Annotated in this window: 84 protein-coding genes, 1 tRNA gene and 1 pseudogene; 41 read left to right on the top strand and 45 right to left on the bottom strand. The window is 31.7% G+C overall.

Going from position 1 to position 93,428, the window contains the following annotated elements:
* A pseudogene (locus ACVC3Y_RS03055) lies at window positions 1–1,338 on the bottom strand (hypothetical protein); the annotation flags it as partial.
* A gap of 198 nt (window positions 1,339–1,536) precedes the next feature.
* Here ACVC3Y_RS03055 and folE point away from each other — a divergent pair.
* The 7 genes from folE (at window position 1,537) to ACVC3Y_RS03090 (ending at window position 8,126) form a co-directional block, all read left to right on the top strand.
* On the top strand, window positions 1,537–2,214 hold the full coding sequence (gene folE / locus ACVC3Y_RS03060) for a GTP cyclohydrolase I FolE (protein ID WP_303426017.1): 678 nt from the start codon (window positions 1,537–1,539) through the stop codon (window positions 2,212–2,214).
* Window positions 2,215–2,238: 24 nt separating this feature from the next.
* Window positions 2,239–3,732 (top strand): cysteine--tRNA ligase, encoded by a 1,494-nt coding sequence (cysS, locus tag ACVC3Y_RS03065; RefSeq protein ID WP_452226076.1) that lies wholly within the window; start codon window positions 2,239–2,241, stop codon window positions 3,730–3,732.
* Window positions 3,733–3,776: 44 nt separating this feature from the next.
* Window positions 3,777–4,016 carry a membrane protein insertion efficiency factor YidD gene (yidD, locus tag ACVC3Y_RS03070; protein WP_303426020.1) on the top strand — a complete coding sequence of 80 codons (240 nt, stop codon included), beginning with the start codon at window positions 3,777–3,779 and terminating at the stop codon, window positions 4,014–4,016.
* A 71-nt stretch (window positions 4,017–4,087) separates the two neighbouring features.
* The gene (gene lgt, locus ACVC3Y_RS03075; RefSeq protein ID WP_303426021.1) at window positions 4,088–5,014 is read left to right on the top strand and encodes a prolipoprotein diacylglyceryl transferase; all 927 of its coding nucleotides are present in this window, start codon (window positions 4,088–4,090) and stop codon (window positions 5,012–5,014) included.
* A 137-nt stretch (window positions 5,015–5,151) separates the two neighbouring features.
* On the top strand, window positions 5,152–5,646 hold the full coding sequence (locus ACVC3Y_RS03080; protein ID WP_452226077.1) for a DUF192 domain-containing protein: 495 nt from the start codon (window positions 5,152–5,154) through the stop codon (window positions 5,644–5,646).
* Window positions 5,636–6,484, top strand: coding sequence for an alpha/beta hydrolase family protein (locus ACVC3Y_RS03085; protein WP_452226078.1), 849 nt, complete (start codon window positions 5,636–5,638; stop codon window positions 6,482–6,484). The genes ACVC3Y_RS03080 and ACVC3Y_RS03085 overlap by 11 nt, the downstream gene beginning before the upstream one ends.
* Before the next feature lie 94 nt (window positions 6,485–6,578).
* Window positions 6,579–8,126, top strand: coding sequence for a hypothetical protein (locus ACVC3Y_RS03090; protein ID WP_452226079.1), 1,548 nt, complete (start codon window positions 6,579–6,581; stop codon window positions 8,124–8,126).
* A gap of 283 nt (window positions 8,127–8,409) precedes the next feature.
* Here ACVC3Y_RS03090 and secDF read toward each other — a convergent pair whose 3' ends face one another.
* The 6 genes from secDF to asnB form a co-directional block, all read right to left on the bottom strand.
* Window positions 8,410–11,385 (bottom strand): protein translocase subunit SecDF, encoded by a 2,976-nt coding sequence (secDF, locus tag ACVC3Y_RS03095; RefSeq protein WP_303426026.1) that lies wholly within the window; start codon window positions 11,383–11,385, stop codon window positions 8,410–8,412.
* Between the two features lie 143 nt (window positions 11,386–11,528).
* A complete protein-coding gene (locus ACVC3Y_RS03100; RefSeq protein ID WP_303426028.1) occupies window positions 11,529–12,146 on the bottom strand; it encodes a hypothetical protein in 618 nt (205 codons plus the stop codon).
* A 94-nt stretch (window positions 12,147–12,240) separates the two neighbouring features.
* Window positions 12,241–13,167, bottom strand: coding sequence for a malate dehydrogenase (locus tag ACVC3Y_RS03105; protein ID WP_303426030.1), 927 nt, complete (start codon window positions 13,165–13,167; stop codon window positions 12,241–12,243).
* 65 nt (window positions 13,168–13,232) lie between these two features.
* The gene (locus tag ACVC3Y_RS03110) at window positions 13,233–14,021 is read right to left on the bottom strand and encodes a tetratricopeptide repeat protein (RefSeq protein ID WP_452226080.1); all 789 of its coding nucleotides are present in this window, start codon (window positions 14,019–14,021) and stop codon (window positions 13,233–13,235) included.
* 121 nt (window positions 14,022–14,142) lie between these two features.
* The gene (gene gyrB, locus ACVC3Y_RS03115; RefSeq protein ID WP_303426034.1) at window positions 14,143–16,092 is read right to left on the bottom strand and encodes a DNA topoisomerase (ATP-hydrolyzing) subunit B; all 1,950 of its coding nucleotides are present in this window, start codon (window positions 16,090–16,092) and stop codon (window positions 14,143–14,145) included.
* Between the two features lie 308 nt (window positions 16,093–16,400).
* A complete protein-coding gene (asnB, locus tag ACVC3Y_RS03120; protein ID WP_303426036.1) occupies window positions 16,401–18,074 on the bottom strand; it encodes an asparagine synthase B in 1,674 nt (557 codons plus the stop codon).
* A 270-nt stretch (window positions 18,075–18,344) separates the two neighbouring features.
* On the opposite strand from asnB, the gene ACVC3Y_RS03125 reads away from it, so the two are divergent.
* The gene (locus tag ACVC3Y_RS03125; protein ID WP_303426038.1) at window positions 18,345–18,890 is read left to right on the top strand and encodes a DUF2911 domain-containing protein; all 546 of its coding nucleotides are present in this window, start codon (window positions 18,345–18,347) and stop codon (window positions 18,888–18,890) included.
* 49 nt (window positions 18,891–18,939) lie between these two features.
* Here ACVC3Y_RS03125 and ACVC3Y_RS03130 read toward each other — a convergent pair whose 3' ends face one another.
* Window positions 18,940–19,572 (bottom strand): 7-carboxy-7-deazaguanine synthase QueE, encoded by a 633-nt coding sequence (locus ACVC3Y_RS03130; RefSeq protein WP_303426040.1) that lies wholly within the window; start codon window positions 19,570–19,572, stop codon window positions 18,940–18,942.
* A 96-nt stretch (window positions 19,573–19,668) separates the two neighbouring features.
* Here ACVC3Y_RS03130 and ACVC3Y_RS03135 point away from each other — a divergent pair, with 96 nt between their 5' ends.
* The 7 genes from ACVC3Y_RS03135 to ACVC3Y_RS03165 all read left to right on the top strand — a co-directional run bounded on the left by ACVC3Y_RS03135 (window position 19,669) and on the right by ACVC3Y_RS03165 (window position 25,269).
* Window positions 19,669–21,195, top strand: a complete 1,527-nt coding sequence (locus tag ACVC3Y_RS03135; protein ID WP_452226081.1) for a helicase HerA-like domain-containing protein — start codon at window positions 19,669–19,671, stop codon at window positions 21,193–21,195.
* A 106-nt stretch (window positions 21,196–21,301) separates the two neighbouring features.
* On the top strand, window positions 21,302–21,856 hold the full coding sequence (locus ACVC3Y_RS03140) for a hypothetical protein (protein WP_303426044.1): 555 nt from the start codon (window positions 21,302–21,304) through the stop codon (window positions 21,854–21,856).
* Between the two features lie 11 nt (window positions 21,857–21,867).
* Entirely contained in the window at window positions 21,868–22,839 is a 972-nt protein-coding gene (locus tag ACVC3Y_RS03145) for a YitT family protein (RefSeq protein WP_303426045.1), read from the top strand.
* A gap of 56 nt (window positions 22,840–22,895) precedes the next feature.
* Window positions 22,896–23,261, top strand: coding sequence for a cupin domain-containing protein (locus ACVC3Y_RS03150; protein WP_303426046.1), 366 nt, complete (start codon window positions 22,896–22,898; stop codon window positions 23,259–23,261).
* Between the two features lies 1 nt (window position 23,262).
* The gene (locus ACVC3Y_RS03155; protein ID WP_303426048.1) at window positions 23,263–24,087 is read left to right on the top strand and encodes an alpha/beta hydrolase; all 825 of its coding nucleotides are present in this window, start codon (window positions 23,263–23,265) and stop codon (window positions 24,085–24,087) included.
* Window positions 24,088–24,107: 20 nt separating this feature from the next.
* On the top strand, window positions 24,108–24,854 hold the full coding sequence (locus ACVC3Y_RS03160) for a pseudouridine synthase (RefSeq protein WP_452226082.1): 747 nt from the start codon (window positions 24,108–24,110) through the stop codon (window positions 24,852–24,854).
* A complete protein-coding gene (locus tag ACVC3Y_RS03165; protein ID WP_452226083.1) occupies window positions 24,847–25,269 on the top strand; it encodes a VOC family protein in 423 nt (140 codons plus the stop codon). Before ACVC3Y_RS03160 ends, ACVC3Y_RS03165 begins: the two co-directional genes overlap by 8 nt.
* On the opposite strand, the gene ACVC3Y_RS03170 is transcribed toward ACVC3Y_RS03165, so the two are convergent.
* From ACVC3Y_RS03170 to ACVC3Y_RS03185, 4 genes are all read right to left on the bottom strand, one after another.
* Window positions 25,262–25,984, bottom strand: a complete 723-nt coding sequence (locus tag ACVC3Y_RS03170) for a YwaF family protein (RefSeq protein WP_452226084.1) — start codon at window positions 25,982–25,984, stop codon at window positions 25,262–25,264. The two genes, ACVC3Y_RS03165 and ACVC3Y_RS03170, sit on opposite strands and share 8 nt — an antisense overlap.
* 15 nt (window positions 25,985–25,999) lie before the next feature.
* Window positions 26,000–26,878, bottom strand: coding sequence for a bifunctional 5,10-methylenetetrahydrofolate dehydrogenase/5,10-methenyltetrahydrofolate cyclohydrolase (locus ACVC3Y_RS03175; RefSeq protein ID WP_452226085.1), 879 nt, complete (start codon window positions 26,876–26,878; stop codon window positions 26,000–26,002).
* Window positions 26,879–26,921: 43 nt separating this feature from the next.
* Window positions 26,922–28,250 carry a signal recognition particle protein gene (ffh, locus tag ACVC3Y_RS03180; RefSeq protein WP_452226086.1) on the bottom strand — a complete coding sequence of 443 codons (1,329 nt, stop codon included), beginning with the start codon at window positions 28,248–28,250 and terminating at the stop codon, window positions 26,922–26,924.
* 202 nt (window positions 28,251–28,452) lie between these two features.
* A complete protein-coding gene (locus ACVC3Y_RS03185; protein ID WP_452226087.1) occupies window positions 28,453–30,243 on the bottom strand; it encodes a LamG domain-containing protein in 1,791 nt (596 codons plus the stop codon).
* Between the two features lie 86 nt (window positions 30,244–30,329).
* On the opposite strand from ACVC3Y_RS03185, the gene ACVC3Y_RS03190 reads away from it, so the two are divergent.
* From ACVC3Y_RS03190 to ACVC3Y_RS03200, 3 genes are all read left to right on the top strand, one after another.
* Window positions 30,330–30,845, top strand: coding sequence for an RNA polymerase sigma factor (locus ACVC3Y_RS03190; RefSeq protein WP_452226088.1), 516 nt, complete (start codon window positions 30,330–30,332; stop codon window positions 30,843–30,845).
* A 117-nt stretch (window positions 30,846–30,962) separates the two neighbouring features.
* Window positions 30,963–31,859 carry a FecR family protein gene (locus ACVC3Y_RS03195; RefSeq protein WP_303426061.1) on the top strand — a complete coding sequence of 299 codons (897 nt, stop codon included), beginning with the start codon at window positions 30,963–30,965 and terminating at the stop codon, window positions 31,857–31,859.
* Window positions 31,860–31,950: 91 nt separating this feature from the next.
* On the top strand, window positions 31,951–34,146 hold the full coding sequence (locus ACVC3Y_RS03200; protein WP_452226089.1) for a TonB-dependent receptor plug domain-containing protein: 2,196 nt from the start codon (window positions 31,951–31,953) through the stop codon (window positions 34,144–34,146).
* Window position 34,147: 1 nt separating this feature from the next.
* On the opposite strand, the gene ACVC3Y_RS03205 is transcribed toward ACVC3Y_RS03200, so the two are convergent.
* Together ACVC3Y_RS03205 and ACVC3Y_RS03210 are read right to left on the bottom strand one after the other, a co-directional pair.
* Complete coding sequence (locus ACVC3Y_RS03205; protein ID WP_452226090.1) at window positions 34,148–34,801, bottom strand: uracil-DNA glycosylase family protein; 654 nt, start codon at window positions 34,799–34,801, stop codon at window positions 34,148–34,150.
* The gene (locus ACVC3Y_RS03210) at window positions 34,801–35,145 is read right to left on the bottom strand and encodes a hypothetical protein (protein ID WP_452226091.1); all 345 of its coding nucleotides are present in this window, start codon (window positions 35,143–35,145) and stop codon (window positions 34,801–34,803) included. Before ACVC3Y_RS03210 ends, ACVC3Y_RS03205 begins: the two co-directional genes overlap by 1 nt.
* Before the next feature lie 251 nt (window positions 35,146–35,396).
* Between ACVC3Y_RS03210 and ACVC3Y_RS03215 the strand changes: the two genes are divergently transcribed.
* Window positions 35,397–35,528, top strand: a complete 132-nt coding sequence (locus tag ACVC3Y_RS03215) for a 30S ribosomal protein THX (RefSeq protein ID WP_215968596.1) — start codon at window positions 35,397–35,399, stop codon at window positions 35,526–35,528.
* On the opposite strand, the gene yaaA is transcribed toward ACVC3Y_RS03215, so the two are convergent.
* The 3 genes from yaaA to ACVC3Y_RS03230 form a co-directional block, all read right to left on the bottom strand.
* Entirely contained in the window at window positions 35,529–36,287 is a 759-nt protein-coding gene (gene yaaA, locus ACVC3Y_RS03220) for a peroxide stress protein YaaA (protein ID WP_452226092.1), read from the bottom strand.
* Between the two features lie 276 nt (window positions 36,288–36,563).
* Window positions 36,564–37,604, bottom strand: a complete 1,041-nt coding sequence (locus ACVC3Y_RS03225; protein ID WP_303426142.1) for an RluA family pseudouridine synthase — start codon at window positions 37,602–37,604, stop codon at window positions 36,564–36,566.
* A 52-nt stretch (window positions 37,605–37,656) separates the two neighbouring features.
* A complete protein-coding gene (locus ACVC3Y_RS03230) occupies window positions 37,657–38,211 on the bottom strand; it encodes a PASTA domain-containing protein (RefSeq protein ID WP_303426068.1) in 555 nt (184 codons plus the stop codon).
* 149 nt (window positions 38,212–38,360) lie between these two features.
* Between ACVC3Y_RS03230 and ACVC3Y_RS03235 the strand changes: the two genes are divergently transcribed.
* The 3 genes from ACVC3Y_RS03235 (at window position 38,361) to coaD (ending at window position 40,492) form a co-directional block, all read left to right on the top strand.
* A complete protein-coding gene (locus tag ACVC3Y_RS03235) occupies window positions 38,361–39,335 on the top strand; it encodes a D-alanine--D-alanine ligase (RefSeq protein ID WP_452226093.1) in 975 nt (324 codons plus the stop codon).
* Between the two features lie 10 nt (window positions 39,336–39,345).
* Complete coding sequence (locus ACVC3Y_RS03240; protein WP_452226094.1) at window positions 39,346–39,954, top strand: zinc-ribbon domain-containing protein; 609 nt, start codon at window positions 39,346–39,348, stop codon at window positions 39,952–39,954.
* Window positions 39,955–40,036: 82 nt separating this feature from the next.
* Complete coding sequence (coaD, locus tag ACVC3Y_RS03245; RefSeq protein WP_303426072.1) at window positions 40,037–40,492, top strand: pantetheine-phosphate adenylyltransferase; 456 nt, start codon at window positions 40,037–40,039, stop codon at window positions 40,490–40,492.
* A 44-nt stretch (window positions 40,493–40,536) separates the two neighbouring features.
* On the opposite strand, the gene ACVC3Y_RS03250 is transcribed toward coaD, so the two are convergent.
* Window positions 40,537–42,198, bottom strand: a complete 1,662-nt coding sequence (locus ACVC3Y_RS03250) for a SulP family inorganic anion transporter (RefSeq protein ID WP_303426073.1) — start codon at window positions 42,196–42,198, stop codon at window positions 40,537–40,539.
* Between the two features lie 99 nt (window positions 42,199–42,297).
* Between ACVC3Y_RS03250 and ACVC3Y_RS03255 the strand changes: the two genes are divergently transcribed.
* The gene (locus ACVC3Y_RS03255; RefSeq protein WP_452226095.1) at window positions 42,298–44,031 is read left to right on the top strand and encodes a M14 family metallopeptidase; all 1,734 of its coding nucleotides are present in this window, start codon (window positions 42,298–42,300) and stop codon (window positions 44,029–44,031) included.
* 3 nt (window positions 44,032–44,034) lie between these two features.
* On the opposite strand, the gene ACVC3Y_RS03260 is transcribed toward ACVC3Y_RS03255, so the two are convergent.
* Window positions 44,035–44,616 carry an NUDIX hydrolase gene (locus tag ACVC3Y_RS03260; protein WP_452226119.1) on the bottom strand — a complete coding sequence of 194 codons (582 nt, stop codon included), beginning with the start codon at window positions 44,614–44,616 and terminating at the stop codon, window positions 44,035–44,037.
* Window positions 44,617–44,707: 91 nt separating this feature from the next.
* Between ACVC3Y_RS03260 and pyrE the strand changes: the two genes are divergently transcribed.
* A complete protein-coding gene (gene pyrE, locus ACVC3Y_RS03265; protein WP_303426076.1) occupies window positions 44,708–45,352 on the top strand; it encodes an orotate phosphoribosyltransferase in 645 nt (214 codons plus the stop codon).
* A gap of 67 nt (window positions 45,353–45,419) precedes the next feature.
* Complete coding sequence (locus ACVC3Y_RS03270; RefSeq protein WP_303426078.1) at window positions 45,420–45,815, top strand: SRPBCC family protein; 396 nt, start codon at window positions 45,420–45,422, stop codon at window positions 45,813–45,815.
* Here ACVC3Y_RS03270 and ACVC3Y_RS03275 read toward each other — a convergent pair.
* Window positions 45,812–46,543, bottom strand: a complete 732-nt coding sequence (locus ACVC3Y_RS03275; protein WP_303426079.1) for a biotin--[acetyl-CoA-carboxylase] ligase — start codon at window positions 46,541–46,543, stop codon at window positions 45,812–45,814. The two genes, ACVC3Y_RS03270 and ACVC3Y_RS03275, sit on opposite strands and share 4 nt — an antisense overlap.
* Before the next feature lie 86 nt (window positions 46,544–46,629).
* Between ACVC3Y_RS03275 and rsfS the strand changes: the two genes are divergently transcribed.
* The 7 genes from rsfS (at window position 46,630) to ACVC3Y_RS03310 (ending at window position 51,812) form a co-directional block, all read left to right on the top strand.
* Entirely contained in the window at window positions 46,630–47,001 is a 372-nt protein-coding gene (rsfS, locus tag ACVC3Y_RS03280) for a ribosome silencing factor (RefSeq protein ID WP_303426080.1), read from the top strand.
* 29 nt (window positions 47,002–47,030) lie between these two features.
* Complete coding sequence (ftsH, locus tag ACVC3Y_RS03285) at window positions 47,031–48,950, top strand: ATP-dependent zinc metalloprotease FtsH (protein WP_303426081.1); 1,920 nt, start codon at window positions 47,031–47,033, stop codon at window positions 48,948–48,950.
* Between the two features lie 116 nt (window positions 48,951–49,066).
* Window positions 49,067–49,675: an LUD domain-containing protein gene (locus ACVC3Y_RS03290; protein ID WP_303426082.1), complete on the top strand. Its 609-nt coding sequence runs from the start codon at window positions 49,067–49,069 to the stop codon at window positions 49,673–49,675.
* A 71-nt stretch (window positions 49,676–49,746) separates the two neighbouring features.
* Window positions 49,747–50,568 (top strand): phosphatidate cytidylyltransferase, encoded by an 822-nt coding sequence (locus ACVC3Y_RS03295; RefSeq protein WP_452226096.1) that lies wholly within the window; start codon window positions 49,747–49,749, stop codon window positions 50,566–50,568.
* The gene (locus ACVC3Y_RS03300) at window positions 50,558–51,208 is read left to right on the top strand and encodes a phosphatidylserine decarboxylase family protein (protein WP_303426084.1); all 651 of its coding nucleotides are present in this window, start codon (window positions 50,558–50,560) and stop codon (window positions 51,206–51,208) included. Before ACVC3Y_RS03295 ends, ACVC3Y_RS03300 begins: the two co-directional genes overlap by 11 nt.
* On the top strand, window positions 51,208–51,474 hold the full coding sequence (locus ACVC3Y_RS03305) for an acyl-CoA-binding protein (protein ID WP_303426085.1): 267 nt from the start codon (window positions 51,208–51,210) through the stop codon (window positions 51,472–51,474). Before ACVC3Y_RS03300 ends, ACVC3Y_RS03305 begins: the two co-directional genes overlap by 1 nt.
* A complete protein-coding gene (locus tag ACVC3Y_RS03310) occupies window positions 51,471–51,812 on the top strand; it encodes an SdpI family protein (protein WP_452226097.1) in 342 nt (113 codons plus the stop codon). The genes ACVC3Y_RS03305 and ACVC3Y_RS03310 overlap by 4 nt, the downstream gene beginning before the upstream one ends.
* A gap of 55 nt (window positions 51,813–51,867) precedes the next feature.
* Here ACVC3Y_RS03310 and pafA read toward each other — a convergent pair whose 3' ends face one another.
* A complete protein-coding gene (gene pafA, locus ACVC3Y_RS03315) occupies window positions 51,868–53,535 on the bottom strand; it encodes an alkaline phosphatase PafA (RefSeq protein WP_452226098.1) in 1,668 nt (555 codons plus the stop codon).
* Window positions 53,536–53,657: 122 nt separating this feature from the next.
* On the opposite strand from pafA, the gene ACVC3Y_RS03320 reads away from it, so the two are divergent.
* On the top strand, window positions 53,658–54,395 hold the full coding sequence (locus ACVC3Y_RS03320) for an MlaE family ABC transporter permease (protein WP_303426090.1): 738 nt from the start codon (window positions 53,658–53,660) through the stop codon (window positions 54,393–54,395).
* The gene (locus tag ACVC3Y_RS03325; protein WP_303426091.1) at window positions 54,395–55,162 is read left to right on the top strand and encodes an ABC transporter ATP-binding protein; all 768 of its coding nucleotides are present in this window, start codon (window positions 54,395–54,397) and stop codon (window positions 55,160–55,162) included. The genes ACVC3Y_RS03320 and ACVC3Y_RS03325 overlap by 1 nt, the downstream gene beginning before the upstream one ends.
* Window positions 55,163–55,214: 52 nt before the next feature.
* Here the strand turns inward: ACVC3Y_RS03325 and ACVC3Y_RS03330 are convergent, their stop codons facing one another.
* From ACVC3Y_RS03330 to ACVC3Y_RS03340, 3 genes are read right to left on the bottom strand one after another with little or no spacing between them, the layout of a single operon-like run.
* Complete coding sequence (locus ACVC3Y_RS03330) at window positions 55,215–56,696, bottom strand: DUF389 domain-containing protein (RefSeq protein WP_452226099.1); 1,482 nt, start codon at window positions 56,694–56,696, stop codon at window positions 55,215–55,217.
* A gap of 50 nt (window positions 56,697–56,746) precedes the next feature.
* On the bottom strand, window positions 56,747–57,826 hold the full coding sequence (locus ACVC3Y_RS03335; RefSeq protein ID WP_303426095.1) for a mannose-1-phosphate guanylyltransferase: 1,080 nt from the start codon (window positions 57,824–57,826) through the stop codon (window positions 56,747–56,749).
* Between the two features lies 1 nt (window position 57,827).
* A complete protein-coding gene (locus tag ACVC3Y_RS03340) occupies window positions 57,828–58,427 on the bottom strand; it encodes a SprT-like domain-containing protein (RefSeq protein WP_452226100.1) in 600 nt (199 codons plus the stop codon).
* A gap of 178 nt (window positions 58,428–58,605) precedes the next feature.
* Here ACVC3Y_RS03340 and ACVC3Y_RS03345 point away from each other — a divergent pair, with 178 nt between their 5' ends.
* Window positions 58,606–58,830 carry a hypothetical protein gene (locus ACVC3Y_RS03345; protein WP_303426098.1) on the top strand — a complete coding sequence of 75 codons (225 nt, stop codon included), beginning with the start codon at window positions 58,606–58,608 and terminating at the stop codon, window positions 58,828–58,830.
* Window positions 58,831–58,869: 39 nt separating this feature from the next.
* Here ACVC3Y_RS03345 and ACVC3Y_RS03350 read toward each other — a convergent pair whose 3' ends face one another.
* The 7 genes from ACVC3Y_RS03350 to porU all read right to left on the bottom strand — a co-directional run bounded on the left by ACVC3Y_RS03350 (window position 58,870) and on the right by porU (window position 69,259).
* Window positions 58,870–59,553 carry an SDR family NAD(P)-dependent oxidoreductase gene (locus tag ACVC3Y_RS03350; protein ID WP_452226101.1) on the bottom strand — a complete coding sequence of 228 codons (684 nt, stop codon included), beginning with the start codon at window positions 59,551–59,553 and terminating at the stop codon, window positions 58,870–58,872.
* Window positions 59,546–60,520: a M28 family metallopeptidase gene (locus ACVC3Y_RS03355; protein WP_452226102.1), complete on the bottom strand. Its 975-nt coding sequence runs from the start codon at window positions 60,518–60,520 to the stop codon at window positions 59,546–59,548. The genes ACVC3Y_RS03350 and ACVC3Y_RS03355 overlap by 8 nt, the downstream gene beginning before the upstream one ends.
* A gap of 120 nt (window positions 60,521–60,640) precedes the next feature.
* Window positions 60,641–62,257: a pyruvate dehydrogenase complex dihydrolipoamide acetyltransferase gene (locus ACVC3Y_RS03360; RefSeq protein WP_452226103.1), complete on the bottom strand. Its 1,617-nt coding sequence runs from the start codon at window positions 62,255–62,257 to the stop codon at window positions 60,641–60,643.
* 3 nt (window positions 62,258–62,260) lie between these two features.
* Window positions 62,261–63,259 carry a pyruvate dehydrogenase (acetyl-transferring) E1 component subunit alpha gene (gene pdhA, locus ACVC3Y_RS03365; protein ID WP_452226104.1) on the bottom strand — a complete coding sequence of 333 codons (999 nt, stop codon included), beginning with the start codon at window positions 63,257–63,259 and terminating at the stop codon, window positions 62,261–62,263.
* A 191-nt stretch (window positions 63,260–63,450) separates the two neighbouring features.
* Window positions 63,451–63,933, bottom strand: coding sequence for a cytidine deaminase (gene cdd, locus ACVC3Y_RS03370; protein ID WP_303426108.1), 483 nt, complete (start codon window positions 63,931–63,933; stop codon window positions 63,451–63,453).
* Between the two features lie 171 nt (window positions 63,934–64,104).
* Entirely contained in the window at window positions 64,105–65,346 is a 1,242-nt protein-coding gene (gene porV, locus ACVC3Y_RS03375; RefSeq protein ID WP_452226105.1) for a type IX secretion system outer membrane channel protein PorV, read from the bottom strand.
* A gap of 34 nt (window positions 65,347–65,380) precedes the next feature.
* Entirely contained in the window at window positions 65,381–69,259 is a 3,879-nt protein-coding gene (gene porU / locus ACVC3Y_RS03380; RefSeq protein WP_452226106.1) for a type IX secretion system sortase PorU, read from the bottom strand.
* A gap of 266 nt (window positions 69,260–69,525) precedes the next feature.
* On the opposite strand from porU, the gene gldJ reads away from it, so the two are divergent.
* Both gldJ and ACVC3Y_RS03390 read left to right on the top strand, forming a co-directional pair.
* The gene (gene gldJ, locus ACVC3Y_RS03385) at window positions 69,526–71,205 is read left to right on the top strand and encodes a gliding motility lipoprotein GldJ (protein ID WP_303426114.1); all 1,680 of its coding nucleotides are present in this window, start codon (window positions 69,526–69,528) and stop codon (window positions 71,203–71,205) included.
* A 144-nt stretch (window positions 71,206–71,349) separates the two neighbouring features.
* Window positions 71,350–72,627, top strand: coding sequence for a UDP-N-acetylmuramoyl-tripeptide--D-alanyl-D-alanine ligase (locus tag ACVC3Y_RS03390; protein WP_452226107.1), 1,278 nt, complete (start codon window positions 71,350–71,352; stop codon window positions 72,625–72,627).
* 57 nt (window positions 72,628–72,684) lie between these two features.
* Here ACVC3Y_RS03390 and ACVC3Y_RS03395 read toward each other — a convergent pair whose 3' ends face one another.
* From ACVC3Y_RS03395 to ACVC3Y_RS03440, 10 genes are all read right to left on the bottom strand, one after another.
* Complete coding sequence (locus tag ACVC3Y_RS03395; protein WP_452226108.1) at window positions 72,685–72,858, bottom strand: hypothetical protein; 174 nt, start codon at window positions 72,856–72,858, stop codon at window positions 72,685–72,687.
* Between the two features lie 86 nt (window positions 72,859–72,944).
* Window positions 72,945–73,019, bottom strand: a tRNA-Val gene (locus tag ACVC3Y_RS03400).
* Between the two features lie 119 nt (window positions 73,020–73,138).
* Window positions 73,139–74,356: a bifunctional folylpolyglutamate synthase/dihydrofolate synthase gene (locus ACVC3Y_RS03405; RefSeq protein WP_452226109.1), complete on the bottom strand. Its 1,218-nt coding sequence runs from the start codon at window positions 74,354–74,356 to the stop codon at window positions 73,139–73,141.
* Window positions 74,357–74,358: 2 nt separating this feature from the next.
* Entirely contained in the window at window positions 74,359–75,210 is an 852-nt protein-coding gene (locus ACVC3Y_RS03410) for an energy transducer TonB (RefSeq protein WP_303426120.1), read from the bottom strand.
* Between the two features lie 36 nt (window positions 75,211–75,246).
* A complete protein-coding gene (locus ACVC3Y_RS03415; protein WP_452226110.1) occupies window positions 75,247–76,455 on the bottom strand; it encodes a hypothetical protein in 1,209 nt (402 codons plus the stop codon).
* Between the two features lie 61 nt (window positions 76,456–76,516).
* Window positions 76,517–76,909: an ExbD/TolR family protein gene (locus ACVC3Y_RS03420; protein ID WP_303426123.1), complete on the bottom strand. Its 393-nt coding sequence runs from the start codon at window positions 76,907–76,909 to the stop codon at window positions 76,517–76,519.
* Window positions 76,910–76,933: 24 nt separating this feature from the next.
* On the bottom strand, window positions 76,934–77,635 hold the full coding sequence (locus tag ACVC3Y_RS03425; RefSeq protein ID WP_303426124.1) for a MotA/TolQ/ExbB proton channel family protein: 702 nt from the start codon (window positions 77,633–77,635) through the stop codon (window positions 76,934–76,936).
* Window positions 77,636–77,689: 54 nt separating this feature from the next.
* Window positions 77,690–79,084 carry a sodium:proton antiporter NhaD gene (gene nhaD, locus ACVC3Y_RS03430; protein ID WP_303426126.1) on the bottom strand — a complete coding sequence of 465 codons (1,395 nt, stop codon included), beginning with the start codon at window positions 79,082–79,084 and terminating at the stop codon, window positions 77,690–77,692.
* A gap of 8 nt (window positions 79,085–79,092) precedes the next feature.
* Window positions 79,093–80,319: a Glu/Leu/Phe/Val dehydrogenase dimerization domain-containing protein gene (locus tag ACVC3Y_RS03435; RefSeq protein ID WP_303426128.1), complete on the bottom strand. Its 1,227-nt coding sequence runs from the start codon at window positions 80,317–80,319 to the stop codon at window positions 79,093–79,095.
* Window positions 80,320–80,390: 71 nt separating this feature from the next.
* On the bottom strand, window positions 80,391–81,449 hold the full coding sequence (locus ACVC3Y_RS03440; protein ID WP_452226111.1) for an anhydro-N-acetylmuramic acid kinase: 1,059 nt from the start codon (window positions 81,447–81,449) through the stop codon (window positions 80,391–80,393).
* A 92-nt stretch (window positions 81,450–81,541) separates the two neighbouring features.
* On the opposite strand from ACVC3Y_RS03440, the gene ACVC3Y_RS03445 reads away from it, so the two are divergent.
* The 4 genes from ACVC3Y_RS03445 (at window position 81,542) to ACVC3Y_RS03460 (ending at window position 86,648) form a co-directional block, all read left to right on the top strand.
* On the top strand, window positions 81,542–82,684 hold the full coding sequence (locus ACVC3Y_RS03445; RefSeq protein ID WP_303426132.1) for an acyl-CoA dehydrogenase: 1,143 nt from the start codon (window positions 81,542–81,544) through the stop codon (window positions 82,682–82,684).
* A gap of 333 nt (window positions 82,685–83,017) precedes the next feature.
* The gene (locus ACVC3Y_RS03450; RefSeq protein WP_452226112.1) at window positions 83,018–84,484 is read left to right on the top strand and encodes an SUMF1/EgtB/PvdO family nonheme iron enzyme; all 1,467 of its coding nucleotides are present in this window, start codon (window positions 83,018–83,020) and stop codon (window positions 84,482–84,484) included.
* 12 nt (window positions 84,485–84,496) lie between these two features.
* Entirely contained in the window at window positions 84,497–85,819 is a 1,323-nt protein-coding gene (locus tag ACVC3Y_RS03455) for a hypothetical protein (protein WP_452226113.1), read from the top strand.
* Between the two features lie 19 nt (window positions 85,820–85,838).
* A complete protein-coding gene (locus ACVC3Y_RS03460; protein ID WP_452226114.1) occupies window positions 85,839–86,648 on the top strand; it encodes a T9SS type A sorting domain-containing protein in 810 nt (269 codons plus the stop codon).
* A 225-nt stretch (window positions 86,649–86,873) separates the two neighbouring features.
* On the opposite strand, the gene ACVC3Y_RS03465 is transcribed toward ACVC3Y_RS03460, so the two are convergent.
* The 4 genes from ACVC3Y_RS03465 to ACVC3Y_RS03480 form a co-directional block, all read right to left on the bottom strand.
* A complete protein-coding gene (locus ACVC3Y_RS03465; RefSeq protein WP_452226115.1) occupies window positions 86,874–88,400 on the bottom strand; it encodes a LamG-like jellyroll fold domain-containing protein in 1,527 nt (508 codons plus the stop codon).
* A gap of 121 nt (window positions 88,401–88,521) precedes the next feature.
* Window positions 88,522–89,184: a response regulator gene (locus ACVC3Y_RS03470; protein ID WP_452226116.1), complete on the bottom strand. Its 663-nt coding sequence runs from the start codon at window positions 89,182–89,184 to the stop codon at window positions 88,522–88,524.
* A gap of 2 nt (window positions 89,185–89,186) precedes the next feature.
* The gene (locus ACVC3Y_RS03475; RefSeq protein WP_452226117.1) at window positions 89,187–89,789 is read right to left on the bottom strand and encodes a sensor histidine kinase; all 603 of its coding nucleotides are present in this window, start codon (window positions 89,787–89,789) and stop codon (window positions 89,187–89,189) included.
* A 941-nt stretch (window positions 89,790–90,730) separates the two neighbouring features.
* Entirely contained in the window at window positions 90,731–93,166 is a 2,436-nt protein-coding gene (locus tag ACVC3Y_RS03480) for a helix-turn-helix domain-containing protein (protein ID WP_452226118.1), read from the bottom strand.
* Window positions 93,167–93,428: the final 262 nt, after the last annotated feature.

A 93,428-nucleotide genomic window follows, 5' to 3' on the forward strand; every position in this document is an offset into this window, starting at 1 on the left:
TAGCGTTACTGGAGAACCTAACACCCCGGTATAATCTACGATATCCCCTGGACTACCTTGTATTGTGAATGTTGCTGTGCCTCCAGAACAGGTTGTCGTATTACTGGTTAATGTTACCGTTGGTGTAGCACTTATTGTTACTGTTTCGCTGCTTGTTAGTACCCCCGAACAACTCGTTGTTGGATTAGTAACCTGCGTTAAACTAATCGTTTGGTCCGTAGTAACTCCTGGGATATTAATTACTGCCTCCCCTGTTGCATCTAGCGTTACTGGAGAACCTAACACCCCGGTATAATCTACGATATCCCCTGGACTACCTTGTATTGTGAATGTTGCTGTGCCTCCAGAACAGGTTGTCGTATTACTGGTTAATGTTACCGTTGGTGTAGCACTTATTATAACATCTATACTATCGTTATCTATAAAAGTGGATCCGTCACAATTAGTATATTCCACCTCCACAGTAAAAGTTTCATTTGTAGTTGGGCAAACATTAATAGTTGGTGTATTAGCGATTGGACTATTAGTTCCATCAAACCAAGTTACCGTATAGTTTGGTGTTCCGTTAGGAGTGAAACGCCAAGCTTCATTTGTTCCAACCCAATTACTTGTATTTCTACCTGGAGGAAAAAAAGCATCGGTTCCTGCATCATTTTGTATACCAACAACAGCATTTCCATTTAGCCAAAAACAGGTTGGTTTTTCTTCTATATATATATCAATAGTATTTGTTCCTTCGTATAAAACTATCATTTGAGTTGACAATTCTGTAGCACACCCAAATTGAGGGACATTATAATAGGACGCAACAAATCTCCTGCATGGGGCAGCTCCTTGTATTTCCCAAGCAATTTCATGAGAACCACCACTAGCAGAAGGGTCCATATCATGACCAGCTCCAAAAATATTAGCTTCCCCTAAAGCTGAATTAGAATTATTTGGTAATGTATCTGCAAAAATATATTCATTTCCTGAATTTGCTAACGTTGTTTCAAAACTCAAGACACCATTAACTCCGACTAATATATTATTATATTGATTCCCATAAAAACAAAACTCAAAACCTAATGGTATGATATCTGACCAAACATCATCAGAAAATAAGAACAATTGATTTGTTAACCCAGAAAAAGAAGACGGAGGAGCATAAGGTATGGAGGAAACTGCATAAGATGTGGTTTCTCCTGTCTCTAAAAAAGTAGCTGTTAAATCTGCACACCCAGTTGTACAATCCAAATTTATTTGAGTAGGACCTGCATCTACATTAGAACAACCTGGTCCTTGAGCTACTACAAAACGAGTAACAAACAAACAAATAATAAACAAAAATCTCTTCATGAAAAGCACTTAACTTTTTTTATCTAATCGTAAAAACCAAATTTATCTCGCAAAATACTTAACTTAAAGCAATTAGCAGGAAAAGTTATAAAAAAATAAGAAAAAAATCGAAATCAATTATAAATTAATTCTACTTCAATTCAAACTAAAACAAATGGGAATTACTTATCTTTGTAAATTATAATTATTATTTTTTTGATGAAACTGGACAGCAAGATAGACGAATTAAACGCTATAGGAGACAACCATATTGGCACATCTATAAATACACCGATGCGTGAAGATGCTTTTACTCTTACAAATGAAGAGAAAATAGATCTTATTAAAGAAGATGTTAGACATATTATGGAAACATTAGGTCTAGATTTAAAAGACGACAGCCTTAAAGGTACTCCGAATAGAGTAGCAAAAATGTTTGTAAAAGAAATTTTTAGTGGTTTAGACCCTAAAAATAAGCCTAGCGCTTCAACTTTTGATAACAAATATAAATATGGAGAAATGCTTGTGGAAAAAAACATCACTGTTTATTCTACTTGCGAACATCATTTATTACCAATTGTTGGAAGAGCACATGTTGCGTATATATCTAACGGAACTGTTGTAGGTTTATCAAAAATGAATCGTATTGTCGATTATTATTCCAATAGACCACAAGTACAAGAGCGTTTAACAATTCAAATTGTAAAAGAATTACAAGAAGTATTAAATACAGAGGATGTTGCCTGTGTTATAGACGCTAAACATTTATGTGTTAATTCTAGAGGAATAAAAGATGTAGATTCTAGCACTGTAACCAGTGAATTTGGTGGTAAATTCAAGGAAAAAGATACACGTAGAGAATTTTTAGATTATATTAAATTAGATACTACTTTTTAGTAGTTAAAGTAAACGGCCTACTTTATGCAAACTTCACAAAAGCAAAACATAGAAATATACAATTCCCTTTCTGGTAAAAAAGAAAAATTTACACCTATAATAGAAGGATATGTTGGCATGTACGTTTGTGGACCAACGGTTTACAGTAATGTACATTTAGGGAATGTTAGAACTTTTATGTCTTTTGATATGATTTTTCGCTACCTCCTACATATAGGCTATAAAGTACGCTATGTTAGAAATATTACAGATGCTGGGCATTTAGAAAATGATGCAGATGTTGGAGAAGATAAAATCACCAAAAAAGCAAGATTAGAAGCTATTGAACCAATGGAAATTGTACAGCGTTATACTGTAGATTTTCATAATGTACTTAATACATTTAATTTTCTTCCTCCAAGTATTGAACCTACTGCAACGGGTCATATTATAGAGCAAATAGAACTGATACAAACTATTATTGATAATGGTTTTGGTTATGAAGTGAATGGTTCTGTGTATTTTGATGTACATAAATACAATCAAACTAACGACTATGGCATTTTAAGCAAACGTAAACTAGAAGATTTAATTCACAATACACGTGAATTAGATGGGCAAAGCGATAAAAAAAATCCGCAAGATTTTGCCCTTTGGAAAAAAGCAGAACCAACACATATTATGCGTTGGCCTTCACCTTGGAGTGATGGTTTTCCTGGTTGGCATCTTGAATGTACAGCAATGAGCACCAAATATCTTGGCGAATATTTTGATATTCATGGAGGTGGAATGGATTTAAAATTTCCACATCACGAATGTGAAATTGCTCAAAATAAAGCAGCTAAAGGAAAAGACCCTGTAAAATATTGGATGCACGCCAATATGCTAGAACTTAATGGTGCACGAATGAGTAAATCGACAGGAAATTACATTAATCCTTCCGAATTACTTACAGGAAAAAACAATATTATGTCTAAAGCATACAGCCCAAGTGTGGTTCGATTTTTTATGATGCAAGCTTCTTACAGAAGTGTTTTAGACCTTACAGACAACGGTTTATTAGCAAGCGAAAAAGGCTTTAATCGTTTAATGGAAGCTGTCAATGGATTAGAAACACTAACACCTTCTAAAGAAAGTTCTAAAAATACCAAAGAAACTTTAGCTATTTTAAAAAGCAAGTTTTATGAAGCAATGAATGACGACTTCAATACACCAATATTAATTTCATGGTTATTTGAAGGTGTAACAATCATCAACAAAATAAAATCTGTTAACGAAACGATTTCCAAAGATGATTTAAAAGATTTCACAGCATTAATACATACTTTTGTTTTTGATATTTTAGGTTTAGAAAACAATTCAGCATCCAATACAGGAACAGACAAACTTTCTGGTGCTGTAGATCTTTTAATAAAACTAAGACAAGAAGCAAGAGCAAATAAAGACTTTGCCATGTCTGATAAAATTAGAGACGAATTAGCTGCAGTTGGTATTAATTTAAAAGATGGTAAAGAAGGCACCACTTTTTCGACTAATTAACGAATAAAGAGCATTTTATTAATTTTGCTCCTCACCTATTGGTTATGAAAAAGATACTTATCGCACCTTTCTTATTCCTTATCAAAGTATATCAAACATTAATTTCACCATTAACACCTTCAACGTGTAGGTTTCAACCAACTTGTTCGCATTACACAAAAGAAGCGTTAGAAAAACATGGTTTTTTTAAAGGTGGAAAACTAGCAGTAAAACGAATTTTTAGTTGTCACCCTTGGGGAGGCTCAGGTTATGATCCAGTTCCAGAAAAGCTTTCTGAAAAATAACATTTCATTAAGTCCGGTTTCTTTTTAATCCATTTGCAATTGTCTATATTTACGTTTTCAAAATAAAATCTATGCATTTTTTAATATTCGATTGGAATCCGTTAACAGGAATTGACATTATTGGTAATTTTAAATTACACTTTTATAGTGTAATGTGGATTATTGCATTCCTTTTAGGATTGCAAATCATGAAACGTATTTTTAAAAGAGATCAAATTAAACCAGAATATTTAGACCCTCTTTTTTTATATACCATAATAGCAACTATGCTTGGTGCTCGATTAGGTCATGTAATATTTTACCAATCGGAACTTATATCGCAAGACTTTTTTAGTATATTTTTACCTTTCCGTTTTGTGCCAAAATTTGAATTCACTGGTTTTCAAGGATTAGCGAGTCATGGAGCAGCAATAGGAATTATTATTGGAATGTATTTATATAGAAGAAAATATAAGTACAAATCATTAATGTGGATTTTAGACAGAGTTGTAATTCCTGTAGCAAGTGGCGCAGTATTTATTCGTTTAGGAAATTTTATTAATTCTGAAATTATAGGAAAAATCACAGATTCTCCTTTAGGTGTTCGCTTTATTCAACAGGAATATAACAAATATGAAGCGATGCAATTAACGGGTATGAAAACGCCCAAAGAAGCTTATGATGCCATTGCAAATAACCCACAATTTCAAAATTTATTAGATGCAATACCTTTAAGACATCCAGCACAATTGTATGAATCTTTTTGCTACATCTTTGTATTTTTAATTTTATGGTATTTCTATACTAAAACCAATAAAGACAAACAAACAGGTTTCTTATTTGGTTTATTTTTAGTATTACTTTGGACGATTCGTTTCTTCGTAGAGTTTGTAAAAGAAGCACAAGTAGATGATAGAGCTACTTGGGCTTTAAATACTGGGCAATGGTTAAGCATACCTTTTATTATAATTGGCTTATACTTTATGTTTGTTTATAAACCAAAAACTAAAGTAATTTAGATAAAACAATGTCACCTCGAGCATTACTAAAATAAAATATTTTTTTTATAGAAAGTAGTGAACGTAGTTTCTCGAGAGGTATTTAAAATTTACTATTTATAAAATAGGTCTCGACTACGCTCGACCAAACATTTATTATGAAATTCAGATTATTTACCAGTATTATTTTATGCTTCATCCTCTTTTTAAGCGCCTGCAAAGATGAAAAAAAAGACATAAAACCAATTGAAGTTTCCTTTACAAAAGAAGGAGATCTTACTATTTATAAAGCAGCAACAGACTCTATAGTTACAAGGCTAAATATAGAAATTGCAGATACAGATTATGATGTACAAACTGGTTTAATGTATAGAAATACTATGAAAGAAAACCAAGCGATGTTATTTGTTTTCCCTACCATGCGTGAACGTTTTTTTTATATGAAAAACACTAGGATTCCATTAGATTTAATTTACTTAGATAACAACAAACACATTGTTAGTTTTCAAGAAAACGCTGTACCTTTTGATGAAGCCTCTTTACCTTCACGAGTTCCTGCGCAATATGTTTTAGAAGTCAATGCAGGACTAGCTGAAAAATGGCTTTTAGAAGTTGGTGACCGAATAGAATATACAACGATCAATGAAAAATAATGTTCGTAGTATATTTTTAAAAACTACAACAGGACATGCTATTAATGTCACTATATTTTCACCTGAAAAGTCGAACAAAAAAAGTATAGTAATATCGTCGGCAACAGGAGTTTTACAGAAATTCTATTCTAAATTCGCCCTTCATTTTAGTACTTTAGGCTTTACTATTTATACTTTTGATTATTATGGTATTGGTGCTTCTAATACCGAGAGCTTAAAAAAAAACAAAGCCAATTTAAACACTTGGGCTTTAGATCAAGCTGCTGTTATAAAATTTGTTAAACAAAAACAACCACAAAACAAAGTAACACTAATAACGCATAGTATTGGCGGACAACTCATTGGTTTGAATCCAGAAATACACACAGTAGATTCTATAATAACTGTAGCATCACAAACTGGGTATTGGAAATATTTTAAAGGCTTTCCTAAGTTTCGATTATTTGCGTTTTGGTACTTTATAATACCAATAGCAACTCCGTTATTTGGTTATTTTCCAGCTAAAAAACTAGGTTTATTTGAAAACTTACCAAAACAGGTTGTTTACCAATGGCGAAAATGGGGAATTCATCCTAAATATATGTATAGCCAGTTTAATGATTTAGAATTTAGTAAAATAACTAGTAATGTACTCGCTTTAAGTTTTCCTAGAGATAGCTTTGCATCTAAGGAATCTGTAGATTGGTTAGCATCTAAATTTAAAAACACAAATGTAGACCGAAGACACATTATTCCTGAAGAGTTACAAATTGAAGATGTACAACATTTTGGTTTTTTTAGAGAACATTTTAAAGATTCGATATGGCAACTCACTGAAAATTGGATAGTTACAAATTAAAATTTATTTCGTTTTAGATAAAATACGTAGTACTACGTATTTTTTTTGTGCTCATTTATGGCTACTTTTAAGATGCTAATCAATCTTAAATATTATGAAAAAATTAATCTTACTTGCTATTTTTATAGCATTTAGCAATCTTTCTTATTCACAAATAAAACTTTCAGATCCTTCAAGTGGAGAAAAACTTTCGATGGAAAGAGAAGAGGCAAAAAAATATAGTATTGAAATAATAAAAATAGACTCCTTAAAAAAATATACTGTTATTGTTATAAATAAGCAATATGAATTAGGAAAAAAATATGACGTTATCAATGTTAAAGAGTACAAAATTCTGGATTCTTTAGAATTGACAAAAGACAAACCGATTGAAATTAATGTCAATGAAATAGATGAAAATGATGAAATACAGACTCAAAGTCAATGGACTATTAATTTAAAGAAAAAAGATTTATCTTATAAAGAGAGCGTAAAAGTTATTATGGACTCTATTGATTTTGAAGAAAAAAAATCAAGAATTGTAGGTCATTTAAAAGTTTTAAATAATAAAGATGGTTTAGATATTATCTTAAATGAAAAAGACCAACAAGGTGAAAGAAAATTATTAAATGATAAGTTTATTCCAGATACAATAGTTTTAAAAATTCGTCGAGGATCAATAAAAGACATACGCGTTTCTGGTGAAATAAATAATAAAAAAGTTGTTTTTGGAAAAGAAAATAGAAGTATTGATATTTTTAAGATTAATAATGAATCTCAAGGCTTTATAAAAAGTTTTAATGATAATCGATATTTAGAATTACAATATCCCATAACAGAAGAACCACAATATTTTAAATTATCAAAAATATTAGGCTATGAATACAAAATGGGCAAAAAGTTTTTTCCAAAAGACACAATTATACCTATTAAAATAAATTCAAAATCTACTGGCGAATTAATACCATTATATAAAGATGTACATCTTAATTCTTATTTAGAAGGAAGATTATACACAGATATTATAGGTTTAAATGGTGAAGAAGCAAATGGTGTTGCACAAGCAGAAATAAAAGCTCATTTTAACCTTAACACACAGTCTAATTTTGCTTATGTAGAGCCTTCCCTTCATTATTCAAAATTTACAAAAGATAATGATTTTGTAGTTTTAGAAGAGGACCAATCTACATCTAAAGCATTAACAAACTTTCATCGACAGTCTTTTTTAAATGTTGGATTAAAAATAAATATAATAAAATGGGAGTTTGGTGATCGATATGATTTAGATGCTTTTAATATTGGGTCTCAATATTCTTGGACTCGTTTAAAGGAAATTACAAGCACTACAGATATAACCAATACAGTACATTTATTTAATTCGTTTATTGAAGTAAAAGGAAAAATGAATGAATTTAATAATTTTGGCATTAGCTTAGGGAATAAGTTTTTATACGAGTTACCTGTACAAGATCAAGACTTAGATTTAGACCCTTTTAGTTGGTATATTATTCCGGAATTAGAGATTTTTTATTATCCTGTTGAGAATAAAAACAATACCATTTATCTAAGATTTACATACACAAGCAATACTAGAAATCATGACTTTGATTACCCTTCTTTACAATTTGGTTATAAATTTAGAATAAAACTAAATCAGAAATAAATAGGTTTAATTTTATAACAAAAGTCAGTAAGTAAGACCGCGTTAAGGATTGATGCGGCATCCTTTTGTTTTAGCAGCAAGAATATTTACTAGTATGGATTGCTATTTAAGGTATGAATATTTACAAGAAAACAATCCAGTAACAAAAGATATAGCGGAAAGCCTGACACTACGAAGTCTAAACGTAGTAGTGTAACGCCCAAATTAATAAAATAGAAGAAATAAAAAAACCTTTCTGCATAACACAGAAAGGTTTTTTAATATTTAAAAAAGGATTCGTTGCTTATGCTTCTAACGTTTCTTCTTCTTCTTTTTCTTTAATCTTTAAAGCATCTGTAGCTCCTGCTTTTTTAACAGAATCGTACATGATTGGTGTTGCAATAAACAATGAAGAATAGGTACCTACAATAACACCTACTATTAATGCAAACATAAATCCTCTAATAGAATCTCCACCAAAAATAAAGATTGCTAATAACACAACTAGTGTAGTTAAAGAGGTATTTAATGTTCTACTTAGTGTACTACTTAATGAGGCATTAATTACTTTATCAAAATCCCAAGCAGTATGCTCATTAAAGAACTCTCTAATTCTATCGAATACAACTACGGTATCATTTAAAGAGTAACCAATTACCGTTAATATTGCGGCAATAAATGCTTGGTCAATTTCCATTGTAAATGGCATGAACTTGTAAGTAAGTGAGAAAACACCTAATACAATTAATACATCATGAAATACTGCTGCTACTGCACCAAGTGAGAATTGCCATCTTTTAAAACGGAATAAGATATATAAGAATACTACGATTAAAGATCCTAAGATTGCCCAGAAAGATGCTTTCTTAATATCATCTGCAATAGAAGGACTTACTTTATAAGACTCCATAACACCAATTTGTTTATTTTCATCGTTAAGATCTATAAATTGATCGTAACTAATGTTCGATAAATGTGGTTGTAATGCGTTGTATAATTTATGTCTTATTTCTTCATCTACTTCTGAAGAAGCTTCATTAATTTTATACTTAGTAGTAATTTTTACATCGTTACTTGTACCAATTAACTTCGCATCTGCACTACCAAATACATCTTCTGCAGAAAGCACTCCTGAAATTTCGGATGCACTAACTGGTTGCTCGAAACGAACTTGGTAGGTTCTTCCTCCAACAAAATCTACACCTTGATCTAATTTATTTGTAAATAATGATCCTAAACTTAAAAGAATAAATATTCCAGAAATAACATAAGCAATCTTACGTTTTTTCAAGAAGTCTATATTTATGTTTCTAAATAAGTTTCTTGTTAAACCTGTAGAGAATTCTAATTTCCCTCCTTTATTAGAATACCAATCTACTAGTAATCTTGTAATAAAGATTGCTGTAAATAATGAAGTTGCAATACCAATAATTAATGTCGTTGCAAAACCTTTAATTGGTCCTGTACCAAAAACAAATAATATTAATGCTGTTAAACCAGTTGTTACATTGGCATCTAAAATAGAAGAAAGTGCGTTTGCAAAACCATCTTTTATTGATGTAGCTTGGTCTTTACCTTTAGCTAGCTCTTCTCGAATACGCTCGAAAATAAGAACGTTTGCATCTACCGACATACCAATGGTTAATACAATACCTGCAATTCCAGGAAGCGTTAATACTGCTCCTAAACCAGAAAGAATACCAAATATTAATAAGATGTTTAATGCCATTGCAATATCTGCAAATAGACCTGCTTTACCATAGTAGAAAACCATCCATAAAAGCACTAATGCTAATGCTATTAAAAAGGACATTTTACCACTATCGATAGCTTCTTGACCTAAAGATGGACCAACCACATCACTTTGAATAATATCTGCTCTAGCAGGCAATTTACCAGCACGTAAAACGTTTGCTAAATCGGTTGCTTCATTTAATGTAAAGTTTCCTGATATTTGAGAATTTCCACCAGCAATCGCTCCTGTTGTTACTCCAGGTGCAGAATATACTACGTTATCTAAAACAATAGCTATTTGGCTTCTTTGTGTAAAAGCTCTTCCAGTCATTTCCTCCCAGATTTTAGCACCTTTACTATTCATTTGCATACTTACAAGAGGTTTTCCTAAAGGATCATAATCTTGTCTTGCATCTACAACTACACCACCACCTAATTCTGGTACGTTTTCTCTGTTAGCTATAAGTGCATATAAGTCTACTAACTCACTATCTCCTTTTTGTTTCCCAAATGCAAACTTTACATAACGTTGTTCTGCAGGAAGTAAGTTTCTTACTTGTGGCATATTTAAATACTCACTAATAATTTCTCTATCTGCAATATTTACTAAAGCAATTGCTGCAGGATCTTGAGAACCGATTAATTTATCTAAAAGCGGATTTGCTACTACTGCTGTAGAATCTGGATCATCTCCTAAAAGATCTGCAATTTTATCTTCTTCTGAAGTGGTTTCTTTAACTTCTTCGGTGTTTACTTCTTTTGATTTTTCAATACTCTTAATGGTTTCATTAGCTTGTACTAGAAAGTTATTGAAAAGTGTTTTGTTGTACACATCCCAAAACTCTAATTGTGCTGTACTTTGTAATAATTTAGTAGCACGTTCTGCATCTTTAACTCCTGGTAACTCTACTAGAATACGTCCTGAGTTTCCTAAACGTTGGATATTAGGTGATGTAACACCAAACTCATCAATACGTTTACGTAATACTTCGAAAGCAGAAACAATAGACTCATCAATTTTTCTTGAAATTACCGGTTTTACTTCTTCATCCGTCATATTTCCATCAATTTCTCCATCTAAAGCTCTAGTATAGAAAATATCTGGCGAAGCTAATTTAGTATCTCCTTTTATAGCTTCAAAAGAAGTATAAAAATCTTCTAAATAGGTGCTTTGACTATCTTTTTGAAGTTCTGTTGCATCGTCTAATGCTTTATTAAAAATAGGATCTGTAGTATTGTTAGCTAATCCTTTTAATATGTCTTTTACAGAAACTTGTAATATTACGTTAACTCCACCTTTAAGGTCAAGTCCTAAGTTCATAGCATTTTCTTTTACCTCGTTATAGGTATATTTTGCTATTCCAATATTATAGACTTCTTGGTTCGATAATGAATCTAAATATCTGGTTTCTTTTACACTATCTCCATTTGCATAAGCAGCCGCATTGCTTTCAATACTACTGTTTTTAAATGTGAATGATAATTGGTAGATACTTACCAAACCAAACAATAGTGCAAATAATTTTACTAATCCTTTGTTTTGCATTTTAATGATTTTTTATGGTCCATTTTTTGAACGTGCAAATATATAGTTTACACGTAATTTTTTGACACTTTTTAATGTTTAAATAAAATTTTAGCTCGTTTACTCTTAAACACAAGTATGTCTTAAGAAGTTAATTAGCTAGTTTATGAAGTTTTGTTAGTATTTGGGCCTGCTCTAACTTCAGGTATTTTATACGAAGTATTATCTATTGCAATTGCAATATTTGTATTTACTTTATAGACAACTTGTAAGTATGTGTTTAGCTTATTTACCTCTATAGGGCAAGCTGAAAAATACACATTAGGATTAGAATAACGATCGCTTTCTAATCTAGGTTCGATAGCCACTTTACCATCAAAACCAGAATTAGCGTCCTTAGCATCCTGAATTTTATAAACATCTAGATTATAATTTTCATTGGTTGCTGGTTTTTCAGGATGTTTTTCTTGGTTTGAAGCATAGTCTATAGCTAGCTTTTTTTCTTTGGAAAGTTTACTTTTAATACTAACAACATCTGCATCACTATAATACGTGATTTTTAGTTGTCCGTTTTCAATTTTATGAATTTGAATATGGTTTACACCAAAATCTAACAATTGCTTTTTTACAATTGCAACGGTGTTTTCAATTTGATTAGAAGTGATAGTAGTGTCAGAAAACTGTAGTACTATTTTCTGATTTGGCAAAGCAGATTGTTCCTTACTAATATAACCTAGTAAGGTAAAAGCAATAACTAAAGTACAGATGTACCACTTTTTCATGCGCCAAATATAAAAAATAAAGACTGTATTTCTACAGTCTTTATATAAATATTAAATAAAACCTATCTGGTTTAAAACCAGACAGGTTGATAAATTACAATTCTAGCAACCCATTAGTTGCTTTAACACCTTCAGCTGATTCAGCTAATTTTGTTTTTTCCGCATCTGTTAAGCTTATTTCAACAATTTTTTCAATTCCATTAGCACCTAATACACAAGGAACACCAATAGATAAATCGCTTAACCCAAATTCTCCGTCTAATAAAGCAGAACAAGGAAAAATCTTTTTAGTATCGCAAGCAATTGCTTGTACCATTGCAGATACAGCTGCTCCTGGAGCGTACCAAGCAGAAGTACCTAATAAACCGGTAAGTGTTGCACCACCAACTTTAGTATCTTGTACTACTTGATCCATTCTTTCTTCCGATAAAAACTCAGAAACTTTTACACTATTTCTTGCAGCTTTACCTATTAATGGTACCATACCTTTATCGCTATGTCCACCAATCACCATTCCGTCCACATCAGAAATTGGAGCTCCTAATGCTTCTGCTAATCTGTATTTAAAACGAGCAGAATCTAAAGCGCCACCCATTCCTATAATTTTATTTTTTGCTAAACCTGTAGTTTTATGTACTAAGTAAGTCATTGTATCCATTGGGTTACTTACCACAATAATGATTGTATTTGGCGAATGTTCTATTAAGCTAGAAGATACCATTTTTACAATTCCTGCATTAATACCAATTAACTCTTCACGAGTCATACCTGGTTTTCTTGGAATACCTGAAGTAATTACACAAACATCAGATCCTGCTGTTTTAGAATAATCATTAGTACTTCCTGTTATTTTAGTGTCGAAATTATTTAATGATGCAGTTTGCATTAGATCCATTGCTTTACCTTCTGCAAAACCTTCTTTAATGTCTAAGATTACTACTTCGCTAGCAAAGTCTTTAATAGCAATATATTCTGCACAACTTGCACCTACTGCTCCTGCTCCTACTACTGTTACTTTCATTTTTTATATATTTTGTTTGTGTTGAATTTTATAATTGTAAAATTAATACTTTATATTGAATTTTACTATAAACCAAACCAGCTTTTACGTACTTGATATGGATAGCGTTCATAAATAGAGTTATCTTCGTACATAATATCATCATTTATAAAATCTTCTTTTGCTTCTTTAAACTTAAGCTCTGCTTTATCTCCCTCTCCTATCCTAGCTAAACATATTGCTTGATAAAATTTCACGTCGCTAAATTTTGGTTGCAGCAGTAATGCTTCATCGAATATTTTAATTGCTTCTTTGTAGTTATTTAATTCGTAATTCGCAATTCCTAAGTACATTAAATCGTTAAAATGAATCCACTCTTCGCCGTCTTCTTTAACGGATTGGGCGATACTTTTTTCAAAAAAAACTTTAGCCGTTTCAAATTCGTTTAATTGTAAATAACATAAGCCTAAATAAAAATAATAGGAATGATCCATGACATACGATTCTCCATTTAATTCTAAAGCCTTATTAAAATCTACAATGGCATCTTTATAATTTTTAGAAAATATACATTTCATAAAAGCCATATAATCTAACCATTTCACCGGATTTAATGCTGCTGCTTTTTCTAAGTATGGTAAGCCAAGTTCATCTTTATTTTCTTTATACAGAGGCATAGCTCTTTGTTGGTAGAGATACGCCATATTGGGATTTTTAATTATTGCAGAATCTAAAAATTTTCGTCTTGCTTCAGAGTTTAACCCAAATTGGTAGGATTCTTTTACTATCGCTGTTGCAATAGAATCGGATTTAAAATCGACTTTAACTTCTATTTCACTTTTTTGCTGTTCTTTATTATTACAATTAAAAAACAAAAGACATATAACTATAAAACCGCAATATTTTTTTTTTAAGTACAACATATATATTAGATTAAAAAAAAAACCTGTAAGGTTGTTAAACTTTACAGGTTTAAATTATTAAAATAGAAATGAATTACGCATCAATATTAGCATAAATTGCATTTTTTTCTATAAACTCTCTACGAGGCGGAACCTCATCTCCCATTAACATAGAGAACACGCGATCTGCTTCTACTCCGTTTTCAATATGAATTTGACGCAATGTTCTAAATTCAGGATTCATTGTAGTATCCCAAAGTTGTTCTGCATTCATCTCTCCAAGACCTTTATAACGTTGTATTTTTGAAGACTCTCCAAACTCTTCCATGATTGCTACACGTTCTTCATCAGACCAAGCATATTGCTTTTTAGCTCCTTTTTTTACTAAATATAAAGGTGGAGTTGCAATATAAATATGTCCGTTTTCTATTAATTCTTTCATGTAACGGAAAAAGAATGTTAGAATTAAAGTTTCAATGTGCGAACCATCAATATCGGCATCACACATAATTACAATTTTGTGGTATCGTAATTTAGAAAGATTTAATGCTTTACTATCTTCTTCTGTTCCAATAGTAACACCTAAAGCGGTAAAGATATTCTTAATTTCTTCGTTTTCAAACACTTTATGTGTCATCGCCTTTTCTACATTCAGGATCTTACCACGTAATGGTAAAATCGCTTGAAATGCTCTATCACGACCTTGTTTAGCAGTACCACCTGCCGAGTCTCCCTCGACAAGATATACTTCACATTTTGCAGGATCTTGCTCGGAACAATCGGATAATTTCCCAGGCAAACCACCAATACTCATTACAGTTTTACGCTGTACCATTTCACGCGCTTTTTGAGCTGCGTGACGTGCTTGTGCTGCAAGAATTACTTTTTGCACAATAATTTTAGCATCGTCTGGATGTTCTTCTAAGTAATTAGTTAACATTTCGGAAACCGATTGACTTACTGCTGCAGAAACTTCTCTGTTACCTAGCTTTGTTTTTGTTTGGCCTTCAAATTGTGGTTCTTGAACTTTTACAGAAATAATAGCAGTTAATCCTTCACGAAAATCATCACCTGCAATATCAAACTTAAGCTTGTCTAACATTCCAGACTCGTCTGCGTACTTTTTTAAGGTATGTGTTAAACCACGACGAAAACCAGAAAGGTGTGTACCACCTTCATGTGTATTGATATTATTTACGTAAGAGTGTAAATTTTCTGCATAAGATGTATTATAAATCATTGCAACCTCAACAGGCACACCATTTTTTTCACCTTCAAAAGAAATAACATCTTTCATTAAAGGCTCTCTTGTTGCATCTAAAAAGGTTATAAATTCTTTAAGACCTTCTTCAGAATGAAATGTTTCTCCTTCAAAAGAACCATCTTCTTTTTTACTTCTTTTATCTACTAAGTGAACTGTAATTCCTTTATTTAAATACGCTAATTCACGCATTCTACTTGCTAGCGTATCGTAATTATACTCTAAGGTTTGTTTAAATATGGTTGGATCTGGTTTAAAAGTAACCGTTGTACCTCTTTTATCACTATCTCCAATAGCTTTTACAGGATAAAGCGCCTTACCTCTTTCATATTCTTGCTCCCAAACTTTACCTTCTCTATAAACTGTTGCTGTTAAGTGTTCTGATAATGCATTAACACAACTTACACCAACACCGTGAAGTCCACCAGATACTTTATAAGAGTCTTTATCAAATTTACCACCTGCTCCAATTTTAGTCATTACAACTTCTAGTGCAGACACACCTTCTTTTTGGTGTAAACCAACAGGAATACCACGTCCATCATCTTCTGTGGTGATAGAATTATCTTCATTAATAGTTACTGTAATATTATCACAATGACCAGCTAACGCTTCATCAATGGAATTATCTACTACTTCATATACTAAATGGTGTAAACCACGTACTCCAACATCTCCAATATACATGGATGGACGCATACGTACATGCTCCATTCCCTCTAAAGCTTGAATACTATCTGCTGAGTATCCATCTTTATTAAACTCTTCTCTTTTTTCGCTCATATTTAAATATTATTTTTAGGCTCTTTTTCTATTGTTTGAAGCATAAAAAAAGACGCTTTACAGCATCCTTTTGAATACAACCAAAGATACGAAATAAAAAACGTTTTTCAAGGGTTTTTAAGCACAGTGACTAAAAATTATTAACATTTGTTAATTAACAGAAAAGCCCTTAAATCGCTTAAAAAGCGCTTTAAAAAAGATTTTAGTGTTTTTATTTATTAAAAAATATTCGCAAAAAATAAAAACCTCGCAGAAGCGAGGTTTTAAAGTCTATAAAGTATCCTTTTTATATGGAAATAGATGTAAAACTAAGAGGTTGCATACGATTTATCATGCACGTTAGCTATTGCACGACCAGAAGGTTCGTTCATGTTCTTAAATGCTTCGTCCCATTCTAAAGCAGTTGCTGTACTACAAGCTACACTTGCTTCTTGAGGCACACTTAGAGCTGCTGCATCACTAGGGAAGTGTCCTTCAAAAATAGAACGATAATAAAACTCTTCCTTATTTTGAGGTGTTTGAATTGGGAAACGGAATTTTGCATTTTCCATTTGCTCATCAGAAACTTCTTTTTCAACCACTTCTTTTAAAGTGTCAATCCAACTGTAACCAACCCCATCGCTAAACTGTTCTTTTTGTCTCCAAGCTACACTTTCTGGTAACATATCTTCAAATGCTTTACGAATCACCCATTTTTCCATACGTTCTCCATTAATCATTTTGTCTTGTGGGTTGATACGCATAGCAACGTCCATAAATTCTTTATCTAAAAATGGTACACGACCTTCAATTCCCCAAGCAGCTAAACTTTTGTTGGCTCTTAAGCAATCGTACATGTGTAATTTATCTAATTTACGTACTGTTTCTTCATGAAATTCTTGTGCATTTGGTGCTTTATGGAAATATAAATAGCCTCCAAAAATCTCATCAGCTCCTTCTCCAGAAAGTACCATTTTAATTCCCATCGACTTAATAACTCTTGCCATCAAATACATTGGTGTACTAGAACGAATAGTAGTAATATCGTAGGTTTCAATGTTATAAATAACATCTTTAATAGCATCTAGACCTTCTTGAATAGTAAATTTTATTTCGTGATGAACGGTTCCAATATGATCTGCAACTTTTTGTGCAGCAGCTAAATCTGGAGAACCTTCTAATCCTACAGAAAAACTATGTAATTGTGGGTACCAAGCATCTGACGTATCATCACTTTCAATTCGTTTTTGCGCATATTTTTTAGCTATTGCCGAAGTTACTGAAGAATCTAACCCACCCGATAATAACACCCCATAAGGCACATCGCTCATCAACTGTCTATGTACTGCAGCTTCTAAAGCTTCTTTAACTTCTGCAATACTAGTTTCGTTTTCTTTTACTGCTTCATATTCACTCCAATCTCTATTGTACCATTTTACAAACTTTCCATCTGTACTAGACATATAGTGCCCAGGAGGAAACAATTCAATTTTAGTACAAGTTCCTTCTAAAGCTTTTAACTCGGAAGCAACATAGAATGTTCCGTTTTGATCCCAACCAATATATAAAGGAATAATCCCCATATGATCACGAGCTATAAAATACTCATCCTTTTCAACATCATAAATTGCAAAACCGAAGATACCATTCATTTCATCTACAAAGTCAACTCCTTTTTCTTGGTATAATGCTAAAATAACTTCGCAATCACTTTGTGTTTGAAAATTATATTTCCCTTCAAATTGCTTACGTAATGCTCTGTGGTTATAGATTTCTCCATTTGCAGCTAACACCAATTTATTATCTGGGCTAAATAATGGTTGTTTACCAGAAGCTGGATCGACAATTGCCAAACGCTCATGTGCAAGAATTGCTTTATCGTCACTATAAATTCCAGACCAGTCAGGTCCTCGATGACGAATCGTTTTAGACATTTCTAAAACCTGAGGTCTTAAATCTTCACTTTTTTGTTTTAGGTCGAAAGCACATACAATTCCACACATAACTTATATCTTTTATTTTTTTTATTCCTTATTATTATAATTACTGAGACAAATATGCGAATGTTGTTTCATACTACAAACACAAAATGAAAAAATGATTACAATTTAAAACTTAATATACGCATATTCCATAAAAATGAAATAGAATAAAAGATTTACACTATTATTTTTTATTAATCTGTAAACTTTTACTTTCTAAAACGACTTTAATCTTGATTTACTACTTTATTAGTATGTCTTAAACAATTCACAAAAACAAAAAAACAAATTATGAAAACTCAAACAGGACTTTCAACAATCATTATGGCATTTTTAATGTTATTCACTTTTAATCTAAACGCACAAGATTTTACTGGATTAGACAAAAGCCCAATGGATGCAGCATACTTTCCTAGTAGCCATAAAGAAGCGAACAAATTAATAAAAGTAGTTTATAGTAGACCACAACTAAAAGAAAGAAGCTTAGAGAAGCTTGCTCCTAATGGTAAAGTTTGGCGTACTGGAGCAAATGAGGCTGCAGAAATCACACTATACAAAGACATGAAACTTGGAAACACTCTAATTAAAGCTGGCACCTACTCTTTAGCAACTATTCCTGGAGAAAAAGAATGGACAATTATTATAAATTCCGATTTAAATGCTTGGGGAAGTTATTCTTATAAAGAAGCCAATGATGTAGCAAGAATATCAGTTCCTGTTGGATCTAGCGAAAAAACTATAGAAGCTTTCTCTATTGCTTTTAATGAAGCTAAAACTGGAGTAGACATGTATTTAGGTTGGGACAAAGTTGTTGTAAAAGTTCCTTTTAGTCTTTAAAAACTAAATCCTTTATAAAAAAAGCGCCTTGATTTTCAAGGCGCTTTTTTTATGGTATATTTAAATATTTATGTGTCTGTAGGGAAACTTTCCATTTTGGGTTATTCATTACGTAATCTACAATTTGCGGAACCACTTTATCTCTTTTACTCCATTCTGGTTGCAAATACAAAATACAATCTTTATTTACTTTAGCTGCTTGCTCTTCGGCAAACTTAAAATCATCTTTATTATAAATAATACATTTTAATTCGTGTGCTTGTGCGTATACTTCTTCTGTAGGGAGTTTATTCTTTTTTGGCGAAAGGCAAATCCAATCCCAAATACCGGTAAGCTTATACGCTCCAGAAGTTTCAATATGTACTTGTAGCCCTTTTTCTTTTAACGCATTAGTTAACGGATTCATATTCCACATTAAAGGTTCACCTCCAGTAACCACAATTGTTTTACTATACTTTGCAGCATTTTCTGCTATCTTTAATGTTTCGGTAGCAGGATGTAATTCTGGCAACCAGCTTTCTTTTACATCACACCAATGGCAACCAACATCGCAACCACCAATTCTCACAAAATACGCAGCAGTTCCTTTATAGAAACCTTCTCCTTGAATCGTATAAAACTCCTCCATTAAAGGCAATAACAACCCTTTATCTAGCAACTCTTGTCTTTCACTTCTTGTCATAGCTTGCAAAGATAGTTTATTATCATGTAAGTTTTAATATTTCCATTTTATAGTTGATTAAATTTACACTATTTTTATGCAAATTTTAAGCATATTATGAGTAGACAGGAAGATTTTTTTAATCATATCACAGAAGGAAACAAAACCAAAGGAGAATTCATCACTTTAGGTGCTGCAATGTTAGACGGAGAGACTATTAAAGATGCCTTTGTAAAGATTCCGTTAAAAACCATGAATAGACATGGTTTAATTGCTGGAGCCACTGGAACAGGTAAAACAAAAACCCTACAAATTCTTGCTGAAAATCTAAGCGAACAAGGAGTTCCTGTACTTTTAATGGATATTAAAGGAGATTTAAGCGGATTAGCACAACCAAGTCCTGGTCATGAAAAAATTGATGAACGACATGCAAAAATTGGTTTGCCTTTTGATGCTAAAAGTTTTCCTGTAGAAATACTTTCCCTTTCTGAGCAAGAAGGCGTTAGACTTCGAGCAACAGTTAGTGAATTTGGACCCGTTTTATTATCTAGAATATTAGATCTTACAGATACCCAATCTGGTGTAGTTGCAGTTATTTTTAAATATTGTGACGACAATAAACTTCCTTTATTAGACTTAAAAGATTTCAAGAAAATATTACAATACTGCACCAACGAAGGAAAAGAAGAATTTAAAGAAGAATATGGTAGAATTTCTTCTGCATCTACAGGTGCTATCTTAAGAAAGGTCATTGAAATAGAACAACAAGGAGGTGATTTATTTTTTGGCGAAAAAAGTTTTGAAGTTGAAGATTTAATGAGAACAACTCGTGACAGTCGTGGTTATATTAATATTATTCGCTTAACAGATATACAAGATCGTCCAAAATTATTTTCTACTTTCATGTTAAGTCTTTTAGCAGAAATTTATGAAACACTACCTGAGCAAGGAGATTCTGGAAAACCAGAATTAGTACTATTTATTGACGAAGCACATTTAATTTTTAATGAAGCATCAAAAGCATTATTAAATCAGATAGAAAGCATTGTTAAATTAATTCGTAGTAAAGGAGTTGGTCTTTACTTTGTAACACAAAACCCAACCGATGTACCAGAAGGTGTATTGAGCCAGTTAGGTTTAAAAGTACAGCATGCGCTTCGTGCGTTTACTGCAAAAGATAGAAAAGCAATTAAACTTACAGCTCAAAATTATCCAGACACCGACTATTATGATACTGCAGAAGTATTAACTTCCTTAGGAACAGGTGAAGCTTTAGTTTCTGCTTTAGATGAAAAAGGAAGACCTACTCCGCTTGCGGCAACAATGTTACGTGCTCCAATGAGTAGAATGGATATTTTAAATGAAACCGAATTGAACAATCTTTTAGACGACTCTAAATTAGTAATGAAATACAACGAAACCATAGATAGAGAATCTGCCTATGAAATGTTGAACGAAAAAATAAAGAAAGCTGAAGCTTTAAAAATTAAAGAAGACGAAAGAGAAGCAAAAGAAAAAGAGCGTAAAAAAACAACACGATCTAGCTCTAGTAGAAGTAGTACAAGGATGAACCCTATTGTAAAAGTGCTTACAAGCGCAACTTTTATTCGTTCTGTTTTTGGTATACTAAAAAAAGTAATGTAGTTTTTATTTACACATTAAACTATAAAAAACATAAAACAACAAACACTATTTTTTCCGTTTATACGGAAATGAAAAACGAAGCCTTCCGCTTTCTCGGAAATCAAATATGAAAAACACCATTTTAACACTTTGTTTATTTAGCATCGCTTTTATTTCATGCAAAAAAGAAGTGAATCCTTTTCTAATTTCTAAAAACAATATTGGTCTTTTAACAGACTCTACACAAGTAAAAGATATAGAAACTATTTACGCTAATGATTCTGTTGTAAAGAGAATTAATGGAGATGAATTTACTGGAGCTATAAATGACATAGAAATTTATGATAAAACAGGAAACCAATTATTAATTCTTTCACCAAAACAAGCTTTAGATTCTACTGCTAGAATAAGTACTATTAAAGTAGTAGACCAAAGATATAAAACAGAAAAAGGTCTAAATCCTACGAGTACATTTGCAGATATTAAAAATAATTATACGATTTCAAGCATTCAAAATACATTAAGAAATGTAGTGGTTTTTGTAAATGAGATAAACGGTTTTTTCACCATTGATAAAACGGAATTACCTGCAGATTTACGAATGGATGTAAATAAAAAAATTGAAGTAATACATATACCAAATACCGCAAAAATTAAACATTTCATGATTGGCTGGAATTAACCTAGAGAGCAATGAACCCATTATTCGGTAAATTATTAACAGATTTAGCAAAGCAAAGGCTTAAATCGAAACATGCTCCTAGTCCATATTCTGAAAATCAAATAGCTCCAATCATTAATAATATTAAAGTAGAGCTTTCGCATGCAGCAAAAGAATTTCTCTTTATTATAATTGGTGTTTTCTCTGCTGGATTCGGTTTAAAAGGCTTTTTATTACCCAACCAATTTATAGACGGAGGAGCTACAGGGATTTCTTTACTTCTTCAAAACATTACATCCTTATCACTTGGTGTTTTACTCCTTATTGTAAATCTCCCTTTTCTTATTTTAGCAACAAGAACAATAGGCACAAAATTTGCAATTAAAAGTGTAATTGCAATTGCTTTTTTAGCAATAGTAGTACATTTTGTAGACTACCCAACAATAACAGAAGACAAATTATTAATTGCTGTATTTGGTGGCTTCTTTTTAGGTTTAGGTATTGGTTTAGCAATGCGTGGCGGAAGCGTTATAGACGGCACAGAAGTTTTAGCCATTTTTTTAAGTAGAAAACTATCGATCACTGTTGGCGATGTATTACTACTTATAAATATTGTGATCTTTTCATTTGGCGCTTATGTTTTATCTATTGAAACTGCTCTTTATGCTATTTTAACCTATTTAGCTGCTGCAAAAACAGTAGATTTTGTAGTCGATGGTGTAGAAGAATATGTTGGTATTACTATTATTTCTGAAAAACACGAAGAAATAAGAATAATGGTAACCACAAAATTACGAAGAGCTTGTACAATATATGCAGGAAAAGGTGGTTTTAGTTCTAACGGAAAAAGCTACGATAAAGACATTATTTACACCGTTATGACTAGATTAGAATTAGCAAAGCTTTACACCGAAATAGACAAAATAGATAAAAATGCTTTTATAACAATTGGTATTGTAAAAGACTTAAAAGGAGGAATGATTAAACGCAAACCTTTAAAATAAAACCAATATTTTAAAAATCTCGTATATAAAATATACTACTATACTTTTTATTAATTATGAAAAAGAAATACACTATCCAAAAAACACCATTTGTTGTTCCTACAACAGATGGAAAAGTGATAGAAGAACATTTTGGTTTGGCTAGTAATAACAATCCGCAATTAAGCATAGCACGTATGATTGCTCCTGCTGGTTGGAGTGAACCTTTTCAAACTCCAGAATTTGATGAGTATACCTATATAATTAAAGGCAAAAAACAATTTATTATTGAAGACGAAGTTGTAGTTTTGCATGCTGGGCAATCTATAAAGATTAGCAAAAATACTCGTGTACAGTATTCCAATCCTTTTACAATTGCATGCGAATATATAGCTATTTGCCTACCTGCATTTGCAATGGATTTAGTTAATAGAGAAGATTAAAATGAATTTTATATCCAAAACAATTGGTTTTTTTGTAAACCTTATAAGTTATATCACTCCAAAAACAGCTGGAAATCTAGCTTTAAACCTATTTTCGACCCCTTTAAGAGGAAAAATTAAAGAAAAAGATTTTGATTTTTTAGACACCGCTTTTAAAGAAGAATTACAATACGAAGATTTTAGTATCATGACCTATAGATGGCTTGGTAAAAACAAAACCATACTATTAGCACATGGCTGGGAAAGTAATGCCGCAAGATGGAGACCATTAATTGAAAACTTAAAAAAACAAAACTATAACATTATAGCGCTAGATGCTCCAGCTCATGGTCGTTCTGGAAGCAAACGTTTTAATGCCATTTTATACTCTGAGTTTATACATATCGTTTCCAAAAAGTTTAATCCAGATATTATTATTGGACATTCTGTTGGTGGAATGGCAACAGTTTTCTACCAACATAAATACCAAAACGCAGAATTAGAAAAGCTAGTTTTATTAGGAGCTCCTTCAAATTTCACAGGTGTTTTTAACCGTTATGTACAAATGATGGGGTACAATAAAAGAGTAGACAAAAAAATGGGTGATATCGTATTAGAAAAATATGGCCACTTACCTGATTATTTTTCAGCTGCAGATTTCACTAAAGAAATAAAAACCACAGCGCTTTTAATACATGATGAACGCGATAGAATCATACCATATCAAGACGCAAAACATTTTGAAAAGAACTATCTAAATGCGAAATTAATAACAACACAAGGTTTTGGTCATTCGCTAAACAACGAAACCATAACAGAATATATAAATAAATTTATTGCTGTTTAAACTTGTAGTATCTTTGCCAAATGGAAGAGAATCTTAAACGTATAAATAAATATTTAAGTGAAGTTGGTTATTGCTCACGAAGAGAAGCAGATAGACTTATTGATGCTGGAAGAGTAACTATAAATGGTGTCGTACCAGAAATGGGAACAAAAATAGCTCCCACCGATGAAATACATGTCGATGGAAAACTAGTTATTAAAACCAAAGAATCTTTTACCTATTTAGCTTTTAACAAACCTGTTGGTATTGTTTGTACAACAGACACCAGAGTAGAAAAAGATAATATAATAGATTTTATAAATTATCCTAAGCGCATATTTCCAATTGGTAGGTTAGACAAACCAAGTGAAGGCTTAATCTTTCTTACAGACGATGGAGATATCGTTAATAAAATACTTCGCGCTAGTAATAACCACGAAAAAGAGTACATTGTAACGGTAGACAAACCTATTTCGCAAACATTTTTAGAGCGAATGTCTAGTGGAATTCCTTTAGAAGAACTAGGAAAAACGACAAATCCTTGCATTGTAGAAAAACTAGGCAGTTACAAGTTTAAAATTATATTAACACAAGGATTAAACAGGCAAATTCGTAGAATGTGCGAATATTTAAATTACGAAGTTAACACCTTAAAACGTGTTCGTATCATGAATATTAAACTAGATGTTCCAGTTGGAGAATTAAGAGAATTTACTCCTGAAGAATTAAAAGAATTAAACGCACTTTTAGAAGCTTCAACCAAAACATATCTTGAAAAAAATGGCTAAACTTTCTCCATTTCACATTGCAATTCCTGTTGATAATTTAAATACTTCCAGAACATTTTATAGAGACATATTAAACTGTAAAGAAGGCAGAAGCAGCGCACATTGGGTAGATTTCAATTTTTTTGGCCACCAATTAGTTATACATTACAAAGCACAGGCTGCAGAAGAGACACATACCAATGCTGTAGATGGAAAATCTGTTCCTGTTCCGCATTATGGCGTTGTTTTAGACTGGGAAGATTTTCACGCTTTTGCAGAAGATTTAAAACTAAAAAACATAGCATTTATTATTGAGCCATATATTCGTTTTGAAGGCTTAGTTGGCGAACAAGCAACCATGTTTTTTAAGGATCCTTCTGGAAATGCATTAGAGTTTAAAGCTTTTAGAGATATAGACCAGCTGTTTGCTAAATAGTTTTTTTTCTGGTAAGATAAAAAGGCAAGTAAATAAGTAAAAACATTGGGATTAAAAAAGCATCTACAATAAACAGATAATACGGCCAATCTGGTAAAGAATCTAAAACTGAAGCAGATACTGGTTTTCTATTTAAATATGAATAATTAGATTTTAAGAGGTAATTAATTCCTATAGAAACTCCTAAATAGACTTGTATGACCACAAAAGATTTAAAAACACTTTTTAGTTTTGGTCGCATGTGCAACACAAAAGTTGCATAAAAAATAACAATGAGTAATCCTAAATGTATAATCCAATATCTAAAATAATCAAAACTAGGAAAACCCTCTGCTATATCTGGAGTAATAACACCTTGAGATGTTCCAGCAACAATCCAAAACAACAAGATTTCATACATCCAATACTTCCTATAGAATGTAAAAACAGGAATAATTAAAGCTAAAAAACTACATAGATATAATGGCAAATCTTCTGAAATAGAATAACCGCCTTGACTAATTTGATAGCTATGAAAAATAATAATCGTTAAAGAAACAAAAAAACCAAAAGTTTGAAATAACGTTTCTTTTTTTCTTTGATTTAACTTTCTGTTAGCATACCGAAAACAAAACACAGAAAACAAAACAGCGAATACTATTGGTAGTATGTGGTGTAAACTTCCAATTGTTACGCGTTCTATTATTTTTAAGTTAGACAGAAAATAGAAAGCCATGCTATACAATAGTAATTATTGCATATGTCTTTCTCTTGCTAGAAGTGTATTTTTAAGTAGCATAGCAATAGTCATAGGTCCTACTCCACCAGGAACTGGGGTAATATAACTTGCTTTTTTACTCACATTTTCAAAATCAACGTCACCAGTAATAACATAACCTTTAGCTGCAGTATCATCTGCAACACGAGTAATACCAACATCAATAATTACTGCATCATCTTTTACCATTTCAGCTTTTAAGAAATTAGGAACTCCAAGTGCAGAAATAATAATATCTGCTTGACTAGTAATTTGCGTAATATTTTTTGTGTGGCTATGTGTAAGTGTTACTGTAGAGTTTCCAGGAAAACCTTTTCTTCCCATTAAAATACTCATTGGTCTACCAACAATATGCGATCTACCAATCACTACAGTATGTTTCCCTTTAGTCTCTACCCCATAGCGATCCATTAGCTCTAAAATACCAAATGGTGTTGCAGGAATAAAAGTAGACATATCTAATGCCATTTTACCAAAATTCATTGGGTGAAATCCATCTACATCTTTATCTGGGTTAACAGCCATTAATACTTTTTGCGTATTAATTTGCGGAGGTAATGGCAATTGAATAATAAACCCATCAATATCGCTATCGGTGTTTAATTCTTCAATTTTATCAAGTAGCTCTACCTCGCTGGTGGTATTAGACATTCTAACCATTGTAGACTCAAAACCAACACGTTCACAAGCACGAACTTTACTAGCAACATACGTTAAACTTGCTCCGTCATTACCAACAATAATTGCAGCTAGATGTGGTACTTTTTCACCTTTAGCTACCATTTTTTTTACTTGTTCTGTAATCTCGTCTTTAATGTCGTTACTTACTTTTTTTCCGTCTAGAATTGTCATTATAGGTAGTTTTTAATCTAATTTATAAATAAAAAAACATGAGTTACCTCATGTTCTTCATTGCATTCATCATACGTTTTCCGCCACCACCTTGCATCATCTTCATCATTTTAGCCATTTGGTTAAATTGTTTTAGTAATTGATTTACTTCTTGAACCGAAGTACCAGAACCTTTTCCAATTCTCTTTTTACGGCTTGCATTTATTATTGCAGGATTTGTTCTTTCTTTTGGTGTCATAGAATGAATAATAGCTTCAATACCTTTAAAAGCATCATCATCGATGTCAATATCTTTCATCATTTTACCAGCTCCAGGAATCATTCCAATAAGGTCTTTCATGTTCCCCATTTTCTTAATTTGCTGAATCTGCTTTAAAAAATCGTCAAAACCAAATTGGTTTTTAGCAATTTTCTTTTGCAATTTTCTTGCTTCTTCTTCATCAAATTGCTCTTGAGCTCTTTCTACTAAAGAAACAACATCTCCCATTCCTAGAATACGATCTGCCATACGAGATGGATAGAAAACATCAATTGCTTCCATTTTCTCACCTGTACCAATAAATTTTATTGGCTTATTTACTACAGACTTAATTGTAATCGCTGCTCCACCACGCGTATCACCATCTAATTTGGTAAGGATTACACCATCAAAATTTAAAACATCGTTAAAGGATTTTGCTGTATTTACAGCATCTTGACCTGTCATAGAATCTACAACAAATAAAGTTTCTTGTGGTTGAATTGCCTTATGGATGTTAGATATTTCGGTCATCATCGCCTCATCTACAGCCAAACGACCAGCGGTATCAATAATTACTACATTATGTCCATTTGCTTTTGCATGTGCTATACCAGCTTGTGCTATAGCAACAGGATCATTATTTCCTCTATCGCTAAAAACCTCCACTTTTAATTGGTCTCCAACTACATGTAGTTGGTCAATTGCTGCTGGACGATATACATCACAAGCAACTAATAAAGGCTTCTTTGTTTTTTTATTTTTAAGGTAGTTTGCAAGTTTACCAGAAAAGGTTGTTTTACCAGATCCCTGTAAACCAGACATTAAAATAATACTTGGTGAACCAGATAAGTTAAGCCCTTCTGCATCTCCTCCCATTAATTCGGTAAGTTCGTCTTTAACAATCTTAACCATTAATTGACCTGGTTGCAGGCTTGTTAATACGTTTTGACCAAGCGCTTTTGTTTTTACTCTATTAGTAAATTCTTTTGCGATTTTAAAGTTAACATCGGCATCTAATAACGCTCTACGCACTTCCTTTAGGGTTTCGGCAACATTAACTTCTGTAATGCTTCCATGACCTTTTAGTACATGTAACGCTTTATCTAACTTTTCACTTAAATTATTAAACATATTTTTTTTATTTCAAGAGTTGCAAAAGTAAAGAAATATTTTGTTTTTCTTTAATGGAAAAACTTGTTTTAATTGGAATTATAAGGATATTTAATACTTCTTTAAAAAAAAGCTAATTATATTTTATTTTTATCAATTAAAAATAAAAGAGCCTTCTGAAAAGAAGGCTCTTTTATTTAACAACTAATTAATTAAAATAGTCTTACAAACATGTATAACAGTCGCCATCTAAATTAAATAACGTTTCAACTTCATTTGCACTTAAAGTTCTTTTATAAACTCTCAAGTCATCCAGATGGCCAATAAACCCTTCTCCGATAATATATTCACCTGGAGCTTGAGAACCAACACTAAAGTTTGAGTTATCAATATTATTTCTTAATACTCCATCTCTATAAAGCTTCAATGTATTTGTAGCATCAACAGTAATTACTAAATGATGCCAATCTGTATTTTGCCATTCGACATCAACTTCCCCATTCCAATCATTATCCCAAAGCGATGTTCCTAAATTATCGAAGAAAAGTGGTGTATTAAGATCATATACTCCTAATTGAAATCCTTGTGATGCATTTCCTGGTGATCTAAAGAATATCTCTAAATCTCCAACAGTAGTGTTTTGCATTTTAAACCATAAACTTATAGAAAAACTATCTCCTTGTATGAGTTGGTTATTTGTGTTTACGGGGATTTCAAATGTATCATTTCCTGTAAAAGCCATAGCACAAGAAGAGTTTCCTTGCCTATCTTCTACAAAAGCATTTGTACTATTTTGTGCATTAAAACCACTTATTAAATCGTAAGCTCCTTCTGCTAAGGGCATGTATATTATTAAATCATTAATTAAAACTTCTGCGTTATCACAATCTTCACAATCTTGCTCTAATTCCATAGTAAGAGCATCATTTCCTATGCCTTGTAAAAACACAAAGTCATCTTCTTCGCAATCTAAAAGCAACCATTCTCCATTTAATAAATCGAAAGTTATTAATCCATCCATGGTTAAAACATATCCAGAACCAGATTCAGCAAGAGACCAAGAGCCAACTTCTGTTACTGCTGGTGTTCCATTTACAATCACTTCTCCACTTGCATTAAATTCTAAATAATTTTCATCTACAATATTACCAGACGCATCATAAGTATGTGCAACCATGATACATTCTATTAAAGCAGAGGTTATAAATTCTTCAGCACAGTCATCATCGTCATCATCATCATTCCAATCGTAGTCATCATCTTCATCACAATCATCTTGAGCTGCTTCAATTGCAGCTTCCATTTCTGTATTATTTTCTACTACAAGCGTATCTCCATTAGTTAGCACCATAGTAACTGGAAAATTTATACTTGCTAAAACGCCTCCGTCTAAATTCTCAATAAAAAGGTACAAAGCTTCATCGTTATTTATTGCAACTGTATCAATAACTTGAAAATCTGTATTATACATTGAAATAGCAATTGGATATTGAAAATCGATACATTCTATATCGTCATCATCTTCATCTTCCCCATTACAATTGCTAATCAAGGTATCTAAGCTTTCTTGATTTTCTATAACAATTTCAGAATAATTACTAGATATTATAGTAATGGGAAAAATTATACCTATACTGTCTTCATCAGTATCAAATTCATCAAAAACAGCTTCTATAGCATCAAAACCATCCTCAGATTCAACGGTAATTTGAATACCGTTAGCGATAACAGTTACAGGTAATTCTACTTCTAAACAATTCGCATAATCTATTATATTATCTCTAGAACCATCATTGGTTGCTATATTTCGCATTAAGTTTGCTAAATTTGAGTTTGGCGCTATAGTTTCATCATTATCTGGTTCTGTAATTTCTGTTACCTCCTCTTGACATGCAGAAAATAGCATCAAAAAAAGGAAAGGTAAAAAAAGGTGTAATTTTAGGTGCATTGTTTTCATGGTTACGTTTTTTTTATAATAATTGTTTCTTTTCATAGCAACTTTTAATTGCTTCATACCTCTATAACATCTCAGCTTTAAAAATCCCTACCTTGACTTTTAAAAAAAATTGTTACTACTTTGTATAAAATTTCTTTATTTAAATGTTAAAACCCATAGACAATAATATATGTAATGAAAATCGTTTTAGCGCTATTTTTAAAAAATATGCCAAAGACTTACATGCTTTTTTGTTTTATAAATACGGAGAACATTTAAACCCAAAAGATAAAGTGCAAGATGCATTTATAAAGCTTTGGCAAAACTGTGGTAAAGTCTCTCCCGAAAAAGCGAAAAGCTATTTATATACTGTAGCTAATAATTTGATGTTAAACGAAGTTGCACATCAAAAAGTTGTTTTAAAGCATCAAAAAACAAAACCCACAGCGCATTCTAACGAATCGCCCGAGTTTTTAATGGAAGAAGATGAATACCGCAAAAAACTAGAAAAAGCTATTGCAAATTTAACCGAAGCACAACGTATTGCTTTTTTAATGAATCGTGCTGAAGGGAAACGTTTTAAAGAAATCGCATCCCTTTTAAATATTAGCACAAAAGCAGTAGAAAAACGAATTTATGGTGCATTAAAAAAATTAAGAGAAGAAATTGATGAGTTATGATTCCGGTTTTTACTGGGAAGGCCGTTTTTTGAAACTTCAAAACAAAAAAATTGGATAATTATTTTTTCAAGGTAGGAGTTTTCACCCTTCACTTGTTATATAATAGAATAGTACAAAATGAATAAAGAAGAACTAATACTAAAATGGTTAGATAACGATCTAACTCCAAAAGAGCTTGAAACATTTAAAGCACTTGCCGATTATGAGTCGTTAATTAAATTATCGAACTACAGCAAAGGATTTAAAGCACCTAAATATGATACAACAGATGCTTTACAAAACACCTTAGACTCTATTGAAGCAAAAAAAACTGTTTCAAAAAACTGGCTACAACCTATATTAAAAGTTGCTGCGATTCTGGCGATTTGTTTTGGTGGTTATTATTACACCACAACTTTAGACAGTACTTTTGCTACCCATTTTGCTGAAAAATCTAGTATAGAACTTCCAGATCATTCCTCTGTACATTTAAATGCACTTTCTAAAATCACTTTTAATAAAACAAACTGGAATAATAATAGAACCATTACACTAGATGGTGAAGCTTTTTTTAAAGTGGAAGAAGGCAGTACATTTAATGTAAAAACAGATGTAGGAACGGTAACTGTTTTGGGCACACAATTTAATATTAAACAGCGTAAGAATTATTTTGAAGTAATTTGCTACGAAGGTACAGTGCAAATAAATTACAATACTGCAAAAACTATTTTAAAAGCTGGTGATTCTTTTTTAGTATTAAACGGAAACATTATAACAGACTTATCTATTAACAAAAAGCAGCCAGAATGGCTTAACAATGTTAGTGCTTTTTCAAGCTTACCTTTAAGTGAAGTGTTAGCAGAATTTGAAAGACAATACAAGATTAAGTTTGACACTTCCAATATTAAAGTCAACACTTTATATACCGGAAAGTTTACACATAAAGACATAGATATTGCACTTAAATCTATAACAGAACCATTACATTTAAACTATACAAAAAACAACAAAACCATTATTTTATCGCGTGAATAAATCGCTAAAAAATGCGCTATTATTAATTTTCTTTTTTTTTGGTTGCCTAACTGTTTTTTCGCAAAACAAAAAGCAACCTTTAGCTCTTGTATTGGATTTAATCGAGCAACAATTTAAAGTTAGTTTTTCTTATGCTGACAGTACTATTAAAGATTTAGACGTCTTTTTCGATGGCGAGAAAAAACTAGATATTATTATAACTTCTTTAGAACAACAAACGCAGTTAAAATTTAATAAATTAAACAAACAATTCATTACAATTGTAAATCCTGAAGCAGACGCTTTTGCAATTCAAGAACTTGAAGAAGTATTTATTTCCAACTATCTAACTACAGGAATTAACAAAAAACTCACAGGAAGCATTACCATAAAGCCAGAACAATTTGGTATTTTACCAGGCTTAATAGAGCCAGATGTATTACAAACCATACAAGCACTTCCAGGAGTTATAAGTGTAGACGAAACGGTTTCTAACATTAATATTAGAGGAGGAACGCACGACCAGAACTTAATTCTTTGGGAAGACATTAAAATGTATCAATCTGGTCATTTTTTTGGGCTTATTTCTGCATTCAATCCATATTTAACAAACAAGGTCAATGTTTCTAAAAATGGAACCTCAGCACAATATGGAGATGGTGTTTCTAGTGTTATAGATATGCAATTATCTAATACAATACAAAGTGATTTTAAAGCGGGAGCTGGTTTTAATTTAGTGCATGCAGATATGTATACCAAAACACCAATTGGCAAGCATGCTGAGCTACAACTTTCTGCAAGACGTTCGTTTACAGACTTCGTAACCGCTCCTACATACAAACAGTATTTTAAACGAATTTTTCAAGATTCAGATTTAGATAACAATCAAGAAATTGAAAACAATACCATATCAAAAAATGAAAAATTTTACTTCTATGATTTTACAGGAAAGTTTCTATTAAATATCTCTAAAAAGGATAAGCTACAGATTCGTTTTTTAACCATTCATAATAATTTAGACTACGAAGAACAGTCTACCATAAATAATGTAAATGAATCTTTAAATAGTAATCTTACACAACGCAATATGGCTGGTGGTATTAGTTATTCCAGAAATTGGAATTCTAAATTAGCTTCTACAGCACAAGTATATTTTTCTAAATACAACTTAGATGCTAAAAATTTTGACATAATTAACAACCAACGCTTAATACAAGAAAACAAAGTATTTGACAGCGCTATAAAATTAGACACTAAATGGAGGATTAATGAGAATGCTAACTTTCAAATTGGCTATCAGTTTTTTGAAGTTGGCATCAGTAATTTAGAAGATGTTAACAATCCGGAATTTAGAAGCTATATTAAAGAAGTAATTAGAAGTCACGCTACTTTTACTGAAGCACAGCTAGTATCCAACAACTTAAACACTAATGTAAAAGCTGGAATACGCTTTAACTACTTCCCAAAATTAGACACCTTTTTAGCTGAACCAAGAATAAGCTTTAGCCAACGGTTTGCAAATTATTTTAGATTAGAGCTTCTTGGTGAATTTAAGAGTCAGACAACTTCACAAATTATAGACTTACAAAATGATTTTTTAGGAATAGAAAAACGTCGTTGGGTTTTAGCTAATAATACAGATATTCCTATAATAAAAAGCAAACAAGCTTCTTTAGGAATTAATTACAATAAAAACAAATTTCTAATTAGCATTGAAGCTTACTATAAAAAAGCAGATGGAATTACAACAAGGAGTCAAGGTTTTCAAAACCAGTTTCAGTACATAAAAGCTATAGGAAGTTATCAAGTAAAAGGAGTTGATTTTTTAATCCATAAACAGTTTACAAAATTTAATACTTGGCTAAGTTATTCATATAGCAAAAACGATTACACTTTTGAAAGTTTGAATAACGCAAATGCATTTCCTAATAATGCAGATATAACACATGCTATTAATTTTTCAAATACGTATACACAAAACAAATTCAAATTTGCCTTAGGCGTAAATTGGCATTCTGGGAAGCCCTATACAAAGCCAGATAAAACTATTACATCTAGTAATATTAATTACAATTCACCTAACAGTTCTAATTTAAAAGACTATTTACGTGTAGATTTTTCTGCTACAAAAGATTTTAAAATTTCGGAAGGAATAAATGCTGAAATTGGAGCTTCTGTTTGGAATCTTCTAAACACAAAAAACACGATTAACAGATACTATGTTTTGGATACAGATGAAAACATTTCGAAAGTAGAAAACCAATCGTTAGGCATTACACCAAATTTAAGTTTACGTGTTTATTTTTAGACTACAAATATTCTTGATACTGCATCACTCTAAAATCGAATGTATTAAATTTAGAATTACTAGCTTTAAGCTGTTTATATAGAGGCATACTACCAATAGCTCTATTTGCAGATCCTGACGAAGAGGTTAAAGAAACCGTTTTAATAATTCTATCCTCTAAATTAAACCGATGTATTCTTGGCACTTCGTTTACAATTAATTCTAATTTGATATTATGTTCTTTTATATGTTTTCGGAAGAAATATTCAGGACCATTTTTACTATTTCCTCCAATAAACAATAGCGTTTCAATACTTGGATGCTTTTTTAGGTATGCAATTATATTACGAAGCTGAATATTTTGCATCCCTAAATCGGAAGCATCTATTTTTTCACGTTCGGCACTTGCTACAATATCGCAAACGCCTATTTTATGCTTAATAAGAAATGTTTTTCTTTCGTCTATTGCTTCTTGCGAATTATCGTACCTTAAATTCAAACCATGAATTTTTTCGATATACAACCATAACGAATTGTAGTAACTACCATAACAAAAATCTACATCTTTTTCTAAAAGCGCTCCTACACTAAATCTTGGAGGAGGAAGCGTACCTACAATTAATTTCTTAGTGTCTTTTTGTATAAAGGGTTGGTATGGATGTTTGTGAAGAAACATTATTCTTTTTTTATTTTTTCACCAAGTTTCTTCCCAATAATATAAGCCACAATAATACCAAGTAAAATAATTATAATATTCAGAAAAATATAAAGTGTATATAGAAAAATATTTTCTTTAGACTGAAAACAAAAACTAGGTATAAAACAGATCTCTGATGATTTCTCTGTTAAAAATGTCAAAGAAAAACTAGAAATTAAAATCACAAATATGCTTATTACTAGATACTGCACTTTTGAAAGCTGTTTTTTCTTAACACCTGTTGGTTTAAAAACATTGCGTTCTGTTTCTGTACGTTTATTATTTTGTAAGGACCAAACAACTTTTTTTTCTTCTGTACTCATTTTACTCCTGTATTAAAAATACGAATTCACTCTTAAGTTATATTGAAATTCCAAAGAAAACATTTAATCCCCTTTTTAAACCTCCTGTTCCATAAATATAAGAAAACGCATACAAAAATGGGTTTTCGAATACACCAGTGTACTTTTACGTTTCTTAGTTTAAGATTATGGTTGGTTCACAAAGTTATGTTTTTGCTTGAATTTTCGCTTTAAATTTTGTATTTTATATAATCAACAAATAAATTTAAGCTATGGGAAAAGGAGACAAAAAAACAAAACGAGGTAAAATACACAGAGGTACTTTTGGCGCAAGAAGACCAAGAATAAAAAAACGTATTAAACCCGAAGCTAAAATCGATATTACTAAAAAAGCAAAGGCTTAATTATCTTATAAACATTAAATCTTTCTCGGTTGACATGGCTTCGCTAAAACCATAACCGTCATAATTAAAGCCTTTTAAATCTTCAATTGTTTTTGCATTTGTATCTACAATATATCTAGCCATAGCCCCTCTTGCTTGTTTTGCAAAAAACGAAATTACTTTATACTCGCCATTTTTTAAATCTTTAAAATTTGCTGTAATTACTGGTACCTTTAAAGCCTTTACATCTACAGCTTTAAAATATTCGTTACTTGCTAGGTTTAAAAATAGTTCATCTGCTTCTAACTCTTTGTTTAAGGCTTGTGTTACTTTCTTCTTCCAGAATTCGTACAGGTTTTTATTTTTACCTATAGGGATTTTTGTACCCATTTCTAATCGGTAAGCCTGCATTAAATCTAAGGGCTTTAACACACCATATAAACCAGAAAGTATACGAACACTATCCTGTAATACGTTTAGTTTTTCAGTTGGAATTGTACTTGCATCTAAACCTTTATACACATCACCAGAAAAAGTGTACACTGCTTGTCTTGCATTTTCTTTTGTAAATGGCAAGTTCCATTCTTGGTTGCGCTCGTAATTAAGCTGTCCTAAATTATCGGAAATATGCATGAGCTTAGATAAGCTTTTTGCTGATTTCTTTTTTAGCACTTTATTTAAGCGTTCTGCCTCATTTAAAAAAATAGCTTCTGTGCTTTTTGTTGTTGGTAATTGCGTTTCAAAATCTAAAGACTTTGCTGGAGATAGTACTAGTTTCATATTTATTTCCTGTGAAATCAGGAATCAATTTAAAAGGTTAAAATCATTTTCTTTTTCAAATTTACAATTTACATCGGTATCTTTTTCGACATATAAACTGAAATTTTCTATACTTATATAAGGGTTTGTTATGAAAACGAATTTGCGTTAAGGATTGTAGTGGCATCCTTTTTTGAGGCACGAGAAAAAGATATAACGAAAAGCCTGACCTTTTTTTCTGCTAGGTCTAAAAACCTAGCAAATTAAAAAAAGGAAACGCTAAAATTATTAAAGAACTTAGTTGTTTACATGCTTCGAGTAGTGTCTCCATTTTTCGATACATTGTTGGATATCATCTGGTATTTCGGACTCAAAACGCATGAATTCTTCTGTTTTAGGATGTATAAACCCTAGTGTCTTTGCATGTAGTGCTTGTCGTGGTAAAATTTTAAAACAGTTGTCTACAAATTGTTTGTATTTGGTAAATGTGGTTCCTTTTAAAATAAGGTTTCCGCCATAACGCTCGTCATTAAAAAGGGTGTGCCCAATATGTTTCATGTGTACACGAATTTGGTGTGTACGTCCTGTTTCTAACTTACAAGAAACCATAGTAATATAGCCTAAACGCTCTATCACTTTGTAATGTGTTACCGCTGGTTTTCCGTTTTCGGCTTCGTCATCTAAATAGACAGTGTTTTGCAACCTGTTTTTGGGATGTCTACCAATATTACCTTCTATTGTACCTTCGTCTTCATTCATATTTCCCCAGACTAATGCTACATATTCGCGTTCGCTAGTTTTTTGAGCAAATTGATTTGATAGGTGTGCCATTGCTTCTTCGGTTTTTGCGACTACGAGTAGGCCACTAGTATCTTTATCTATTCGGTGTACTAAGCCTGGACGCTCACTAGAGTTGTTTGGCAAATTATCAAATCTATGAATTAATGCGTTTATTAGTGTACCCGAATAATTGCCATGTCCTGGATGCACTACCATTCCTGCTGGTTTATTTACTACAAGTAGTTCGTCGTCTTCGTAAACTACATCTATAGGAATATCTTCGCCTACTAAGAGATTCTCGAAAGGTGGATGTGCAAATTTAACGCGAATTTGATCCAAAGGTTTCACCTTATAATTCGATTTTACTGTTTGGTCATTTACAAAAATGTTTCCATTTTTTGCTGCTGTTTGAATTTTATTACGAATTGCATTTTCAATTTTATTCATTAAATATTTATCAATTCGTAAAGGCGCTTGCCCTTTATCTACGGTAAAAGCGTGATGCTCGTAGAGGTCCTCTTGTTCTTCTTGATTTTCTGGTGTGTAGTCTTCTTTCATCATTCGTTTCCGCAAAAGCGGTTATTTCTTTACAATCGTTTAATTTAAAAGACTAAGGTCTTTTTCCGTTTCCTAAAACTACATCTATTTTAGAAGTTTTTGGTAGTAAGTCTCCAGCTTTTAGTGTTTTTCCTTCAAAGGATAATTTCACAACCTCATCCTTACCTAAATAATCAATATATGTTTTTTTACCAATAGTAAAGCCTAAAGCTTCTAACATTGGTTTTGCTTGTCGATAGGTACGTTCTCTTAAATCTGGAACTTGTATTTTTCGGTAACCTGAAGGATTTAATGTTAAATAAATTTTACGATTTTCTTTTACTTTTTCGCCAGAAGGAGGATCTTGATCGATAACAGAAAATTTTGGATATTTTGGATTAAAATTGGCAGAATCTTGTATTTGCATTACTAGATTATTCTCTTTCAGCTCTATTTCGGCAACATCAATAGATTTTCCTTTTAATTCTGGAACGGTTTCAAAATCGCCATGATTAGTAGTATAACTCAACCATCTTAACATAAGAAAAGTCAGTACTGCTATAGCCAAAAAAGCCAATCCAAGTTGTTTTAAAAATGTTTTACTGGTAATAAATTTAACAATGCTCATGATCTTATTTTAGATAGGCAAATATATAAAAACAGAACTGTTTTTACTTTTGATTAATTAATGATATTTTAGCTTAACTAATAATAAGTACTATTTATTATATAAAACTAGTATAATTAACAAGTTTACCACTTGTGTGGGAAATAAATATGAAAAAAAACATTGCCATTATAATGGGAGGATATTCTAGCGAATACAAAATCTCACTAAAAAGCGGAAACGTTGTACACGAAATGCTTGATGCTACTAAATACAACACGTACAGAATTCACATTTTTAAAGACAAATGGGTTTATGTCGATGTTTACAACAAGGAGTTTGCCATTGACAGAAATGATTTTTCGGTTACCATTAATGAAACAAAAATAACTTTTGATTGTGTTTTTAATGCTATTCATGGTGCTCCTGGAGAAGATGGTTATATGCAAGCATACTTTAACTTGTTAAATATTCCGCAAACCAGCTGTGGCATGTACCAAGCAAGTGTAACGTTTAACAAACGTGATTGTTTAAGTATTTTAAAACCTTATGGAATTAAAACTGCCGAAAGTTTTTATATAAATCTTGGAGATACAATCCAAGAAGACGCTATTGTTAAAAAAGTAGGCTTACCTTGTTTTGTGAAAGCCAATAAAGCTGGAAGTAGCTTCGGGATTACTAAAGTGTATAAAAAGGAAGATTTACAAAATGCCATCGACGTTGCTTTTAAAGAAGATGATGAAATTATAATTGAATCTTTTTTAGATGGCACTGAAGTTTCTGTTGGTGTAATTACCTATAAAGGAGAAACTAAGGTTTTACCCATTACAGAGATTGTACCTAACAATGATTTTTTTGATTATAAAGCAAAGTATTTAGGCGAATCGCAAGAGATCACTCCTGCTAGACTAACCAAAGGCCAAGAAGAAAAAGTGAATACTATCGCAAAAAAAGTGTACGAAATTTTAAAAATGAAAGGCTTTAGTCGAAGTGAATTTATTTTTAAAGATGGAGAACCACATTTATTAGAGGTTAATACCATTCCTGGTTTAACCAAAGAAAGTATTTTACCGCAACAAGCAGCAGTTGCAGGAATAACACTTCCAGAATTATTTGATAACGCAATAACAGAAGCATTAAAGTAATACGTTAACTATGTTTTTCTTTGGCACTAAAAATTCTAAAATTAAAAGAGGTCAGATTAGTAATGTCACTTGTCCTAACTGCAAAGAGGTAACAACTCTTACTTTTACTGTTTTTGGAAAATATGTACACTTTTATTGGGTTCCAATGTTTCCGCTAAGAAAAAAGACAATTGTAGAGTGCAACTCTTGTTACAGAACCTATAACATTAAAGAAGCTCCAGAACCTGTAAAGCATAAATTTCAGCGTGAAATGACAGGAATCAAAACACCGCTTTGGTATTATAGTGGTCTTGCAATACTTGCTTGTCTTATTTATTTAGCATTTTATTTAAGTAAAAAAGACGAAATAAATGACGCAAATTATATACAAGAACCAAAAGTTGGAGATATGTATACCATTGAAGCTGCAAAAAAGGGTTACTATACCACTATGAAGGTGAATAGAGTAACAAAGGATAGTATTTTTGTAATTAGAAATGACTTTGACTTATTTAGAAGATCCAATATATATAGAATAAATAAAGACGAAAACTACACCACTAAAATAGATTCTTTTTCTAAAACAGAATTACAACATTTATTTAATAACGGCAATATTTTTGAAGTAGACAGAAAGTAAACAGTATATACAAATCATTAAATTAATATTTCTATATTTATACTACTAACAATAAAACGCCTTAAGTAATAAGGATACAATTATGAGACGAGCACTTTTTCCTGGATCTTTCGATCCTATAACCCTTGGTCACTATGATATCATTAAACGTGGCGTTAAACTTTTTGATGAAGTTATTGTTGCAATTGGAGTAAACTCTGAAAAAAAATACATGTTTTCGTTAGAAGATAGAAAGCGTTTTTTAGAAGAATCTTTTAAAGACGAGCCAAAAGTAAAAGTGGTAACCTATAAAGGTTTAACAATCGATTTTTGTAAAGAAATGGAATCGGAATTTATATTGCGAGGCCTAAGAAATCCTGCCGATTTTGAATTTGAAAAAGCTATTGCACACACCAACAGAAAATTATCAAAAATAGAAACCGTTTTCCTTTTAACCGCTGCCAGAACATCCTATATAAGTTCTAGTATTGTTCGAGAGGTTATTAGAAACAATGGGGATTACACGGTTTTAGTTCCAGATAGTGTTCGAGTTAAATAACACCACTACTAAAAAAAAAGCGAGCCAATTGGCTCGCTTTTTTTTTAAAACTTATATTCTGAAAGTGGTTTAGGGAAATCTTCAGGGTTAGCTGCTAAATGATATCTAGGATCATCTACATCTTCCTCTATAACACCTCTAAACTTTGGACTTGCTTTATATAACAACACCTTACAGTCTTCACTTAAATGTTTTAATTTTATACTTTTTCCTTCTGCTTGATATTTTTCCACTAAATTAAAAATAGCTTCAATAGCAGAATGATCACTAATACGAGATTCTACAAAATCAATCTCTACTTTCTCTGGATCATTTTTCGCATCAAACTTTTCATTAAATGCCTGAATACTTCCAAAAAATAATGGTCCCCAAATTTCATAAACTTTCGTTCCATCTTCTTTTACACGTTTCCTTGCTCTAATTTTCTTGGCATTTTCCCAGGCAAAAACTAATGCCGAAATAATTACTCCAACAAATACTGCTACTGCTAAATCTACAAATACTGTAACTAATGAAACGGTAATAAGCACAATAGCATCAGACAATGGTATTTTCTTTAAAATTCTAAAACTAGACCAAGCAAAAGTTTCAATAACCATCATAAACATAACGCCAACTAACGCTGCAATTGGCACCATTTCAATCAATTTATCTGCAAATAAGATAAATGACAATAAAGTAACTGCCATCATGATTCCAGACAATCTCCCTCTTCCTCCTGCATTAATATTAATTACGGTTTGACCAATCATACCACAACCTCCTGTTCCGCCAAACAAACCAGAAACAATATTTCCTGCTCCTTGGGCAACACATTCTCTATTTCCGTTTCCTCTTGTTTCTGTTAATTCATCTACTAAATTCATTGTCATTAATGACTCAATTAAACCAACGGAAGCTGCTAAAAATGCTGGTAATGCAATAAATTTTAAGGTATCTAAATTAAAAGGTAATTTTTCCCAAAGCTCCATGTTTGGTGTTGGAAACACTCCTTTTAAACCTGTCCCTCCTCCTTCAATGATATAAGACCCTACTGTAGAAACATCCATATTAAAACCAACTACAATAAGACTCGTTACTAAAATAGCTGTTAATGCTGCTGGTAATTTTTTTGTGATTTTTGGCAATCCCCAAATGATCCCCATTGTTAGCAATACCAAGCCAATCATAGTATATAATTCGGTTCCTTGCATATAAGTACTAACATATTCTTTTACTCCTGCAGCAGAAACTTGTAAAGATTTATGGGAAAACATTTTTACTTGTGCCATAAAAATCACAATCGACAAACCATTAACAAATCCCATCATTACAGGGTGCGGAATTAAACGAACAAAGCGTCCTAATTTAAAAACACCTGCAAAAATCTGAATAATTCCCATGAGCACCACACAAGCCATTAAATAGAAAAACCCCATGTTTTCAATAGGTGTATCCATTAACATTCCTTTGGTATGCCCATCTGCAATCATACTCACAAAAATAACAGCAACCGCTCCTGCCGCTCCCGAAATTAAGCCTGGTCTTCCCCCAAAAATAGCTGTTATTAAACCAATTATAAATGCTCCAGATAAAGCCATTAGAGGATCTATCTGTGCAACAAAGGCAAATGCCACTACTTCTGGTATCATTGCTAGAGAAACAGTAATTCCTGCTAACACATCGTCCTTTGCATTTGGAACTATTTTTCTTATAAACTCTGTCATGTCATTGTTTTTGAAGCAGCAAAAGTACTGTTAATTAACAGAAACGCAAGTGCATATTACTATATTTGTACTTTTATTAGCTACTAAAACGTTTGAAAAATGAAGAAATTTTTATTGCTTCTTATTATATTGACTTCTTGTTCTTCGGAAAAAAACAAATCAAATTTTGATTTTACAACTACTTTCGAAAAAAGCCAAGGCACTGAAACTGCTAGCTATAAAGAAGTAATTCAATACTATTCGCAGTTAGCGGAAGAATTTCCAGAAATCTCGATACAAGCAATTGGTGAAACAGATTCTGGGAAACCTTTACATATAGTCACGTTAAATTACGGAAAGAGTTTCAACTTTTCGGAAATAAGAAAAAACAAACGTATTATATTAATTAATAACGGCATTCATCCAGGAGAATCGGATGGCATTGATGCTACCATGCTATTATTCCGAGACATCGCACAACAAAAAATAAAAGCACCACAGAACACGGTTTTAGTTACTATTCCTATTTACAATATTGGTGGAAGTCTAAATAGAAACACCACAACAAGAACCAACCAAAACGGGCCAAAAGAATATGGTTTTAGAGGAAATGCTAGAAATTACGACTTGAACAGAGATTTTATAAAAAGTGACACCAAAAACGCGAGAACCTTTGCGCAAATATTTCATTTAGTACAACCAGACGTTTTTATAGATAACCATGTCAGTAATGGTGCAGATTACCAATATACCTTAACTCATTTATTTACACAGCACAATAAACTTGGTGGTGATTTAGGCAACTATTTACACTCGGAAATGATGCCAAAACTAGAAGAAAAACTAGCCACTAAAAATTGGGACATCACTCCTTATGTTAATGTGTTTAATAAAGTTCCAGAAGCAGGATTTAGTCAGTTTATGGATTCGCCAAGATATTCTACAGGTTACACCACTTTATTTAATACTTTAGGAATGATGGTTGAAACACACATGCTTAAACCCTACAAACAAAGAGTCGAAGGCACTTACGAACTCATGAAAAGCATGCTTGAAATTACGGAAGCAGATAGTGACAAAATTAAAACGCTTCGCAAAAACCATAATCAAAAACTACTAAAAAATAAAACGTACCCTTTAAACTGGATAGTAGACACAACAAAAATTTCTACTTTAAATTTTAAAGGATTTGAAGGAAAAAAAATCCCAAGTGAAATTACAAACAATGAACGTTTAAAGTTTGACAGAAGCAAACCTTTTACAAAAGAAGTTAGATACCAAAATTATTTTAAGCCAACAGATTCTGTACGTATTCCTAGTGCTTATGTAATTCCTCAAGGATGGTGGCATGTAATAGAATTGTTAAAAGCAAATCATGTAGCAATAGCATCACTTAAAAAAGACACTATCTTACAAGTTGAATCCTATAAAGTGGACAAATTTGAGACCAGAAAATCTCCTTACGAAGGCCATTACCAACACTATAATACCACTGTCAAATCTTCCATAGAAAAAGTGTCTTTTAAAAAAGGCGACATTATAATACACACTAATCAAATAGCACTTCGTTATGTATTGGAAACTTTAGAACCACAAGCACCAGATTCTTTCTTTAATTGGAATTTTTTCGACACCATCTTACAACAAAAAGAAGGGTTTTCACCTTACGTTTGGGAAGATAAAGCAAAAGAATTATTAATGAAGAACCCAAAACTTCAAATTGCGTTTAACACCAAAAAAACGTTTGATAAAGAATTTGCTAATAACTGGTATGCACAATTAGATTGGCTACATAAACAAAGTGAAAATTATGAAAAAGCGCATTTACAATATCCTGTATACAAACTGAAATAGAAACTAAACCAAAAGTTTAATATTCGCATAGCTGTTTTCTAAAGCTTTTAGACTTTGCGCGGAATTTAACCATTCTACTTTAGTAATTCCTTCATTTTCTTGAGGATATAATTTCCCTGTAAAACTAGTTTTCATTTCAAACCAATAGGTAACCTTAATTTTATATTTACCATTACGCTTAAAAATATGATACGTAGTTTGCAAAGGTTTTACTATTTTCAAACCAGCAACGCCAGTTTCTTCAGCAACTTCTCGAATTGCTGTTTCTTCAATAGTTTCATGTGGCTCGGTTTTTCCTTTTGGTAAATCCCATTTATCATTTCTGTAAATAAAGAGAATTTCTCCTTCTTGGTTAAAAACTTTTCCTCCACCTGCAACTACATTTGGAAGTAGTTTCAAAAACTTTTTAAGCAGTTTTTCGGGTTTTTTATGAATTAATCTAACTTCTTTTAAGGAAGTAGTATTAAGCTCTTTAATAACTTTTAGAATATCTACAGAGTCAAGCAAATAGTTTTTAAAACCAGATTCTTTTTCTACAATATTAGTAAGTACTATAGGTTTATCGCTTACAAAAACTTGATACATTATTTTTAGTATGGTTAGGTTTTGTAAAAATATCATTTTTTTGCTCAAAACAAATAGCAATAAAATTAAATTTATATGTAGTTTTGCATCTATGATTTTTAACAAAGATACCGCCAAAAAAACAGCAGAAGTATTATTGCAAATTAATGCGATAAAACTTAGTCCGAAAGATCCCTTCACTTGGGCTTCTGGATGGAAATCACCAATTTATTGCGACAACAGAATCATATTATCTTTTCCGCCAATTCGAAATTATATTCGTGAAACGATGGGAAAACACATTGAATCGCAATATGGTAAACCAGATGTCATTGCTGGTGTTGCTACTGGAGCTATTGGTATTGGTATGTTGGTTGCAGAATATTTAGGTCTACCTTTTATTTATGTAAGACCTGAAGCTAAAAGTCACGGTAGAAAAAACCAAATAGAAGGATTTATAGAATCTGGACAAAACGTTGTAGTTGTAGAAGACTTAATAAGCACAGGGAAAAGTAGTTTAAACGCTGTAAAAGCTTTAAAAGAAGCTAAGGTAAATGTAAAAGGAATGGTAGCCATTTTTTCTTATGGTTTTGCTATTGCAGATCAAAATTTTAAAGAAGAAAACATTACACTACACACTTTAAGTAATTATAAAAACTTGTTAGAACAAGCATTAGATACAAAATATATTACTGAAGACCAGTTACAAACTTTATCCGATTGGAATGCAAACCCTAGTGAATGGAACGCTTTTTGAAGTAGTATAAATATTGTTATATTGTAAAACACAATAAACAACTAAACAAATAACAACAAACAATACAATGAATTTACAATCTCCAAAAGCAACCATTCAAAAATCTGCGCAAGAAACTTTTGATTTTTTATGTGACATAAAGAATTTTGAAACTTTAATGCCTGAAAACATAAGCAAATTTGAAGTTTTAGATAAGGACAAATTTCTTTTTGCTTTAAAAGGGATGCCAGAAATTGTTTTAAAAAAGAAAGAAACAGAAGCTCCTAACAAAGTTGTTTTAGGTGCAGCTGGAGGGAAATTAGATTTTTCTTTAACCGCCAACATTATTGAAATTACAGAAAACACTAGCGAAGTACAATTATCTTTTGCAGGAGAGTTTAACGCAATGATGGCAATGATGATAAAAAAACCAATAAGTAAGTTTATTGAAACTTTGGCCAATAATATGCCAGAAGCTGTTTAATACAAAAGCTTAATTTCTTTTAAATCGTATTCCTTTATAATATTATCTTCTAATAATACTTGAAGCTTTCCGTTTTGCGAAATAGATTGTATAATACCAGAAAACATATCTCCTTCTATGTCTTTAAACGTAGAAGGTTTATTTTTTCGAAACAAGTATTTTTCATAAGTTGTCTTTAATACTTCTAAGTTTCCACTTTCTAAAAACGAAAAATAGTACTTCAGGTTTTCAATACATTGAAATAAAATTTCATCTACATCAAAAACCTTTCCTGTTTGTACTTTTAATGACGAAGCTTGTGGTAAATTTTCAAAATGAATTTGATTTACGTTAATACCAATTCCTATTATAGAGTCTTTAAATTTATTTTGTTTGATACTATTTTCTATTAAAACACCACAAACTTTTTTATTTTCTGACAAAATGTCGTTAGGCCATTTAATATTTAATTTAGGTACTTCATGCGCTTTTAATGTCTTAATTATTGCAAGGGCTACAGTAATACTGATATAAAAATGCTGTTCGAAACCTAAAAAAGAAATATCTTTAACCACACTAAACATAAGGTTTTCACCAGAATTAGCAGACCAAGAAGTCCCAATTTGCCCACGCCCATTCGTTTGATAATCTGTTTGCACTACAGTATAATCTATTACAGCCTCTTTAGCACTTAATTCTTTTAAAAAAGTATTCGTAGAGTTGATGGCATTAAGTTTGATTATACGCATTATATTAGTGCTTTTAAATCTTATAGATTTTTAACAGTATAAAGAACTAAAAAAATAATAACTTTGCACAAATTTAATTCATATTAATGACAAAAGAACAAACAAATCCAGACCAACTAATCGCAGGTATATTAGCTGGAATTGAAGATGTAAAAGGACAAAATATAAACATTCTAGATTTACGAGAAATAGAAAATACAGTTTGTGACTACTTTATAGTTTGTGAAGGTACTTCTAACACACAAGTAAGTGCTATTGTTAATTCTGTACAGAAAAAAGTTAGCAAAGATTTAAAAGATAAACCTTGGCATGTAGAAGGTTTAGATAATGCCGAATGGGTTTTAATGGATTATGTAAACGTAGTTGTTCATGTATTTCAAAAACACATTAGAGAGTATTATGACATTGAGAGTCTTTGGGGAGACGCAAAAACTACAGTTATAGAATCTAACTATTAAACAGGATTACCACTTTCGTGGGAAAAAATATGGCAAACGAAAAAAACACAAATAGCAAAAAACCCAAGTTTAATTATTATTGGATATATGGTGGCATTATTGCCGTTTTTATACTAATGCAATTTTTAAACGGAAGTAGTTTACAAGACGCAAAAACAATAACTCCATCACAATTTTTTGAATATGCAAAAGATAATGATGTAGCAAAAGTGGAAATAATAAACAGACACGAAGCAAACGTTTATTTAACAACAGAGGCGCAAAATAAAGAAATACACAAGAAATCTAAACCTTCTAGTTTTATACCTAGTTCTACAAAGTTACCAAACTATAGTTTTGAAATTGGTGATTTACAGAACTTTGAAAACGACCTTAAAGCAATTGGTAAATACGATATTTTAAGTAATAAAACGGTTTCAAATGCTTGGGGTGATTTATTGATTGGATTAATACCTTTTATACTTTTAATAGGAGTTTGGGTATTTATTATGCGTCGTATGTCTGGTGGTTCTGGTGGTGGCGCTGGAGGCCAAATATTTAATATCGGAAAATCTAAAGCAAAACTTTTTGATCAAAACACAGAAGTAAAAACTTCTTTTAAAGATGTTGCTGGTTTAGAAGGGGCTAAAGAAGAAGTTCAAGAAATTGTAGATTTCTTAAAAAACCCAGAAAAATACACAAACTTAGGTGGTAAAATACCAAAAGGAGCATTATTAGTAGGACCTCCAGGAACAGGAAAAACCTTATTAGCTAAAGCAGTAGCTGGAGAAGCTAAAGTACCTTTCTTTTCTTTATCTGGATCTGATTTTGTAGAAATGTTTGTAGGAGTTGGTGCATCTCGTGTTAGAGATTTATTTAAACAAGCCAAAGAAAAATCGCCTGCAATTATTTTTATTGATGAAATTGATGCTATTGGTCGTGCTAGAGGTAAAAACGCGATGTCAGGATCTAATGACGAACGTGAAAACACCTTAAACCAATTATTAACTGAAATGGATGGTTTTGGTACAAACACAAACGTAATCGTCTTGGCAGCAACCAATAGAGCCGATATTTTAGATAAAGCTTTAATGCGTGCAGGTCGTTTCGATAGACAAATTTTTGTAGACTTACCAAACTTAACAGAGCGTCGTGCAATTTTTGATGTACACTTAAGACCTCTTAAAAAAGTAGAAGGTTTAGATATAGACTTTTTAGCAAAACAAACACCAGGATTTTCTGGAGCAGATATTGCAAACCTTTGTAACGAAGCTGCATTAATTGCTGCTAGAACAAATAAAAAAGCAGTAGAGAAACAAGATTTCTTAGATGCTGTAGATAGAATCGTTGGTGGACTTGAAAAAAGAAGCAACCTGTTTTCTGTCGAAGAAAAGAAAACGATTGCATATCACGAAGCTGGTCACGCTGCTGTAAGTTGGTTTTTAGAACATGCAGATCCTTTAGTAAAAGTAACTATTGTACCTAGAGGAAGATCTCTTGGTGCAGCTTGGTACTTACCACAAGAAGCATATATTACAAGAACAGAAAAGTTTTTAGATGAAATATGCGTAACAATGGGAGGACGTGCTGCCGAAAAAATTGTATTTAATCAAATATCTACTGGAGCTTTAAGCGATTTAGAAAACGTAACTAAAAAAGCAAAAGCAATGGTTATGATTTATGGACTAAACGAAAAAGTTGGTAACATAACTTTTTATGATCCAGCTGGAGAAAATGGTTTTGTAAAACCATACAGTGAGAAAACTGCTGAATTGATTGATAATGAGATTAAAAACATTATTGAAACACAATTTCAGCGTGCATTAGATTTATTAGAGTCGAAAAGAGATGTTCTAGACAAACTTGCAAATAGACTTATAGAAAGAGAAGTGATTTTTAAAGACGATTTAGAAGAGCTATTAGGAAAAAGACCTTTTAAAACAGAAGATGAAGCACTTTTAGAAAAGTAATTTCTTCAAAAAAATTGTTAACATTAATTTAAAATCTTAAATTAACCCATTGGTTAATTTAAGATTTTTTATCTTTGAAAAACGCTATAGCTAAAGCAAAACCAGCTATAATTTAAATGAGTCTTTTTAGAAAAATATTTGGTTCTAAATCTGATACATCAGAAGAAGAATTACAATCGGACAAACGTGGCAAATACATGCCAGAAATTAAACTACCAATAGATGAAAAGTTTACAATAAACTTTAAATCTAATGGTGGCAAGTTCTTGTATTGTGAAAATTTAAATGAAATTTTTGACTGTATGCAGCAAATTATTATTGAAAATAATTGGCAAGAAGCTAAAGTATTTATACTAGACACAAATTTACAAGACAAATTTTCTAATGTTAATTTAAATGTTTCCAAAAAAATCCCTGAAACAGAATACATGCTTACTACCTGCGAAAATCTTATTGCTGATGACGGGTCTTTACTTATTTCTTCTAACCAAATAGCAGAAAAAAAATTAAACGAATTACCAGATAACTTTGTGGTATTCGCTACTACTAGTCAAATTGTAGAAAACATTGGAGAAGGTTTAAAAGGGATAAAAAAGAAAAACAAACAAAAAATACCTACAAACATCACGACCATTAAACACTTTAAATCTAGTGATGAAAAAGACTTCTTAACCTATGGAAGTAGTTCAAAAAACTTATATTTGCTGCTTTTAGAAGATCTTTAAGATGAAACCTTTAAAAAATGTATGTACTAAAAACAATACATCTGTTCTTTAAAAAAACCCAAAACCAATAGATGAAAGATATTGCTATTCGCGCATTTTCAGGATTAATTTATGTATTACTACTTGTTTTTTCGTTGTATAACAAACATGCATTAATTATTCTATTTTTTATTTTTGGTCTTATTTGTTTAGCAGAGTTTAAAAAACTAATCCAATTAAAAAGCCCTATATCTTATATTCTTTTTACTATTCTTTATTTCATTTTTGGTTATTGGCAGTTAGTAATGAATTCTTCTATAGGTTTAGACGAAGCCACACAAATACTACAAGTAATCACCATTTTTGTTCTTTTATTTTTAATTAAAGATTTGTTTTCTGAAAAAACAATTCCCCTTTTTAGTTCTAAAAGATTTATTCTTACTACTTTTTATATTTCAAGCGCATTTGTATTTTTAATCCTTATTGCAAATTATTATTCAGAGTACAATCCGAATATTTTACTAGGTTGTTTTATCTTAGTTTGGGTTAATGACACCTTTGCTTACTTGGTTGGATCTCGCTTCGGAAAGCAAAAACTTTTTCCAAGCATTTCACCAAAAAAGACTGTAGAAGGTTTTCTTGGTGGTCTATTATTTGCTTGTATAGCTAGTTATTTTATAGCCGAATACACCAACACATTACGATTTACATATTGGTTAGTAATAGGCATTATAGTTAGTGTATTTGGTACTTTAGGAGATTTAATAGAATCTAAATTTAAACGCCAAGCCAATGTAAAAGATAGTGGCGTTATTATGCCTGGACATGGAGGATTGCTAGACAGGTTTGATAGTATTATATTTGCAGCTCCATTTATTTATTTATTTTTAAGAATTTCACATTATGTTTCATAAAGAAGGCTATAAAATTATAGCAATTACATTTATTATAGTTGTAGGCTGTTATTTACTTATTGATAATTTTGTTGCCTTAAATTGGCTTCAAATATTATTATTTACTGTCGTTGGTGTATTTCTAATTTTAATTCTTCAGTTTTTTAGAAATCCAAAACGAAATACGGTAAACAATAACAATCACGTACTTTCTCCTGTAGACGGAAAAGTAGTTGTTATTGAAGAAGTTTTTGAAAAAGAATACTTTAAAGAAAAGAGATTACAAGTAAGTGTTTTTATGTCGCCTTTAAATGTACATGTAACACGTTACCCAATAAACGGAAAAGTCTTATTTAGCAAATACCATCCAGGAAAATACTTAGTTGCTTGGCACCCAAAAGCTAGCGAAGAAAACGAACGTACTACTGTAGTAGTAGAAAACGATACTTACGGTAAAGTACTATACAGGCAGATTGCAGGTGCTCTAGCTAAACGTATTGTTAACTATGCTAAAGAAGGAGATACTGCAACGCAAGGTAGCGATTCTGGTTTTATTAAATTTGGTTCGAGAGTAGATTTATATTTACCTTTAGATACCAAGATTAATGTTTCGATTAACCAAAAAGTACGTGGTGGCGAAAGTATTATAGCAGAAAAATAATGACTTCTGAAGAATTAGATATAGCATTTAAAGATGCAGTTGCAAGAATAAATATGCATGAAGGTCCATTTCCTGCAGATTTCTTGTTACGTTTATATGCTTATTATAAAAAGGCTACAAACGACTATAGTAGACCTAGTAGTAAGAAAGAAATTATAAACGCATTTAAAACGAATGCTTTATTTCAAATTCAAAGTATTACAGAAGATCAAGCAAAACAAACCTACATTGATTTAGTAAATAATTACTTTTTATATAGAAAATGATACCCTTTAACTTCTTGTTAGAAATACTTGCTTTAGTTGGTATTATATTTATAATAACAGGAGTTTTCATGCAAATATTTCCACCAAAGAAAATAAATAGCCTGTATGGTTACCGAACGAATCGTTCGATGCAAAATCAGAAAAAATGGGATTTCGCACAAAAATACGCTGCTAGATTATTAACTATAATTGGTCTTGTACTTCTAATAATTTCTCTTATAAATAGTTTCTTTTCTATTCGTTATGGAGCTTCAGAAAAAATAATCAATGTTATTTTAATTATTGGTTCTGTTATATTCCTACTTATAAAAACAGAAAAAAGACTTAAAAACATATAATTTTTAAGCCTTTTTTTATGTAGATTATTTCCACTAAATCAAAAATGGAAAACCATTATTCTTTAAGCACAAACTCTAAAGGAATTCCTGTAGCACCATTAGGGAAACTAGTTCCTAAAAGAGCAGAAATTGTAGGAGCAATATCTGTAATTACCGTCTTTTGATAAGTACTTCCTTTTGTTATTCCTTTACCATAGAATAAAAGTGGCACATGTGTATCGTAATTTAAACCAGAACCGTGAGTAGAACCTGTTTTGCTATAAGATATAACCGCAGGATCTAAAACTGCTAAAATATCTCCAGAACGTTTTTGGTTAAATCCATTTTGTAATAGTTCTTCAATTCCGCTAGTAAAATCTGTAGTTTGCATAGTAGTCGCAGAATATACTTTATCTATATTTTTATATGTGATAAGCTCATTTACTATTGCTTCTTGCACATCTTCTAAATTTAAGCCCAATAAAGCGATACGCTCTCTATTTAAAAATATTTGATTATTACTTCCGTTTTCTAATAAATCACTAGCTCCAAATCTTTTAGATATAAAGCTACTTAACTTGCTTTTAAAATCTTTAGAATCAAAATAACCAGAAGGTATGTTTACACTTTGCAAATACGACGGTACATCTACTGCACCATGATCTGATGTTAGAAATAAAGTATATTCGCCTTTTCCAACTTTAGCATCTAGAGCATTAATAATACGCTCGATATCTTTATCTAATCGTAAGTATGTATCTTGTATTTCTTTAGAGTTCACTCCAAAATTATGTCCAACATAATCTGTACTAGAAAAACTCACTGCCAAAACATCTGTAATATTATCTTGTCCTAAATGCTCTCCATCTATTGCAGCTATAGCAAAATCGGCAGTTAAAGCATTTCCATAAGCAGTAGCCTTTAAAATATCAAATCCGTTATTTTCTTTACTTAATGCTTTTAAGTCATAAGGAAATGTTGCAGTTTCTTTACCCTTAAAACCTCCTTCAAAAGTATTTAAATCTGTGCCACTTTCAGTATATGTATTAATATCATGTAATGTACTCCATGGTTTTAAGTAAGATGCTGCAGCATCTGAAGCATTGAAATCAATAACCCAATTCGGCAAATCATTTCTATAATATGTACTTGTAATCCAGTTACCTTCCTCTTTTCCATGAAACCAATATGCTGCATTTGCTGTATGGCCTGCAGGTAAAATTGCGCCTCTATCTTTTACAGAAACACCTATCGTTTTTCCACGCATTTGCGTAAACAATCTATTTTCATCTGCAAAGGTTGTTGTTTTCATTCTACGTGGTGACATTTGACCAGATGTTGCCGTTGTACCAACAGAGTTCTCTGTATCATCTCCTGCACAATAGACCGATTTTTTAATCTCTTTATCATACCAATTATTAGCAATAATACCGTGGTTTTTTGGAGTTGTTCCAGTATATATAGAAGTATGTCCTGGACCTGTATATGTTGGTATATAATTGTAATGATTATTTTTACAATTAAATCCATCGTTCATTAATTTTTTAAAGCCACCTTCTCCAAACTTTTTATAAAAACGGGTTAAATAATCGTATCGCATTTGATCGACAACAATACCAACAACTAATTTTGGTCTTGCGTTTAACTCTATTTTAGCTTCTAGATTAGTTTGTGTAGTGTAGTTCGTTTGCGCTTTACATCCAAAAAATAAAGAGAAAGCAAAAATGTATAATAAAGGTTTCATAATAGTATGATTAAATTTATTTTTTCAAAAATACAGATTTATAGCTTTTAAATTTTCCTTTTTCAATTAATTTATCGTTAAATACGTCTTAGTTTTATACTTTAGCATTAACAAATTTGTTTATGACATACCTTCATAATATAGGAGCTTACTTTATAATGATTAAAGACATGTTTCGCAAACCTACAAAATGGTCTGTAATGAAAACATTAATCTTTAAAGATATTGATGACCTCATCATGGGCTCCCTAGGTATTGTTGCCTTTATTTCCTTTTTTGTTGGTGGTGTAGTTACTATACAAACGGCATTAAATATTGACAACCCTTTAATACCAAAATATTTGGTTGGTTTTGCCACCAGACAATCTATTATATTAGAGTTTGCTCCTACTTTTATTTCAATTATCATGGCTGGAAAGGTAGGGTCATTTATCACATCAAGCATAGGTACTATGCGGGTTACCGAGCAAATCGATGCTTTAGAAGTTATGGGGATAAACGCAATTAACTATTTAGTTTTCCCTAAATTTATAGCACTTATGCTCTACCCTTTTGTAATATCTATTGCCATGTTTTTAGGTATTGTTGGTGGAATGGCTGCATGTTTTTTTGGAGGTTATAGTTCTATAGATGATTATATTATTGGTATTCAAACCGATTTTATTCCATTTCATATAGCATATGCGTTCATTAAAACTTTTGCATTTGCATTCTTACTAGCAACCATACCTTCTTTTCATGGATTTTTCATGAAAGGTGGAGCATTAGAAGTTGGTAAAGCAAGTACTACATCTTTTGTTTGGACAAGTGTGGTAATCATTCTTTTAAATTATATATTAACTCAAATGTTGCTAAGCTAATGATAGAGGTAAAAAATATACATAAGTCTTTTGGCGACGCTCATATTTTAAAAGGAATTAGCACTACTTTTGAAAATGGAAAAACCAGTTTAGTTATTGGTCAAAGTGGTTCTGGTAAAACCGTTTTTTTAAAATGTTTATTAGGGCTTTTTGAAAAAGATGAAGGAACTATAACCTATGATGGTAATATATACTCCGAATTAACTAGTGATCAAAAACGAAATTTACGGAGTGAAATGGGTATGGTATTTCAAGGCTCTGCTTTATTTGATTCTATGACTATTGCTGAAAATGTCATGTTTCCTTTACGTATGTTTACCAAACAAAGTAAAAGCGAGATGCAGGATCGTGTAGATTTTGTTTTAAAACGTGTTAATCTTCCAGATGCACATAACAAAATGCCTAGTGAAGCTTCTGGTGGTATGCAAAAACGTGTTGCTATTGCAAGAGCGATAGTAAATAAACCAAAATATTTATTTTGCGATGAACCAAATTCTGGATTAGATCCTAAAACAGCAATTGTAATCGATAATTTAATTCAAGAAATTACAGACGAATATAATATAACAACCATTATTAATACACACGACATGAATTCTGTAATGGAAATTGGAGAAAAAATTGTGTTTTTAAAAGATGGCTTAAAAGCTTGGGAAGGCTCTAAAGAAAACATTTTTATTACAGATAATAAAGTTGTAACAGACTTTGTTTACTCTTCTGAACTGTTTAAAAAAGTACGCAAAATGTACTTGAAAGAGCATCAGTAAACAACTTTAACAAAAGCGCATGCTCCATATAGGAGCATACATTATTGCCTTGTTATTGTACAACTAGCGTATCCAGTTTCAACTTTAATTTCAACCAGCTTTCTAATTTCTTTTTGTCTTTTACTCTACGTTCTGGAGTAGTAAGTGAATCGTTCCATTTTACTGTAAAAACAGCAACCGTATCTAGCTTCGAAAAGTTAGAATGTATCACATTTGCATAGGAGAATTGCTCTACATTTTCATAATTAATTTTCACTTCAAGGCTTAATTCTTCAAAAGGAATGAAGTCTTTTTCAAACTTAGAAAGCCTTCTCACTTTGTCTTCTAAATAGGCGATTTTTTGTTGTTGCGACATCAAATCTAGAGAATCACGTGTTCGCAATTCTTCCATATATTCCAGATTATTTACAATTCTATTCTTGACTTGATTCACCTGTAATTTGGCTTCTTTTAATGCAGTATAATTATTAAAACGCTGTTGCAAAACGGCAACGGTCGCTTCTGGAATTTCATCTGCACCAAAAGTAGTTAATTCTATGGTAGATATATCGGTAGGATTATAAACAATAGCAGCATTCTTTTTTATATAACTTGCATTAGGTAATGCTTCTAATTCATGAGAAATAAATCGTTTTGCATCGTTGTTAAAATTACTTTCACGTAATACATTTAAGAAAGTAAGTACAGCTGGAATCATGACTAAAATAGCAACAAAAGACGCTAGTCTTGAAATACGTTTACGTTTTGCCGAATTAGCATATTTAAGCATAGGAAAACGAAGTACTTTAAGCACTAAAAATGTTGCTAGAGCAATAAAAATAGTATTTATAATAAACAAATACATTGCTCCTGATGCAAACTTTAAACCTACCGAAAGATCATCATTTAAAGCATAAGCTAATCCATAACCAACCGTACATAATGGTGGCATTAATGCTGTAGCAATTGCTACTCCAAAAATTACCGAAGCAATAGTACCTCTTTTTGTTCGTGCAATAATTAATGCTAAACCACCAAAAAATGCAATCAAAACATCGCGAATATCAGGCTTTGTTCTGGCTAATAATTCGGAGGATTGTTCTTGTAAAGGAAAAAATTTAAAGAATAAAAAAGCGGTAAGTACACTTAGCAAAATCATGACACCAAAATTGATTAACGATTTTTTTAAGGTATCAATATCATTAATAGCCACCGAAAGTCCAATTCCAAGAATTGGTCCCATTAATGGCGAAATTAACATGGCTCCAATTACAACCGCTGTAGAATTTGCATTTAAACCTACAGATGCTACAAAAATAGAGCAAATTAAAATCCATGCAGTTGCACCTTTAAAAGGAATATCTCCTTTTATAGCCTCTATAGTTGCGTCTCTATCGGTATCTTCTCTAAAATCTAAGAGTTCGCTAAAAAAATGTTTTATACTTTGCAATAATCCTTTTGCTCCCTCTTGTACTGCTTTTTTAGATTGCTTTACAGCTTCATCTTTAGCAGTATTTTCTTCCTCAGAAAAATTAAATTTATTTTCTTCACTCATAGTTAATCATGCATAATCCTTAGATCTTGTTAAAATAACAAAAAATCATTTTATTCATATTGTTCGCCAAAAGTATTTTTTACATTTTGAAGTACTTTTTTAATATCCTGCTCTTTTGCCTTTGGAAAGATAAGTAATACTTCGTCTTTATCTACAATAATATAATCTTCTAATCCATCAACTACTACTACTTTACCTTTTTTGGAACGTATCATATTACCCGAAGCATCATGGGTTAATGTTTTAGCATTAACAACAGCATTATTGTTTTGATCCTTATCTAATTTATCATATAAACTCCCCCAGGTTCCAAGATCATTCCAATCGAATTCTGCAGGTAATACATATACATTTTTAGATTTTTCCATGATGGCATAATCTACAGATATGTTTTCGGCCTTTGGATAATTTTCTAAAATAAAATCATCTTCAAATTCTGTATTATAAACAGCAGTTCCTTGCGAAAATAAAGCAAATAATTCTGGTTGATTATTTTTAAAAGCTTGTACGACACTTTTTACACTCCACATAAAAATCCCTGCATTCCATAAAAAATTCCCTTGTGCGATAAACTCTTTCGCTGTTTCGTAATTTGGCTTTTCTCGAAACTGGTTTACATTTTTTATTGCTGTACTAGTTTTTTTATCAAATTCAATATAACCAAAACCAGTATTAGGAAATGTTGGTTTAATCCCAAGTGTCATTAGGGCATCGTTGTCTGCACAAAAATTAAAAGCTTGTTGCACATTTTGTGTAAATGTATTTTCGTCTTCTATCCAATGATCACTTGGTGCAACTATCATAACTGCATCTTCATTTTCTTTCTGAATTTTTAAGGATGCATATAAAATACAGGGAGCTGTATTTCGCATAGCAGGTTCTAATACTACTTGACGTTTGGTTACTTGAGGCAATTGTTCGAAAACCAAATCGTTATATTTTTCATTTGTTAGAATGAATATATTTTCTTGCGGAATTATTTTTGCTAAACGATTAAATGTTTTTTGAATAAGCGTTTCTCCTGTTCCCAACATATCGTGAAACTGCTTTGGAAACTCTTTTGTACTTATTGGCCAAAACCTTGATCCTACTCCTCCAGCCATTAATATGGCATAATTATTTTTGTTCATTTTACTCATTTAATATTTCTACTTCTGCATTGGGATTGAAAAGATACATTTTTCCTGTAGTAACTTCTATACACTCAATACGTTTAACTCGTTTTTGTCCTTTAACAAATACTCTACCATTGTAAAGTTTAAAAGATTTACCCAAAGGTACTTGAAAAACATAGTCTTTATTATTTGGTTCGTCGAACTGCTTTAAAGCTAAGGCCAATTGCGTGTCTGTGTCGCTAGAAGCTTTTGGGTTTTTAAAATGTTTTGCCAATAATGGTAATAATTGCATAGGAAATACATCTGGATTTAAAACAGGAAGCATTAAATGCTGAAATGTTTCTTTCCATTCTTTACCATGCGGTTTTATAAGGTTTCCATATTTTTGAAAGGCTTCTAAGTGTGCAATTTCATGAATTAACGTTATTAAAAACCGATATTTATTAAGATTCGCATTTATGGATATTTGGTGTTTATTATTTGGAAGTTTTCTATAATCTCCATGTCTCGTTTTTCGCTCCTTTTTAACTTTCACCACCAAATTATCATGGTTTAATAAGTTTAAAACATGAGGAACAGCTTGCTCTGGAATATAGTTATTTAGCGTATTTTGCATGATGGCTAAAATAGTTTATCTATTGGACTTAGTAAAAGAAAACTGCAAACTTCGTTTCACTTTACCGATAATACATGCGCATGGAATTCTTTTAGACTTTGTGGTAATGAATAATATTTTAAATATAACCTCTTAGCTAAGAGAACTCTAGTTATATTGCATAAAATAAAGCCTAATTATGAAATTAAACTTATTGTCTTGTGATGCTATAAGGCCAGATAAAAGAGCAATAGCCAAATGTATAACTGAGATTTCATTAAATATTGGCGAATCTTTAGCTAACGAACTAACAAGTATCTTATTAGAAGGAGATGCAGTAGATATTGAAGTTACAGATAAAAATTCTGGTTCTGCTTTACGAGCACTACGAAAATTGAGTATAGACTACGAAATTATAGAATAAACAAAATGCCTTCTACCTCCTTCTATGGTTCCTTAAAAATCAAGGTGTAGAATTGGAAACCTGTAACATTTTACCATTAAACAATTTATTACCAGTTAGTGCAAAATCATGAATATATGTTGCCATTTGCTTTGCAGTTGTAGGTGCATCGTAATCAGGAAAGGCTTCTTTTAACATTTCGGTTTGTACTGCTCCTAAAGCTAACACATTAAATTGTGGTCCGGTTTCTTTATGTTCTTCTGCTAATAATTCGGTTAAAGTAATTACTGCTCCTTTACTAGAACTATAGGCTGCTAGTCCAGGAAATTTTACGCTGCCTTGCACACCACCCATAGAACTAATAGTGACAACATGACTATCTTTTTTCATAAACGGTAATGTAATTCTAGACATTTCTGCTACACCAAAGACATTGGTTTTATAAACATATTCAAAATCTTCCATGGTCGTTTCGGCAAAAGGTTTATTTAATAAGGTGCCTGCATTATTAATTAAAATGTCTACTTGTTTCCATTCGGTTTTAATGAAAGTTTCCACTTTCTTATAGTCTTCTGCTTTACATAAATCGAAAGCCATTGAGTTTATATTATCAAAATGTAGATTATTAATTGGTTGCGCATTTCTAGATAATGCTAATACATTATGTCCTTGATTTGCAAAAAGGTGAACCAGTTCGAAACCTATCCCTCTGCTTGTTCCTGTAATTATTATATTTTTACTCATCTTTTAGTATAACTTCTTTAGTTGGTGCATTCATCATTCCTTCAAAAGCTGGAATCATTTTATTAATAAAACTAGTCATATGCTCGTAATCCATTTTATCTGCTTCATCATCGACGTGGTGGTAATATTCAAAATTTGTAAAATCGAATGTTGAAATTGCATGTGCAGGAATATTAAATTCACTAAAAAATGGAAAATTATCGGATCTCATGAATAAATTAAACTCTTTTGCTTTAGGAAAAAAACCAACTACTTCCTCTCCTGCATATCTATTTAAGGTTTCTGCAAAATTAGATCTTTCAAAACCACTCATGTATGCCATGGATTGATCTGCGGCTCTTGGTACACCAATCATTTCAAAATTAATCATTGTATAGGCATTTAATCCCTCTTTTTTTAGTCTTTTCGCTAAGTGAGTTGATCCTTTTAAACCTAATTCTTCTGCAGCATAAAGCGTCACAAGAATACTTCGCTTATTGGTTTTTGTTTTTGCAAAATAAGCTGCAAGTTCCATGGCAGCGATTGTTCCTGAAGCATCATCGTTAGCTCCATTAGCAATAGAATCACCGTTCACTTCTTTTGCGAAACCTATATGATCATAATGACCACCTAAAAGGATAAATTCGCTTTTTAATTTTGGGTCATTTCCTTCTACAACACCAACGATATTAAATCCTTTAATGATATTAGGATCTGTTGATTTATCAGAACTACTTTTAGATTCTATCTCAAAATTATCTCGATAGGTCTCAAAATAAGGTGTAATGTTATTCTTTTTTAAGAAATCTTCAATATACACAGCAGCTTTTTCTATACCAATACTACCTGTTGCTCTACCTTCTAGTGCATCTGAAGCCAGATACTCCATACTTTCTTGAATCGACTTTACAGAAGGCCCTGTGCTTTTGTTTGTAGTAACACAGCTTAAAACCGAAACCAAAATTAATAATGCTAATATTTTTTTCATGAGATTGTTTTAGAGTTTAAAGATAAAAAAACCTAACTCAAATAATTGAATTAGGCTTTTGTTTTATTGCAACTCCTCGACTGCGCTCGGAATGCCTTTATTTTAAATACAAATAATGTATTATACTAGCATAGTAACAGGGTTTTCAATATACCCTTTTAAGGTTTGTAAAAACTGTGCTCCTGTTGCTCCATCCACTGTTCTGTGATCACAAGCAAGTGTTAGTTTCATCGTGTTACCCACAACAATTTTTCCTTCTTTTACTACTGGCTTTTCAACAATATTACCAACAGAAAGTATTGCCGAGTTTGGCTGATTAATAATAGATGTAAAACTTTCTATACCAAACATTCCAAGATTTGAAATAGTAAAAGTACTTCCTTCCATTTCATCTAATGCAAGCTTTTTATTTCTTGCTTTCCCTGCATAATCTCTTACAGCAGCTCCTATTTGAGTTAAACTTTGCTCGTTAGCAAATTTTACTACAGGAACTAATAAACCATCTGGTACAGCTACTGCAACACCAACATGCACATGGTTATTTAATTGCATTCTGTCATCAAACCATTGCGAATTTACTTGAGGATGTACTTTTAATGCTAAAGCACATGCTTTAACAATCATATCGTTATAAGATATTTTTGTATCTGGAATAGAGTTATATTGTTTTCTAAATGCGATAGCATTCTCCATATCAAACTCCACATTTAAATAATAATGTGGTGCTGTAAATTTAGATTTTGCTAGGTTTTTAGCAATCGCTTTACGCATGTTAGAATTTGGTACCTCATCAAAATCTTCTTGTCCTGTTGGTACAAATTTACCAACGGATGTACCGGATGCAGATGGAGTAAAGTTTTCTATATCTCTTTTTATAATTCTGCCATTTTCACCAGAACCTGCTACCTGAGTTAAATTAACTCCTTTTTCTTCTGCCATTTTTTTAGCTAATGGAGAAGCTAATACTCTATCCCCCGAAGTTGTATTTGTATTAGATGGTTTAACTGCCGGTTTAGATACTGCTTTTTTAGGTGCTTCAGATTTAGTTTCTGTTGCTTTTGGTGCTTCTTCTTTTTTAGCAGCAGGAGCATCTCCTTCTACTTTAAAGTTTTTAGCTACTGCGGAAACATCTGTTCCTTTTGGGCCAATGATTGCCAAAAGAGAATCAACTTTAGCAGAATCTCCTTCGTTTAGACCTATGTATAATAAAGTTCCAGATTGAAAAGACTCAAACTCCATCGTTGCTTTGTCTGTTTCAATTTCTGCAAGTATGTCTCCTTCTTCTACTTCTTCTCCTACTTTTTTAAGCCATGTTGCAACCGTACCTTCTTCCATGGTATCGCTTAATCTTGGCATAGTAACCACAATTACTCCTTCAGGTAATTCTTGTTGTTTTTCTGAAGTAGTTGCTGTTTCGCTAGAAGTAGTTGCTTCTTCTTTTTCTTCTGTTTTTGGAGCTTCTTCATTTGCACCTGAAAGTAATGCAGAAATATCTTCTCCTTCTTCTCCTATAATTGCTAAAAGTTCATCTACTTTAGTAGTCTCTCCTTCTTGCACACCAATGTGTAATAAAACACCTTCATGAAAAGATTCGAACTCCATCGTTGCTTTGTCGGTTTCAATTTCTGCAAGAATATCTCCTTCTTCAATTGTATCACCTACTTTTTTAAGCCACGCTGCAACAGTACCTTCTTCCATCGTGTCACTCAATCGAGGCATATTTATTATTTCTGCCATAGCTTATAATTTATGTTGTAAAAATGGATAATCTTCTTGTTCGTAAACGACATCGTACATTACGTTTTTATCTGGATAAGGAGACTCGTCTGCAAATTTTTCACATTCGAGAACTTGAGCCTTTACTCTCTTGTCGATAACTTTAATATCGTCTTCTGAAGCATATTTTTTATCTAAAATCACCTCTTTTACTTGTGTAATAGGGTCAATTTTCTTGTATTCTTCTACTTCGTCTTTTGTTCTGTAATGTTGTGCATCACTCATAGAGTGTCCTCTATAACGATATGTTTTTAATTCTAAAAATGTTGGACCATCACCACGACGAGCACGTTCTAGAGCTTCATCAAAAGCTTCGGCAACTTTTATTGGGTTCATTCCATCTACAGGACCACAAGGCATTTCGTAACCTAAACCTAGTTTCCATACATCGGTATGATTTGCAGTACGTTCTACAGAAGTTCCCATTGCGTAACCGTTGTTTTCGCAAACAAAAACTACTGGTAATTTCCAAAGCATTGCCATGTTAAAAGTTTCATGTAAAGAACCTTGTCTAGCTGCACCATCACCAAAACAGCAAATAGTTACTGCTCCTGTATTGTGATATTTATCTCCAAATGCCATTCCTGCACCTAAAGGAATTTGCCCACCAACAATACCATGACCACCATAAAATCCTTTTTCTTTTGAAAAAATGTGCATAGAACCACCAAGACCTTGTGAAGTTCCTGTTGCTTTACCAAATAATTCTGCCATTACGCGTTTAGGATCTACTCCCATTCCTATTGGTTGTACATGATTTCTATATGCAGTAATCATTTTATCTTTAGAAAGATCCATTGCATGTAAAGCTCCTGCTAATACTGCTTCTTGACCATTATAAAGATGAAGAAAACCTCTTACTTTTTGTTGGATATATACTGCTGCTAGTTTATCTTCAAACTTTCGCCAGAATAACATATCTTCATACCATTTAAGGTATACTTCTTTAGTGATTTTTTGCATTGGTAGTGCTATTAATTATAAAATTTCATTTATTAACACCAATATTACATTGGTATTCACTTTATTTTGTTGTTGCTTAATTTTAAAAAATAATAATTTTCAAAAAAAGTTCCACTAACAAAAGTAACACTTTAGTTAGGAATAAAAAAGGCAGAAAATTGTAAAATTTTCCGAAATCGATTTCGATTCGTCTATAGAACGGACTTATCGAATACCAAAGGCAGTAAATTAGCTAGAGACTTAGATTTTACTACTTTTCCTGTTTCTCCCATAAAATATAATTCGATGTCTTCGTCTTGTTTTATTTCATATTCTGCAATTGCTTGTCTGCAAGCTCCACAAGGGGGAATTGGTGCAATGGTTTGATGCAAGGTAGAACCAGCCACAATAGCCATGGTTTTCATTTTTACATTTGGGTATTTTGCTCCTGCGTAATAAATGGCAGTACGTTCGGCACATAAACCGGAAGGATAAGACGCATTTTCTTGATTACTTCCTGTTACTACTTGTCCATTTTCTAGAGCTATAGCTGCTCCAACAAGGAATTTAGAATAAGGAGCATATGCTTTTTCTCTAGCTTCCATTGCTTGCTCCATAAGCGCAGCTATATTTTTTGGCAATTCATTAAAATCGTTATAAACAGTTAGTGTGGATTCTATTTTTATTTCTTTCATCTATTCGTTTTTATTGCCTTTATTAGCAAGATACAACATGCAAAACTACCTATTCTCGGTCTTGATTATAAATTCGTATTGTATGTTTCATAATTTAAAGATAAGAAAGTATTTTAGACAAAAAAACTATTGCTTTTGGCAATAGTTTTTATTGTTTATTACAGTTTACAATTAATATTCTGTATATGAATCTGCTCCTAGATTAAATGCAAGAGAGAAACGTAATGTATTTTCTAGTGGGCTTTGTACTTTAGAAGCGGAGAATAAATAGGATAAATCTACGGTTACTGCACTAAATTTAAATCCAGCTCCTAATGCAAAAAACTTTCTAGCTCCTTTATCTTCTGCCTCGTTAAAATATCCTGCTCTAAATGCAAATGAATTTTGATAAGAATATTCTGCACCTATAGCATAGGTAAACTCTTGTATTTCTTCACTAAATCCTCCTGGTGCATCTCCAAAAGATTGAAACATACCATTTACGAAACTTACATCGTTGTCTTTACCTTCCATAATAACATAATCATCTACAACAGCACCTAAAGGACCGTCTATATCCTCATCATATTCACCGTTTCCATCCACATCAGTATATTCGTACTCTACACCTGTTTTTGGAGGCGTTGGCACTAATAATTTAGTAACCTCTCCTGTTAAAGACACTTTATTATAATCGTCTAGAATAAAATCGAAACCACCACCTAAACGTAAGGTTGTTGGTTGAAAGTTTTCTACGCCACCTTCGGAGTATTTAAATTTTGGTCCAATATTTTGAATCGCAAAACCTAAACGAGTTCTACCATTAAAACTATTATATGCCTCTTCTTCACTTTGGTAATATCCAGAAATATCTACACCAAAGGTATTTGCTGCTGTAGCATCTTCATCAATACCATTTAATTTTAAATCGGAACGTAAATAGCGCATAGCTACAGACATAGCAAATTGTTCGCTTAATTTTAACGCATAGGCTGCATCTATAGTAAACTCATTTGGTCTTTGCACTAAAGCTTCAGAAAATTCATCTTGTACAAATTCGATATCTCCTAAAGAGAAATATTTTAAACTTGCAGAAAACGCACTTCTATCACTTAATCTATTGTAATAGGTTAAGTTTCCTAAAAAAATATCTTTTACTAGTTTGCTTAAGTATGGCGTATAACTAACGGCTACACCTTGCTTATCTGTGGAAAATGCATATTTGGATGGATTCCATTGTTGTGAAAACGCATCTACAGAAGTTGCAACCCCCATATCCCCCATTGCTGCTCCTCTTGCATCTGGTGCTATAAGTAAAAATGGAACCCCTGTTGTAATTACTCTGGAATCATTAGGGTCTGCTATTACAGTAGTTTGTGCATTTATTTTAGCTATTAATAATAAGCAAGCTATAGTTAAAATTGACTTCTTCATTTAGTTTATTTTATTTAACAAATATAAATTAATATTATAGTATTACAAGTTTCTCTATTTTTTCTACCTTTTTATTGAGGGTATTAGAGCGAACGGTTAGTTTATATACATAGACCCCTTTTCCTATTTTATCTCCAAAATCGTCACGACCATCCCAAACAATATCTCTAGATAATGCAGACGCTCCTTTACCACAACATTCGGAGGTATTGGTTTGTCCTATTAAGGTTCTTACCAACTTTCCAGAAACGGTAAATATTTGTACTGAAACGTCTAAAGGTTCTGAACTATTGTGGTTAAACCAAAATTCGGTATAATTCACAAAAGGGTTTGGATAATTTAATACGTTATTGATAACTAATTTTTCGTCTTCGTCATAGACTACAAATTGAATTTCTTGTGTAGAAGAATTGTTGTATACATCCCAAGCTTTAAGTGATAAAGTGTGTAAACCTGGTTCTAAATCTCTAAAGGGATAATTGACTATTCCTTTCGTATAATCATCAACTTCTGTTTGGTAATAATCGTTTAAAACATAAGCGTTAGTTTCGTCTCCATCGATAATTGCAACAATATCATGACCGATTCCGCTGGCGGTATTAATTCCGTTTTCATCTTCTAACTTCACTAATAAGGACGGAGATTCATTGGTTATACCACCAGACACAAAACTTTCGTCATTCATATATAGCGTTACTAATGGACCAACATTATCTTCTGGTGCATCGGCATTTATTCCTCCTATTTTAATAGTTTCTATACTAGCTCCTGTTTGGTCTTGTAGAAAAGGTATTTCAGATTTTGCATAAAAACTTGCTTTTCCAAAACCTACAGGAATACCAATATCTCTTGGTACTACAAACTCGAATTCGAATTGGCCATCCGTTATGGAAGCTTGTCCACGAAAGATTATTTCGCCTAGTGTTTTATAATCTAAGTATATAAATTGCCCGCCATCTCTAGTAAAATCGTTAGCAAGAGTGGTTCTATCAATTTCTTTATCATAAATAGTTGTAGAGAGTACGCCGTTATAATTTGTTAGCACATTACCAGTTACATCGGTTACTTCTCCAGATAATTTTACACGACTTAAAGCTTCTAAGGTATCGGTTTCGTCTTCAATTGGCACATCATTAATTTTAGTAAGTCTAATATTAGGTTTTGCAAAAGTTAATTTCATTGCTGGATCACCAATAAAAAAGACAAGTCTTCTTTGTGATATATTAGAAATTGAAGGATCATTTTTTGTCAACCTTAATGCTTCTGCCATAGAAGGATATTCATGATCTTCGTAATCGTCTGAATCATTATAAGAAAACATATACTCTCCTAAAACTTCATTAAAAGTTATTCCTACACTAACAAAAATCTTTCTTGTTGTAGTGATTAATCCAACAGAACCTCCAGTAGTATTCCAAAAAGTAAGCTCTCCTGCAGTCGTTCGTAAAGGATTATCGAATCTTGTGTACTCACAAGTTACTGTAACAAAACAATTTAATCTACAAACATTATTTAATTCTTGTGTGTCTACTTTTTCGAAAATATGTTCGTGTGCTAATCCATCTTCACCACCATGACCAAAGTAAGTAACTACTAGCGCTCCGTTTTCAATAGCATTAGCAAGTGCGTCATTTACTTTAGGATAACGATCTCCACCTGCAGATGCTTCTTGCAAATACGAGTCACTATGAATTTTTATAGGATTTAAAAATGGTTTACTTTCTACAATAGTGTTTGCTAACTCGTCTGTTGTTTCTTGCAGAACTCTTTCCCAAGCTTCATCAACATCATCGGAAACGACAATAAAATTATTACGCCAACTACCGTAACTTGCTTCATTATGATAGGAAATCATTTTATCTACAATCTCTTTTGCTTGTTGTGTGGAGTTTACTAGAATTCTACCAATGGCTATATCCAGTTTTTCGGAAGCTGCCATAGAACCTTCGTTATCATCCATCATTCCATAAAAATCATCAGAAACAAAAGAGTTTGTTAAGTTAAAACTTTCTAATGCGTGCCACGAAGGAACCACATTTGTATTATTAGTTACTCTGTCTTTATAATCAAAAGATCCATCTCCAAATAGACAGAGGTATTTTATTTTATTTTCAGGAGTACTTGCATTATCATAGATATATTTAACAAAGTTTCTAATAGCACCTATATCCTGACTCCCCGAACTAAACTCTTGGTATATTCTTTCTAGCGTTTCCACTTTTACATTTAAACCATATTGCTGTCTGTTAATTTCGGCAAGCCTTTCTGCTTGAGATTTAAGGTAATCTGGTGTTACAATTAAATAATCTACATCTTGAAAATTTCCTTGACTATTTAAAAAGATAGTTCCTTTTAAATCTTGATTGGCAACACTCGAATTAGAATCTCTTTTAGGCTCATAATAATCGGAATCTGTAATTATCGTATATTCTTTAAAGCTCCCCATATTAGATGTGAAACTCAGTGTCGCGCTTGCATCTGTATTAACTGCAGTTGTAATGTTGTACAAATCTGTAATATCCCAAATCTCGGAAACATTGGTTGCATTCGTTAATGTATATCTAGCAATACCTGGATCTCTAATAACTTGATTATTTTTAAAGACAAATTGGTTTCCAGAGAAGTTTAAAGCTCTAGTTGCTTCGATAGAGATATAATCTAAATATGCATTTGAACTTGGGTTTCCGGCATTATCATGTGTAAGATTTATAGATACTTCTGAAGAATTAATATTTACATTTCCACTAAAAAAGGATTCTACAGCTAAATTAGGATCTGCAACAGCAGATATGTTTAATGTAGTAATTTCTGTACCACCAAGATTTATCTGCATGGTTGAAGCGGTATCTGAATCTGACGCGACATACACTTTAAGTGTAGCTGGTTCGCTAGAAACTATATCTGGAAAACTAAAATCGAATGTTTTACTATTTTCAATATCGAAACGATCTCCAAACCATCTTCGACCTACACTAACTAAATTATAAGTATCTACTTCATGAAACTGGTAATCTTGAAATTGATTAATTTCTAAATCTACAGTTCCACTTGGTTGTATAAAAGGTTGTACTCTTTTTCCTTGACCAGGACTTATATTAATGTAGTAATATGTTTTATCAGCATATAAATTAATATTTGTTTTACTTTCTGCATTATAACCTCTTGGCCCTCTGGCGTAAAACACAATATAATCTTCGTTATTAAACTCTCCATCATTTTCACCTACAACTCGAATTGCATTTTCTGTGAGGTCAAAAGGGTATTCTATTGCGTTAGAATATGGTATCATTTCTCCTCCATTACCAAATAATTTAATGTTTCTAGGGTCTACATTGTTCGTATTAACACCTAAACTATTTAAGAAATTTTTTGAAATTTTAAAGACACCTGTAGTATCTACATAAAATCGATACCATTCGCCAGAACTTAAAACAGAATTTGTAATCTCAGTTCTTGAAGTATTAGAAAACCTAGAACCATTAGTACTATTATAATTTACAGTAAAGGACGTTATTTTTTTATAGGTACCATTTTCTTTAATAATTGGAGAAACAGTTAAATAAGCATTACGCTTATCTCTAGCTATAGAATTATTCAAACTAAATTTTATTCTATTTGGTATCGTTTTAAGATCGACTCCTTTTAATTCGTTTAAAGAAATACTAGCGTAAGCTACTTGAGATAAAGATACGGAAGACTCATTAATTAAGTTAGAAATTTTCCATTGCGCAACAAATTGCATACCATTGTCTAAACTATAATTAAAATGCTCTTTATTAAAGGAAGGCACTTCTATAGAAAATTCTCCATTGGATATCGTTTGATAATCTTGCCAAGTAATTTGAAAGGTTTGCTGCTGTGCAAACACCACAAATGGCAATATAAGCGTAAGTAAAAGTAAATTCTTTTTCATTGCATAAATAACGTGAATAATTGTATGTTATTATTAAAAAACAAACAATTTTAAAAAAACGAATCAAAAGTACAATAATATTTTATAAAATTGTGCGTTATTAGTTCTACAAATGAACGATGAAATTATCAAAAACATCGTTGTAACGTCTAATAATTAGGGTGAAGTGCTATTTTTTTTAATCAATTTTTACAATTTTTCTTGTAGTATTGGCTTTAATTCTTATATTGCGTCACTTAAAATAACAAGTAGCTTACTTTAAAAGTATGAAAATGAAAAAAGTAATATTATTATTAATTTTAGCAGTATCTGTAACTGCTGTTAGCTGTAAAAGATCTAGTTCTAAAAACACATCTAGAGCAACAGGTTGGAAAATAAATTCTAAAGAAGGTGGTTTTCAATACAATGAAAAATTTAAAGAGCAAGAAACGGCTCCTGGTTTAGTATTTGTTGAAGGAGGAACTTTTACGATGGGTAAAGTACAAGATGATGTAATGCATGATTGGAATAATAGCCCTAACCAACAACATATTCAATCTTTTTATATGGATGAATCTGAGGTTACAAATTTCATGTACTCAGAATATTTATATTGGTTAAAATCTACTTATCCTCCAACAGAAGAAAACTTTAAAGCTATATACAATGGAGCTGCTCCAGATACTTTAGTATGGAGAAACCGTTTAGGTTATAATGAAGTTATGACGAATAACTACTTACGTCATCCTGCTTATGCCGAATACCCTGTAGTTGGTGTTAGCTGGATTCAAGCAGTTGAATTTGCTAACTGGAGATCTGACAGATATAATGAATTAAATTTAGAAGAAGCTGGATACTTAACAAGAGATTCTAAATTAACAGCTACTGCAGATGCAAACTTTAATACAGATACTTACATAAATGCACCAACACAAACGTATGGTGGTAATGATAGTATTATTAATCCTGAAAGATCAAGACGTCGTGTACAAACTACAGCTTCAGGAGATACGATTAACAAATATGCAACTAGAGAAACTGGTGTAATTTCACCAATGTATAGACTACCAACAGAAGCAGAATGGGAATATGCTGCTTTAGGAATGTCGGATATTAGAAGCTATAATACATACAGAGGTAGAAAAAAATACCCTTGGAGTGGACAATATACACGTACTGGAAAACGTAAAGTTCGTGGTGACCAAATGGCCAACTTTAAACAAGGAAAAGGAGATTACGGTGGTATTGCTGGATGGAGTGATGATGGAGCAGATATAACAAAACAAGTAATGTCTTTTCAAGCTAATGATTATGGTTTATATGATATGGCTGGAAATGTTGCAGAATGGGTTGCCGATGTTTACAGACCTATTGTAGATGATGAGTTTAATGACTTTAACTATTACAGAGGAAATGTATATACTAAAAATGCTATTAATGATGATGGAACTGTAAAAATTGTAACTTCAGACGAAATTGTTTACGATACACTATCTAACGGAAAAATTGTTGCAAGAAACCTTCCAGGTGAAATTGCACAGGTAGGTGTTGATGAAAACGAAACCTATTTAAGAACAAACTTTGACAGAAGTGACAACAGAAACTTTAGAGATGGAGACAAACGTTCTTCAAGACAGTATGCAGATTCTTTTGATGAAGAAGAAGGATTCGAAGATGAAAGTTCTGAAGTAACTAGAAAAATGTATAACTCACCAAAGCATAGTGTAGAAACAGATTCTACTGGTGCTATGATTCGTGAATATGACCAATCTGCTAAACGTACTTCTTTAATTAACGACGAAGTAAGAGTTTATAAAGGAGGTTCATGGAAAGATAGAGAATACTGGTTAGATCCAGCACAAAGACGTTACTTCCCACAAGATATGGCTACAGACTATATTGGATTTAGATGCGCAATGTCTCGTGTAGGTTCAAAATCTAAAGGAAAAGCGAAAACAAAGAACTAATAATTCTTTTATAAAAATTAAAAAAGTCCTGACACTAGTCAGGACTTTTTTTTATACATTTATTTTATTAAAACGAACCTACTAGGAAAGCTTATTACTTATGCATATAATTAATGAGAGAGTTAAAAGCAATAAACAAAACACATGAAAATAGCGCAATTACACCAACTGTTTATACAATGTAATAAAGTTAGTACAGACACAAGGAAAATAGAAAACAATAGTATGTTTTTTGCTCTAAAAGGGGAAAATTTTAACGGAAATACTTTTGCTAAACAAGCACTTCAAAATGGCGCTAAATATGTTATAATTGATGAGGAAGCGTATCATATTTCTGATGCTACTATACTAGTAGAAGATGTTTTAAAAACATTACAGCAACTAGCAAGCTATCACAGAAATTATTTAAAAGTAAAAATAATTGCACTTACAGGTAGTAATGGCAAAACGACAACCAAAGAACTAATAAACGCAGCTCTATCTCAAAAATACAAAACAGTAGCTACTATTGGTAATTTAAATAATCATATAGGCGTTCCTTTAACTTTATTATCTATGAATAGCACTACCGAAATTGGTATTGTAGAAATGGGCGCAAATCATTTAAAAGAAATTGAATTCCTTTGCAATATCGCGCAACCAGATTATGGTTACATTACCAACTTTGGCAAAGCGCATTTAGAAGGCTTTGGAAGTATTGCAGGGGTTATCAAGGGAAAAACCGAATTATACAATTACCTAACTAAAAACAACAAACACATTTTTTTAAATGCAGATGACCCTATTCAAATTGAAAAATTAAGCAGTTATATTAAAAAAGTTGGTTTCTCGCAAACCAATAAAGAATTCTATAAAATTAAACTTTTAGAAGCCAATCCCTTTGTATCATTAAAAGTAGAAGACTACACCATTAGCTCTAACCTAATAGGCGCTTACAACTTTACAAATCTTTGTGCTGCAACAATTATTGCTAAGTATTTTGATGTAGAACTAAAAGACATTAAAATAGGTATAGAAAACTATATCCCACAAAACAATAGGTCTCAAATAATGACTATTAAAAATAATAAAATAATACTTGATGCTTATAATGCTAACCCAACAAGTATGCAAGCTGCTTTAACTAATTTCTCTAATTTGAAAGACGAAAATAAGATGGTTATATTAGGAGATATGTTTGAATTAGGAAATGAAGCCAAAACAGAACATCAAAACATCGCGAGACTTACTACAGATTTAGGTTTTAATAAAATATTTTTAATAGGTGAAAATTTCTTTACTTCGGAAACTATTCTCGAAAAAGTAAAAAAGTATAAATCTTTTGAAGATTTTAAAAATAATTTTGAACAACCTAAAAAAGCAACTATTTTAATAAAGGGATCTCGAGGAATGGCCTTAGAAAGGACTTTAGATCTACTATAAAAAACATTAGTAGCGATATAAATAACCGGTATTTACTGCATTAACTATCTACACAACCTACTCTGGTTCAGAGACAAAATTTAAATCATCGGGAATACCAGAAGTTCCTGTATCACAATCTACGTTAGAAACAGTAATAATTTGGTTGCCACTATAAAAAGCACCACGACATTTACAGTCATCTATAAAGGAACAACTTGTTATAAAAATAAGGTTTACAGCGAAAAACAAAGACTTTTAAATATATAGTAGAAAATCACTTAATTAATAAAAACAAAAAATCCTGATACTGCTTGTATCAGGATTTTTATTGGATGTGGGCGCGAAGGGATTCGAACCCCTGACCCCTTGGGTGTAAACCAAGTGCTCTGAACCAACTGAGCTACGCGCCCGAAATATTTAAAAGGTTTCGGTAACCTATACTCTTAACAACTTTGCCAAGAGCCCTATTTAATAGGACTGCAAATATACACCTGTTTTTGGATTCTCAAAAACTTTTTTAAACTTTTTTTTAAATTATTTCTGCAACCACAAAAGTACTACCTCCTACATAAATAAGGTCTTCCTTTTTGGCAAATATTAAAGCTTGTTTATATGCTTCATTTACAGAATTATATATACTACCAACATACCCTCTTTCTCTAAAATAGTTACATAACGCTTCTGCATTTTTACCTCGTGGAATATTTGGTTTACAAAAATAATAAGTTGCTTTTTTAGGTAAAAATGGAATTATACTATCTAAATCTTTATCACTAACAACTCCGAAAACGATATGAAGATTATTAAAAGGTTCTTCTTGCAATTGTTGCATCACGTAAGTAAGTCCTTCTTTATTATGTGCTGTATCGCAAATAACTTTAGGATTATTCTGTAAAACTTGCCATCTACCTTTTAAACCTGTGTTTTTAGACACATAAAGTAAACCGTTTTGGATATTCTCTTTTGAAAGCTTCCAATGTTGTGTTTGCAAAACATTAATCGTTTGTAAAACGGTTTTTATATTCTTCTCTTGATAGCTTCCTTTTAAATCGCTTTGCAGACTTTCTTTTATTAATTGATCAGCATAAAATATAGGAGAAGAAATTTCGGCTGCAAGTCTATTAAAAACTGGTTTTGTTTCTTTTTGTGTTTCGCCAACAACAACAGGAATATTCTTTTTAATGATTCCTCCTTTTTCTTTCGCAATAGCGTGTAAAGTATTTCCTAAAAACGGAGTATGATCTAATCCAATATTGGTAATAACGGAAACTTCTGGCTTAATAATATTTGTAGAATCTAACCTTCCTCCAAGACCAACTTCAATAATGGCAATATCTACCTTTTTCTTTGCGAAATAATCGAATGCCATACCAACGGTCATTTCAAAAAAAGAAAGGCTATTGGTTTCTAAAAAGGTTTTGTTTCTTTTAATAAACCCTAGAACAAATTGCTTACTAATTTCTTTGCCATTGATCTTTATGCGTTCTCGAAAATCTTTTAAATGCGGGGAAGTGTACAAACCTACCTTATATCCTGCTTCTTGTAAAACAGAGGCTAACATATGACTTGTAGAACCTTTACCATTGGTTCCTGCAACATGAACAGATTTAAATTTAGTTTCAGGGTTTTTAAGATGTTTAGCCAGAATTAAGGTATTACTTAAATCTTCCTTATACGCCTTTTTGCCTTGTTTTTGATACATTGGCAATTGGTTAAACATCCAATTTACAGTATCTGTATATGTCATTTTTATTGCCCTAAATTGAAGTTAACTTTTACAAAACCTATTTGTTTTGCTGGTGCTTTACTATCTACTTTCCATTTGTGAGATAAGGCGATTTTTTTTGCTGGTTCGAGCAAACAATCTACTGTATTTGTACTTCCTTTAACTCCTGGTTCCGCTTCTATTACATTACCACTTCTGTTTACCACAATTTTTACAATGACCATTCCTGACTCATTGCAATCTTGTTTAAACACCTGTTTTGTTGGTTTTCCTCTTCCATTTAAACCATAACCAACTCCTCCACTTCCAGTTCCTGGATCTCCAAAATAACTAGATGCATAAGGATCACCATTTAATTGTCCTTTATCACCCGTTTTATCATCATCGCCTTCGCTACCAGTTTCGTTACCATCCGAATTACTTACACCACCAATTAGAGCATCTAATTTTTTCTTTTTCTCCTCTTGTTCTTTCTTTTCTTTTGCTATTCTATCTGCTTCGGCTTTAGCCTTAGCATCTGCAATAGCTTTAGCTTTTTTCGCAGCTTCTTTTTCTTTTTGTATTGCTACAGCTTCTTCTGTTTCTTGGGTTAAAACTTCTTCTGTAGCTTGCGTTGCTTTGGCAGGTTCAGAAACTTCTGTAGGCTCTGTTTCTGGTGGTTTATTAATATTTAAGTCTTTTGATTTTATTGGTTTGGTTGGTTGCACATTACCAGAACCAAAATCTGTTGTACCAAAATTTATAGCAACACCATACTCTTCTGGAGGATCCATATATTTTGGCCCTACCACAAAAATTAGCAATAAAATAATTAACACAAGAAGCGTGGTTATTTTTGCCGAATCTTTTTCGTGTTTGGTAGTAAAGTATTTCATTTAAATTTAATTCTTACATTACGAAGCAAACGCAAGTTATTTTTTCATTTGAATTCTAATAGGCAAACCATAAGAAACAGTTACAGGACTACCTTGTTGCATTCCTGGTTTCATTTTAGGGAGTAATTTAGTTACTCGTTTTGCTTCTGCTTCTAATTTTGGATCAGCTGCTCTTGCTCCTATACTAACAACATTTCCTGAAGTATTAATTTTAAAGGAGATGTTAATTTTTTGAACTCCTGTTAAATCGGATGCCAAATCGGTATCAAAATTATTTATGATAAACTGTTTAATTTTATCACTCATACATTGTTTTCTCGCTTCATTATTTCCTCCTTCACATCCTGGGTAAATTGGTACATTTTCAATTAATGCAAAAGATGTTTCTCCTCCTCCAGAATTAGCTTTCGCTTTTGCCGCAGCATCTGCTGCTGCTTTTGCATCGGCATCGGCCTTGGCTTTTGCAGCTGCTCTTGCTTTTGCTTCTGCGGCAGCTTTTGCTTCTGCATCAGCTTTAGCCTTAGCCGCTTTTGCTGCTGCCTCTGCTTTCGCTTTTGCTGCTGCTTTTGCTGCTGCTGCCTTTTTTTCGGCTGCTGCTTTTGCCTTTGCTTCGTTTTCTTTTTTTAATTTTTCGGCAGCGTCGGCTTTTTCCTTTGCCTCTTTAGCCTCTTTAGCCTCTTTAGCTTCTTTTGCTTCTTTAGCTTCTTTAGCTTCCTTTGCTTTTGCTTCAGCCTCTGCTTTTTGTTTCGCTTCTTTTTCGGTTTTTAATCGTGCTGCTTCCTCGGCTTCTTCTTTTAATATTTTTTCGGCTTCGGCTGCTTCTTTTTTAGCTTCTTCAATTTCTTTAAGTGCTTTTTCTTCTGCCGCTTTTTCTTCTGCTAATTTCTCCTCTTCACGTCTTTCTTCTTCAGCTTTCTCTTCTGCTTTCTCTTCTGCTTGAGCTTCAGCTTCACTAGTATCTTCTACTTCCTCTTCTTCTATAATTTCTTCAACCTCTTCAATTACTTCTTCTTCAATTACTTCTTCTATTTCTTCTTGAGGTTCTTCTTCAGTTACTTTAGGTGTATTGGGCTGTATATTTCCTCCTGCTGGTGCACCACTACCAAAGTTTATTGCTACACCATATTCGTCTGGCTGTTCTTTATATTCTTGACCAACAACAAAAAGCAACAAAACAATAATCAACGTAATTAATGTTGTTATTTTTGCAGCATTTTTTTCGTGTTTGGTAGTAAAGTATTTCATTTAAATGATGTATTCTTACATATATTAAACTACAATCTGTATGCCAAATTATAGCAATAGTCTATTGTGATTTTACGGCTAAAGTAGACTTGATTTTATTTCGGTTAGCAATATCCATTATAAAAACTACATGTTTCATTTCTACGTCTTGATCTGAACGAATAGTGATGGTTGGTGTGTCTGTCTCACCAACTTTCGCGATTACTTCTGCTTCTAAATTATCTTTAGATACCTTTTTCATATCTACATAATAATTAACGTCTTTATCTACGCTTACAGATACATTTTTTGTTTGCGTTGTTTTGCTAGATGATTTTGGCAACAGTAAATCAATGGCTTCAGCCGAAACAAGTGTAGATGCAATCATAAAAAAGATAAGCAGCAGAAATACAATGTCTGTCATAGACGACATGTTAAATTCTGGTGTTACTTTATTTCTTCCTCTTAAATTCATACTTATTTATTGAAAGGATTAAAATTAAACAGGCTCATTTAAGTGGTCTAAAAACTCTAAAGAATTTGCTTCCATTTGATATACTACTTTATCGGTTTTTACAACTAAATGATTGTATGCAACATATGCTACAATACCAACAATTAATCCTCCAACAGTTGTAGTCATTGCAGTATATAAACCATCTGCAAGTGTTTTAATATCTATAGAGCCTCCAGAATTAGCTATTTCGAAAATAGATAAAATCATTCCGATTACAGTTCCAAGAAATCCTATCATTGGTGCAGCTCCAGAAATAGTAGCTAGTACACTCACGTTTTTTTCTAGTCCGTAAATTTCTAATCTACCTGCATTTTCAATAGCTGTATTTATATCTTCTAAAGGTTTTCCTATTCTACTTATCCCTTTTCCTATTAATCTAGAAACTGGTGAGTTTTGTTGTACACATAACATTTGAGCTGCATCAATTTTACCATTAGACACGTGGTCTTTTATTTGATTCATAAAATTGGCATCTACTTGAGATGCTGCTTTGATTGCAAAAATTCTTTCAAAATAAATATATATAGCAACTATTAGTAAGACAAATAATAATGCCATGATTACTATACCAGCTGTACCGCCACTAGATATTAATTCGATTACAGAAAGTGTTTTTTCTACAGAATCACCATCGGTTACTAATTCTGCACCATCTTGTGCGTCTTGTATTATTGTATTTAACATAAACAAATTGTTTTTTCTACTGTTATTAACGTTAGTTTTTAATGTAAAGTATAATTAGAATAAAGTTCTAGTTACCATAAATGCTGCAGCTCCGACTATGAAGCCAACAAAAGCTAACCAAGCGATCTTTTTTAGGTACCAGAAGAAATCTATTTTTTCCATTCCCATAGCAACAACTCCAGCTGCAGAACCTATAATCAACATACTTCCTCCTGTTCCAGCAGAATATGCAATAAAGTGCCAAAGCTCATTATCTATTGGTTCAGAGAACATTCCTAAACTTGCTGCAACTAGAGGTACATTATCAATAACTGCAGAACCTACTCCTAATAACAATACTACTAAATCGGAAACTCCTCCATGATGCAACTCTGTACCAAGCATTGGCATAGTATCTTGTAAAGTGGTAGCAAAACCGAATAAAATCCCTAAAGATTCGAGTGCTGCAACAGCCATTAAAATTCCTAAAAAGAATAAAATACTTGGCATTTCTATTTTAGATAAGGAATGGTGAACTGGGCTATGGTGTGCATGTGCATCGCTTTCTTCTGAATCATGGCTCGAAATACTAAATTTAGAACTACTATATATTTCTGCAAAAATAGCGACAACACCTAAAGCTAACATCATACCTACATAAGGAGGTAAATGTGTTACTGTTTTAAAAATTGGAACAGAAACAATTCCTGCTAAACCAAGGTATAACATGGCTGCACTATACTTACTTTTTGGTTTATCCGTTTCTTCTTCTATTTGATCTAAATTCCCTTTAAAAGCTGGTAAAAAGGAAGCTATAAAGGTTGGAACTAACATACATAACAAGGATGGTACAAATAAGTAGCCAATTAAGTGTCCTGTAGTTACTTTTTTACCAATCCAAAGCATTGTTGTTGTAACATCTCCAATTGGAGACCAAGCACCACCTGCATTTGCTGCAATAATAATTAGACCAGCATACCAAATACGAACTTCTCTATCTTTAACAATTTTTTGAAGTATCGATATTAAAACGATGGTTGCTGTTAAGTTATCTATAATTGCTGAAAGGATAAATGCTAAGAAAGCAAAGATCCATAAAATTTTAGACTTCTTTTTTGTTTTAATAAAGCCTTTAATAGTAGAAAAACCATCAAAATAATCTATAATTTCAACGATAGTCATTGCTCCTAAAAGGAATACTAGAATTTCTGCTGTTTTACCTAAATGGTGTAGCAGCGTTTCTTCCATCATGTGCATTTTCTCTTCATGCCCAATTAAACCAAAATTGTCTAGTAGACTATGTTTTGCAGAATCAAACCACTGCGGAAAACTATCGATTCCTAATGCAATTAAAGCCCAACAAATAGCCATCATGACTAGAGCTGGTATAAGTTTATCTATTTTAATGCTATGCTCTAAAGTGATAGCTAAATAACCTAATACAAATACTAAAATAATTACTGTTTCCATAAAATGTGTTAAATAAGTTGGCTTAATGCGATTTCGAATGCTGTTGCACTAATTCCTGTTTTCGATTGGTTTTTGTTATGTACGTTTTGAATTGCTTTTTTTATAATTTCGGAAGTATCGTTAAAAATGGCTTCGTCTGTCATTTGCACTTTACGTTCCATAAAGTAAGCAAAGACTCTTGCCATACCACAGTTTGAAATAAAATCTGGTATTAAACTTACGCGATTATCGGTATGTTCCATAATAGAACCAAAAAAGATTTCTTTATCTGCAAATGGCACATTGGCACCACATGAAATAACTTCTAATCCGGTGTCTATCATTTGATCGATTTGATCTTGTGTAATTAATCTAGATGCTGCACAAGGAGCAAATACATGTGTTTCTAGTGACCAAATTTTTTCATTCATTTCTTCAAAAGGAATCAAATTATCTGCTACTAATGTATTTCCATCTTTATTTAAAAATAGGTCTGTAATTTCTTCAAAAGAAAATCCTTCTTCATTAATTAAACCACCAACGCGATCTATAATACCAACAACTTTTGCTCCCATTTGTGAAAGGTAGAATGCTGCTGCAGAACCTACATTACCAAAACCTTGAACTATTGCTTTTTTACCAACAACAGATCCTCCATAAATAGTATAATATTGTTTTACAGCTTCGGCAACACCAAAGCCTGTAATCATATCTGCAATTGTATATTTCCTTGAAACGTTAGGTGAGAAGTTAGGGTTTTCAATTACTTTTATTACCCCTTGACGTAATTGTCCTATTCTATTAATCTTATCTGCTTCGGTAGGTTTAAAGTGTCCATTAAAAACACCTTCTTGCGGGTGCCAAACACCACTTTCTTCGGTAATAGGAATTACTTCATGAATTTCGTCTACATTTAAATCTCCTCCCGTTCCATAATAACTTTTAAGTAAAGGTGAAACAGCACGATACCAGCGCTCTAAAACACCTTTCTTTCTTGGGTCTTTAGGGTCGAAGTTAATACCAGATTTTGCGCCTCCAATTGCTGGTCCAGAGACTGTAAATTTTACTTCCATGGTTTTAGCTAACGACAAAACCTCATTCATATCTAAACCTTTACGCATTCTGGTTCCGCCTCCAGCAGCTCCACCTCGTAATGAATTTATTACTGTCCACCCTTCGGCATCTGTTTCTGGGTCTTTCCAATTAAATACAATTTCCGGTTCTTTATTTTCGTACTTACTAAGTAATTCTTTCATTAATATAGTTAGTTAATTCTGTTAACAAATATAAAAAACTAAAAGTGCTTTATATTAAATTTATAATATTTTTAAGGAAGATAAATTTTCCCAGAACTATGATTTTGTTTTGCTCCTGTTACACTGCTTAAACAATTTACTTCTTCTCGTATTTTTAGCACTCCTAAAAAACCAAAAATTAAAGCTTCTTTAAACTCTATTATTTCTTTAGATGGTATAATAATATTTAACTCTTTATTAAATTTAATCCTAGAAATTAAGTAATCATTATAAGCGCCTCCTCCAGTTACCAAAACGTTACTTCTAATATTTAAATTTCTTGCTATTTGGCTTGATGCATGTTCTGTAAAGGTTCGTAGTAGATCTTTTTCTTTTCTTTTAAATGCGTCTAGTCTAGGAAAAATTTCAGTTTCTACCCATTCAAGACCTAATGATTTTGGTGGCTTTTGCTTATAAAAAACTAAGTTTCGCAAATCATTACCTAACTGCATTAAATAAGTTCCAGACTTAGCTATTTTCCCTTTATCATCGTAAGGGAATCCTAACCTATTTGCATATTTATTTAGCACAATATTTACCGGGCAAATATCATAAGCAATTCGGTTTTCATTTTCTTGATATGAAACATTTGCAAATCCGCCTAAATTTAAGCAATAGTCATATTCTGAAAACAATAATTGATCTCCTATTGGGACCAATGGTGCACCTTGACCACCCAGAGCAACGTCTTGTACTCTAAAATCGCAAACCACTTTATTATTTGTTAAAGTCGCTAATTCTTTTAAATTTCCTATTTGATAAGTTAAACCTTTTTCTGGTTTATGTAATGCAGTATGTCCATGCGAACAAATAGCATCTATATTTTGAATATTATTTTCTTGAATAAAAGTATTAATTACTTGTGCTAAATGTGCAGTATACTTGCTATCGATTTGTTTTAAGGCTTCAGAAGATTGAGAAACTAACTCTTTAAGAATCTGCAGCCATGCTTGAGAATACCCAACAGTATTACAACATGTTATTTTAAATTTCCATGTTGTTTCATAAGTAAAAGTAACGCATGCTAAATCTATTCCGTCTAAGGATGTTCCAGACATTACACCTATAACTTTGTATTCATTCTTTGTCATATTGTGTAAAAATAGCAATCTCTATTGAAAATATGTTATTAAAGAGTTATATTTGTACTCATTTTTTATCATAAAAACATTTAATTAGAATTATGGATTTTAGCTTAACAGAAGAACATATCATGATTCGCGATGCAGCTCGCGATTTTGCACAAACCGAATTACTTCCGGGAGTTATTGAGCGTGACAATGCACAAACTTTTCCTCAAGAATTAGTAAGAAAAATGGGAGACCTTGGTTTTATGGGAATTATGGTAGACCCTAAATATGGAGGAAGTGGAATGGATGCAATCTCTTATGTATTAATTATGGAAGAACTTTCTAAAGTTGATGCATCTGCCTCTGTAATGGTATCTGTAAATAATTCTTTGGTTTGTTATGGTTTAGAAGCTTATGCTAGTGAAGAACAAAAACAAAAATATTTAACAAAACTTGCTACTGGAGAACAAATTGGTGCATTTTGCCTAAGTGAACCAGAAGCTGGAAGCGATGCAACTTCGCAAAGAACAACAGCCATTGACAAAGGAGATCATTATGTGATTAATGGAACAAAAAACTGGATAACAAACGGTGGAAGAGCAGAAGTTTACTTAGTAATTGCGCAAACAGATAAGCATAAAGGCTCTCATGGTATTAATGCTTTTATAGTTGAAAAAGGGACTCCTGGTTTTGATATTGGACCTAAGGAAGATAAATTAGGAATAAGAGGAAGTGATACACATACTTTACAATTTAATGATGTAAAAGTACCTAAAGAGAATAGAATTGGCGATGATGGTTCTGGATTTAGATTTGCAATGAAAACGCTATCTGGAGGAAGAATTGGTATAGCTGCTCAAGCATTAGGAATCGCTGCAGGAGCTTATGAATTGGCTTTAAAATACGCTAAAGAACGTAAAGCTTTTGGAACAGAAATTTGTAACCACCAAGCTATTGCTTTTAAATTAGCTGATATGTATACAGAAATTGAAGCTGCTCGTATGCTAGTAATGAAAGCCGCTTGGGATAAAGATCAAGGTAATAATTACGACATGTCTAGTGCAATGGCCAAGTTATACGCATCTAAAGTAGCAATGGAACACACCGTTGAAGCTGTACAAATTCATGGTGGAAATGGTTTTGTAAAAGAATACCATGTGGAGCGTTTAATGCGTGATGCAAAAATTACGCAGATTTATGAAGGTACATCAGAAATTCAAAAAATAGTAATTTCAAGAGGTTTAATTAAAGGATAGAATTACTTTTTTTAAATTGAAATAACAAAAAAAGCGTAGCCAATGGGCTACGCTTTTTTTGTTATAAAAACAGAATATAATCCATTTATACAATAAACAACCCCATCTATACATTTACAAAAGATTATTCTTCAATGTTTCTATAATTTTAAATCGCTAATAATCATAATTTTAAAAATGTAAAAAAAATAAACATAAAAATATGTCTATGTATATAATCTCTTAATTCTAATTTTTTAGATCATTTCATGCAGATTATTAAAGGCATATTATTCTTGTTAACCTTTTACATAGATAAAACATTAAACAACTATTAATCAAATTTTAAAAACCATGAAAAAAATTATTTTAATTATTACAGTACTATTTTCTTACTCCTTAAATGCTAATAACATTAGGGTAAGCAACATTTCATTAGAAAACTTAAATGATATATCTAATTGGGTGAATGTAGAATTTGATCTCGCCTGGGATAATTCATGGAGAATAAGTTCCGGACCATCTAATTGGGATGCAGCTTGGGTTATAATTAAATATAGAGTAAATAATGGAACTTGGACACACGCAATTATAAGTCAAGCAAACTCTACTCCTTCTACTGGTGCTACATTAGATGTAACTCCCGATGGGATTGGAGCACTTGTATATAGAGATGCAGATGGAAGTGGAAATGTAAATTTTCAAAATATGCAAATTCGTTGGAATTTTGGATCTACAGACACCAATGATATTATAGATATTCAAGTACATGCTATAGAAATGGTATATGTACCGGAAGGATCATTTTATGTTGGAGGTACTACTGGAGATGAAGCAAATAAGTTTCATTCTGGTGGATTTTCTACAGCTTCCTCCTATAGAGTTACCTCAGAGAATAATTTAACCATTGCAAATACTTCAGGTAATTTATATTATACAGCATCTAATGCTAGTGGTGGTGATCAAACTGGTGTATTATCTCTTTCATATCCTAAAGGATTTGGTGCTTTTTATTCTATGAAATATGAAGTATCAGAATCACAATGGGTTAGTTTTTTTAACAGTTTAACAGAAAATCAAAAAACAAATAGAGATGTTACAGATGCTACACATAAAAATAGTGATGCGGTAGTAAGTAGAAACACCATTTCTTGGACTGGTGGAACCGCAAGTGCAACAACATCTGCACCAGATAGAGCTGTAAGTTTCTTAAGTGTTGCTGATATGAATGCATATATGGATTGGACTGGGTTGCGACCGCTTTCGGAGTTGGAATACGAAAAAGCTTGTAGAGGGCCTATATTACCAAAACCAGGAGAGTTTGCTTGGGGAAGTGCTAACATAGCTTCTAACGATTATACTTTAGTAAACTCTGGTTTTTCTAGCGAACGTATTACAAACCCAGAAGTAAATACTGGAAATGCTTTGTATTCTATAACAAATGGAACTATCAACGGACCAGTAAGAAACGGAATATTTGCATCAAGCGCTGTAAATAACAATCGTGAAGAAACTGGTGGTAGTTATTATGGAATTATGGAACTTTCTGGAAATCTATATGAGCGATGTGTTACTGTTGGTAGTGCACAAGGAAGAGCCTTTACAGGAATTCATGGAAATGGAATTATTAGCTCTACAACAGGAAACGGTACGGTATCCAACTGGCCAAACAATACAACTGGAGATGGTTATAGTTTTCGAGGAGGAAGCTGGTTAAATGGTGCTGATTTTATTAGAGTTTCAGATAGATTTGATGGTGCATCAATAATAGCTTCAGGGAACAATCGTCTTGGTTTTAGAGCAGCAAGAACAGCACCTTAATTTATAGAAAAGATGAAAAAAAGATTTTTAATCTTATCTTTTATACTATTCCAATGCATTCCAATACTTGCACAATATCAAGGTGGAAACGGCGATGGTTATGATGATGAAATTGTTTCCTCTACTACACTAGAGGACCTATCTCTTATCGTCTTATATCGTGGCGCATATGGAGATGGTTTTGATGATGCTGCTTTATTGAATACTACATTAGAGAATATTTCTCTAGCTATTTTATATGAAGGTGGTAATGGAGATGGTTTTGATAATGATGATTTATTAAATACTACTTTAGAAAACATTTCATTAGCTGTTTTATATGATGGCGGAAATGGAGATGGTTTTGATAATGATGATTTACTAAACACCACTTTAGAAAATATTTCACTAGCCGCTTTATATGAAGGTGGTAATGGAGATGGTTTTGACAATGATGACTTACTAAATACGACATTAGAGAATATTTCACTAGCCATATTATACGAAGGTGGTAATGGAGATGGTTTTGATGTAGATCAAACAACTGATTTTCTAGATCCTAATCAAATAGTAGATCTAAGAATGAATATTAAAGTAATATTACAAGGACCTATAATTAACCCAACGAATACTGGTTTGATGAACGATAACTTAAGGATTAGTGGATACATACCATTAACAAGTCCTTATCCAGATATGCGAGTTATTAATCCATCTGTTTTAAACAATGGAGGAACTTCTGGAACTGGATTAGCATCTAACGATATTGTAGACTGGGTTTGGATAGAAATACGAAGTGCTATTGATAATACATTTATTGTTGATGATAAATCTGCATTAGTACAACGTGATGGTGATGTGGTAGATATCAATGGATTGTCTAATATTTATTTAGAAGGGTTTACAGACTCTTACTATATAGTAGTAAAACATAGAAATCATTTAAGTGTGATGACGCAAAATCCAATTGCATTATCTACATCTAATACAAACATAAATTTTACAAATAATTCAATTGCTACCTTTGGAAGTAATGCACAAACTACACTACTATCTGGACAGAAAGCACTTTGGGCTGGAAATGCAAATGGAGATGAAGTTATACAATATTCTGGAACCAATCCAGATGCTCCAAACATATTATCAGAAGTGTTAAATAATCCTGGAAACATATTAAATTTTCCAACTTTTATAGTTACTGGTTATAAAGTACAAGATGTAGATATGGATGGTAATACACAGTATACTGGAACAGAACCGGATACTCCTATATTATTACAAAATGTTTTATCACATCCTGAAAACGGGCTAAACTTTAGTACGTATGAAATAAAAGAACAATTACCAGAAAATTAAATTTTATAAAACAATAATCATGAAAAAAAATATTTTATTACTATTTCTCTTTTACCTCTTTACATTACAAACAAATGCACAAGATGGTTATACTTATACATTAATAGACAATGGAGCTTATAGTTATACTATTGCAGCTAGACCAAATGCTAGCGCATCTAATTTTGCAACTTTAGTACAAAGTTATGGCTTTACTATTATTTTAAGCGATGGAATTACAGCGAGTATATCCTCCTCTTTAGGAAGTGCAGCTAATGCAACTTTCTTTGACGGAAATAATGTTGCGCAACCAACCATTGACGGCTATTTAATTACAGAAACCTTAGGCAGTGTTATTGCATTACCAGCTCCAGTTAACGGAATAGATTCTCCAATGGTTACCATTCAAGTCCATGGTACACCAACATCTGGATCTATTTATGTTTTAGCTAATAATTCTACATTGGCTACAACAGTAACTCCATTAAAAAGTTTTATGCAAGCTGATATGATTGATGATTCTATGTTTATTTTTACAAATGTAGTAGATCCAAATACATCTGCTTTATCTGGAACAACTACTTATAATTTTTCTACTCTAGATATAGAAGAAAAAGAATTAAGTACATTTTCTATGCTTCCTAACCCAGCTAGTAGTATAGTAAAAGTTGAAGTACCAGAAAATTTTAGTGATTTTCAAATAAAACTATTTGATAGTTTAGGAAAACAAATTCTAGTCAATGTATCGGAAGAAAACACTTTTGATGTTACAAGTTTATCCGCAGGAATGTATATTGTTTCTATTACTTCTGAAGGAGAAAAAATTACAAGAAAATTAATTGTTAAATAAACGTTTAAGCACTTTCTTTAAAAGCTTCAAAAATAAATTTTTGAAGCTTTTTTTATATATTTTCAATAATAATTTTAATTAGCATACTTCTTTTAAAAATAAAAAACCAAACATATAAACAAAATAAACGAGGGCATATACCTAATTACAAAATCATCATTACATATATTAAAGAGAGTTCTCGATTCCTACTAGGAATGAGTTTTCGAAGTATAACAATAGTTATTATTCGATAATAACTCTTTTATTTATTTGTCCTTCTTGAGACTTTAATTTAAAGATATATAATCCTGTCTGTAATTTAGAAAGTTCAAGTTGACTGACTTCACTTTCTATATTTTTAGATAAAACTATGCTTCCTTTTATATCAAAAACTTCTAGTGAAACATCGTTTAAACTTGTAAGTTTTATATTAATTACTCCAGAAGTTGGGTTAGGGTAAATAGCTACTTGATAATCTAAATTATACATTTCAGTACCTAATGTGTTACAGTTGTTTCCGGTTGCTATGGTAGATCCTGCAGACCAATTAGAATTCGTCCCTGTTAAAGCAAAATTAGTTAATGCTCCATTATTTGCATTCATTGTTTCGTCATTAAGAGTATCTATTGTTGTATTATCACCTGTTCCAAATCCTTGGTTAAAATTATAATAAGTAACTAAACCAGCTTCGGAACCTAATAATTCGCAATCTTTAGAACCAGTAATTTCGCCTACTGATCTTTGTACATTCCAAACTCTTACTTCATCAATATCTCCACTGAAATATTCTGCAGGATAATAATTATTAGTATCGGCTGCACCAATAGTTAATGGCATATTAGTTGGAGCTACGTTAATTCCTACAGGTATTGTTCCCACTAAAGTACCATTAAAATATACAATAGTTTGTGATGTAGACATTACCCAAACCACATGAGACCATACATTAGCACTTATACCTGCTGAAACTACTATATCAATATAACTAATTCCATTATAAATACCAATCGTATTATTTCCTTCATTAACATGTAAACTCCACCTAGTTCCAGATGCATTAGCTATATCTCGCATAGAAACAACCGCTTTATTATTACTATTAGCAGTTGGCTTTATCCATGCTTCTACTGTTCCTGCAGTAAAGTTAAAAATGCTTTCATTAGATTTTGAAACAAAGTCGTTATTACCATCAAAATTTAAATGTGTTGCTGGAGTAAGAATAGGTCCAGCAGCTCCAATACTAAAGTTATCAAAAAAGATGTACATACTTGGAGATGCTACTCGTATTTCATCTACAGCAGGCCAATTGAAAGTGAATGTACCGATTTCATCATCTGGAACAGTAAAGACTTGCGATTCGACCTGAACGCCATCTCTAAAACCATAAAAAGTAATACTTACTGATGAAATTGTACGTAAATCAATTAAGTAATCAATACTATAAAATTTAAAATTGGAACTATCGTCTGTGTAAAGTCGAACCCCTGAGTTTGCATCATTGGTTAAAGCTTCTCCTGCGGGATAAACCCCACTTTCACTTTGGTAACTGTTAAACCTCCAACCATCGTAAGAAATATCATCTATAACCGTTCCATTTGCAATATATTGTATATCTGTAAAGATGGTATCTTCATATAAATAGTCTGACACTTGGTCTGCAGTAATTGGCGTTGTAAAAAAATAATTATTATTTAATGACGCAAGAGTATGACTTGAATGAACGAAATAGATTAAGGATAACAATACAAAAAAAGTAATCTTTTTTATCATAATTTTAAGGTTTAAGTTTATCTAGCAAAACAAGAAAAATTAAACTTCATAAAATAGGGCTAATCAACCTGATTTACGCTTTTAATCGGTAAAAAAACACACATAAACCTTAAAACAAGCTTTATCGCTCAAAATCGGGGGTAAACAAACCATTTTGAATAGCAAAAAGAACTAATCCAACTAAATTTTTTGATTGGGTTTTTAATAATAAGTTATTACGATGACCATCAACCGTCCTTGGGGAAATAAAAAGCTGTTTTCCTATTTCAGAAGCACTTTTTTGTTGACATATAAGATTTAAGACCTCTTTTTCTCTTTTTGTTAAGAAGTTTGAATCAAAAAAAGATATTCTTTTTTGGGAGTCATCTAATAAATGATTCATAATGTTTTCAGAATAATAGAAACCTTTTATAAACACTTCATTTATACTAAAAATCAATTCGGAAGGAGCTATACTTTTCGGAACATAACAAATGGCTCCAACTTCTAACATGTTTGAAATAAAAATTTCAGAATTATAATTGGAAAGCGCCATTATTTTTAAATTAGGGTACTTTGATATTAATCTTTTTGTTGTTTCAATACCATTTAAGCTAGGCATTTTTATGTCCATTAAAACAATATCGGGTAGATTAGAGGTGTTTTCTATATAATGCACAAACGCTTCACCATTACTAAACTCTTTAATGATTTTATAATGATCCTCTTGTTCTAAAATTGCTTTGAGTCCCTTCCTTATTAAAATTTCATCATCTACTAAAACTATATTTACTTTATTATTCATAACTAAAATGAAAATTCAAATTGAAATCCTTCATTAACTTCTGAAAACATATTATAAGTTCCGTTAATATTCTGTATTCTATTTTCGATATTAGAAAATCCTAAACCTCTATATTTTTCAATTTTCGAACTATCAAAACCAACACCATTATCTATATAAAAAAATTGATTTACAGAATTATGTTGTCTAAATTTCATTTCAATTATTGTCGCTTGACCATGTTTAATAGAGTTATTTATTAGTTCTTGTATGATTCTGAAAATTTGTAAATGAAAGTTAGAGGTTTCATTTTCAAATTTAATTTCGGAATTAAAACGAATACTTACTACTTTCGTTTTATTAAAATCTAGAACTAACTCTTTTAACGCTTGAACTAGACCAAATTTTTCTAAAACTGGTGGATATAAATGATGTGCTATTTTTCTAGAAGACTCTATTGCTTTGTTATTAATAATAGAAGTGTTTTCTATAATATCGGCTTTACTACTTTCCTTCGTTTTTTCAGATTTTAATAAGTGTAAATTTAAAGAAACTGCTATTAATTTAGAACTGATATCATCATGTAAATCTCTGGATATTCTTTTACGTTCCTCTTCTTGTGACAATATAGAAGCTATTAGGATTTCTTTTTGAAATTTAATTTCAATATCTTTTTTTTCTAATTTTTTTTTCAGGATTATTTTTCTTGATTTAATTACAAAAACAATAATGGATATTAATATTAAAACAAAAAATATCAGTATATAAAAAATAATGTAAACAAATTGAGTGCTAAAGTCCATTTACTAACTATATTTTATTAACGTTTTCCATTCTTTGAAAATAAATACTTGATATACGATATAAAACAAAGAATTAAAAATCCAGATATCTATATATGGTTTTTTTAAAAATACTAATTCTAAATTTCCTGACATAAAAATAACGCTACTGCACAACAAATACATGATTAATCCAATACTAAAATAAAAATAAGATTTCTTTTCTTTACCTAGATTATTATATAAATTGATAAGAGAATAGACTATTAGTAGAAATGAAATAAAAAGTATTTCAGTTAAATTAAATCTCCAAAAAAGACTTGGATCTAAAGAATACTGTAATGCTAAAAAAAACCAAGACCCTAAAAGATTAATAATTACAATATGCTTTAAAATTCGATTTTCAAAAAGATTATAAAAAAGGAAACTTAAAAATAAAAATTGAAAATTGAAGTAAAAGTGAGATATAAAGAAATTATTTCCAAAATTTAAAATAACCATAGAATTACAAAAAAGCTCTATAAAAGATAATACTACTAAATATAACATTAAAATCTTATAAACTTTATTCTTCTTTTTCGAGGTTTTTACAAATAAAAAACTATTTACAATTAACATTAAAAGACTTATAACACTAATCGAATGAACGATATAAAAGGTACTCATATTGTTATAAAAATTCAGTTTTTTTTTTAAAATAACAATAATACAATTAATATTCTTTTTTTGATTTTCTATCTTAATAAAAAAAGCTTCAAAAATAAAATCAGAAAAATTAAAAATAATTATTTTTTCAAATCATCCAATACTAAACGAATTTCACCATAGGTATACTTATCATCTATTTGGTGTTTTAAATCCGATAGGTTTTCAAACTTCTGCTTTGGTATTATGGCTTTTAATGCTTTGTAATGCTTTTCAGAAATTAAATCCGTTATTTTCACTTCTCCCGAAGGTATAAAACTTGCTAAATGCCCTGTAATTGTATTTACATTTAAATCGCGCTCTATAGCAATTTGCTCTATAGATTTTCCTGTTTTAAATAATTCTAACGATATGTTTTTAGTTTCTCCTTTTTGCTTCTTCGGTGTAGAAACTTCAAATATTTCAACATCTTTAGAAGCTTCTATATCATTTTCATCGCAATAATCGCGAATGACTTTAATAATTTCGGTTCCGTATTTTTCAACACGTGTCTTACCAAAGCCATTTACTTTTAATAATTCACTTTTATTGGTTGGTAAAGTTTCACACATTTCATATAAAGATTTCTGGGTGAAAATTTGAAAATGAACAAGTCCTTTATCTTCGGCAATTGTATTTCGCAACTCTCGTAGTAATTCAAATAATTCTACATTAGTCGTTCCATCAATAACTGTTTTCCTGGATCTCTTTGGTGTTTCTTTTGTCAAGAAAATCGATTTAGCTCGTAATTCTAAAAATAGCTTTACTTTAAAACCTTCTGTTAGTTCTTTAAAATACAATTGCTTGGTAGCCAATAATTCTTCAAACAAATCTAATGCTTTCGTTAACTCCGATTGTAAAGCCTTATTATCTGTTGAAAAACTAAACGCTTTATATGGGTTTATAATTTTAGTTTCTAATTCCTTTTTATAATAATCTAATGCCTTAGTAAAACGAGCTTGTATTTCCTTACTTGCTTCTGGTATAGTATTAGTACCAGAAATATCATTTAGTTGTGCTTTAAATGCATTTGCTACTTTTAATAAATTCGTAATACAATCCTTAATAGTCACTAAAGGAGCTTCTATATTCCCTTCAATACTTCCTCTATTTTTATAATAAATATCTAAAACCCGATTTACAGGATACAGGAATCTATAGAAATTGAAGATTTCAGCAATTAAATTTAATTGGAATTCAGACTTAGATTGTACAAGAATAGTTTCATCTGGCTGATTTTCTTCTGCCTTTTTATTAAACGAAATCACATTCGAATCACTAATAATCTGATTGGAATTGATTTTACTTTTCAACACCAACCCCTCTAAACTTTTACAACGACTCAACGCAACATAGGTTTGTCCATGCGCAAAAGCACCTTGTGCATCAATTATAGCTTTATCAAAAGTTAAACCCTGACTCTTATGAATCGTTATAGACCAAGCTAAACGCAAAGGCATTTGTGTGTACGAGCCAATTTTATTTTCGGTAATTGCTTTTGTTTCTTTATCTACACTGTAGTTTATATTTTCCCAAGTTTCTGGAGTCGTAATAATATTAAAATCATCGTCTGTACATTTTACAACTACTTCCTCTTTATCTAACAAAATAACTGTACCTATTTTCCCATTAAAATAACGCTTATCAACAGAACTATCATTCTTAATAAACATAACTTGAGCTCCAACTTTTAATACTAACTCTTCTTTATTAGGATATGAAAACTCTGGAAACTTGCCCGATACAGATGCATTATAAACAACTCTTTTTCCTTTTAATTTTTCTAATTCTGTTATATTCGTGCGCTCTGCTTTATTGTTATGTGTAGTTAACGATATATAACCATCTTCTTCTTTAGGTGAAAAATTTGGCTGATATCTTTTGTTTAATTCATCTGCAGAAGCTTGCGTAAGTGTATTAGTTCTAATCTCATTTAAAATATCTATAAACTTAGGATTGTCCTGCCTGTAAATATGCTGTAACTCCACAGTAATAGCGTTACATTGTTGATACGCTAAACTACTAAAAAAGAAAGCATTGTTATAAAAAGGTTTTAATAAATACCATTCATTCTCTTTTATAACTGGAGATAACTGCTGCAAATCACCAATCATTAATAATTGTACGCCACCAAAAACTTTATCCCTACTTCTAAATCTTCGCAATGTCTTATCAATTCCATCGAGTAAATCTGCACGAACCATACTAATTTCATCAATAACTAATAAATCCATAGACTTAATAATATTGATCTTCGTTTTACCAAATTTTCTATTAAAACCTCCTGCACCCTTTAACTCCTCGTTTGGTAAAATAGGACCAAAAGGCATCTGAAAAAAAGAATGTATCGTTACCCCTTTAGCATTAATAGCCGCGACTCCTGTTGGAGCAACAACCACCATTCTTTTCAAAGAAGTCATTTTCAACTTGTGCAAAAAAGTGGTTTTACCAGTTCCTGCTTTCCCTGTTAAAAACACATTTCTTTCTGTGTTATTAACAAAATCCCAAGCTAAATCTAATTCCTTATTTGTTGTCATTGATACTATTTTCTATACAGAGTTTGAAGATAATTAAAATCAATAGTTTTTTTGGCGAGTTTTTAAAAAAAATAAAAACCACGCTATCCACTATATCTTTTTTTAAGTTTTATAGAAATAGAATATCATATATTTAAATAAACGGCTAATACTATCCAAGTAAAGCAGTATACAATTTAAAAAAAAAGGATATCGTTTCTATCGTTCTCGCGAAGGATTCGCAAAGGATTCATAGTAATGTATGCTAATATATTTTCCTTGA

The sequence above is a fragment of the Lacinutrix cladophorae genome, from assembly GCF_053604645.1.

Bases quoted from the DNA above. Each gene is read 5' to 3' on its own strand.
- ACVC3Y_RS03445 (WP_303426132.1), top strand. From the start codon at position 81,542: ATGGATTTTAGCTTAACAGAAGAACATATCATGATTCGCGATGCAGCT.
- gyrB (WP_303426034.1), bottom strand. From the start codon at position 16,092: ATGAGCGAAAAAAGAGAAGAGTTTAATAAAGATGGATACTCAGCAGAT.
- ACVC3Y_RS03415 (WP_452226110.1), bottom strand. From the start codon at position 76,455: ATGAAATACTTTACTACCAAACACGAAAAAAATGCTGCAAAAATAACA.
- ACVC3Y_RS03460 (WP_452226114.1), top strand. From the start codon at position 85,839: ATGAAAAAAAATATTTTATTACTATTTCTCTTTTACCTCTTTACATTA.
- pdhA (WP_452226104.1), bottom strand. From the start codon at position 63,259: ATGCAAAAAATCACTAAAGAAGTATACCTTAAATGGTATGAAGATATG.
- ACVC3Y_RS03270 (WP_303426078.1), top strand. From the start codon at position 45,420: ATGAATTTACAATCTCCAAAAGCAACCATTCAAAAATCTGCGCAAGAA.
- ACVC3Y_RS03215 (WP_215968596.1), top strand. From the start codon at position 35,397: ATGGGAAAAGGAGACAAAAAAACAAAACGAGGTAAAATACACAGAGGT.
- ACVC3Y_RS03155 (WP_303426048.1), top strand. From the start codon at position 23,263: ATGAATTTTATATCCAAAACAATTGGTTTTTTTGTAAACCTTATAAGT.
- ACVC3Y_RS03405 (WP_452226109.1), bottom strand. From the start codon at position 74,356: ATGACATATACAGATACTGTAAATTGGATGTTTAACCAATTGCCAATG.
- ACVC3Y_RS03225 (WP_303426142.1), bottom strand. From the start codon at position 37,604: ATGAAAGAAGACTACACACCAGAAAATCAAGAAGAACAAGAGGACCTC.
- ACVC3Y_RS03290 (WP_303426082.1), top strand. From the start codon at position 49,067: ATGAGTCTTTTTAGAAAAATATTTGGTTCTAAATCTGATACATCAGAA.
- secDF (WP_303426026.1), bottom strand. From the start codon at position 11,385: ATGCAAAACAAAGGATTAGTAAAATTATTTGCACTATTGTTTGGTTTG.
- asnB (WP_303426036.1), bottom strand. From the start codon at position 18,074: ATGTGTGGAATTGTATGTGCTTTCGACCTAAAACAAAAAAGTGAAGAT.
- ACVC3Y_RS03480 (WP_452226118.1), bottom strand. From the start codon at position 93,166: ATGACAACAAATAAGGAATTAGATTTAGCTTGGGATTTTGTTAATAAC.
- ACVC3Y_RS03165 (WP_452226083.1), top strand. From the start codon at position 24,847: ATGGCTAAACTTTCTCCATTTCACATTGCAATTCCTGTTGATAATTTA.
- ACVC3Y_RS03295 (WP_452226096.1), top strand. From the start codon at position 49,747: ATGAAAGATATTGCTATTCGCGCATTTTCAGGATTAATTTATGTATTA.
- ACVC3Y_RS03150 (WP_303426046.1), top strand. From the start codon at position 22,896: ATGAAAAAGAAATACACTATCCAAAAAACACCATTTGTTGTTCCTACA.
- ACVC3Y_RS03240 (WP_452226094.1), top strand. From the start codon at position 39,346: ATGTTTTTCTTTGGCACTAAAAATTCTAAAATTAAAAGAGGTCAGATT.
- ACVC3Y_RS03135 (WP_452226081.1), top strand. From the start codon at position 19,669: ATGAGTAGACAGGAAGATTTTTTTAATCATATCACAGAAGGAAACAAA.
- ACVC3Y_RS03160 (WP_452226082.1), top strand. From the start codon at position 24,108: ATGGAAGAGAATCTTAAACGTATAAATAAATATTTAAGTGAAGTTGGT.
- ACVC3Y_RS03260 (WP_452226119.1), bottom strand. From the start codon at position 44,616: ATGTATCAAGTTTTTGTAAGCGATAAACCTATAGTACTTACTAATATT.
- ACVC3Y_RS03360 (WP_452226103.1), bottom strand. From the start codon at position 62,257: ATGGCAGAAATAATAAATATGCCTCGATTGAGTGACACGATGGAAGAA.
- gldJ (WP_303426114.1), top strand. From the start codon at position 69,526: ATGAAAATGAAAAAAGTAATATTATTATTAATTTTAGCAGTATCTGTA.
- ACVC3Y_RS03390 (WP_452226107.1), top strand. From the start codon at position 71,350: ATGAAAATAGCGCAATTACACCAACTGTTTATACAATGTAATAAAGTT.
- ACVC3Y_RS03275 (WP_303426079.1), bottom strand. From the start codon at position 46,543: ATGCGTATAATCAAACTTAATGCCATCAACTCTACGAATACTTTTTTA.
- ACVC3Y_RS03470 (WP_452226116.1), bottom strand. From the start codon at position 89,184: ATGAATAATAAAGTAAATATAGTTTTAGTAGATGATGAAATTTTAATA.
- ACVC3Y_RS03420 (WP_303426123.1), bottom strand. From the start codon at position 76,909: ATGAATTTAAGAGGAAGAAATAAAGTAACACCAGAATTTAACATGTCG.
- ACVC3Y_RS03330 (WP_452226099.1), bottom strand. From the start codon at position 56,696: ATGAGTGAAGAAAATAAATTTAATTTTTCTGAGGAAGAAAATACTGCT.
- ACVC3Y_RS03195 (WP_303426061.1), top strand. From the start codon at position 30,963: ATGAATAAAGAAGAACTAATACTAAAATGGTTAGATAACGATCTAACT.
- ACVC3Y_RS03425 (WP_303426124.1), bottom strand. From the start codon at position 77,635: ATGTTAAATACAATAATACAAGACGCACAAGATGGTGCAGAATTAGTA.
- ACVC3Y_RS03140 (WP_303426044.1), top strand. From the start codon at position 21,302: ATGAAAAACACCATTTTAACACTTTGTTTATTTAGCATCGCTTTTATT.
- ACVC3Y_RS03350 (WP_452226101.1), bottom strand. From the start codon at position 59,553: ATGAGTAAAAATATAATAATTACAGGAACAAGCAGAGGGATAGGTTTC.
- ACVC3Y_RS03130 (WP_303426040.1), bottom strand. From the start codon at position 19,572: ATGACAAGAAGTGAAAGACAAGAGTTGCTAGATAAAGGGTTGTTATTG.
- ACVC3Y_RS03190 (WP_452226088.1), top strand. From the start codon at position 30,330: ATGTTAAAACCCATAGACAATAATATATGTAATGAAAATCGTTTTAGC.
- ACVC3Y_RS03465 (WP_452226115.1), bottom strand. From the start codon at position 88,400: ATGATAAAAAAGATTACTTTTTTTGTATTGTTATCCTTAATCTATTTC.
- ACVC3Y_RS03325 (WP_303426091.1), top strand. From the start codon at position 54,395: ATGATAGAGGTAAAAAATATACATAAGTCTTTTGGCGACGCTCATATT.
- ACVC3Y_RS03355 (WP_452226102.1), bottom strand. From the start codon at position 60,520: ATGAAAAAAATATTAGCATTATTAATTTTGGTTTCGGTTTTAAGCTGT.
- ACVC3Y_RS03170 (WP_452226084.1), bottom strand. From the start codon at position 25,984: ATGGCTTTCTATTTTCTGTCTAACTTAAAAATAATAGAACGCGTAACA.
- ffh (WP_452226086.1), bottom strand. From the start codon at position 28,250: ATGTTTAATAATTTAAGTGAAAAGTTAGATAAAGCGTTACATGTACTA.
- ACVC3Y_RS03305 (WP_303426085.1), top strand. From the start codon at position 51,208: ATGACTTCTGAAGAATTAGATATAGCATTTAAAGATGCAGTTGCAAGA.
- ACVC3Y_RS03125 (WP_303426038.1), top strand. From the start codon at position 18,345: ATGAAAACTCAAACAGGACTTTCAACAATCATTATGGCATTTTTAATG.
- folE (WP_303426017.1), top strand. From the start codon at position 1,537: ATGAAACTGGACAGCAAGATAGACGAATTAAACGCTATAGGAGACAAC.
- ACVC3Y_RS03450 (WP_452226112.1), top strand. From the start codon at position 83,018: ATGAAAAAAATTATTTTAATTATTACAGTACTATTTTCTTACTCCTTA.
- ACVC3Y_RS03085 (WP_452226078.1), top strand. From the start codon at position 5,636: ATGAAAAATAATGTTCGTAGTATATTTTTAAAAACTACAACAGGACAT.
- ACVC3Y_RS03440 (WP_452226111.1), bottom strand. From the start codon at position 81,449: ATGACAAAGAATGAATACAAAGTTATAGGTGTAATGTCTGGAACATCC.
- ftsH (WP_303426081.1), top strand. From the start codon at position 47,031: ATGGCAAACGAAAAAAACACAAATAGCAAAAAACCCAAGTTTAATTAT.
- ACVC3Y_RS03435 (WP_303426128.1), bottom strand. From the start codon at position 80,319: ATGAAAGAATTACTTAGTAAGTACGAAAATAAAGAACCGGAAATTGTA.
- porU (WP_452226106.1), bottom strand. From the start codon at position 69,259: ATGAAAAAGAATTTACTTTTACTTACGCTTATATTGCCATTTGTGGTG.
- ACVC3Y_RS03340 (WP_452226100.1), bottom strand. From the start codon at position 58,427: ATGCAAAATACGCTAAATAACTATATTCCAGAGCAAGCTGTTCCTCAT.
- ACVC3Y_RS03090 (WP_452226079.1), top strand. From the start codon at position 6,579: ATGAAAAAATTAATCTTACTTGCTATTTTTATAGCATTTAGCAATCTT.
- ACVC3Y_RS03230 (WP_303426068.1), bottom strand. From the start codon at position 38,211: ATGAGCATTGTTAAATTTATTACCAGTAAAACATTTTTAAAACAACTT.
- ACVC3Y_RS03310 (WP_452226097.1), top strand. From the start codon at position 51,471: ATGATACCCTTTAACTTCTTGTTAGAAATACTTGCTTTAGTTGGTATT.
- yidD (WP_303426020.1), top strand. From the start codon at position 3,777: ATGAAAAAGATACTTATCGCACCTTTCTTATTCCTTATCAAAGTATAT.
- ACVC3Y_RS03100 (WP_303426028.1), bottom strand. From the start codon at position 12,146: ATGAAAAAGTGGTACATCTGTACTTTAGTTATTGCTTTTACCTTACTA.
- coaD (WP_303426072.1), top strand. From the start codon at position 40,037: ATGAGACGAGCACTTTTTCCTGGATCTTTCGATCCTATAACCCTTGGT.
- ACVC3Y_RS03345 (WP_303426098.1), top strand. From the start codon at position 58,606: ATGAAATTAAACTTATTGTCTTGTGATGCTATAAGGCCAGATAAAAGA.
- nhaD (WP_303426126.1), bottom strand. From the start codon at position 79,084: ATGGAAACAGTAATTATTTTAGTATTTGTATTAGGTTATTTAGCTATC.
- pafA (WP_452226098.1), bottom strand. From the start codon at position 53,535: ATGAAACCTTTATTATACATTTTTGCTTTCTCTTTATTTTTTGGATGT.
- porV (WP_452226105.1), bottom strand. From the start codon at position 65,346: ATGAAGAAGTCAATTTTAACTATAGCTTGCTTATTATTAATAGCTAAA.
- ACVC3Y_RS03320 (WP_303426090.1), top strand. From the start codon at position 53,658: ATGACATACCTTCATAATATAGGAGCTTACTTTATAATGATTAAAGAC.
- ACVC3Y_RS03080 (WP_452226077.1), top strand. From the start codon at position 5,152: ATGAAATTCAGATTATTTACCAGTATTATTTTATGCTTCATCCTCTTT.
- rsfS (WP_303426080.1), top strand. From the start codon at position 46,630: ATGACAAAAGAACAAACAAATCCAGACCAACTAATCGCAGGTATATTA.
- cysS (WP_452226076.1), top strand. From the start codon at position 2,239: ATGCAAACTTCACAAAAGCAAAACATAGAAATATACAATTCCCTTTCT.
- ACVC3Y_RS03105 (WP_303426030.1), bottom strand. From the start codon at position 13,167: ATGAAAGTAACAGTAGTAGGAGCAGGAGCAGTAGGTGCAAGTTGTGCA.
- ACVC3Y_RS03210 (WP_452226091.1), bottom strand. From the start codon at position 35,145: ATGAGTACAGAAGAAAAAAAAGTTGTTTGGTCCTTACAAAATAATAAA.
- cdd (WP_303426108.1), bottom strand. From the start codon at position 63,933: ATGAAAGAAATAAAAATAGAATCCACACTAACTGTTTATAACGATTTT.
- ACVC3Y_RS03410 (WP_303426120.1), bottom strand. From the start codon at position 75,210: ATGAAATACTTTACTACCAAACACGAAAAAGATTCGGCAAAAATAACC.
- ACVC3Y_RS03205 (WP_452226090.1), bottom strand. From the start codon at position 34,801: ATGTTTCTTCACAAACATCCATACCAACCCTTTATACAAAAAGACACT.
- ACVC3Y_RS03300 (WP_303426084.1), top strand. From the start codon at position 50,558: ATGTTTCATAAAGAAGGCTATAAAATTATAGCAATTACATTTATTATA.
- pyrE (WP_303426076.1), top strand. From the start codon at position 44,708: ATGATTTTTAACAAAGATACCGCCAAAAAAACAGCAGAAGTATTATTG.
- ACVC3Y_RS03185 (WP_452226087.1), bottom strand. From the start codon at position 30,243: ATGAAGCAATTAAAAGTTGCTATGAAAAGAAACAATTATTATAAAAAA.
- ACVC3Y_RS03175 (WP_452226085.1), bottom strand. From the start codon at position 26,878: ATGACAATTCTAGACGGAAAAAAAGTAAGTAACGACATTAAAGACGAG.
- ACVC3Y_RS03255 (WP_452226095.1), top strand. From the start codon at position 42,298: ATGAAGAAATTTTTATTGCTTCTTATTATATTGACTTCTTGTTCTTCG.
- ACVC3Y_RS03335 (WP_303426095.1), bottom strand. From the start codon at position 57,826: ATGAACAAAAATAATTATGCCATATTAATGGCTGGAGGAGTAGGATCA.
- lgt (WP_303426021.1), top strand. From the start codon at position 4,088: ATGCATTTTTTAATATTCGATTGGAATCCGTTAACAGGAATTGACATT.
- ACVC3Y_RS03455 (WP_452226113.1), top strand. From the start codon at position 84,497: ATGAAAAAAAGATTTTTAATCTTATCTTTTATACTATTCCAATGCATT.
- ACVC3Y_RS03250 (WP_303426073.1), bottom strand. From the start codon at position 42,198: ATGACAGAGTTTATAAGAAAAATAGTTCCAAATGCAAAGGACGATGTG.
- ACVC3Y_RS03145 (WP_303426045.1), top strand. From the start codon at position 21,868: ATGAACCCATTATTCGGTAAATTATTAACAGATTTAGCAAAGCAAAGG.
- yaaA (WP_452226092.1), bottom strand. From the start codon at position 36,287: ATGAAACTAGTACTATCTCCAGCAAAGTCTTTAGATTTTGAAACGCAA.
- ACVC3Y_RS03235 (WP_452226093.1), top strand. From the start codon at position 38,361: ATGAAAAAAAACATTGCCATTATAATGGGAGGATATTCTAGCGAATAC.